At 70.4% G+C, this 115,343-nt stretch carries 99 protein-coding genes, 1 tRNA gene, 1 pseudogene and 1 riboswitch (1 of these 102 running past the window's edge); of the genes and pseudogenes, 59 read left to right on the plus strand and 42 right to left on the minus strand.

The window, feature by feature from the left end; genetic code table 11:
* The first annotated feature begins 142 nt into the window (after window positions 1–142).
* Window positions 143–733 (plus strand): alpha/beta hydrolase, encoded by a 591-nt coding sequence (locus ACFY12_RS29375; protein WP_390718952.1) that lies wholly within the window; start codon window positions 143–145, stop codon window positions 731–733.
* 56 nt (window positions 734–789) lie between these two features.
* Window positions 790–1,788 carry an aldo/keto reductase gene (locus ACFY12_RS29380; RefSeq protein ID WP_390718953.1) on the plus strand — a complete coding sequence of 333 codons (999 nt, stop codon included), beginning with the start codon at window positions 790–792 and terminating at the stop codon, window positions 1,786–1,788.
* Window positions 1,789–2,046: 258 nt separating this feature from the next.
* Here the strand turns inward: ACFY12_RS29380 and thpR are convergent, their stop codons facing one another.
* The 3 genes from thpR to ACFY12_RS29395 all read right to left on the minus strand — a co-directional run bounded on the left by thpR (window position 2,047) and on the right by ACFY12_RS29395 (window position 4,652).
* Window positions 2,047–2,616, minus strand: coding sequence for an RNA 2',3'-cyclic phosphodiesterase (gene thpR / locus ACFY12_RS29385; RefSeq protein ID WP_390718954.1), 570 nt, complete (start codon window positions 2,614–2,616; stop codon window positions 2,047–2,049).
* 139 nt (window positions 2,617–2,755) lie between these two features.
* Window positions 2,756–4,159, minus strand: coding sequence for an MFS transporter (locus tag ACFY12_RS29390; protein ID WP_390718955.1), 1,404 nt, complete (start codon window positions 4,157–4,159; stop codon window positions 2,756–2,758).
* A 28-nt stretch (window positions 4,160–4,187) separates the two neighbouring features.
* Complete coding sequence (locus tag ACFY12_RS29395) at window positions 4,188–4,652, minus strand: MarR family winged helix-turn-helix transcriptional regulator (RefSeq protein ID WP_390718956.1); 465 nt, start codon at window positions 4,650–4,652, stop codon at window positions 4,188–4,190.
* Between the two features lie 216 nt (window positions 4,653–4,868).
* Between ACFY12_RS29395 and ACFY12_RS29400 the strand changes: the two genes are divergently transcribed.
* The gene (locus ACFY12_RS29400) at window positions 4,869–5,060 is read left to right on the plus strand and encodes a hypothetical protein (RefSeq protein ID WP_390718957.1); all 192 of its coding nucleotides are present in this window, start codon (window positions 4,869–4,871) and stop codon (window positions 5,058–5,060) included.
* Between the two features lie 115 nt (window positions 5,061–5,175).
* Here ACFY12_RS29400 and ACFY12_RS29405 read toward each other — a convergent pair whose 3' ends face one another.
* Window positions 5,176–6,645: an NCS2 family permease gene (locus ACFY12_RS29405; RefSeq protein WP_390718958.1), complete on the minus strand. Its 1,470-nt coding sequence runs from the start codon at window positions 6,643–6,645 to the stop codon at window positions 5,176–5,178.
* Between the two features lie 265 nt (window positions 6,646–6,910).
* Here ACFY12_RS29405 and ACFY12_RS29410 point away from each other — a divergent pair, with 265 nt between their 5' ends.
* The 3 genes from ACFY12_RS29410 (at window position 6,911) to ACFY12_RS29420 (ending at window position 11,404) form a co-directional block, all read left to right on the plus strand.
* A complete protein-coding gene (locus tag ACFY12_RS29410; protein ID WP_390718959.1) occupies window positions 6,911–7,171 on the plus strand; it encodes a DUF2530 domain-containing protein in 261 nt (86 codons plus the stop codon).
* 210 nt (window positions 7,172–7,381) lie between these two features.
* Entirely contained in the window at window positions 7,382–10,054 is a 2,673-nt protein-coding gene (locus ACFY12_RS29415) for an HAD-IC family P-type ATPase (protein WP_390718960.1), read from the plus strand.
* Between the two features lie 159 nt (window positions 10,055–10,213).
* Window positions 10,214–11,404 carry a multidrug effflux MFS transporter gene (locus ACFY12_RS29420; protein WP_390718961.1) on the plus strand — a complete coding sequence of 397 codons (1,191 nt, stop codon included), beginning with the start codon at window positions 10,214–10,216 and terminating at the stop codon, window positions 11,402–11,404.
* Window positions 11,405–11,415: 11 nt separating this feature from the next.
* On the opposite strand, the gene ACFY12_RS29425 is transcribed toward ACFY12_RS29420, so the two are convergent.
* Together ACFY12_RS29425 and ACFY12_RS29430 are read right to left on the minus strand one after the other, a co-directional pair.
* Window positions 11,416–14,463 (minus strand): M48 family metalloprotease, encoded by a 3,048-nt coding sequence (locus ACFY12_RS29425; protein ID WP_390718962.1) that lies wholly within the window; start codon window positions 14,461–14,463, stop codon window positions 11,416–11,418.
* A gap of 83 nt (window positions 14,464–14,546) precedes the next feature.
* On the minus strand, window positions 14,547–15,140 hold the full coding sequence (locus ACFY12_RS29430; RefSeq protein WP_390718963.1) for a hypothetical protein: 594 nt from the start codon (window positions 15,138–15,140) through the stop codon (window positions 14,547–14,549).
* Window positions 15,141–15,514: 374 nt separating this feature from the next.
* On the opposite strand from ACFY12_RS29430, the gene ACFY12_RS29435 reads away from it, so the two are divergent.
* The 5 genes from ACFY12_RS29435 to ACFY12_RS29455 all read left to right on the plus strand — a co-directional run bounded on the left by ACFY12_RS29435 (window position 15,515) and on the right by ACFY12_RS29455 (window position 23,611).
* Window positions 15,515–17,119: an AbfB domain-containing protein gene (locus tag ACFY12_RS29435; protein WP_390718964.1), complete on the plus strand. Its 1,605-nt coding sequence runs from the start codon at window positions 15,515–15,517 to the stop codon at window positions 17,117–17,119.
* 61 nt (window positions 17,120–17,180) lie between these two features.
* Window positions 17,181–17,735 carry an RICIN domain-containing protein gene (locus ACFY12_RS29440; RefSeq protein ID WP_390718965.1) on the plus strand — a complete coding sequence of 185 codons (555 nt, stop codon included), beginning with the start codon at window positions 17,181–17,183 and terminating at the stop codon, window positions 17,733–17,735.
* 64 nt (window positions 17,736–17,799) lie between these two features.
* Window positions 17,800–18,351 carry an RICIN domain-containing protein gene (locus tag ACFY12_RS29445; protein WP_390718966.1) on the plus strand — a complete coding sequence of 184 codons (552 nt, stop codon included), beginning with the start codon at window positions 17,800–17,802 and terminating at the stop codon, window positions 18,349–18,351.
* Between the two features lie 267 nt (window positions 18,352–18,618).
* Complete coding sequence (locus ACFY12_RS29450; RefSeq protein ID WP_390718967.1) at window positions 18,619–22,965, plus strand: polymorphic toxin-type HINT domain-containing protein; 4,347 nt, start codon at window positions 18,619–18,621, stop codon at window positions 22,963–22,965.
* Window positions 22,966–22,975: 10 nt separating this feature from the next.
* On the plus strand, window positions 22,976–23,611 hold the full coding sequence (locus ACFY12_RS29455) for a hypothetical protein (protein WP_390718968.1): 636 nt from the start codon (window positions 22,976–22,978) through the stop codon (window positions 23,609–23,611).
* A 114-nt stretch (window positions 23,612–23,725) separates the two neighbouring features.
* On the opposite strand, the gene ACFY12_RS29460 is transcribed toward ACFY12_RS29455, so the two are convergent.
* Entirely contained in the window at window positions 23,726–23,971 is a 246-nt protein-coding gene (locus ACFY12_RS29460) for a hypothetical protein (RefSeq protein ID WP_390719134.1), read from the minus strand.
* 232 nt (window positions 23,972–24,203) lie between these two features.
* Here ACFY12_RS29460 and ACFY12_RS29465 point away from each other — a divergent pair, with 232 nt between their 5' ends.
* The gene (locus ACFY12_RS29465) at window positions 24,204–24,503 is read left to right on the plus strand and encodes a hypothetical protein (RefSeq protein ID WP_390718969.1); all 300 of its coding nucleotides are present in this window, start codon (window positions 24,204–24,206) and stop codon (window positions 24,501–24,503) included.
* Window positions 24,504–25,115: 612 nt separating this feature from the next.
* Here ACFY12_RS29465 and ACFY12_RS29470 read toward each other — a convergent pair.
* Together ACFY12_RS29470 and ACFY12_RS29475 are read right to left on the minus strand one after the other, a co-directional pair.
* Entirely contained in the window at window positions 25,116–26,306 is a 1,191-nt protein-coding gene (locus ACFY12_RS29470) for a methyltransferase domain-containing protein (RefSeq protein WP_390718970.1), read from the minus strand.
* Window positions 26,303–26,461: a hypothetical protein gene (locus tag ACFY12_RS29475; RefSeq protein WP_390718971.1), complete on the minus strand. Its 159-nt coding sequence runs from the start codon at window positions 26,459–26,461 to the stop codon at window positions 26,303–26,305. The genes ACFY12_RS29470 and ACFY12_RS29475 overlap by 4 nt, the downstream gene beginning before the upstream one ends.
* 720 nt (window positions 26,462–27,181) lie before the next feature.
* On the opposite strand from ACFY12_RS29475, the gene ACFY12_RS29480 reads away from it, so the two are divergent.
* Together ACFY12_RS29480 and ACFY12_RS29485 are read left to right on the plus strand one after the other, a co-directional pair.
* Window positions 27,182–28,018 (plus strand): helix-turn-helix transcriptional regulator, encoded by an 837-nt coding sequence (locus ACFY12_RS29480; protein WP_390718972.1) that lies wholly within the window; start codon window positions 27,182–27,184, stop codon window positions 28,016–28,018.
* Complete coding sequence (locus ACFY12_RS29485; protein WP_390718973.1) at window positions 28,015–28,215, plus strand: DUF397 domain-containing protein; 201 nt, start codon at window positions 28,015–28,017, stop codon at window positions 28,213–28,215. The genes ACFY12_RS29480 and ACFY12_RS29485 overlap by 4 nt, the downstream gene beginning before the upstream one ends.
* 94 nt (window positions 28,216–28,309) lie before the next feature.
* Here ACFY12_RS29485 and ACFY12_RS29490 read toward each other — a convergent pair whose 3' ends face one another.
* Together ACFY12_RS29490 and ACFY12_RS29495 are read right to left on the minus strand one after the other, a co-directional pair.
* Window positions 28,310–31,708, minus strand: a complete 3,399-nt coding sequence (locus tag ACFY12_RS29490) for a sacsin N-terminal ATP-binding-like domain-containing protein (protein WP_390719121.1) — start codon at window positions 31,706–31,708, stop codon at window positions 28,310–28,312.
* A gap of 356 nt (window positions 31,709–32,064) precedes the next feature.
* Window positions 32,065–32,970: a DUF3027 domain-containing protein gene (locus ACFY12_RS29495; protein WP_390718974.1), complete on the minus strand. Its 906-nt coding sequence runs from the start codon at window positions 32,968–32,970 to the stop codon at window positions 32,065–32,067.
* Between the two features lie 692 nt (window positions 32,971–33,662).
* Here ACFY12_RS29495 and ACFY12_RS29500 point away from each other — a divergent pair.
* The 4 genes from ACFY12_RS29500 to ACFY12_RS29515 all read left to right on the plus strand — a co-directional run bounded on the left by ACFY12_RS29500 (window position 33,663) and on the right by ACFY12_RS29515 (window position 37,660).
* Window positions 33,663–35,132: an MFS transporter gene (locus ACFY12_RS29500; RefSeq protein WP_390719122.1), complete on the plus strand. Its 1,470-nt coding sequence runs from the start codon at window positions 33,663–33,665 to the stop codon at window positions 35,130–35,132.
* A gap of 107 nt (window positions 35,133–35,239) precedes the next feature.
* The gene (locus tag ACFY12_RS29505) at window positions 35,240–35,746 is read left to right on the plus strand and encodes a hypothetical protein (protein ID WP_390718975.1); all 507 of its coding nucleotides are present in this window, start codon (window positions 35,240–35,242) and stop codon (window positions 35,744–35,746) included.
* Between the two features lie 148 nt (window positions 35,747–35,894).
* The gene (gene mqnB, locus ACFY12_RS29510) at window positions 35,895–36,752 is read left to right on the plus strand and encodes a futalosine hydrolase (RefSeq protein ID WP_390718976.1); all 858 of its coding nucleotides are present in this window, start codon (window positions 35,895–35,897) and stop codon (window positions 36,750–36,752) included.
* A 32-nt stretch (window positions 36,753–36,784) separates the two neighbouring features.
* Entirely contained in the window at window positions 36,785–37,660 is an 876-nt protein-coding gene (locus tag ACFY12_RS29515) for a 1,4-dihydroxy-6-naphthoate synthase (protein WP_390719123.1), read from the plus strand.
* Window positions 37,661–37,794: 134 nt separating this feature from the next.
* Here ACFY12_RS29515 and ACFY12_RS29520 read toward each other — a convergent pair whose 3' ends face one another.
* From ACFY12_RS29520 to ACFY12_RS29530, 3 genes are all read right to left on the minus strand, one after another.
* The gene (locus ACFY12_RS29520) at window positions 37,795–38,178 is read right to left on the minus strand and encodes a cold-shock protein (protein WP_066925419.1); all 384 of its coding nucleotides are present in this window, start codon (window positions 38,176–38,178) and stop codon (window positions 37,795–37,797) included.
* 452 nt (window positions 38,179–38,630) lie between these two features.
* Entirely contained in the window at window positions 38,631–39,419 is a 789-nt protein-coding gene (locus ACFY12_RS29525) for an HAD hydrolase-like protein (RefSeq protein WP_390718977.1), read from the minus strand.
* A 130-nt stretch (window positions 39,420–39,549) separates the two neighbouring features.
* Window positions 39,550–40,713 (minus strand): hypothetical protein, encoded by a 1,164-nt coding sequence (locus ACFY12_RS29530; protein WP_390718978.1) that lies wholly within the window; start codon window positions 40,711–40,713, stop codon window positions 39,550–39,552.
* A gap of 347 nt (window positions 40,714–41,060) precedes the next feature.
* On the opposite strand from ACFY12_RS29530, the pseudogene ACFY12_RS29535 reads away from it, so the two are divergent.
* From ACFY12_RS29535 to ACFY12_RS29545, 3 genes and pseudogenes are all read left to right on the plus strand, one after another.
* A pseudogene (locus tag ACFY12_RS29535) lies at window positions 41,061–43,936 on the plus strand (helicase-associated domain-containing protein).
* A 139-nt stretch (window positions 43,937–44,075) separates the two neighbouring features.
* Window positions 44,076–44,537: an Ig-like domain-containing protein gene (locus ACFY12_RS29540; protein ID WP_390718979.1), complete on the plus strand. Its 462-nt coding sequence runs from the start codon at window positions 44,076–44,078 to the stop codon at window positions 44,535–44,537.
* Window positions 44,538–45,002: 465 nt separating this feature from the next.
* Window positions 45,003–46,652 (plus strand): DNA repair helicase XPB, encoded by a 1,650-nt coding sequence (locus tag ACFY12_RS29545; RefSeq protein WP_390718980.1) that lies wholly within the window; start codon window positions 45,003–45,005, stop codon window positions 46,650–46,652.
* Between the two features lie 181 nt (window positions 46,653–46,833).
* Here the strand turns inward: ACFY12_RS29545 and ACFY12_RS29550 are convergent, their stop codons facing one another.
* Window positions 46,834–48,219, minus strand: coding sequence for a glycosyltransferase 87 family protein (locus tag ACFY12_RS29550; RefSeq protein ID WP_390718981.1), 1,386 nt, complete (start codon window positions 48,217–48,219; stop codon window positions 46,834–46,836).
* A 290-nt stretch (window positions 48,220–48,509) separates the two neighbouring features.
* Window positions 48,510–48,773 (minus strand): hypothetical protein, encoded by a 264-nt coding sequence (locus ACFY12_RS29555; protein ID WP_390718982.1) that lies wholly within the window; start codon window positions 48,771–48,773, stop codon window positions 48,510–48,512.
* Window positions 48,774–49,262: 489 nt separating this feature from the next.
* Between ACFY12_RS29555 and ACFY12_RS29560 the strand changes: the two genes are divergently transcribed.
* Window positions 49,263–51,371 (plus strand): HelD family protein, encoded by a 2,109-nt coding sequence (locus tag ACFY12_RS29560; RefSeq protein ID WP_390718983.1) that lies wholly within the window; start codon window positions 49,263–49,265, stop codon window positions 51,369–51,371.
* 183 nt (window positions 51,372–51,554) lie between these two features.
* A complete protein-coding gene (locus ACFY12_RS29565; RefSeq protein ID WP_390718984.1) occupies window positions 51,555–51,815 on the plus strand; it encodes a hypothetical protein in 261 nt (86 codons plus the stop codon).
* A gap of 169 nt (window positions 51,816–51,984) precedes the next feature.
* Here ACFY12_RS29565 and ACFY12_RS29570 read toward each other — a convergent pair whose 3' ends face one another.
* Window positions 51,985–52,698: a copper homeostasis protein CutC gene (locus ACFY12_RS29570; protein WP_390718985.1), complete on the minus strand. Its 714-nt coding sequence runs from the start codon at window positions 52,696–52,698 to the stop codon at window positions 51,985–51,987.
* A 161-nt stretch (window positions 52,699–52,859) separates the two neighbouring features.
* Here ACFY12_RS29570 and ACFY12_RS29575 point away from each other — a divergent pair, with 161 nt between their 5' ends.
* A complete protein-coding gene (locus ACFY12_RS29575) occupies window positions 52,860–53,558 on the plus strand; it encodes a hypothetical protein (RefSeq protein WP_390718986.1) in 699 nt (232 codons plus the stop codon).
* Window positions 53,559–53,830: 272 nt separating this feature from the next.
* A complete protein-coding gene (locus ACFY12_RS29580; RefSeq protein ID WP_390718987.1) occupies window positions 53,831–55,123 on the plus strand; it encodes a Cmx/CmrA family chloramphenicol efflux MFS transporter in 1,293 nt (430 codons plus the stop codon).
* A 204-nt stretch (window positions 55,124–55,327) separates the two neighbouring features.
* Here ACFY12_RS29580 and ACFY12_RS29585 read toward each other — a convergent pair whose 3' ends face one another.
* Both ACFY12_RS29585 and ACFY12_RS29590 read right to left on the minus strand, forming a co-directional pair.
* Window positions 55,328–55,624, minus strand: coding sequence for a DUF4031 domain-containing protein (locus ACFY12_RS29585; RefSeq protein ID WP_390718988.1), 297 nt, complete (start codon window positions 55,622–55,624; stop codon window positions 55,328–55,330).
* Window positions 55,625–55,629: 5 nt separating this feature from the next.
* Window positions 55,630–55,992 carry a hypothetical protein gene (locus tag ACFY12_RS29590; protein ID WP_390718989.1) on the minus strand — a complete coding sequence of 121 codons (363 nt, stop codon included), beginning with the start codon at window positions 55,990–55,992 and terminating at the stop codon, window positions 55,630–55,632.
* 131 nt (window positions 55,993–56,123) lie between these two features.
* Here ACFY12_RS29590 and ACFY12_RS29595 point away from each other — a divergent pair, with 131 nt between their 5' ends.
* The 3 genes from ACFY12_RS29595 to ACFY12_RS29605 all read left to right on the plus strand — a co-directional run bounded on the left by ACFY12_RS29595 (window position 56,124) and on the right by ACFY12_RS29605 (window position 60,078).
* Entirely contained in the window at window positions 56,124–57,056 is a 933-nt protein-coding gene (locus ACFY12_RS29595; protein WP_390718990.1) for a MurR/RpiR family transcriptional regulator, read from the plus strand.
* Between the two features lie 147 nt (window positions 57,057–57,203).
* Window positions 57,204–58,148: an N-acetylmuramic acid 6-phosphate etherase gene (murQ, locus tag ACFY12_RS29600; protein WP_390718991.1), complete on the plus strand. Its 945-nt coding sequence runs from the start codon at window positions 57,204–57,206 to the stop codon at window positions 58,146–58,148.
* A 106-nt stretch (window positions 58,149–58,254) separates the two neighbouring features.
* Entirely contained in the window at window positions 58,255–60,078 is a 1,824-nt protein-coding gene (locus ACFY12_RS29605) for a PTS transporter subunit EIIC (RefSeq protein ID WP_390718992.1), read from the plus strand.
* Here ACFY12_RS29605 and ACFY12_RS29610 read toward each other — a convergent pair.
* From ACFY12_RS29610 to thrC, 6 genes are all read right to left on the minus strand, one after another.
* The gene (locus tag ACFY12_RS29610; RefSeq protein ID WP_390718993.1) at window positions 60,020–60,694 is read right to left on the minus strand and encodes a hypothetical protein; all 675 of its coding nucleotides are present in this window, start codon (window positions 60,692–60,694) and stop codon (window positions 60,020–60,022) included. The two genes, ACFY12_RS29605 and ACFY12_RS29610, sit on opposite strands and share 59 nt — an antisense overlap.
* A 100-nt stretch (window positions 60,695–60,794) precedes the next feature.
* The gene (locus ACFY12_RS29615) at window positions 60,795–61,577 is read right to left on the minus strand and encodes a DUF998 domain-containing protein (protein ID WP_390718994.1); all 783 of its coding nucleotides are present in this window, start codon (window positions 61,575–61,577) and stop codon (window positions 60,795–60,797) included.
* Between the two features lie 314 nt (window positions 61,578–61,891).
* Window positions 61,892–63,514 carry a chaperonin GroEL gene (gene groL, locus ACFY12_RS29620; RefSeq protein ID WP_390718995.1) on the minus strand — a complete coding sequence of 541 codons (1,623 nt, stop codon included), beginning with the start codon at window positions 63,512–63,514 and terminating at the stop codon, window positions 61,892–61,894.
* Between the two features lie 380 nt (window positions 63,515–63,894).
* The gene (locus tag ACFY12_RS29625; RefSeq protein WP_010035953.1) at window positions 63,895–64,098 is read right to left on the minus strand and encodes a cold-shock protein; all 204 of its coding nucleotides are present in this window, start codon (window positions 64,096–64,098) and stop codon (window positions 63,895–63,897) included.
* Window positions 64,099–64,640: 542 nt separating this feature from the next.
* Window positions 64,641–64,919 (minus strand): MoaD/ThiS family protein, encoded by a 279-nt coding sequence (locus ACFY12_RS29630; protein WP_390718996.1) that lies wholly within the window; start codon window positions 64,917–64,919, stop codon window positions 64,641–64,643.
* Between the two features lie 70 nt (window positions 64,920–64,989).
* Window positions 64,990–66,291, minus strand: a complete 1,302-nt coding sequence (gene thrC / locus ACFY12_RS29635; protein ID WP_390718997.1) for a threonine synthase — start codon at window positions 66,289–66,291, stop codon at window positions 64,990–64,992.
* 17 nt (window positions 66,292–66,308) lie between these two features.
* Window positions 66,309–66,455, minus strand: a riboswitch (SAM riboswitch).
* 161 nt (window positions 66,456–66,616) lie between these two features.
* On the opposite strand from thrC, the gene ACFY12_RS29640 reads away from it, so the two are divergent.
* Window positions 66,617–67,603, plus strand: coding sequence for a glucosyl-3-phosphoglycerate synthase (locus ACFY12_RS29640; RefSeq protein ID WP_390718998.1), 987 nt, complete (start codon window positions 66,617–66,619; stop codon window positions 67,601–67,603).
* 49 nt (window positions 67,604–67,652) lie between these two features.
* Window positions 67,653–69,092 (plus strand): trehalose-6-phosphate synthase, encoded by a 1,440-nt coding sequence (locus ACFY12_RS29645; protein WP_390718999.1) that lies wholly within the window; start codon window positions 67,653–67,655, stop codon window positions 69,090–69,092.
* Between the two features lie 70 nt (window positions 69,093–69,162).
* On the opposite strand, the gene otsB is transcribed toward ACFY12_RS29645, so the two are convergent.
* From otsB to ACFY12_RS29660, 3 genes are all read right to left on the minus strand, one after another.
* Window positions 69,163–70,071, minus strand: coding sequence for a trehalose-phosphatase (gene otsB / locus ACFY12_RS29650; RefSeq protein ID WP_390719000.1), 909 nt, complete (start codon window positions 70,069–70,071; stop codon window positions 69,163–69,165).
* A gap of 49 nt (window positions 70,072–70,120) precedes the next feature.
* Complete coding sequence (locus tag ACFY12_RS29655; protein ID WP_390719001.1) at window positions 70,121–70,357, minus strand: DUF3263 domain-containing protein; 237 nt, start codon at window positions 70,355–70,357, stop codon at window positions 70,121–70,123.
* A 382-nt stretch (window positions 70,358–70,739) separates the two neighbouring features.
* A complete protein-coding gene (locus ACFY12_RS29660) occupies window positions 70,740–72,008 on the minus strand; it encodes an extracellular solute-binding protein (RefSeq protein ID WP_390719002.1) in 1,269 nt (422 codons plus the stop codon).
* 291 nt (window positions 72,009–72,299) lie between these two features.
* On the opposite strand from ACFY12_RS29660, the gene ACFY12_RS29665 reads away from it, so the two are divergent.
* The 3 genes from ACFY12_RS29665 (at window position 72,300) to ACFY12_RS29675 (ending at window position 75,546) form a co-directional block, all read left to right on the plus strand.
* Window positions 72,300–73,229: an ROK family protein gene (locus ACFY12_RS29665; RefSeq protein ID WP_390719124.1), complete on the plus strand. Its 930-nt coding sequence runs from the start codon at window positions 72,300–72,302 to the stop codon at window positions 73,227–73,229.
* Window positions 73,229–74,494, plus strand: coding sequence for an N-acetylglucosamine-6-phosphate deacetylase (gene nagA, locus ACFY12_RS29670; protein WP_390719003.1), 1,266 nt, complete (start codon window positions 73,229–73,231; stop codon window positions 74,492–74,494). The genes ACFY12_RS29665 and nagA overlap by 1 nt, the downstream gene beginning before the upstream one ends.
* 134 nt (window positions 74,495–74,628) lie before the next feature.
* Window positions 74,629–75,546: a 1-phosphofructokinase family hexose kinase gene (locus ACFY12_RS29675; RefSeq protein WP_390719004.1), complete on the plus strand. Its 918-nt coding sequence runs from the start codon at window positions 74,629–74,631 to the stop codon at window positions 75,544–75,546.
* Between the two features lie 111 nt (window positions 75,547–75,657).
* Here the strand turns inward: ACFY12_RS29675 and ACFY12_RS29680 are convergent, their stop codons facing one another.
* Entirely contained in the window at window positions 75,658–76,629 is a 972-nt protein-coding gene (locus tag ACFY12_RS29680) for a carbohydrate-binding protein (RefSeq protein ID WP_390719005.1), read from the minus strand.
* 261 nt (window positions 76,630–76,890) lie between these two features.
* Entirely contained in the window at window positions 76,891–78,552 is a 1,662-nt protein-coding gene (cdgB, locus tag ACFY12_RS29685) for a diguanylate cyclase CdgB (RefSeq protein WP_390719006.1), read from the minus strand.
* 437 nt (window positions 78,553–78,989) lie between these two features.
* On the opposite strand from cdgB, the gene ACFY12_RS29690 reads away from it, so the two are divergent.
* Window positions 78,990–79,490, plus strand: a complete 501-nt coding sequence (locus tag ACFY12_RS29690; protein WP_390719007.1) for a flavin reductase family protein — start codon at window positions 78,990–78,992, stop codon at window positions 79,488–79,490.
* A 203-nt stretch (window positions 79,491–79,693) separates the two neighbouring features.
* Here the strand turns inward: ACFY12_RS29690 and arfB are convergent, their stop codons facing one another.
* Window positions 79,694–80,122, minus strand: coding sequence for an alternative ribosome rescue aminoacyl-tRNA hydrolase ArfB (arfB, locus tag ACFY12_RS29695; protein ID WP_390719008.1), 429 nt, complete (start codon window positions 80,120–80,122; stop codon window positions 79,694–79,696).
* Window positions 80,123–80,372: 250 nt separating this feature from the next.
* Here arfB and ACFY12_RS29700 point away from each other — a divergent pair, with 250 nt between their 5' ends.
* Window positions 80,373–80,948 (plus strand): TerD family protein, encoded by a 576-nt coding sequence (locus tag ACFY12_RS29700; RefSeq protein WP_390719009.1) that lies wholly within the window; start codon window positions 80,373–80,375, stop codon window positions 80,946–80,948.
* Window positions 80,949–81,071: 123 nt separating this feature from the next.
* On the opposite strand, the gene ACFY12_RS29705 is transcribed toward ACFY12_RS29700, so the two are convergent.
* Entirely contained in the window at window positions 81,072–81,344 is a 273-nt protein-coding gene (locus tag ACFY12_RS29705; protein WP_390719010.1) for a helix-turn-helix domain-containing protein, read from the minus strand.
* Window positions 81,345–81,467: 123 nt separating this feature from the next.
* Between ACFY12_RS29705 and map the strand changes: the two genes are divergently transcribed.
* Window positions 81,468–82,235 carry a type I methionyl aminopeptidase gene (gene map / locus ACFY12_RS29710; protein ID WP_390719011.1) on the plus strand — a complete coding sequence of 256 codons (768 nt, stop codon included), beginning with the start codon at window positions 81,468–81,470 and terminating at the stop codon, window positions 82,233–82,235.
* A 132-nt stretch (window positions 82,236–82,367) separates the two neighbouring features.
* On the opposite strand, the gene ACFY12_RS29715 is transcribed toward map, so the two are convergent.
* Complete coding sequence (locus tag ACFY12_RS29715; protein ID WP_390719012.1) at window positions 82,368–83,729, minus strand: SGNH/GDSL hydrolase family protein; 1,362 nt, start codon at window positions 83,727–83,729, stop codon at window positions 82,368–82,370.
* A 129-nt stretch (window positions 83,730–83,858) separates the two neighbouring features.
* Here ACFY12_RS29715 and ACFY12_RS29720 point away from each other — a divergent pair, with 129 nt between their 5' ends.
* Window positions 83,859–84,356, plus strand: coding sequence for a hypothetical protein (locus ACFY12_RS29720; protein ID WP_390719013.1), 498 nt, complete (start codon window positions 83,859–83,861; stop codon window positions 84,354–84,356).
* A gap of 90 nt (window positions 84,357–84,446) precedes the next feature.
* Here ACFY12_RS29720 and ACFY12_RS29725 read toward each other — a convergent pair whose 3' ends face one another.
* The gene (locus ACFY12_RS29725; protein ID WP_390719014.1) at window positions 84,447–85,091 is read right to left on the minus strand and encodes a pentapeptide repeat-containing protein; all 645 of its coding nucleotides are present in this window, start codon (window positions 85,089–85,091) and stop codon (window positions 84,447–84,449) included.
* 247 nt (window positions 85,092–85,338) lie between these two features.
* A complete protein-coding gene (locus ACFY12_RS29730) occupies window positions 85,339–86,442 on the minus strand; it encodes a M24 family metallopeptidase (RefSeq protein ID WP_390719015.1) in 1,104 nt (367 codons plus the stop codon).
* Between the two features lie 585 nt (window positions 86,443–87,027).
* On the opposite strand from ACFY12_RS29730, the gene ACFY12_RS29735 reads away from it, so the two are divergent.
* Window positions 87,028–87,447 carry a hypothetical protein gene (locus tag ACFY12_RS29735; RefSeq protein WP_390719016.1) on the plus strand — a complete coding sequence of 140 codons (420 nt, stop codon included), beginning with the start codon at window positions 87,028–87,030 and terminating at the stop codon, window positions 87,445–87,447.
* Between the two features lie 12 nt (window positions 87,448–87,459).
* Here ACFY12_RS29735 and ACFY12_RS29740 read toward each other — a convergent pair whose 3' ends face one another.
* The gene (locus tag ACFY12_RS29740; RefSeq protein ID WP_390719017.1) at window positions 87,460–87,675 is read right to left on the minus strand and encodes a hypothetical protein; all 216 of its coding nucleotides are present in this window, start codon (window positions 87,673–87,675) and stop codon (window positions 87,460–87,462) included.
* Between the two features lie 755 nt (window positions 87,676–88,430).
* On the opposite strand from ACFY12_RS29740, the gene ACFY12_RS29745 reads away from it, so the two are divergent.
* From ACFY12_RS29745 to ACFY12_RS29755, 3 genes are all read left to right on the plus strand, one after another.
* Window positions 88,431–88,619, plus strand: a complete 189-nt coding sequence (locus tag ACFY12_RS29745) for a hypothetical protein (protein ID WP_390719018.1) — start codon at window positions 88,431–88,433, stop codon at window positions 88,617–88,619.
* A gap of 149 nt (window positions 88,620–88,768) precedes the next feature.
* Complete coding sequence (locus ACFY12_RS29750; RefSeq protein ID WP_390719019.1) at window positions 88,769–90,100, plus strand: helix-turn-helix domain-containing protein; 1,332 nt, start codon at window positions 88,769–88,771, stop codon at window positions 90,098–90,100.
* 315 nt (window positions 90,101–90,415) lie between these two features.
* Window positions 90,416–91,027 (plus strand): lytic polysaccharide monooxygenase auxiliary activity family 9 protein, encoded by a 612-nt coding sequence (locus ACFY12_RS29755; protein ID WP_390719020.1) that lies wholly within the window; start codon window positions 90,416–90,418, stop codon window positions 91,025–91,027.
* Window positions 91,028–91,264: 237 nt separating this feature from the next.
* Here the strand turns inward: ACFY12_RS29755 and ACFY12_RS29760 are convergent, their stop codons facing one another.
* Window positions 91,265–91,801 carry a MepB family protein gene (locus ACFY12_RS29760; RefSeq protein ID WP_390719021.1) on the minus strand — a complete coding sequence of 179 codons (537 nt, stop codon included), beginning with the start codon at window positions 91,799–91,801 and terminating at the stop codon, window positions 91,265–91,267.
* Between the two features lie 184 nt (window positions 91,802–91,985).
* Here ACFY12_RS29760 and ACFY12_RS29765 point away from each other — a divergent pair, with 184 nt between their 5' ends.
* From ACFY12_RS29765 to ACFY12_RS29795, 7 genes are all read left to right on the plus strand, one after another.
* On the plus strand, window positions 91,986–93,074 hold the full coding sequence (locus tag ACFY12_RS29765; protein WP_390719022.1) for an ABC transporter substrate-binding protein: 1,089 nt from the start codon (window positions 91,986–91,988) through the stop codon (window positions 93,072–93,074).
* Between the two features lie 116 nt (window positions 93,075–93,190).
* Window positions 93,191–94,210: a FecCD family ABC transporter permease gene (locus ACFY12_RS29770; RefSeq protein ID WP_390719125.1), complete on the plus strand. Its 1,020-nt coding sequence runs from the start codon at window positions 93,191–93,193 to the stop codon at window positions 94,208–94,210.
* 25 nt (window positions 94,211–94,235) lie between these two features.
* Window positions 94,236–95,111: an ABC transporter ATP-binding protein gene (locus tag ACFY12_RS29775; RefSeq protein WP_390719023.1), complete on the plus strand. Its 876-nt coding sequence runs from the start codon at window positions 94,236–94,238 to the stop codon at window positions 95,109–95,111.
* A gap of 312 nt (window positions 95,112–95,423) precedes the next feature.
* Window positions 95,424–96,875 (plus strand): MFS transporter, encoded by a 1,452-nt coding sequence (locus tag ACFY12_RS29780; protein WP_390719024.1) that lies wholly within the window; start codon window positions 95,424–95,426, stop codon window positions 96,873–96,875.
* Window positions 96,876–96,900: 25 nt separating this feature from the next.
* Window positions 96,901–98,772 (plus strand): asparagine synthase (glutamine-hydrolyzing), encoded by a 1,872-nt coding sequence (gene asnB / locus ACFY12_RS29785; protein WP_390719025.1) that lies wholly within the window; start codon window positions 96,901–96,903, stop codon window positions 98,770–98,772.
* An 11-nt stretch (window positions 98,773–98,783) separates the two neighbouring features.
* On the plus strand, window positions 98,784–100,118 hold the full coding sequence (locus tag ACFY12_RS29790) for a cytochrome P450 (RefSeq protein WP_390719026.1): 1,335 nt from the start codon (window positions 98,784–98,786) through the stop codon (window positions 100,116–100,118).
* Between the two features lie 192 nt (window positions 100,119–100,310).
* The gene (locus ACFY12_RS29795; RefSeq protein ID WP_390719027.1) at window positions 100,311–101,279 is read left to right on the plus strand and encodes an L-tyrosine/L-tryptophan isonitrile synthase family protein; all 969 of its coding nucleotides are present in this window, start codon (window positions 100,311–100,313) and stop codon (window positions 101,277–101,279) included.
* Between the two features lie 167 nt (window positions 101,280–101,446).
* Here ACFY12_RS29795 and ACFY12_RS29800 read toward each other — a convergent pair whose 3' ends face one another.
* Both ACFY12_RS29800 and ACFY12_RS29805 read right to left on the minus strand, forming a co-directional pair.
* Complete coding sequence (locus ACFY12_RS29800; protein ID WP_390719028.1) at window positions 101,447–101,920, minus strand: OsmC family protein; 474 nt, start codon at window positions 101,918–101,920, stop codon at window positions 101,447–101,449.
* A gap of 112 nt (window positions 101,921–102,032) precedes the next feature.
* Window positions 102,033–102,998 carry a helix-turn-helix transcriptional regulator gene (locus ACFY12_RS29805; protein WP_390719029.1) on the minus strand — a complete coding sequence of 322 codons (966 nt, stop codon included), beginning with the start codon at window positions 102,996–102,998 and terminating at the stop codon, window positions 102,033–102,035.
* 78 nt (window positions 102,999–103,076) lie between these two features.
* Between ACFY12_RS29805 and ACFY12_RS29810 the strand changes: the two genes are divergently transcribed.
* The 6 genes from ACFY12_RS29810 to ACFY12_RS29835 all read left to right on the plus strand — a co-directional run bounded on the left by ACFY12_RS29810 (window position 103,077) and on the right by ACFY12_RS29835 (window position 108,537).
* Window positions 103,077–104,456, plus strand: coding sequence for an FAD-binding oxidoreductase (locus ACFY12_RS29810; RefSeq protein ID WP_390719030.1), 1,380 nt, complete (start codon window positions 103,077–103,079; stop codon window positions 104,454–104,456).
* Window positions 104,457–104,478: 22 nt separating this feature from the next.
* Window positions 104,479–104,919 carry a hypothetical protein gene (locus ACFY12_RS29815; RefSeq protein WP_390719031.1) on the plus strand — a complete coding sequence of 147 codons (441 nt, stop codon included), beginning with the start codon at window positions 104,479–104,481 and terminating at the stop codon, window positions 104,917–104,919.
* 77 nt (window positions 104,920–104,996) lie between these two features.
* On the plus strand, window positions 104,997–105,347 hold the full coding sequence (locus tag ACFY12_RS29820) for an antibiotic biosynthesis monooxygenase family protein (RefSeq protein WP_390719032.1): 351 nt from the start codon (window positions 104,997–104,999) through the stop codon (window positions 105,345–105,347).
* Between the two features lie 102 nt (window positions 105,348–105,449).
* The gene (locus ACFY12_RS29825) at window positions 105,450–106,370 is read left to right on the plus strand and encodes a heme A synthase (RefSeq protein ID WP_390719033.1); all 921 of its coding nucleotides are present in this window, start codon (window positions 105,450–105,452) and stop codon (window positions 106,368–106,370) included.
* 237 nt (window positions 106,371–106,607) lie between these two features.
* Window positions 106,608–107,216, plus strand: a complete 609-nt coding sequence (locus tag ACFY12_RS29830) for a hypothetical protein (RefSeq protein ID WP_390719034.1) — start codon at window positions 106,608–106,610, stop codon at window positions 107,214–107,216.
* Window positions 107,217–107,691: 475 nt separating this feature from the next.
* Entirely contained in the window at window positions 107,692–108,537 is an 846-nt protein-coding gene (locus ACFY12_RS29835; protein ID WP_390719035.1) for a hypothetical protein, read from the plus strand.
* 51 nt (window positions 108,538–108,588) lie between these two features.
* Here ACFY12_RS29835 and ACFY12_RS29840 read toward each other — a convergent pair whose 3' ends face one another.
* Window positions 108,589–108,987 (minus strand): GNAT family N-acetyltransferase, encoded by a 399-nt coding sequence (locus tag ACFY12_RS29840; RefSeq protein WP_390719036.1) that lies wholly within the window; start codon window positions 108,985–108,987, stop codon window positions 108,589–108,591.
* Window positions 108,988–109,181: 194 nt separating this feature from the next.
* On the opposite strand from ACFY12_RS29840, the gene ACFY12_RS29845 reads away from it, so the two are divergent.
* Together ACFY12_RS29845 and ACFY12_RS29850 are read left to right on the plus strand one after the other, a co-directional pair.
* Window positions 109,182–109,424: a hypothetical protein gene (locus ACFY12_RS29845; protein ID WP_390719037.1), complete on the plus strand. Its 243-nt coding sequence runs from the start codon at window positions 109,182–109,184 to the stop codon at window positions 109,422–109,424.
* Between the two features lie 571 nt (window positions 109,425–109,995).
* Window positions 109,996–110,724 carry a 3-keto-5-aminohexanoate cleavage protein gene (locus ACFY12_RS29850; protein ID WP_390719038.1) on the plus strand — a complete coding sequence of 243 codons (729 nt, stop codon included), beginning with the start codon at window positions 109,996–109,998 and terminating at the stop codon, window positions 110,722–110,724.
* A gap of 112 nt (window positions 110,725–110,836) precedes the next feature.
* On the opposite strand, the gene ACFY12_RS29855 is transcribed toward ACFY12_RS29850, so the two are convergent.
* Window positions 110,837–110,910: transfer RNA gene (locus ACFY12_RS29855), tRNA-Thr, on the minus strand.
* Between the two features lie 177 nt (window positions 110,911–111,087).
* On the opposite strand from ACFY12_RS29855, the gene ACFY12_RS29860 reads away from it, so the two are divergent.
* From ACFY12_RS29860 to ACFY12_RS29870, 3 genes are all read left to right on the plus strand, one after another.
* On the plus strand, window positions 111,088–112,224 hold the full coding sequence (locus tag ACFY12_RS29860) for an ABC transporter ATP-binding protein (protein WP_390719039.1): 1,137 nt from the start codon (window positions 111,088–111,090) through the stop codon (window positions 112,222–112,224).
* A gap of 405 nt (window positions 112,225–112,629) precedes the next feature.
* Entirely contained in the window at window positions 112,630–113,055 is a 426-nt protein-coding gene (locus tag ACFY12_RS29865) for a hypothetical protein (RefSeq protein ID WP_390719040.1), read from the plus strand.
* A gap of 162 nt (window positions 113,056–113,217) precedes the next feature.
* Window positions 113,218–113,946 carry an NDP-sugar synthase gene (locus tag ACFY12_RS29870; RefSeq protein WP_390719041.1) on the plus strand — a complete coding sequence of 243 codons (729 nt, stop codon included), beginning with the start codon at window positions 113,218–113,220 and terminating at the stop codon, window positions 113,944–113,946.
* 154 nt (window positions 113,947–114,100) lie between these two features.
* Here ACFY12_RS29870 and ACFY12_RS29875 read toward each other — a convergent pair whose 3' ends face one another.
* On the minus strand, window positions 114,101–115,343 hold the 3' portion of the coding sequence (locus ACFY12_RS29875) for a hypothetical protein (RefSeq protein ID WP_390719042.1). It continues 479 nt past the right edge of the window; the window shows 1,243 of its 1,722 coding nt (coding positions 480–1,722); its start codon lies off the right edge, out of view; its stop codon occupies window positions 114,101–114,103.

The raw sequence follows: 115,343 nt of genomic DNA on the forward strand, positions 1-115,343 counted from the left end.
GGCCTCGTGGCGATCCCGGCTGCTGGAAGAGCAGTCGTCAGACGCGCTCGTCGCGTCAAACCTCCCACCGCAAGGTAGGGCGGAATCTCCTCCCTGAGCTTGCGAAGGCAGGAGAGCGCTTCAAAAGGCGCGGAACTTCCCCGTGCTGGCGGCGACGCTCACCGCCCTGGAGCACTGGGACACCGCGACGCGCGAGGAGAAGGCGCTCGTCTCGAAGGTGTACGGCGGCTACCTCAGCCCCGGCTTCCTCGCCGAGTTCGCGTCGGTGACCTGCGGTGACACCCCATGGACCCGCGACACCCGGTACTGGGTCGACCGGAGCGCCCAGGACACCGCCCGATACCCACTCCTGGGCGCGCGCTCACTCGCGTTCGCCGCGACCTGCGCGGCCTGGCCGTCGCCCCCGGCGCCCCCTGTGAAGGTCACCGGCGAAGGCCTGCCCCCCGTCCTCATGCTCAACTCGCTGCACGATCCCTCCACGTACTACGAAGCCGCGGTACGGGCGCACCGGGCGCTGCGCGGCTCGCGTCTGGTGACCGTCGGCGGTGGTGATCACGGCCAGTACCAGAACGGAAACGCGTGCGTGGACCGTATCGTCGACGGCTATCTCCTCAGCGGTTCCGTCCCCGCACGCGACACGTCCTGCCCGGCCGCCCCGGTCCCCGCCACCACCCCGGCTCCCGCCGCCACCCCAGTCGCTGCCCCCGCCCCGGTCCCCGCCACCCACCCGTGACGCGGCCGCGTGCCGTACTTGATTCGAGCTCGCTCGAAGGCGTTGGCTGGCCCACCATGAAGTACACGCAGCTCGGACGCACCGGACTCAAGGTCAGCCGACTCGTCCTCGGGACGATGAACTTCGGTCCTCAGACGGACGAGGCCGACAGCCACCGCATCATGGACGCGGCACACACGGCCGGTATCAACTTCTTCGACACCGCCAATGTCTACGGATGGGGCGCCGACAAGGGGCGTACGGAAGAGATCATCGGTTCGTGGTTCGCCCAGGGCGGCGGGCGACGGGACAAGACCGTGCTGGCCACCAAGGTCTACGCGAACATGGCGCCGGACGGCGACAAGGTCTGGCCGAACCACGACAAGCTCTCCGCCCTCAACATCCGGCGGTCGGTGGACGCCAGCCTCCAGCGGCTGGGGACCGACCACATCGACGTGTACCAGTTCCACCACGTCGACCGGGACACGCCCTGGGACGAGATCTGGCAGGCCATGGACGTCCTCGTCCAACAGGGCAAGATCCTCTACGCGGGGTCCTCCAACCACGCGGGCTGGCACCTCGCCCAGGCCAATGAGACCGCCCGGCGCCGGGGTTCGTACGGCCTGGTCAGCGAGCAGTGCCTGTACAACCTGGCCGAGCGGCGCGCCGAGATGGAGGTCATCCCGGCAGCCCGGAGTTACGGCCTGGGGGTCATCCCCTGGTCCCCGCTGCACGGCGGGCTGCTCGGCGGCGCGATCCGCAAGGAGCGCGAGGGCGGCGCGGCCCGTACGGTCTCCGGCCGCTCGGCCGACTCGCTCGCCAACTCCGCGATCCGCGAACGGGTCCAGTCCTACGAGGACCTGCTCGACCAGCACGGCCTGGAGCCGGGCGAGGTCGCGCTGGCCTGGCTGCTGACCCGTCCCGGTGTCACCGGTCCCATCGTCGGCCCGCGCACCGCCGACCAGCTCGCCTCCGCGCTGCGCGCCGTCGAGCTGCGTCTCTCGGACGAGCTGCTTGCCTCACTCGATGAGATCTTCCCCGGGCCGGGGCCGTCGCCGGAGGCGTTCGCCTGGTGAGGGGGCGCCTCCGCCCGGTGGGGTGGGCGGGGTGGGGCGGGGCGCTCAGCGCAGGGCCGCCGCCACGATCACGACGATGAGCAGCACGGCGAACAGGCCGGACATGATCCGGTTACGGGTTTTCGGGTCCACCCCACGAGCGTAACCGGGGTGGGACCCGAACACTTCACCGGCCGGGCCTCACACGCGCCTCATACCCGCCTCATACCCGCCTCGTACACAGGGTCAGGTGGCAGGGTCAGGTGGCAGGGGCCGCGCTCACCGGCCCAGCGGCCAGCTGGCGATCTCCTCGTAGTGCGGCTGAGCGCCGGGCACGCCGTGGACGGGTGGGTGGCTCCGCATCAGGGAGAGCTTCCCGACCGTCCAGGGCGAGCCCGCGAAATCCTTGAGGGCGGTCGCGTACGGGGCGAGGTGCACGGTGGGGACGCGGTTGCGGGCGAGGGTGAGGTGGGGGGTGTAAGGGCGGTGCTCGTCCGTCATGGCGATCCCGGCCCGGCGGGCGGCGGCCGCCGCGGAGTCGGCGAGCTTGCGCATGGCGGGCCGGTCGCCGTCGGCTCCGGCCCACACCACGCGGTCGGAGAAGCGGCCGCCGCCGGCGATCCGCAGCTCGTACGGGTCGCGCCGACGAGCCGCCCGCTCCAGGCGTTCCCGCAGGTCAGGAAGGGTTTCCTCGGAGACCTCGCCGTAGAAGGCGAGGGTGAAGTGCCAGCCGTCCCGCCCGGTCCAGCGCAGCCGGTCGGCAGCCGGGAGCCGCTTCAACAGCGCCACCTCGACGGCGAGCTCGTGGAGCGCGGGGGCCGGGGGGAGGACGGCGGCGAAGAGTCTCATGGGCCAGACGTACGTCGTCCTCCCCCGGTCGTCAATTCGCCCGTCGGCCGTCCATTGGTCCCTCGGCCGTCAGGTTCTCTCCCCTGTCATCGTTTCCTCCCCCCCCCCGCCTGCAACCGCAGGTACCGAGCCACGGGTGCTAAGCCACCGGAGCCAGCTCCCTCTCCTCCGGTCGGGTCGCCTCCGGGATCCGCGGGACGAAGGCCACATGCTGATGCCCCCGACGCAGATCGATCTTGAGGCGGAGTCCGCCCAGCCGGGCCAGGACCAGACCGACGAGGGCCGCGGCGGCCATGGAGATCACGCCGCCGGTGAGGAAGCCGACGCGGGCGCCGAACGCGTCGGTGACCCAGCCGACGACGGGTGCGCCCAGCGGTGTGCCGCCCATGAAGACCATCATGAACAGGCTCATCACCCGGCCGCGCATCGCCGGGTCGGTGGCCATCTGGACGCTCGCGTTGGCGGTGACGTTGATCGTCAGACCGACCAGGCCGATGGGGACGAGCAGCGCCGCGAAGACCCAGAAGGAGGGGGCCAGGGCGGCGGTGATCTCCAGCAGGCCGAAGAGCAGCGCCGCACCGACCAACAGCCGCAGCCGGGAACTGGCCCGGCGGGCCGCGAGCAGCGCGCCGATCAGGGAGCCGGCCGCCATCAGACCGTTGAACAGGGCGTAGGTGCCGGCGCCCGCGTGGAAGACCTGGTCGACGAACGCGGTCAGCCAGATCGGGAAGTTGAAGCCGAAGGTGCCGATGAAGCCGACCAGGACGATGGACCAGATGAGGTCGGGGCGCCCGGCGACGTAACGGAGTCCCTCGCGGAGCTGGCCCTTGCTGCGCGGGACCCGGTCGGCCTTGTGGAGTTCGGCCGTACGCATCATCAGCAGGCCGGCGACCGGCGCCGTGAAGGACAGGCCGTTGAGGAGGAAGGCCCAGCCGCTGCCGAAGGCGGTGATCAGGACACCGGCCACGGCAGGCCCGATGAGCCGCGCGGACTGGAAGTTGGCGGAGTTGAGGCTGACCGCGTTGCGCAGCTCGTCCTGGCCGACCATCTCGGAGACGAACGCCTGCCGGGCGGGGTTGTCGACGACGGTGACCAGGCCGAGGACAAGGGCGACCAGGTAGACGTGCCAGACCTGCACCTGGCCGGTGAGGGTGAGCACGGCGAGAGCCAGGCCGGTGAGGCCCATGGCGGACTGGGTGAGCAGCAGCAGGCTGCGCTTGGGGAAGCGGTCGGTGAGGACGCCGCCGTAGAGGCCGAGCAACAGCATCGGCAGGAACTGCAGCGCGGTGGTGATGCCGACCGCCGCGGACGAGCCGGTGAGGCTCAGCACCAGCCAGTCCTGGGCGATGCGCTGCATCCAGGTGCCGGTGTTGGAGACCACCTGGCCGGTCGCGAAGAGGCGGTAGTTACGTATGCGGAGGGAGCTGAACATGCCCCCGCGTCGCGGTGGGGCGGCGGGACCGGTGGTGGGGCCTGCGGCCCGGCCCGTGTCGTGGTGGGAGTTCGGTGCGGGGGCGGAGTCTGCTCCGGGTCCCGTACTCAAAGTGGGTTCGCCTCCTCGGGCTTGCGGTTTACAGCTGGGCGAGCTTCTCCAGTACTGGAGCGGCGGCCCGCAGCTTCGCCCACTCGTCCTCGTCCAGTCCGGAGACCAGCTCGGCGAGCCAGGCGTTGCGTTTGCGGCGGCTCTCTTCGAGCATCGCCTCGGCCTGTTCGGTTTGGGTGACGACCTTCTGACGGCGGTCGTCCGGGTGCGGTTCGAGCCGGACCAGTCCCTTGGCCTCCAGCATGGCCACGATGCGGGTCATCGACGGCGGCTGCACATGCTCCTTGCGGGCCAGCTCACCGGGGGTGGCTCTGCCGCAGCGGGCCAACGTGCCGAGCACCGACATTTCGGTGGGGCTCAGCGATTCGTCCACGCGCTGGTGCTTGAGACGGCGGGACAGACGCATCACGGCGGACCGCAGCGCGCTCACCGCGGCCGCGTCGTCCGGGGTGCCCTGCCGGCCGTCGGGCTGGGGGCGGGACAGTTCCGACATGGTCTTTAGCATAGCTCATTAGCCTTTCTAAGAAAAGTGGGAAGCCGGCGCCGAAAAGGAGGGAAGCCTACGGCCAAAAAGGAGGGAAGCCGACGGCCGCGCCAAGCGCCTCGGGGCGGCGCGCACCCGGAGGGCATGCGCCCGGGGTCACGCTTACGGGTGAGGACGCACTCGAACGTGACACACCTGACCGCAGGGGAGGGGGACCGTGTCCGTATGGGGTCGCAAGTGCTCAGCCTGCGAGTGGACGGGGAGCTGCTGGAGCGCATCCGGCAGCACGCCGCAAAACGCGGAATGAGCGTCCAGGACTATGTCGTCCGGACGCTCATTCGCGAGGATTTCGACGAGCGCTTCCAGTCGTCGGTCGACGAGACGGAGCGGCTCGGTGTGTGGGGGCCGGCCACCTGAGCCCTCACCTACCGCTACCTCCTGTACCGCTACCCCCTGCCGGAAACTAATCACTCTCCGTATTCGTTGCCGTAATGGAAGAGGAGGCGGCGAGGCAGGAGGGCGAGGCAGCGGGCTACTTCACCCCGAGCGCCTGCTCGATCGGGTGGAGCAGGAAGTAGACGAGGAAGCAGAGACCGACGACGTTCAGCAGCCAGGGCACCTGCTTGAAGCGGCCGGTGGCGGCGCGCAGCAGGATGAAGGCGAGCACGCCGATGCCGATGCCGTTGGTGATGCTGTAGGTGAACGGCATCGAGATGATCGTCAGGAACGCCGGGATACCGACGGTGAAGTCGCCCCAGTCGATGTCCTTGACGTTGGCGGCCATGATCAGGAAGCCGACGACCAGCAGCGCGGGCGTGGCGGCCTGCGCGGGGACGACCGTCGCCAGCGGGGTGAAGATCAGCGCGAGCAGGAAGAGCCCGCCGGTCATCACGTTCGCCAGGCCGGTACGGGCCCCCTCGCCGACACCCGCCGTGGACTCCACGAAGCAGGTGTTGGCGGAGGCGGAGCCGAAGCCGCCACCGGCGACCGCGATACCGTCGGCCATCAGGATCCGGCCCATACCCGGCAGATTGCCGTTCTTGTCCGTCAGCCCGGCCTCCTCGCCGACGCCGATGATCGTGCCCATCGCGTCGAAGAAGCCGGAGAGCAGCACGGTGAAGACGAAGAGGCAGCCGGTCAGCACGCCGACTTCCTTGAACCCGCCGAAAAGGCTGATATGGCCGATCAGACCGAAGTCCGGGGCGCCGATGATCTTCTCGGGGACATTGGGGACCGCCAGGCCCCAGGCCGCGTCCGGGGTGTCGGTGACGGCGTTCACGATGATCGCGACCACGGCCATGCTGACCATGCCGATCAGGATCGCGCCCTTGGCCTTCCGCACGATCAGCACGAACATCAGCGCCAGGCCGACGGCGAAGACCAGCACCGGCCAGCCCTTGAGCTGGCCCCCCTCGCCCAGCCCCATCGGAACGGTGGTGTGCGCGGCATCCGGATTACGGCTGACGAAGCCCGCGTCCACCAGGCCGATCAGCGAGATGAACATGCCGATACCGATGGCGATGGCGCGCCGCAGCCCGTTGGGGATCGCGTCCATCACCCGCTGCCGCAGGCCCGAGGCGACCAGGACCATCAGCACCAGACCGGCGAGTACGACCATGCCCATCGCGTCCGGCCAGCTCATCTTGGGGGCGAGCTGGAGGGACACCACGGCGTTGATGCCGAGCCCGGCGGCGACGGCGATCGGGACATTGCCCATGACGCCCATGAGGATCGTGGTCAGACCGGCCATCAGCGCGGTGGCGGTGACCAGCTGGCCGTTGTCGAGATGGTGACCGTACTTGTCGACACCGGAGCCGAGGATGATCGGGTTCAGCACGATGATGTACGCCATCGCGAAGAACGTCGCCAGGCCGCCGCGCAGCTCGCGACCGACCGTCGACCCCCGCTCGGAGATCTTGAAGAAACGGTCGAAGCCGTTCCGGGGAGGCTTCGGGGCCGGGTACTCAACGGTGTCGACCGGCTTGGTGGCCGAGGGGGACATGCGGGACCTCAGTCGGACGGGCCTGGGCAGGCACGGAAAGGGAACCAAATTGGATGAATAAACGAACCAACCCGGTCACATCCAGAAAGGTTCAGTATGAATAAACAATGCCGTGATCGCTATCTCCGCGCGTAGACCCTTGGGGGACATGGGCTCATGGGCTCATGGGCCACGGGACCACTCACCACCGTCCCCGTAGGCCGCTCCCCCACCCCGTACCCCGCCCCATGACCCGCCCCGTATCCCGCCCCGTAAGCTGAGCACCATGTGGAAGAAGTCCGAACTGCGTGAGGCCCCGGCCCCCCTGGAGGGCCCCGTCGTCGGCACGATCACCGGCGGCACCATCATCTGGTTCGTCCTCTTCCTCGGCCAGCTCCCCTTCTACGGCTGGTTCGCCGATCACGGCCACATCTGGTGGGTGTGGACGTGCCTGGCCGGTGGCGGCCTGGGCCTGCTGGGCATCTGGTACGTCCGCAAGCGCGACGCCGCGATCAAGCGCGCAGCGGCGGCCCGCGACAGCTCCTGACCGCCGCGGCCGCCCCTGACCGATACGGCCGGTCTGATCGACCGATACGGCCGGTCTGATCGACCGATGCGGCTGGTCTGATCGACCGATACGGTCGGCCAGATCAACGGATACGGCAGACCTGATCGACCGATGCGGTCGGCCTGATCGCTACGGCCCGCGCACCCGCTCAACGGGTGAGCAGCGCATTCCACCCGTAACGTCGAGGGCATGACGGAACGGGCACGGCCCCCCACTGCCGCTCCTCAGCATCCGCTGCCGGTCAACCCTGGCCTGAGCTCTGCCCAGGTGGCCGAGCGGGTGGCCAGGGGCGAGGTCAACGACGTCCCGGTGCGCTCCTCCCGCTCCACCGTCGACATCGTCCGCGCCAACGTCTTCACCCGTTTCAACGCCATCATCGGCTTCCTCTTCGCGATCATCCTGGTCATCGGGCCCCTCCAGGACGGCCTCTTCGGCTTCGTCATCGTCGCCAACACCGGCATCGGCATCATCCAGGAACTGCGCGCCAAGAAGACCCTGGACAACCTCGCCGTCATCGGCGAGGCCAGGCCCACCGTCCGGCGCGACGGCATCGCCGCCGAGATCCCCACCTCCGAAGTCGTCCTCGGCGATCTCATCGAACTCGGACCGGGCGACAAGGTCGTCGTCGATGGCGAGGTGCTGGAGAGCGACAGCCTGGAGATCGACGAATCGCTGCTGACCGGCGAGGCCGACCCGGTCGTCAAGAAGCCCGGCGAGCCGGTGATGTCCGGCAGCTTCGTCGTCGCCGGCGGCGGTGCCTTCACCACGACCAAGGTCGGCCGGGAGGCGTACGCGGCCCAGCTCGCCGAGGAGGCCAGCCGCTTCACCCTGGTCCACTCCGAGCTGCGGACCGGCATCAGCCAGATCCTCAAGTACGTGACCTGGATGATGGTCCCGACCGCGATCGGCCTGATCGCCAGCCATCTGCTGACCCTCCGACTGCCGGCCGACGAAGCCATCCGCCGGATGGTCGCCGGCATCGTGCCGATGATCCCGGAGGGGCTGGTGCTCCTCACCTCCGTCGCCTTCGCCATCGGCGTCATCCGCCTCGGCCGCCGGCAGTGCCTCGTCCAGGAGCTGCCCGCCATCGAAGGCCTCGCCCGGGTCGATGTGGTCTGCCTGGACAAGACCGGCACGCTCACCGAGGGCGGTATGGACGTCAGCGCGCTATGGCTCCTGGGCTCCGCCGCCGAAGGCCTCGGACAGAGCGGACAGATCGGAGATGGAGCGAAGCGGAGTGGCGCGGGGGATGGAGAGACGCGGAGTGGCGCGGGGGACGGAGAGAAGCGGAGTGGCGCGGGAGACAGAGAAAAGCGAAGTGGCGCAGGCGACGCGGGCGACGCGGGCGACGCGGCGTACGTCAAGCAGGTCCTCGGCGCCCTCGGCGACGCCGACCCCCGCCCCAACGCCTCCCTCCAGGCCATCATCGACGCCTACCCCTCCCCCTCGCGCCCCCTCTCGTCCCCCTCCCCCTCGCGCCCCCTCTCGTCCTCCTCCCCCTCGCACTCTGTCTCGCCCTCCGTCTCGCCCTCCGCTCCCTCCCCCGCCCCCTCGCTCTCCCCCTCCGGCGACGGCTGGCAGTGCACCCGGTCGCTCCCCTTCTCCTCCGCCCGCAAATACAGCGGCGCCTGCCTGACCGACCCCGACGGCGCGCGCACGACCTGGCTGCTCGGCGCGCCCGACGTACTGCTGCCGCCCGGCGACCACCACCTCGCCGAGATCGACGACCTCAACGCCCAGGGCCTGCGCGTCCTCCTGCTGGCCCACGCGGAACGGGAGTTGGACGACCCCGAGGTCACCCAGGACGTACGCCCCACCGCCCTGATCGTCCTCGAACAGCGCCTGCGCCCCGACGCCTCCGACACCCTGCGCTACTTCGCCGACCAGGGCGTCCACGCCAAGGTCATCTCCGGCGACAACGCGGTATCGGTCGGCGCGGTGGCGGCCAAACTGGGCCTGCCCGGCGCCGACACCCCCGTCGACGCGCGCGCCCTCCCCACCGACCGCGACGCCATGGCCGGCACCCTCGACGAGGGCGCGGTCTTCGGCCGCGTCACCCCCCAGCAGAAGCGGGACATGGTCGCCGCCCTCCAGTCGCGCGGCCACACCGTCGCGATGACCGGTGACGGCGTCAATGACGTCCTCGCCCTCAAGGACGCCGACATCGGCGTCGCCATGGGCTCCGGCTCCGAGGCCACCCGGGCCGTCGCCCAGATCGTCCTCCTCGACAACAGCTTCGCCAGCCTCCCTTCGGTGGTCGCCGAGGGCCGCCGCGTCATCGGCAACATCACCCGCGTGGCCACCCTCTTCCTCACCAAGACCGTCTACTCCGTCCTCCTCGCCCTCCTGGTCGCCTGCTGGCAGATCCCCTACCCCTACCTCCCCCGCCACCTCACCCTGCTCTCCACCCTCACCATCGGCGTCCCGGCGTTCTTCCTCGCCCTCGCCCCGAACAAGGAACGCGCCCGCCCGCACTTCGTCCGCCGGGTGATGCGCTACGCCCTGCCCTCCGGCCTCATCACCGGCCTCGCCGCGTTCGCCACGTACCTCCTCGCCCGCTACCACTACACCGGCCCGAACGCCCTCTCCGCCGAGACCAGCGCCGCGACCCTGACCCTCTTCCTCGCCGCGATCTGGGTACTGGCGATCATCGCCCGCCCCTACACCTGGTGGCGCGTCGCCCTGGTCCTGACGATGGCCCTCGGCTTCCTCGTCGTCCTCGTCACTCCCTGGCTGCAGGACTTCTTCGACCTGCGCCTGGTCGGTACGACGATGCCCTGGGCGGCGGTGGCGATCGCCGCCGTGGCCGCGCTCCTCCTGGAAATCACCTGGCGCTGGATCTCCCGCCGGTTCCCTGCCTGAGCCGGACCGCCCACAGGTCCCACCATCAGCGGGGTGCCTCGTCCGGACCGGGACCAACGTCCCACCGCCCTGCGCCACCCGCCGTACGACCAGCGAAGGGCCCTGCTCGGGTCTCGGGACCGACGCGATGACCGGCCTGCCCTGCCTACCGTCACCGTCATGCTTGTGATGACCGCGGCCCTGCTGCTGCTCGCGTTCGTGATGCCCCTGGCCACGGACATGTACCTGCCGGCCTTCCCGCAGATGACGGGTGACCTGCACACCGACGCCTCCGGCGTGCAGCTCACGCTCACCTCGTTCCTCATCGGCATGGGGCTCGGACAGCTGATCCTCGGGCCGCTCTCGGACCGGTACGGACGCCGCATACCGATCCTGGTCGGCTCGGCCGTGTGCGCCGTGGTCGCGGGAGCGTGCGCGCTCACCCCCTCGCTCGGCTGGCTGGTCGTCCTGCGCTTCCTCCAGGGCTTCAGCGGCGCCGCCGGTGTGGTCATCGGCCGCGCCGTCATCTCCGACGTCGCCACGGGCGAGAAGGCGACCAAGCTGCTCGGCGTCCTGATGTCCCTGCTCGCGGTCGCCCCGGCCGTCGCCCCGGTCGCGGGCGGCGTGGTGATCGAGGCCGCCGACTGGCGTGCCGTCTTCTGGGTCCTCTCCGCGGCCTCACTCCTCGCCCTGGTGGGCGCGGTCTTCGCGGTGCCCGAAAGCCTGCCGCGCGAGCGACGCCAGACCGGAGGCGCCCGGGCAACGATCCGGGCGGTGCGGGGCGTCCTGTCCGACCGCACCTACCTTGGCTACACACTCTGCTTCGGCATGGCCCTGGCCGTCCTCTTCTGCTACCTGGGCGGTGCGTCCTTCCTCTTCCAGAACCTGCTCGGTCTCAGCGTCGCCCAGACCTCCGCCGCGTTCGCCTCCGTCGGCGCCGTAAGCGTCATATCCGGCCTGGTCATCACCCGGCTCATCGGCCGGTTCACCCCTCGGTCCCTGCTGCACACCGGCCTGTGGACGATGCTGGCCCCCTCCGCCGCCTTGTGCGCACTCGCCCTGACCGACCTGCTGTTCCTGCCACTGATCCTCGGCCTCCTCTACCTGGCCTTCATCGGCATCAGCCTGGTCGCCATCAACGCGACGGCCCTCGCCCTGGAACGCGTCCCACACGCCGCCGGAACCGGCTCCGCCCTCCTCGGCACCGCCCAGAGCATCCTGAGCGCCCTCGTCACCCCCCTGGTCGGCCTCGGCGGCGATCACACCGCCCTCCCCATGTTCGCGGGCATGGCCCTCTCCGCTGCCCTCGCCTTCCTCACCTTGAGCCTGACGAGGGCCGCCTCCGCCTCCGTCTCCGCCTCCAGGATCTGACGCATCACCAGTCAGGGCTGTCGGCGCTCGTCGACGTGTGCCCACTTGGGCCAGAGGCGGGCGGCCGCCCGGACCTCGCGGACGACCGGGACGAGGGCCTTGGCCGACTGGGTGTAGCCCTGGGAGAGTCCTCCGATCATGGCAGTGTTCTCGCGCAGGTTGTTGTGTTCGCTGTCCACCAGAGTCACGCAGTTGCGGCTCGCGTTGAGGGTGGTGGTGAGCCAGGACGACCAGGGGGCCTGCAGGTCGCGGTCCGGGATCGGCAGGCGGCCGGCGGTGGTCGCGTCCTTGGTGAGCGCGGCGCAGGTCCTGCGGAGCCGTTTCGAGTCGAAGCGGACCGCCTCGTTGGGGCGGGCGTTCGCTGCCTGCACCATCTCGTCGAGTTGTTTGCGGAACGCTTCGTAGTCCGAACTCAGTCGCAGAATGCTCTGCTGCCCGCCCAGCTTGAACCACGCGAGCAGTTGGTAGGCCCGGATCCGTTCAGATGGCTTGGGCGGCGTCGGTGGTGTCATGGCGACCGGTGTCTGCGCTGCCGCGCGCTGCCCGCCGGCGACGATCGCCACCGGGCCGAACGCCGCCATGACGATCAGTACAGCCAGGCCACCGAACGCGGCGAAGGACCGCAGGCGGGATGGCACCGAGGGGGCGACCGGGGCCGGTTGGGGCTGCCACGTCGGGGGCTGCCACGTCGGGGGCTGCTCCACTGATGACTGCGGCGTCGGGGTCCGCCATAGACGGGAGGGCCGCCGTAGACGGAGTGCCGCCGCCGCACCTCTGACGGTCACGGCCAGCAGTCCGGCGCCGGCCACGGAGGGCAGCACCAGGCCCGCCAGGGACTGGGTGAACGGCCAGCTCCCGTCGGGCACCCAGTGGCAGCTGTGCCCCAGGGTCCGCAGCGGGCCCAGACAGCCGTTCACCGAACCGAGCGCGAACTGCACCACCAGCGCGAGGGATTGGGCCACCGCCGCCGCGACGAGGGCGCTCGGCAGCCACCGGCGCCGGGCGGTGACCGCAACCACCGCGCCGGTCAGTGCCACCCCCGCCCAGATCGCGACGGCCGACCACCACAGGTACAGGATCGAGAAGGTGCCGACGGGCGTACCGAGCGGTGGCTGCCAGGTGTGCATCAGGGCCATGACGGCGACCAGCCCCGCCACACAGACGATGCCGCCGACGAGCCCGGCCGTCACGGCCCACCGGAGTCCTGCGGCCGGGCCGTTCCACCGGGCCGACCGGGCCGACCGGGCCGACCGGGCCGACCGGGCCGACCGGGCCGACCGGGCCGACCGGGCCGACCAGAGCCCTGCCACCACGCCGGACAACCGGGTCCACCAGCCTCCGTCGGACGGCCCGTACGCCCGGGGCCGCCGCAGCCAGAGGACCAGGGGGTACACCCACAGCACCGTCGTCGCGCCGGCGAACAGCAGGTTCTGGCCCAGCATCGACGCCTGCGGCATGGTGGCGGTGAACCAGGAGAGCTCCGCCTGGTGTTCACTCCACGGCCCGGGCAGCGTCCGGATGATCTGCTGCCGCAGACCGCCCGCGGCGAGGAAGTCGCCGGCCAGGTACAGCGAGCCGTACCGCAGCCACCAGATCAAGCCGGCCGCGCCCAGCAGGCAGGAGGCGAGCAGCGGCGGCCAGATCGCCGTGCGCAGCGAGGCGGCGCCATCCAGCGTCAGCAGCCGCAGCCGCAGCCGTGCGCAGGCCACGGTCCACACCGTGAACAGGACGGCGCAGGCCGGCAGCGCCAACAGGATCCCGGGGTACTCGGGCAGCCACCGGGCGCCGTTGGTGACCCCGTTCATCAGCTCACCGCAGACCAGGCCGAGCCCCAGCGCGAAGCCCGAACGCAGCCCGTCGGGCCCGCGCAGACCGTGGTGCTCGGCATAGGCGAGCGACCGCCATGTGGCGAGGGTGACCAGTACCGCGGCGGGCAGGGCGGTCGCCCAGATCGCCACCGTGGCGCCCCACAGGCCGGACACGGTCTGCGCGGAGACGAGGACGGCCCAGCCGACCAGGAACATCTGCTCGGTGCCCAGGGAGAACAGTGCCGCCGGATCGGCCAGCGACTGTCTGCGCACGGTCCAGGAAGGATGGCTGCTCCACAGTGCCGACACCCGCCTCTGCGCCCTCTGAAGGAACGCGGGGCCCCTACCGGGGTGGCGGTCCCGGGCCGCGTCCCAGACCCGGTGCTGCGCCCCCAGGGCCACGGCGTCCGCGTCGGCGTACAGCTCACGGTGGCGCAGGGCGTCGGCGCGGGCCAGCACCACGAGGAGCACCATGAACAGCGCGCTCGCCAGCGACCGCAGCACACCGGCTCGCCCGGCGGGCCAGAACACTTCGTCGCCCCCGTAGAAGACGCCGAAGAACTGCGCGGCGGCGAAGCTGCCCCCGTACAGCACCGTGAACGGCACGATGACCAGCGCCACGAAGACCCGCCACAGCGCCGTGACGGCATAGGCGAGGTCCACGTCCCGGTTGCGGAGATGGGCCAGCTCGTGGAGCACGACGGCCTGGAAGCCGGCCCGTCCGTCGGGGCCACCGCGATACGTGGCCAGCAGCCCGGCGTGCAGACAGACCGTGTGCCGCCCGGCCCGGCCGAACACCTCGGCGCCGGCGTCGAAGGAGGCGGGGTCCACTACGAAGGCCGGCACGGTACGCAGCTGCGCCGTGGCCACCAGGCGCATGAGCTCGGCCCGCAACTCCCCGCCGGGGTACGCCTCGTCGAGGGTGATCACCCGCCCGCGCCTCGTCTTCCAGCGGGGCAGCCAGACGTAGAGCGCGGCGGCCGACACCAGCACCAGCACGGCACCGGCGACACCGGGCAGTTGGGTGAGCACGGCGCTGGGGGGCGCGCAGTCCTTGAGTTCCCGCAGCCCTTGGGGGGTGTTGAGCCCCATCAAGTCCAGCATCCGGGCGTTCGGATCGAAGCCCGCCGCGAACTTGCAGAGGATCGCCTTGTCGTCCCAAGGGGCCAGCCCGAAAAGGGCGTTGATCATGCCCATGGTCGCCACCATCATCACGAGCACCAGGAGCGCGAAGCGCAGGGTGGTGCCCATCGGCAGGACTCTGGGATCGATCCTGCCGGACGGGGCGAGCGGGGCACCGCCACCACCGGTAACGGGTGGGGCGCCGCCGGCGCTCAGGAGATCCCCCTGGGACCCGGCTCCGGCGCGGTTCCTGATCCCGAACGGGTTCCTGGTCCGGGCTCGGTTTCTCGTCCAGGCTCAGTTCCTGGTCCGGGCTCGGTTCCTCGTACGGGCTCAGTTCCTCGTACGGGCTCGGTTCCCACCCGCTCAAGAGCGAGGCGGGCCACCACGCGATCCGCTAGCGCCTCCGCCGCGGCCTCCTCCAACCCGGCCCGAGCCGCCCCCTCACGGACCTTGCGATGCACCGCATCCAGCTGATCGGCGGTGAGCGCGGGCACCTGGGCCGGCGGCGCCGCCGGCCGGCGCAGGATCCGACGCACCAGGGCCGCCGACCGCGGCTTCACCCGCCCCAGCAGCGAACCGACGGAGGCTCGGCAGACCTCTTCCACCGCAATCCACACCACCGGCGTGATCACCGGAACAACCTCGGCAAGACCGAAGCCGAGCGGCCCGCTGGTGTTACGGCGCTTCAGCAGCCGCACCGCTTCGCCGTGGTCGAGCCGGGCCAGGCCGTCGACCAGCGGCAGCTCCTCCGGCGCCTGCTGGGCGACGACGTCGGACACCACATCCCGTAAGTTCGCACTCACCACTGCCTCCGCATGGCCGGCCACCGCACGTCATGAGACACAACACCCCACGCAGCCACTGTAGTTGGGAACCACACCCGTCCGCCCGCCCGTAGGGATTTCCTCGCACCGTAGGGATTCCTCACGACGGGCGCCCGCCGACGCCTGCCGGGACAGGCGCCACCCCTCCCCGACCGCAGGCCTCGTGCATCACATCCCCATTACGAACACAACACCGAAATCTAACGAACTGAGCGAAAGTCGACTTAACGGTAGGTCAAGTCGATCTAGTCCAGTTTGACTCTTATTCATCGAATATTAAGACTTGGCGGCTATTCGCCTTGTTCACGTGTAGGTAGCCCGTACGGGGGCTAGAGGGGTTCCTGAGAACAGCAATGCACAACAGCAGCAGCACCAGCTCCGCGCGTACGCGGGCCTTCCTCACCCGCGGCATCGTGACCGCCACCGCCCTGGCCGCCGTCAGCGGGATAGCCGTGCCGGCGACGACCGCTGTCGCGGCGCCCGCGGGCGAGGTGAGCATGGCCGCCGGTATCGGCACCAGTGACAAGCAGCGGGTCGACGCGGCGGCGGTGGTCCGCCTCGACGTGATCAACAACCCGGACGTGCTCCTGCTCAGCGACCGCGACTTCATCGTCGCCCTGTGGCAGAAGGTGAAGGACGCGGACGAGCGCCAGGAGGCCGTGCGCCTGGCCGCCGAGGAGGCCATGGCTCTCGACGCCTCGGCCGAGGACCACATCCGGTTCATCACCACCGGCATCCACCAGGCGAAGCTGCTCGACGACAAGCGGGAGAAGGAACGCGCCGACATCGAGCGCGAGGCAAGGCAGGACAAGGCAACGGTCCTGTTCACCCTGGGCATCCCCAGCAACCCGGATCTGCTCGGCCTCAGCGACGACAACTTCATCCGCAAGGTCATGGAGCATCCGGAGGCCGGGCCGGAGGTCAAAGCCGCGGCTGTGGGCGCCCTGTCCAAGGACGATCCTGCCGCCTGGCGGGAGTTCATCGTCAACGGTGCACGTGCGGCGCACAAGCGCGACGTGACGAACAAGCTCAAGGAGGACGGCGAGAAGAGCGACAAGGAGAAGCAGCGTCTCAGGGACCTCGACGCCCGTAAGAACACCGCCGCGCTGTTCGACATCGTTCCGTCGGAGGCCATGCTGCGCCTGAGCGACGACAACTTCATCCGGGAGCTGATTCGCCTCGCCCCGGCCAGGCTCGAGGGGACGGACCTGCTCGCCGCGACCCACAAGGCGCTGACCAGCCCTGCCGCGGCGGACTGGCAGGAGTTCCTCTACACCGGCGCCGAGGAGGCCTTCAGGAGCGACGCCAGGAACCGCGACAAGAAGAAGGGCCAGCACGACCGCCAGCGGGCATTGACGATCCAGGCCGCCATGGAGAAGACCGGGATGAATCCCCACCTTGTCGCGGCGGCGAAGAAGGCGCTGGCCGGAAGCGACGCGGAGGTCGCTGCCTTCCTCCGGAAGGACAACCTCTACCGCGCGGCACGGCAGTCCCTGGCACCCAGCGACGCCAAGCTGTCCGGCTGGTACATCCGCCAGTCGAGCGTCGACGGGGGCAACGCCTTCCTCGCCCCGGTCAACAAGGACAAGAGCAAGCAGGCCGTCCGCGAGGACGCCACCTGGACCATCTTGAACTCGCTCGACAAGCCCGGCTGCTACGTCTTCAAGTCCTCCGTCAAGGACGGCTACTTCCTGACCCTGCAGGGCTACAGGGTGAAGATGGCCGCCTTCGACGGCTCCCGGGAGTTCGCCATGAACGCGGCCTGGTGCCCCCGTAAGGCTCTGGCCGGTTCGGGAATGTCCTTCGAGTCGGCGAGCAACAAGGGCCGCTACCTGCGGCACTTCATGGGTGAGCTCTACGCGGCGAAGAAGGACGACAAGAGCGGCAACCCCTTCGACCGCTCCAAGGACTTCGCCCAGGACGCCACCTGGAAGATCGCCGATCCGCTCGCGCCCTGACGCCCGGCCCGCCGAGGCCACTCCTGACGAAGCAAGAAGACAAGAAGAACGGAACACCTCCATGCCTCGGATCACCCGAGCCGCACTGGCCACCGCTGTCAGTTTCGCCGCGCTGACCGGTGGCGCGACCACCGCGCACGCCGATGAGGCCACGCCCCGTGCCGCCACCACCGAACCATCGGTGGTGCAACTGTGGAACTTGCACAGTGAAAAGTGCCTCACCATCGCCAAGGGCAGCCTGAGCAACGGTGCCAACGCGGAGCAGTCGACCTGCGCCGACGATCTGGACAACCAGCGCTTCGAACTGATCCCCGCCGGTTCGGGGACGTTCGAGGTGCGGGCCCAGCACAGCGGCAGGTGCCTCGAAGTCAAGGACGGTGGCACCGGGCTCGGCCAGAACGTCCAGCAGGGGTGGTGTGTCGACCGCCCGCACCAGCGCTGGAAGCTGGTCATCGTCGACTTCGTCAAGGAGCTCTACGAGCTGCGCCCCGCACACACGCAGGACCGCTGCATAGGCATCGGCAATTCCAGCCTGGCGGACGGCGGGAACGTCCTGCAGTGGACCTGCAACGAGACGACGCCCGGGTACTGGCGGCTCCTGCCGGTCAAGGCATGACGTTCCTGACGGCATGCCTCTCCTGACCGCCCACTGAAAAGACCTCAAAGAAACGGATTCCACGATGGCACGGATCATCCGAGCCGCGCTGGCTGCCACCGCCGGCTTCGCCGCACTGGCCGGCGGCGCGACCACCGCACACGCCGAGGGAGCCGCCGCACAGTCCGCCGCCCCCCGGGTGGAAACGGTCGTGCAGCTGCAGAACGAGCACAGCGGAAAATGCCTGGACATCGGTCACCCCGATGCGGACGGCAGCCTGACGGCACGGCAGTACGCCTGCGACGGAAGCGACGCACAGAAGTGGCGTGTGATCCCCACCGCCAACTCCTCCTTCGAGCTGCGCTCCAAGGCCGGCGGAAAGTGCCTTGAGGTGCGGAAGTCGAACACCGCGAAAGGCGCCGAGGTGTGGCAGTGGGCCTGCAACTCCGGTAAGCACCAGCGCTGGCAGTTCCAGCTCATCGACAGCACCAAGAAGCTCTTCCAGCTGTCTCCCACGCACACCGAGGACCGCTGCGTGGGCATCGGCAATTCCAGCGTGGAGGATGGCGGGAGAGCCATCCAGTGGACCTGCAATCAGACCACGCCGGGGCAGTGGCGGATCCTGCCCGCCACCTGATCTACCGGTCCGTGTCCGGTCTGTCCGGTTCGCATGCTGATGCTGACCAGACAGGCCGGACACGGCACTTGCTCCTGCCGTTCCTTCCTTCTCCCCCTCTCGCCTCTTCTCTTCGCTCTTCTTCTCATTCGTCCCTGCCCTGCACCTGTGCGGAGGCAGGGGTCTTTTCTATTCGATTCCATTCAGGGGGGTTTCCCGTTGATAGGTAGATTCCGGCTTCGGGCCGGACGTTCGCGGGCCGCTGTGTCCGGCACGGCGAGAACGGCCGTGTCCGCTGCGGTGGTGATGGCGTTGCTCGGTGGTACGGCCACCGAAGCAGCCGCCACCGTCACCACCGCCGCTCCGCCGTCCGCCGCCGCCCAGACGGGCTCCTACGCACAGGCGTTGTCGGCGTTCGACCGGCTGGCCGCCTCACTGCCGAAGACGACCACCGCCACACCGGCTGCTGCGCCGCGTTCGGAGCTGGAGCGGATCAGCTCCGAGCGTGACCGGCAACTGGTCGAGGACTTCGCCGAGTTCGACGAGGAGGAGGAGGTCCGCGAGGCCGCGAAGAAGGCGCTGGAGAGCAGCGATCCGAATGCGATTCGGGAGTTCTTGGAGCATGGTGAGGCTGAGGCCCGCCAGCGTGCCAAGGACAAGAAGAACAACACCGACGTTGAGAACGTCAAGAAGATCGAGGCGCTGCGCGGCACGGGTGGGCCGTATTTCAACGCTGAGGTCGAACGTGTCCTGGGTCCGAAGGCCACTGCGCGTGACCGTGCCGATTTCCTCGCTTTTGGTGCGGAGATTGCGCGGGCGCGGGACAAGAAGGACGAGCAGACCGCCAAGGAGCGTGCGGCGGAGCTCCGCAAGCGTGTGGAGATGCTGGTCGGTGTCGGTGGGCCGGAGGTGAAGAAGGCCGCGCAGGCCGCTCTGGACGCCGGGTCGGATAAGGCGATCGAGGAGTTCCTGGAGAAGGGTTACCAGGAGGCCGCGCAGAAGGACGCCGACAATCAGGCCGCGCACGAGAAGGCGCAGAAGGAGGCGCAGGAGGCGGCGGAGAAGCTGCGGGATCTGGCCCAGAAGGCCGCTCGTGCGGCTGAGGCCCGTACCAAGCTGATCGGCTACCACGGGGATGCGGTCAAGGCGCTGAAGGAGGCGGCCAATGCGATGACGTCGGCTGCTTCGGCGGCGCGTGAGGCTGACCGGATGCTGTCGGCGGACCGGGCGGGCAAGCGTCTGTCCGACTACGGCGACGTCAAGGCCGAGGTCGCCCGGCAGGTGGGTTACGCCGGGGATGCGGCCCGTGCGGCCAAGGTCGCGGCCGCGCAGGCGAAGGTGCAGGCCGACGTGCTGGTGGAGACCGGGCTGACGCACGGCGCGCAGTGGTCCGAGGTGGCTTCCGGTATGGCGGCGGCTGCGGAGGCGGCGGTCGCCGCCGGGCAGACCGCGCAGCATGCGGTGGATGCCACTGCCGCCGATGCCGCCGCGCTGAACGGCAAGAACGAAGCCGAGGCGCACGAGCAGCAGGCCAAGCAGTGGCGTGCCAACGCCGAGCAGCAGGCCAAGGCCGCAGCGCAGATGGCCGCGGCCGCGGAGAAGCAGGCGAAGGTCGCTGCGGATGCCGCGGCCCGTGCCAAGCAGGCGCGCCTGGATGCGGAGCAGGCGGAGCGGGAGGCGTGGGAGCACGCCAAGAAGACCCGTCAGGCCCGCCTGGAGGCCGAGCGTCAGGCGAAGATCGCCGCCGAACAGCGTGCGATCGCCGAGCGTGAGCGTGACCTGGCCGCCCAGGCGCGTGCCCGTGCCGAGCGTGAACGTGACGCGGCTGCTGCGGCCCGTGCCCGCGCCGAGGCCGAAGCCCGTACCGCCTCGGCCCTGCGCGCCCAGGCCCAGGCCGCCGCCGCGCAGGCAGCCTCCGCCCGCGCCGGTGCCGCCGAGAAGGAGGGCATCGCCGCCAAGGCCGACGAACGCGCGCGCACCGAGGAGAGCAACGCCCGCGAGGCGCGCAACAAGGCGTTCCAGGCCGAGCAGAACCACCAGGCCAAGGAAGCCCGGGCCAAGGCGACCGAGGCGATGGCCGCCTCCGGCAAGGGCACCACTGCCGCCGGTCAGGCACGTGCGGCGGCTGAGGGTGCACGGGCGGACGCCAACGCCGCCGGTGCAGCGGCCGGTCAGGCCCGCAGCGCCGCCGACGGTGCCAGCGGTGCCGCCGTACGCGCCCGCTCCGCGGCCACCGAGGCCGCAGGCCATGCCGCCCGGGCACGCGCCGCAGCCGCTGAGGCCACCGCACACGCCGCCAAGGCGAACCAGGCGGCAAGCAACGCCGAGGCAGCCGCCGCCAGGGCGAACGCCGCGGCGAACAAGGCCGAGGCCGAAGCCGCCGCCACCCACGCCGCGGCCCAGCGGGCCAACGCCAAGGCCGCCGAAGCCACCGCCCAGCAGGCCCGCGCCGGTATCGCCGCACACGAGTCCGCCCGCCTGGCAGGCCTGGCCGCCCAGCACGCCAACAACGCGCTGCAGGCGGCCAACCGCACCAAGGACGAAGCCGACGGCGCAGTCCGCGAAGCCGCGATGGCGCGGTTGCAGTCCACCATCGCCGTCCAGGCCTCCGGCGCCGCCCGCACCACCGCGGCCGGGATCGCCGACCCGGCCAACACCGCCATCGACCTGACCGCCCCCTTCACCGGAGCGGACCTCGACGCGAACTTCGCCACGCTGGTCGCCAAGGCCGCCCTGGAGACGGGCAAGGAACAGGTCGCCTCCGCCGAGGCCAAGGCCACCGAGGCACTCAAGGCCGCGCAGGCCGCCGAGGAAGCCGCCAAGCGCGCCAACGCCCAGGTCGCCCCGGCCTTCAAGGCCGCCGCCGACGCAGCCAAGTCCTCGGCCAACGCCGCACGTTCAGCGGCCGCAGCCATGAAGTCCGCCGCCGAAGCCGCCGAGGACGGCGCCAAGGCCCGGGACGCGGCGGCCTCCGCCAACAAGGCCGACGCCCAGGCCCAGGCGGACGCCAAGCTCGCCCGCCAGGCCGCCAACCAGGCCTACAAGGACGCGGCAGCAGCCCGCGATGCCGCCAACCAGGCCGAGGCCGAAGCAGCGCGCGCACGCGGCGCCGCCGCCGAAGCCGAACAGCACGCCAACGCCGCCAACAGCGCCGCCAACCTCGCCGAACACGAGGCCACCGTCGCCCAAGGCGCCGCAGCCCAAGCCGAAAAGGACGCCGCCGACGCCGGCAAACTCGCCGATTCCGCCGAAAGCCACGCCAAGTCCGCGGAGACCGCGGCCAAGAACGCCAACAAGTACGCCAAGGAGGCAGACGAGGCGGCAAAGAAGGCCGAGGAGTACGAGCGCGAACAGGAACGCAAGCGGCGAGCGGAGGCGGCCAAGCAGGATGGCAAGGGCGGCGGATCCGAGCTGAGCGACGACGAGAAGGAGGAGCTCGAACAGGCCGGGGAGTCGCCCGAGGAGATCGAGAAGGCTCTCCAGACCGCCGACAAGTCGATCAAGGACTTCCTGCTCGAAAACGGCGGCGAGATCCTCGTCGACCTGATCCTCGGCGACATCAAGCAGTGCCTCACCGAAGGCAACATCGAAAGCTGCTTCTGGGCAGCGATCGGCGCCCTCCCCTGGGGTAAAGCCCTCACCGTCATCAAGGAACTCCCAGCGATCACCAAGGCCATCGGGCGAATCGTTGGCGGCATCGGTAAGTTCCTCGAGGAGTCCGACAAGGCAAAGAAGCTGATCGCGAAGACCGAGGACACTCTCGCGAGGATCTGGAAGTCCCTGGACTGCCCCAGAACACACAGCTTCCCGACCGGCACCCCCGTTCTCCTTGCCGACGGAACTCGCCGACCCATCGAGGACATCCGGGTCGGGGACAGAGTGTTCGCCACGGACCCGGCGAAGGGACTGACCCAGTCGCGACCGGTGGTGAATTTCTTCACCACCGAGAACGACAAGGAATTCACCCGTCTCACTGTAAAGACTCCCCAGGGGGCTGCCGCCGTCACGGCTACCTCCAACCACCCCTTCTGGCTGGCGGATCGCCAGCAGTGGGTGGACGCGGGAGATGTGCGGGTCGGTGACCGACTGCGCACTCCTGCGGGCCTGCAGCTCGCCGTGACCAATACCGTCACCTATCACGAGCGTCAGCGGACTCACGACCTCACGGTCGGCGGACTCCACAGCTACTACGTGGGTGTGGGCGCTGCGGACGCACTCGTCCACAACTGCGGAGATCTCGAGGCCGCGTCCCGCCGCTTCCGCGGTCAGGCGCACACGATGGAGGAGCACGTCAACGTCTCCCCCGCCGAGATGAGGAGGCTCGCCGAGAAGAAGGGCGTCAACACGAAGTGGGTGGACGCGGAAACGGCGCAGAAGGCGGTTGACTCCGTCCTGGAACAGAACAAGGCGTACATCAACAAACGACTCCGTACACTGAATGAAGGACAGAACCTGGAGTTGCCCGTCAAGAACTTCGGCGGCGATTCACTAGGGACGTACCTCAGAAAAGACGGCACCTCGGGGTCTGCTGGCAATAGGGTTCAAGTTGTCATCAAGAAGGCCAAGAAGGACCCTTCGGGAAAGAAGGTTCCAGGCGGCTACTATGTGTATACCGCCTTCCCGCTTGACAGGTGAGGAATATTCCATGGAATTCGACTTCGGGTTGCCGGCGCTGGGGGGCCAGTTTCATATGGACTGGATCCACGATGGCGCGAATCCCCGGGATGTCGTACGTCATTGGGCCAGGCTCTCATCAGGATCCGAGGAAGGTCTGGAGGAGCTTCGGCTTCTCCGCCAGGACGTGCGCCTGCTGCTGACCTCGCCGCTTTCGGACGAGGACATCCATGCCCTGTGGAGGTCAGCGGCGAGGTACTACCCGAACTTCCTGGTGGAGGGACAGGAGCCCGCACGGGGTCGCGCCTGGCTGACGGACATCGACGGCGAGTTGGAACCCTTCCTTCACGAGTCGGCGAGTGGAAGCCCGACCCCGCAAGCGGCTGACGAACCAGTGCAGTCGGCGATCGACGAACTCGCCGACCGTCTGGCACCGAGGTCGGAGCTTTCACTGGAACCCTTGCCTTCTCACGTGGTGATCGCGGCAGTGAAACGCTGCGCGAAGGAGGTGAGTCCTGCCCTTGCCTTCCGATTCCTGTTGCATGCGTACTCGGCCTACGACAGTCCCGTACCGGCTGCTTCCCGGGCTGCATTCGAGGAGCTCAACCGGGAGTTCGGATACGGCGAGTTCATGCTTGTAGGGATTCAGGGTCTCCCTGAGAAATAGCTCTGCCCAAGGCCGCCGGTGAACTCTCATCGGCGGCCTGTGGAGCAGTCGTGCGATGCCGAGACCAGGAGCGGATGTTGCCCCGCCGGATCCCATCCGGCGGGGCAACGTGCTCTACGAGGCGGAGGGGGGCCACAACTCCATCTCCGGTTCGGGCCAGGTCTCGGGCTTGGCGAAGCGGAACTCCGACCCGTGCTCGGGCGGGCGTCCGCCCTTGGGGTCGTAGACGCGGGGAGGCTTCGGCAGTCGCACGGTCAGACACTCGTAGAACTCGCCCCGGAAGCGTGACGCCAGCGCGAACGCATCCGCCCGGGAAGCATCAGGCAGCAGACTCACCATCACGGCCTTCGTCGTGACCACGTGCATCTTGGTCGGAGCACGTGATCATATGGAGGTCGCCCGCAAGTCCGACGAATCCCATGCGAGCGAACCCGTTCGAGACACGTTCGAGATCGTGACACCATGTACGACATGACGACGAACCGAAAGGCCCATGTCGCGTAGGCGGCCAGGGCACGTCCGCACCAGCATCCCCCGCGACCACCGGACACCAGGTGCAAGGCCAGTCATCGACGGCCTGTCCTCGCGAGCAATGAGCGAGATCATCCGCCTCGAGCACACTCGCAACTATCTCCAGCCAGGAGACGTCAGCGCGGCCATCCGCCTGTGGAAGGACTACGTCCATAAGCCCGAGCGCGACCTGTGGCACGACTACGAGTGGGACAACGTGCACTGGTACTGCTGTGGCAACCCGCTCGACGCCCGCGCTCTCCTCGACGCCGTGATGACAGCCGTATCGCCCCAAAGCGCCCGCGAACTCCGAAAGATCATCAGCCGGTTCGACGCCGTCTGGAACCTACCGTCCCCTCCGTACGAAACGGACAGAAGATAAAGAACAAGCTAAGGCTTTCCAGGGAATCCGGCTTTAGCACTCCAGTCGCAGTTCGCTATTACCGCTGGTCAGGAGTAGCGAACGAGGTGGCAAGGTGACGGGCCCTCTACGGGCGACGCAGGGGGCTACGGGCCCGCCGTTACCCAAAAGCCGCGGCCCCGCTGTAACCATCGTCACGGCCCTCGTCCGCGTCGGAGTCGTCGTGATCGCGTGCGGGCAAGCGCGCCCCGGCTTTCCGCTACCCGGTGTCCGCCGATGAGGGATTCGGCCAACTCGACGGCCAGTTGGCGAACTTCTCTGAGTGTCCACGTCCGGACGCCGAGGATGCGGTGTGCTTCCTCGATGAGTTCGGCGACCGAGCTGAGCCGCTCCGCCTCCATGCGGTCGGCGAAGCGGGATACATATCCGGTTCCGTCGCCGGACAGGTAGCACGGCCGTCCGGGGCCGACCATGGCAGCAGCAGCCGCCCTGACTCAGGCTGACTGCTCACGGTGCAGGGTAGGCCGCCGTATCGGGGCAAGTGCCTGACCAGGAGAAAGCCCGCCCATATGCCAGGCAGCAGTGCACGGACGGGGCCACAGGGCACGGCTACGCGCTGTGTGGCCCATCCGGTTACCGCGCCGGCACGGGGTTGTCCGGTGAGTCCAGCCACGTCCGCTCGCCGTCGGCATCCACGGTCAGCCCGAAGCGGTGGAAGCCGGGGCGCTTTTGCTCCACCCACCATCTGTGTGCGGCTTCTACTTCGTCCCAGAGATGTCGGGGACCCGACTGATAGACCTTGGCTTCCTTACAGTCATCGCGGAAGACGACGACCGCCCATGACTTGTCCGAGAGTCCGTAGAACCACACGGCGCGCTTGCCCTCACGCTTGCGGTCAGCGAGGTGGGCGACGTCGGGCACGCGCAGGCCCATGGCGAATCCGGCGGCATCGAAGGCCCCGGTGCCGGAGAAGTCGTGCTCGGAGGTCTGAGTGGTCGACTTCTCCACGCCGGTCAGCGCCTCCGCCGGTACGTACTCGTCATGGCGCGGCCGGGGGCGGCGCTGCGACCGCATGCGCATGAACGCGACTGGCCGGGTGAAGGGGCCGGACGCACTCCGGCAGTCTTCGGCGACCATCAGGCGGGCGGTGGCTTCGCTGGGCCCGTAGCAGGTCCCCCAGGGAACAAGGATCACCCCTCCGGGGCTGGACTGCTCCACCCACGCGAAGGGGACCTTTCGCAGACCGCATGTGGCGATGATGCGGTCGTACGGGGCCCGTTTCGCGTACCCGAGGAAGCCATCTCCGTGCACCACTTCTACCGGGAGTGCGAAGCGGTCCAATGACTGCTGGGCTTCTGATGCGACGGTGCCGTCCACCTCTATGGTGACGACGTTCGCGGCTCCGAGGCGGTGCGCGAGAAGCGCGGCGTTCCATCCGGTGCCGGTGCCGATCTCCAACACGCGCTGACCCGGTTCTACGTCAAGGTCGGCCAGCATGGAGAAGACCAGGCTCGGCATGGACGAGGACGAGCTGAAGGACTTGCCGGGTTCAGGGCCGTCGTGCGCCCCGTCGTCCCATTGCGTGACGATCGGCTGATTCGAGTCCGCGTATTCCTGCCATGCCTCAGGGGCGAGCGTTTTGTCGACTGCGCTGTTCCGGCCTGATTCCATGTCGTGGGGCCACATGAGGTCAGGCAGAAAGGCCGACCGGGGCACGGCCTCATAGGTCGGCATCCAGTCCGATGTCATGGAGCCCGCATCGAGGAGAATGCGGCCCAACTCCTCACGGGAGGGCCGCTTCTCCTGCTCAAAAGCGCGCGTCACTTGCGGTGCGTCCCGCCGCCATCAGGCTGATCCCCGTCGGGGGTGGGTTCTTCGGTCGGCGACCAGGGCTGACCGGGGAGCCCGTCCCCTTCGCCCTCGTCTTTGCCGTGCCCGCCGCTTTGCGCGAAGTAGGTGATCATCAATCGAATGTCCACCGATTCTCCTCCCTGAGAGGCCGGTCTTCGTCCTGGTCTCAGTTGAGTCCCCAGGGAATACGGCCTCAGCCAACTGACCCGAACGCGGGGGCGCCCCCACGCCGTTTTGCACTACAACCCGCCCCTGGTTTTGCACTGCAACCCGCCCCTGCCAGGCTGACAGGGATGGGAACTTGGGGCGGTCGCCCGGCCTGCTCGCACCCGCACCGGGCGACCGCTTCGCGCTCTCACGTCTCCGCACTTGGGGGAAGAGACGGAGCGCACCCGGCCCGACTCTGCCGGGGGTCTGGCCCCGGACCGGCCGCTGAGGCCCTCCTGCTATTCAGCGACCGGCCGGGAGTTCTAGGTGAGGCGGCCGGTAGCCACCAGGGCTATGACGACCACCGTCGTTCCCATCGTCACTTGCTCCCCCGCTCGCTCCCCCGGTGCGGGTGATCGCGCATCTCGATGTTGAGGTCCGACGCTTTCGAGTGGTCTCCGCGCCGTCGCGCTTCCTCCCGCTGCCTCGCCAGTGCGCCGCAGATGTCGCAGCCGGCGGCAGGCTTCGAATCGGGCCAGGGGACTCCGACGTACACGGGTGGGGTCTGGCGTCGCTGTGTCATGTACTCGGGCACGACCACTCCTCTCCGTAGCGCTTCCACTACCGGGATGCCTCAGCGTGGCCTACAGTCAGGGGCCATTCAACCTGTCCCTTGCGGACGGAAGGACAGTGAACGCCCTTTGAATCGCAACGAGTTGAACCCGGACGCCTCCCCTCAGGCAGCCTACGGAGCGCGTTTACGCAGTCTGCGGGAAGCGCGCAACTGGACCCAAGAAGATCTTGCCGAACGCGCGGGATATTCCAGCGTGCATATTTCGGCCGTCGAAAATGGTCGGAAACCTCCGACTTTCCGGTTCTCGCGTAGCGTGGACCGCGTCTTCGGCCTTGAGGGCACAGCAGACTCGTTCGAGCGTGAGTACCGCGAGATCAAACACGGCAGCATGCTGGAGGGCTTTCCGGAGTACGTCGGGTACGAGAGCCGGGCGGTAGAGATCCGGATCTACAACATCGGGATCATCCCCGGTTTGTTGCAGACACCGGAGTACGCGCGCGTGCTGGCGGACAGCGCCGTGCGGCGGGGCGCCATCACGCCCGAACAGGCGGATGAACGTATAGCGCTTCTGACAGAGCGTCAGGCGGCGCTGGAGCGGCCTCGGCCACCCATGGTGTTCGTGACCATGGACGAAAGTTGTATCCGTCGGCCGGTCGGCGGCTCCGCCGTCATGGACGCACAGTTGGCGCGGCTGGTCGAGTTTGCCGACCTGCCGAACACGCTGTTGCAGGTGGCACCGTACGACATAGGGGAGCGCCGCACGCTTAACCTGCCCGTCAACATCGTGACACTGCCGGACCGGTCCCTGGTTTGCTATGCCGAATCCCAGGCTCAAGGAAACCTGGACCGGGAGAGTACCTCCGTGGTGCCCGTACTGACGGCATACCATCAGTTGCAGGCCGAAGCGTTGTCGCAAGCGGCATCCGTGGCCATGATCGAGCAGGTACGAAAGGGCACCCCGTGACAACCGACTCAACCCGCTGGTTCAAGTCCTCCTACAGCGACAACGGCGGCGACTGCATCGAGGTCGCCACCAATGTCCCCGGCGTCGTTCCCGTCCGTGACTCCAAGAACCCCAACGGCCCCGCTCTGGCCTTCCCCGCGTCGTCCTGGTCCGCGTTCGTGGCCAGCGTCAAGGGCGGGGCAGGGCACGGCGCGTAACTCCGTATCAGCCCCAACTGGTGTCACCTGGTTCTTGGTTGGGGTCAGAGCCCCGGCCTGCTGCGAGCGGGCCGGGGCTTCCTCGTGCCTGAGATCAGTCGAACCAGCGGGCGCGGGACAGTTCCTCGCCTCGGTCCGGGTCCTCCAGGAGGGCTGCTACCTCGAAGCGGCGGGGCCATTGGCCGGTGGCCCAGGAGAGGCCGGCGGCCACGCCCTCGAGGGTGGCGGCGTGGAGGGTGCCGTCCGGGGTCCAGCGCCAGTCGAGTTCGGTGGTGGCATCCGGCTCCAGGCCGGCGGTGACGATGAGTTCTTCGTGTTCCACGTACGAGTCGGGGGTGGTGGGGCCGAGGAGGGTTCGTACGGGGGACGGGACCTCGTGGCGGGTACCCTCGGAGCGGACCTTGGCGGTGACCGCCTCGCTCAGGCGCCGGACCTGGAGGAGTTCGGCCAGGTCGGCGGCGCGTTCCGGGCGGACCGGGAGGAGGGGGAGGTGGCCGGCGAGAGGCATCAGGTCGGGGGCGTCGGCGATGACGGCGTCGGCCGCGTCGACCACCTGGACGTCGTGGCCGAGGACGGCGCGGAGTTCGTCGGGGAGGGTCACCTGGTCGGGGTCGAGGTCGGTCAACAGGCCGTAGAGGGTGTGGAGTTGGGTGGCGGTGACGGGGTGGGACGGGTCGGCCAGGCGGGCGAGGAGTTCGGCGGCGCCGCCCGGTTCGTCGAGCAGGGCGGCGACGGAGGTACGGACTCCGAGGGCGCGCAGGACCTGGGCGTCGACGTCACCGGCGTCCGCGGACTCGTAGAGTCCGGCCAGCAGGGGGTCGCCGCCCGCCGAGCGGAGGCCGGCCGGGCGGCGGCCGTCCAGGACGGGGTGGCCGCGCAGCCACCAGGCGGTGTAGGGGCGTACGGAGTCGGTGGTGCCGTCGGGGAGGAGGACGCGTACGGGCGCGGTGAGCGCATCGCGCAGGGGCGGCCGGGAGAGCATGGTCAGCACCTGCGGCCAGGCGTCGTCGTCGACCAGGTCGAGATCGCGGACGGCGACCAGTTCGGTGACGACCGGCGGGACCGGGGTGTCGGGGAGGGCGTCGAGGATGTCCTCGCACCAGACATCGACCGCGTCCAGCAGGCCTACGTCGTCCGGTTCGGCGAAGTCGCCGTCCCGCGGCTCCATTTCGTCCGGGTCGAGGACGACGTCGGTGGCGCGCACCAGGGCGAAGTCGGCCAGCACGCCGACGGCGGTGAGGGGCTGTTCGCCCCATTGTGCGGCCAAGTCGGCGTCGCAGGCTGCCAGTTCGCCCGCGCGGATGACGCGTTCGAAGGCGCTTCCCGGGTACACCAGCTCACCCGCGGGTGCCAGCTCGCCGTCCTCGTCGGGGAGGGCGAGGGCACCGAGCCAGGGCTCGTCGCCCGGGGAGAGGTTGGCGTCGCGGACCAGGGCGAGGACGGTATCGGCAAGCTCTTCGGCGCCGAGGGGGGTGCCCAGGGACACTCCGAGGCCGGCCGAGAAGTCTTCCGCGAGGATGTCGTAGGCGTCTTCGTCGGCGTCGAGGGAGTTGGCGACGGCCGCGCGGACCTGGGGAGTGGTGAGGACGGCCCGGGGAGCGGCGGGGGTGGCGCCGAGCTTCTCCAGGAGCGGGTGGACCGCGTCGGGGTGGGCGACCTTCAGCCCGAGCCGGGCGAGCGTACGGTGCCGGGCCGCGGTCTCCCCGTCCGCGGCGGGGCCGCCGCCGGGCAGCGGGAGGAGGACCTGGCGCGGGCCGATGGTCGTGCGTACGGTGCCGTGCTCGCCGCCGGGGCCCTGAGCGGCGGTGCCCGCCAGGGGCACCGGCAGCCCGCTGAGCCGGTCGGGGTCGGTGCCGGCCAGCGCGTCGTAGAGCCGCCACCACCAGTCGGGGGAGCGCTCGACGCCCGCCAGGCGGTCGATCATCTCGCCGAGCGGTACGCGGGACACACCCAACGAGCGGAGTTCCGGGCGGCGTTCGAGCCCGGCGGGCAGGAGGCTGGGGAACAGTTCGGCCAGCACGGCGACGGCCGCGGCGCCCGCGCCTTCCAGCAGCTCGGCGTCGAGGGGGCGGAGGACGTAGCCGGGGCCGGTGGCACGCTCGTCGGCGTCCCATACCGTTTCCGTGGCACGCTCGTCGGCGTCCCGTACCGTTCCCGTGGCGCCCTCGGCCGCGTCCCCTACCGTTCCCGATACCGTTTCCGAGTCCCGGTCCGCGGCAGGGGTTCGCTCGCCCGAGGCCTCGGGCCATGCCGTCTCCCCCGCCCTCGGCACGTCCGCGCCCAGCACGTCCGCGCCCGGCACGTCCGGCCTCGGCGCACCCGCGCTCGGCAGGAACCGTACCCGCGGCAGCAGTTCCAGCACCTGGCGGCGCAGCTCGCTGTCCAGGCCGCCCTTGCCCAGCGGGCCCGGCACCAGGTCGAGGGTGCCCACCGACACCGGACGCCAGTCGGCCAGCAGCGTCGCGTACGTGGCGGCCGCCCGGCCGGTCAGGAAGTCCGCCAGGGGGCCCGACGCGACATGGCGGCGGGTCGGCTCCAGCGGGAAGGAGGCAATGAGGAGGGCGGGCAGGGCCAGGGGTTCATCGGTCGGGGTGGGGGCGTGGACGACCGGTGCGGTGCCCGGCCTGGCCGGCGCGCCCTCGGCGTCCACCGGCACCGCCCAGGTCACCGTCCAGAACGGCCGCAGCCGCTCCTCGACGGGCCGGTCCGCGAGCAGCGCCGGGTCCAGCGGCCCGCCGTCGCTCACCACCCGCCACCGGGTGGCGCCCCGCTCGCTGTCCTCGATCAGTACGTACGGGCCGTCCTGGCGGCGCCTCAGCTCCCGTACGCCCTCCGGGGTTTCGACGATCACCTCGGCCAGCCCCGGCAGGGTCAGCAGCAGCGCTGCGTCGATGCCGTCCAGCAGGCGCTCGGCGAGGTCCTGGGCCGCGATGTCCCGCAGCGGCAGGACGACGGCGGTGTCGTAGCCCTCAGGGGCGGTGCCCTCCGCGGGCAGCGGGAGCCGCAGCAGCGGCACATGCCCGTCGCGGCGGCGCAGTTCGCCACCGAGGCCGGGGCTGTGCGCCGCCACCTCCTCGGTCATCCCGCGAGCCTCGGCGAGCGACCACCGCACCCCTCCGGTACGCCCCACCAGCGCCGGCTCGTCGCTGACGGACAGCACCGCGGCGAAGCCCACGCCGAACCGGCCCACGGCACCGGCCGCGATGCTCGGCTCCCGCTTGGCGGAGGCGCGGAGCGTGGACAGCGACTCGACGCCGGTGGCGTCCAGGGGGGCGCCGGTGTTGGACGCGACGAGGACGGCGGGCGCGCCGGGGTCGGCCGGGTGCAGGGTCAGCCGGAGCCGTCCGGGGACGCCGGCCCGGGCCGCCGCGTCGGCCGCGTTCTGCGCGAGCTCCACGGCGAGGCGGTCGCGGTAGCCGCCGAGTGCGAGGTCCTCCTCCGCGTTGGCGTCCTCCCGGAACCGGGCCGGCGACGCGGCCCAGGCGTCCAGCACGCCGCGCCGCAGCCGAGCCGTCCCGAACGGGTCTCCGGCTGCGCCTCGCACCCACGACGTTGCGGTCACGTGTCTCGTCTCCCTCGTCCGTCTCCTGCCACAGACGGTATCGCCCCACGTCGTCGCCCGAGCCAGGGCGGGGTGCTGTTTTACGTCGGCGCCCGAGCCGGGGCGGGGTGCTGTTTTACGTCGGCGCCCGAGCCGGGGCGGGGTGCTGATTTACGTCTTCGGCCCGAGGGGTGCCGAAGAGGCGCCGAAGAGGCGCCGAAAAAGCGCTGAAAAGGTGGGAGCAAGCGGAATGGGGAGCAAGGGGAGCAAGCGGAATACGGGAGGCTCCGCAGGGCGGCGGAGCAGCCTCAGCTGTGGCCCAGTTCCTCCGCCGGGCCGGCCTCCTCCACCGAGCCACCGTCCCGTTCCGGGCGCAAGGTCAGCGGTTCGACCACCGTCTCGTCCACCACCGGCGGTGCCGGCCGCGGCGGCTTCGGCATGACGGCGGCCTCGGAGTGCGCTCCGCAGCCGTACGCGAGGGAGACGACCCGGCCGTCCGCCGGGGAGAACTCATTGGCGCAGACGCCGAAGGCCTGGCGCAGCGAGCCGGTGAGGGGGGCGAGGAAGCCGCAGGTCATGCACGTGGCCGGGGCCGCCTGGGCCATCGGCGTCTTGGCGCCGTAGGCCTCTTCCCAGCGGTCGGCGGCGGTGTGCAGGCCGAAGCGGGACAGCACCCGCGCGCGCCGCATGCCGAGCTCCTCGGCGACGTCCACAATGCCGCCCCGGGCGGGCGCGGGCTGGACGGCGGGTGAGCCGGGGAGGACGTCCGCCTCCTCCGTGTCCGCGACGTCCGCCGCCATGCCCTCCGCGACGGCGGAGTTCGGCGGGGGGCTGTCCTCGCCGGAGAAGCCGGGCTCCAGGCGCAGGTCGTCGGCCTCGGTGGGCAGCAGATCGCCGGGGCCCATGTCGCCGGGGCGGAGCCGCTCGCTCCAGGGCACCCACTCCGGGGCCAGCAGCGCGTCGGGGCCGGGCAGCAGTACCGCCTCGTCGAGGGTGACGATCTTGGCGCGGGAGGCCCGGGCGACCGTCACGGCCCAGCGCCAGCCGCGGTAGCCGGGTTCGTCGGCGGCGAAGAGGTGGGTGACGACGCGGTCGCCGTCGGCGACGGCCCCGAGGTGCTCACCGACCACGCCGGGGAGCGCGACGTCCACCGCCGCGGCCCGGGCAAGTTCGACCGCCTCGGCGCACAGGCGGTCGGGGGTCCGGCTTCGCATCGCAGCACTCACAAGAATCGTTCTCTCTTCTACGCCGTCTCACGAGTGCGCCAGCCGGAGCGGTCCTTGTCGTTCCGGACGACCGGCGGGACGGGGGCGGGCGGAGCGGACCGTGGGACCGCGTCGACGTCCGCGCCCGATCGGTTCGGCCGAGCGCACCTCATACGAACCATTCTGCGGGATCGCGGACGGTGATGAGACACGCGGCCAGTTCCGACCGCCGGTGGCGCGTTACACACGCTACCCCTTCAACGGTGTACGGCTCCCCGGCGGGAGTGGCAAATGGCAGCGGCAACCGCGGTCGGGCGGTGTATCCCGTAGGACACAGGGGGTGCATTCCGTGGGGCACAGCCGGTGCATCCCGTGGGGCACAGGGGGTGCATCCCGTAGGGCGGACGTAGGTCAGAGAGAGCAGACGTAGGTCAGAGAGAGCAGACGTAGGTCAGAGATGGAGCAAGAGCAGACGTACGTCAGAGGTAGGTCAGACGTAGGGCAGACGTAGGGCAGACAGGAGAAACCACCCGCTCCTGGGCGAGTTGGGGCACAAGGTGGGGCACTATGACCAGGTGTCGGCACGGCAGCTTCCCCGGGCGTCACGGGTATCGCGGGCATCACGGGCGTCCCGGGTATCGAAGCGGGGCGGTTTCGGGGACGGCCGGGTCCGCCGGGCGGGCCGGGCGGTCGGCCGGGCGCTGCACCGGCCGTTGGCCCGCGCGGCCCGCGGGGTGCGGCGCGCGACGCATGCGCAGGGCGCGGGTGAGTCGGGACTGGCCAAGCTGATCGAGCTGCACGCGGTGAACGCCGTGGGTGACGTGATGATCACGGTCGCGCTGGCGTCGACGGTGTTCTTCTCGGTGCCGACGCATGAGGCACGGGGCCGGGTGACGCTGTATCTGGCCGTGACGATGGCGCCGTTCGCGCTGCTCGCGCCGGTGATCGGGCCACTGCTGGACCGGCTGCCGCACGGCCGCCGGGCGGCGATGGCGGGCGCGATGCTGGCCCGGGCGCTGCTGGCGCTGACGATGGCGGGCGCGGTCGCCACCGGGGGGCTGGAGCTGTATCCGGCGGCGCTGGGAGTGCTGGTGTCGTCGAAGGCGTACGGCGTGGTGCGCAGCGCGGTGGTGCCGCGGCTGCTGCCACCGAGGATCTCGCTGGTGAAGGCCAATTCGCGGGTGACGCTCGCGGGGCTGCTGGCGACCGGCGTGGGGGCACCGGCCGGGGCCGGACTGCATCTGATCGGGCCGCAGTGGCCGCTGTACGGGGCGTTCGCGGTCTTCGTGGTGGGGACGTTTCTGTCGTTCTCGCTGCCGCACAAGGTCGATTCGGCGAAGGGGGAGGGGCGGGCGCGGCTGGCGTCGTATGAGGCGGCGTCCCGTGGGGAGATGGCGTCCACGGGGGAGGTGGCCTCCCGTCCGGCCTCCCGTACTGAGGCGGCCCGTACTGAGACGGGGGTCGGGGAGGAGATGAGGGTCGGGGAGGAGATGGAGGTCAGGGAGGAGATGGGGGCCGGGGTCGGGGAGGAGGCCAGGGCCCGGCGCGGCCGGGGGCCGAAGCCGGGACTGCGGTCGGTGGGACCGTCCGTCCTGCACGGGCTGCAGGCGAACGCCGCGCTGCGGGCGCTCTCCGGTTTCCTGACGTTCTTCCTGGCGTTCCTGCTGCGCGAGCACCCGCTGGGCGGGCTGGGCCCGGCCGTCTCGCTCGGTCTGGTGGCGGTGGCGGCCGGCACCGGCAACGCGCTGGGGACGGCGGTCGGGGCGTGGCTGAAGGCCCGGGGGCCGGAGCCGATCATCGCGGGGGTGCTGGGGCTGGCGCTGGGTGTGACGGTGCTCGCCGCGGTGTTCTACGACGGGATGGCGCTGGTCGTGGTGACCGCGACGGCGGCCACCGCGGGGCTGTGCCAGGCACTGGCGAAGCTGTCGCTGGACGCGGTCATCCAGCGCGATGTGCCCGAGGCGGTGCGGACCTCCGCGTTCGCCCGGTCGGAGACGGCGCTGCAGATGGCGTGGGTGGTGGGCGGTGCGCTCGGGATCGTGCTGCCGCTGGTCGGGGAGCTGGGGATGGCGGTGGCCGCGGGGCTGGTGGCGCTGGGCGCCCTGCTGGCCGTACGGGGGCTGCTGAGCGCGGCCCGGCACGGCGGCGGGCCGGCGGCCAGGGTGGTGTGACGGCCAGTGGCCAGGATGGTGCGACGGCCGGGCCCGGTGTGCGACGGGCGGCGCGGCACGCCGTACCCGCGCGTGGCGTGGGCCGGGACGCCAGATAGCCTGCCCGTATGACCGCTGCGTTGATCTCCTGGGGTAAGGGCCGCCGCGCCGCTGCCGCCATCGGTGCCGTGTCCCTGGGTCTCGTCACCCTCTCCGCCTGCGAGAAGCCGACCTCGCTCGCGACCGTGTCCGTCGGTTCGACGACGGTGACGGCCGAGGCCACGCCCGGCTGCGACGGCGAAGGCCAGGAACTGTCGCGGAAGGCCATCGCCGCCTGCATCACCAAGAAGGGCAGTGGCAAGACGATCACCGTCCACCCGGGTGAGAAGGTGCGTGTCGGCGTCGACCCGGACGTCGCCAAGTCCGGCTGGGTCGCCATCGGTGCGGGCCCCGTCATGGAGGAGCCCAGCAAGCAGACGTACCGCAGCTTCGACGCGGACGCCCTCTTCATGCAGCGGGACCCGGTCACCGGCCAGCCGTCGTACAAGAAGGACGTCACACTCCAGGTCGCGGAGATCGGCAAGGGCCAGGGCCCCAAGACGATGTGGCACTTCACGCTGGAGCGGAAGGGCTGAAGGTTCTGAGGGGTCCGAGGGGCCTGAAGGACCCGAGGAGTCCGAAGGGCCCGAGGAGTCTGAGGGAACTGACGGTTCGGAAGGTTCTGAGCGCGCCGGGTGCCGGACTTCGGCCACCGGCCGGACAGGCGGCTGTGGGGGCGTTCTGATGCGGATTCTCGTGGTCACGGCGGTGGCCGCCGAGCGGGATGCCGTCGCTGCCGCGCTGGACGGTGGCGAGCCGGCTCCGCTGCCCGGCGGCTACGAGCTGCTGCGGTGCTCGGGCGACGAGCGGTGCGCGGGCGACGACGGTGCGGCGGCATTCGATGTGGTCGATGCTTTCGATGCGTTCGATGTGCTGGCCGCCGGTGTCGGCCCGGCCGCCGCGGCCGCCGGCACGGCCACCGCGCTGACCGCCGCCGCGCTCTCCGGACAGCCCTACGACCTGGTGGTCTCGGCCGGTATCGGCGGCGGCTTCTCCCCCGGTCCTCCTGGTCCTCCCGGCCCTCCCGGTCTCAGCTCGGCTCCACCGGGGAGATCCCCTTCCGGCGCCCCCCTGGGCTCCGTGGTGGTCGCGGAGGCGATCGTCGCGGCGGACCTGGGCGCCGAGACTCCGGACGGCTTCGCTCCGGTCACCGAGCTGGGCTTCGGCACGGTGGCGCACCGGCCCGACCCGGCGCTGGTCCGGGCCGCCGCCACGGCGGCCGACGCAGCCATCGGCACCATCCTCACGGTCTCCACGGTCACCGGCAGCGCGGAGCGCGCCGCCGAGCTGGCGGAACGTCACCCGGACGTGCTGGCCGAGGCGATGGAGGGCTTCGGGGTCGCCGAGGCGGCCGCCGCGCACGGTGTGCCCGTACTGGAGGTCCGTACGATCTCCAACGCCGTCGGCCCGCGCGACCGCGCCGCCTGGCGCATCGGCGACGCCCTCGCCGCGCTCACCGGCACCTTCCGCGCCTTCCGCGCCCACCGCACGCTCCGTACGCCCCCGGATCCGCACCGTCCCGCCCCTGAGGAGGCCCTGTGACCCGGCCTGAAACCCAGCCCCAGCCCCAGCCCGTGGCTCAGCCCTCGACCCGGCCCTCGACCCGGCCGCTGGACATCGCGTACTCGCCGTGCCCGAACGACACGTTCGTCTTCGACGCGCTGGCGCACGGCCGCGTCCCGGACGCGCCGGAGCTCGCGGTCACCTTCGCCGATATCGACCTGACCAACGGGATGGCGGAACGCGGTGAGTTCGACGTCCTGAAGGTGTCGTACGCGGTGCTGCCGTGGGTCCTGGAGGAGTATGCGCTGCTGCCCTGCGGCGGGGCGCTGGGGCGCGGCTGCGGGCCGCTGGTGCTGACCAAGCAGCAGGGGAAGGCCGCGGATCTGGCCGGCCGCAGGGTCGCGGTGCCCAGCGAGCGGTCCACCGCATATCTGCTGTTCCGGCTGTGGGCGGCGGCCGAGGTGCCGGGCGGTGTGGGCGAGATCGTGGTGCTGCCGTTCCACGAGATCATGCCCGCCGTCCAGGACGGCCGGGTCGACGCGGGTCTGGTCATTCACGAGGCGCGCTTCACGTACCAGGACTACGGCCTGGTGTGCCTGGCCGACATGGGCGAGCACTGGGAGCGGACCACCGGGCTGCCGATCCCGCTCGGCGCGATCATCGCCAAGCGGTCGCTGGGCGAGCGGACGCTGAGCGAGCTGGCGGCCGCCATCCGCACCTCCGTCCGGATGGCCTGGGACGACCCGGAAGCCTCCCGTCCGTACGTCCTGGAGCATGCGCAGGAGATGGACCCGAAGGTGGCCGACCAGCACATCGGGCTGTACGTGAACGAGTTCACCGCCGACCTCGGGGAGAACGGCTATGCCGCGGTGCGCGGGCTGCTCACCCGTGCCGCGGCCGAGGGGCTGGTGCCGCCCCTCGGCCGGGATGCGCTGAAGTTTGTCTGATTTTCACTGACCGGTTCTCGCTGATCGGTTTTCGCTGACCGGCCGGCCGAACCGGTTCAGACGCCGAGCCCGCCTACCGTCGACCGGTCAGGCGTCGAACTCGCCCATCGTCGGCCAGTCAGGCATCGAGCCGGTCAGACGTCGAGCTGGTCGGCGACCGCGCGCAGCATGCCGGCGATCTTCGCGCCGTGCGCCTTGTCGGGGTAGCGGCCGCGCTCCAGTTGCTGGGTGACGTTCTCCAGAAGCGTGGTGAGGTCCTGGACGATCGAGGCGAGTTCATCGGGCTTACGGCGCTGGGCCGCGGCGACCGAGGGAGTCGGGTCGAGGAGCATCACGGACAGCGCCTGGTCGCCGCGCTGCCCTGCGACGACGCCGAATTCGACGCGCTGGCCAGGCTTGAGCGCGGCCACGCCGTCGGGCAGCACCGACGAGTGCACGAAGACGTCGCCGCCGTCATCGCGGGAGAGAAAGCCGAAGCCCTTCTCGCTGTTGAACCACTTGACCTTGCCGGTAGGCACGTCTGTCCTCGTCCTCGTACTCGTTGGAAAAATCTGGTGGGAACTGGTGGGAATCTGGGCTGGGTCTACCGCGGACACTGGCTGCGGAAGAAACGGGTCTGGATGGCAATACGGGTCTGGATAGCAATGCAGCGGGCCGCAGGACCCGCCACCACCAAGGCTAATGGTCCCGGGGCCGGTGACAAGACGCCGCCGGGTGGATCCTCGCCGTCTCTGGCCCGGACTTACCCTGGTCAGGTGTCTGACGAAACTCCCCGGGCCGGGGATCTGCTGGTCCGAATCGGCGCGATCATGTTCCTACTTGGCGCACTGGCCACTCTCGCCACGGTGACGCCGCTGTTCCTGGGGACCCCGCCGCTGCCGTCCGCCTTCTACTGGCTGTGCATGCTGATGGGCCTCGGCTTCCTGGTCGCCGCCGCCGGACTGATCCGTTCCGCCCTCGCGCAGCGGCGTCAGACCGAGGCGGCGTCCGGTGCGTCCGGTGCGCCCGGAGCCTCCGGACCGTCCGGACCATCTGGAACCTCCGGGTCCGGAACCTCCGGACCGTCCAAGGCCTCCGGACCGTCCAAGGCCTCCGCAACGTAACGGTTCAGCCACGCCGGGAAGTCCGTGAGGTCCCCGAGCACCACATCGGCGCCGGCCGCCAGCAGCTCGCTCTCGTCGCACGGCCCGGTGGCCACCGCCACGGACATCGCGCCCGCGGCGTGCGCGCCCCGTACGTCGCCGATGTGGTCGCCGACGTAGATCCGCGCACCGTACTCGCGCAGCGCCTCGGCCTTCGCCTCCGCCCACAGCGAGCCGATGACCGCGTCCGGCTCGATGCCCAGATGCGCCAGGTGCAGCTTGGCGTTCGGCTCGTACTTGGCCGTCACCACGATCGCCCGCCCCGCCGCTCCTGCGCCTGTACCTGTGCCTGTGCCTCTGCCTGCACCTGCACCTGCACCTGCCGCCTGTACCGCGGCGATGGCTTCGCGGGCGCCGCGCATGGCCAGGGTCGGCGTGATCGCGTACTCCGGATACAGCTCGCGGTACAGGTCGCTGACCTCCGCCACCCGCTCCTCGGGGAACCAGCGGCGGATCTCCTCCTCCAGCGGCGGCCCCAGCCGGGTCACCGCGGCCGCAGCGTCGATGTACGTACCGGTCCTGGCGGACAACGCCTCGTAGGCGGCCTTGATGCCCGGCCGGGAGTCGATCAGCGTCATGTCGAGGTCGAATCCGACCGTCAGGGGGTACGCAGCCATGCCTGCCATTGTGCAGGCGACGCCCGCCCGTACGGTGCGCACGGTGCGCGGGAGCCACAGCACCCGTACGCCTGCGCACCGCATCCGTACGTATCCATACGTCTGCTCCATGCGTCTGCATACGTCTGCGCTACCGCGCCGCCCGCCGCATCCGCCACAGCAGGAACAGCGCGGAGGCGAGGGCCGCGACCCGGGCCACCACCGGCAGGCCATCGAGCAACTCCTGCCCCAGCCGGCCCTCGGCGACCGGCTCGCCCCAGCGGCGGTCGACGCGGCCCCACAGCCAGACCAGCAGGCCGCCGGCGAAGATCCCGGGCACCCCCAGCGCCGCGAACTTGGCCTCGGTCCGGGTCAGCCGCCGCGATACGTAGGCGAGCGCCCAGCCACCCGCCATCGCCCACCAGGACCCCAGAACCGCACCGGCCACGAGCAGGACCGCGGCCAGCGTCGGGACGGGGCTCAGCCATGCCCGGAGGGGCATCGGACCGCCGGAGTCCTCCCAGGAACCGGGCTCTTCCTCTTCCTCACCCAGACCTATGTCACCGGTGTCATCCTCCGCAGCGGCCCCGGCATCCTCCTCGGCCTTGCCCTTGCTCTTGCCCTTGCCCTCGGCCTTGCCCGCACCCTCCCCCTCACCCTCGTTCTCGTCGTCCGGCCGCTCCCATATCTCCGGGATCTCGATGCCGCCGACGAATCCGGGCACGGTCTCGCCTGGGCCGAGCGGTGTCGGCCCCGTCCGCCACCAGTCAGGAGCGTCGTCCCCGTCGCCGAGCTCGTCCGCGCCGGCGAGGTGCGGGGGGAGGCCGGAGGACGAAGCAGGGGTGGCGGGGGAGGCAGAGGAGGCAGGGGTGGCGGGGGAGGCAGGAGACGCTGCCGCGTTGTTGCCGTGCCACAGCGCCTTGCCGACGGTCAGGCCACTGCGCCAGGCCAGGCCGGCGAGCTTGTCGCGGGGGGAGGTCCGCCGGGAAGACAGATCACCGGCCCTCGAAGGCTGCCCGGCCTTCGAAGGCTGCCCGGCTCTCGAGGAGATCCCGGCCCGTATGGTGGCCCCACCCCCCGACGGCTCCTCGGGCAGCGCAGCGCCGCCGGCCTCCGCGACCACCGCCTCCGGCGCCCCCAGCCGCGCCAGCATCCGCTTCACACCGGACACCGAGTCGGGCTTCCGCTCATCTATCTCGGCCCGGAGCCGGGTCACCAGCCGCATCCGCGTAGCGGCGGGCAGACCCTGCTGCTGGGCCAGGTCGCCCACCCGGCTCAGATAGTCGAAGACGAGCTGATCGCTCTCGATCCCCACGAAATCCCCTGCCCCCCTTGCTCCCCTTGAGTCACTGATCCCTTTGAGTCACTGATCCCCTTGAGCCGCTGCGACGATTCCCCCGAGATGAATCGCGGATGAATCCACGGATGAATCCACGTACGACGAAATCGCCTGCGGCGTCCGCTGGTTACCACCTCGACGGTACCGCCCCGCACTGACACCGGACCGGAAGCCGCCCGGCGCACCAGGGGGCATCCGGGGACATCCGGGGATATCCAGCGGCCGTCTCGGAGACGGAGCCACCGCCCCGCCCCCAGTACCGCTCCCGGCCCCACACCGCCACACACTGCCCCCGGCCCCCTCGCCCCGCTAACGTAGGACGAATGACCGGTATCCCCCGCACCCTCGCCGAGGAGCTTCGGACCCGCACCGACAGCGGGCTCATCGGGCTGCTGCGGGCCCGGCCCGACCTGCTCAATCCGGTACCCGGCGATGTCACACAGCTGGCGACCCGGGCCGGGACCCGGGCGTCGGTGGTGCGCGCGGTGGAGCGGCTCGACCTGTTCGCACTGCAGACCGCCGAGGCGCTGGCAGTGGCACCCGACCCATGCCCGTACGGGACGCTGGCCGCGCTGATGCGCGGAGACGCCGAGCACGAGGCCGCCGCCAGGAACGAGGCAGTGGTCGCCGGGAACGAGAAGGCCGCCGCCGGGAACCAGAAGGCCGCCGCCGCGGACGAGACGCTCATCGCCGAGCTGCCCCGGGCGGTGGCGCAGCTGCGTGCGCAGGCACTGGTGTGGGGCCCGGACGACCGGCTGCGGCTGGTACGTACGGCCCGCGAGCTGCTGACGCCCAGCGCCACGCACCCGTCGCCGACCGGTCTGGGCCCGACCGTCGCCGAGGCCACGGCCGGCATGTCGCCGGGCCGGCTGCAGGAGATCATCACGGCGGCCGGGCTGCCCACCACCCATGACCCGGTTTCCGCGGTCGCCGCGCTGACCTCGCTCTTCGCCGACCGCCCGCGGATGGCGCGGCTGCTCGACAGCGCGCCCGCCGAGTCCGTGGCCGTCCTCGACAAGCTCCTGTGGGGTCCGCCGTACGGCGCTGTCACCGACCGCCCGGCGGCGCATCTGCAGTGGCTGCTCGACCGCGGGCTGCTGCTGCCGGCCGGCGGCCGCAACGTCGCCCTGCCCCGCGAGGCGGCGCTCTTTCTGCGGGGCGGGCGGGCACACCGTCACCCCGAGCCGGTGCCGCCCGCGCTGGAGCCCGTCACGGAACGCGATCCCCAGCTCGTGGACCGTACCGCCGCTGGCCAGGCGTACACCGCGCTGGCGACCGTCGAGGAGCTGCTGAAGGAGTGGGATCTGGGCGGGCCCCCGGTACTGCGCGCCGGAGGCCTGAGCGTCCGCGACCTGAAGCGGACCGCCGTGGCGCTGGACACCACCGAGCAACTCGCCGCCTTCTGGCTCGAACTCGCCCACGGGGCCGGGCTGATCGCCTCCGACGGCGAGGCCGACGAGCGGTACGCGGCCACCCCGGCCGCCGAGGACTGGCTCCAGCTGCCCGATCATGAGCGCTGGGCGGCACTGGTGGCCGGCTGGCTGCCGGCGACCCGTACCCCAGGTGTGGTCGGCACCGCCGACGCGAAGGGGCGCACGCTGGCCGCGCTCGGCCCGCATCTGGACCGCTCCCGGCACCCGAGGTCCGCCGACGCGCCCTGACGCTGCTCGCCGGTCTGCCGCCGGGCATGTCCGTACCAGCGGCGGCGGTGCTGTCCCGGCTGCGGTGGGAACGTCCGCTGCGCGGGGCCGGGGCCGGGACCGGGCCGGGGACGGCGGGCCGACCGGCCGCGGCACCTGCGGGGAACACCGCCGCGGGCAGTCCCGCGCCCGCCAGGACCGCCGCCTCTGCCGCCTCTGCCGCCTCTGCGCCCACCTGGACCGGCGCCTCTGCCGGCCCTGCACCCACGTGGACCGGCACCTCGGCCGGTCCCGCGCCCGCCGGGGACACTGTCCCGGGCAGCCCCGCTCCCACCCTCGACCTGCGCTCGCGGCTCGCCCAATGGGCGCTGACCGAGGCCGAGTTGCTCGGCGTGACGGGCCGGGGTGCGCTCTCGGCCCACGGCCGGGCCCTGATCGGCGCCGCGCACGAGGCCCCTGCCCCCGCCCGGACCGGCGGCACGCAAGGGCCGGCCCTCCCCGCCCCCACCGGGACCAGCCGCACGGAGGAGGCGGAGGAGACAGCCACCCCCACCCCCGCCGAAGCCGCGACGGCCGCCGCCCGCGCCGCGGCCCTGCTCGCCCCGCTGCTCCCCGAACCGCTCGACCACGTCCTCCTCCAGGCGGACCTGACTGCCGTCGCCCCCGGCCCGCTGCGGCGTCCCCTCGCCGACGCGCTCGGCGTACTCGCCGACGTCGAGTCCAAGGGCGGGGCCACGGTCTACCGCTTCACCCCGGCCTCCGTACGCCGCGCCCTGGACGCCGGCCGCTCGGCCGCCGAGCTGCGGGAGTTCCTCCACACCCACTCCCGTACGCCGGTCCCCCAGCCGCTCGCCTACCTCATCGACGATGTGGCCCGTAAACACGGCCAGTTGCGGGTCGGCGCGGCCACCGCCTACGTCCGCTGCGACGACGACGCGTTGCTCTCCGAGATCCTCGCCGACCGCCGCGCCGCCGCGCTCCGCCTGCGCCGGCTCGCCCCGACCGTGCTCGCCGCGCAGTCCTCTCCGGAGCAACTCCTGGACGGGCTGCGGGAGATGGGCTACGCCCCGGCCGCGGAGTCCGCCGCCGGCGATGTCCTGGTCGCCCGCGCCGACTCGTACCGCACCCCTCCGCGCAGCGCGCCCGTCCCGGTACCCGAAGGGCCGCCGTCCCCCGACCGCACCCTGCTCGAAGCGGCGATCCGCGCCATCCGGGCCGGCGACCTCGCCGCCACCGCGGAGCGCAAGCCGGTCCGGGCCCAGGCTCCCGCCCAGTCCCCCGCCCAGGACCAGGACCGGGCCCAGGACCGGGCCCCGGGCGCCTTCCCGCGCACCACCTCCGCGGAGACCCTCGCCACCATGCAGGCCGCGGTGCTCACCCACTCGGCCGTCTGGATCGGGTACGTCAACGCGGACGGCGCGGCCAGCCAGCGCGTGATCGCCCCCGTACGGGTGGAGGGCGGCTTCGTCACCGCCTACGACCACACCGCCGACGAGGTCCGTACGTATCCGCTGCACCGGATCACGGGAGTGGCAGAGCTGGCGGACGACGCGGTCTGAACGGGGCCGGTCCGGCGTTCCGACTCGGATTCTCGCGTAATCCCCATGGCGTACGCGCATATGACCGGTGCACGGATGTGTGGACATGCTGAGGGCGTCGTCGCAAGGCGCGATGCACAGGAAGCAAGGAGAACGTCCCGTGTCGGATGACGCCATCATGGAAGCGCTGGGGAAGCTGAGGAAAGAGAATGAACAGCTGAGAAAAGAGAACGAGGAGCTGAAGAAGCAGCAGCAGCAAGGCTCATCCGGCCAGTCCGGCCAGTCGGCTCCGCCGCCCGAAAAGCAAGCCGTCAAGCTCACCGCGTCGGGAACGAAGGGCAAAATCGCTTCGCTGGCCGGCGGCCAGGGCAAGGCAAGGCTCCTGGACAAGGACGGCACGCCCATCGAGGGCGAGACGATCGTTTTTGAGGTTGACGGCAGGGAAGTCGGCTCCGGCACAACCGATGCCAATGGTGAGGCGACCGTCCAGTCCGGACAGTATGCCGGGGATCCCCAGATGTGGATTCAGGCGATCGGCAATGGATACACAGCCGTCTATAACGGCAGCAAGAAATACAAGCCGGCGAGGGCCAACGCCCAAGTCGGGGTAGGCATCACCTGAGGCAGCGGCCCACAATGGCGCCCCACCCCACCAGGGTGCGGGCGCTTCGGCATTCTGCGCGGTAATTTCCCGCGCCGCCATTCCACGCGCCGCCATTCCACGCGATCTTCGTGATCCGGGCCTCGTTATCCGATCTTCGTTATCCGGACCTCGCTATCCGGGCCTCGCTATCCGGTCCTCGTGATCCGAGCCTCGTGAGCTGGGCTTCGCGTATCGGGTTTCATGATCCGGGCCAAGCCCACCGTCGGCCATGCCACCATTGGCTGTGTCGCCGTTGCGCGCCGGGGATGCGCGCCGCGGACCCCGTTCCGCTGTCGGGACGGGACAGAGCCGACCCGGACCGGACCGGCCCGGACCGAACCGGACGGCCCCAGACCGTCCCGGACCGCCCCGACCGACGCGGACCGGAATAGATGCTTCGGGTGTTTCCGTTGTCACCTGGCGATCCCATCCACGGAGGTATGTGTGTCCTGCTTGATCGTCCAGAGCGACAAGACGCTGCTGCTGGAGGTGGACCATGAGATGGCGGACGCCTGCCGGCGCGCCATCGCGCCCTTCGCCGAGCTGGAGCGGGCGCCGGAGCACATCCACACGTACCGGGTGACGCCGCTGGGGCTGTGGAACGCCCGGGCCGCCGGGCACGACGCCGAGCAGGTCGTCGACGCCCTGGTGCAGTACTCGCGGTACCCGGTACCGCATGCGCTGCTCGTCGACGTCGCGGAGACGATGGCCCGGTACGGGCGGCTGACGCTGGTCAAGCACCCCACCCACGGGCTGGTGCTGACCACCACCGACCGGCCGGTGCTTGAGGAGATCCTCCGGTCGAAGAAGGTGCAGCCGCTGGTCGGGGCACGGATCGACCCGGACAGCGTGATCGTGCACCCCTCCGAGCGCGGACAGATCAAGCAGACGCTGCTGAAGCTGGGCTGGCCGGCCGAGGACCTGGCCGGCTACGTGGACGGTGAGGCGCATCCGATCGAGCTGCACGAGGACGGCTGGGCGCTGCGGCCGTACCAGCACCAGGCCGTGGAGGGCTTCTGGCACGGCGGCTCGGGTGTCGTCGTACTGCCCTGTGGCGCGGGAAAGACGCTGGTGGGCGCCGGTGCGATGGCCCGGGCGAAGGCCACCACGCTGATCCTGGTGACGAACACGGTCTCGGCCCGGCAGTGGAAGCACGAGCTGGTGCGGCGGACCTCGCTGACCGAGGACGAGGTCGGCGAGTACAGCGGCACCAAGAAGGAGATCCGGCCGGTCACCATCGCCACGTATCAGGTGCTGACGACCAAGCGGAAGGGCGTCTATCCGCACCTGGAGCTGTTCGACTCCCGGGACTGGGGCCTGATCCTCTACGACGAGGTGCACCTGCTGCCCGCGCCGGTCTTCAAGTTCACCGCCGATCTGCAGGCACGGCGGCGGCTGGGCCTGACCGCGACGCTGGTGCGGGAGGACGGCCGGGAGTCGGACGTCTTCTCCCTCATCGGGCCCAAGCGGTTCGACGCACCGTGGAAGGAGATCGAGGCGCAGGGGTACATCGCCCCGGCCGACTGTGTCGAGGTCCGGGTCAATCTGACCGAGTCGGAGCGGCTGGCGTATGCGACGGCGGAGACCGAGGAGAAGTACCGCTTCTGTGCGACCACCGACAGCAAGCGGGATGTGACCGAGGCGCTGGTCCGTCGGCACGAGGGCGAGCAGACGCTGGTCATCGGCCAGTACATCGACCAGCTGGACGAGCTGGGCGAGCATCTGAACGCGCCGGTGATCAAGGGCGAGACCACCAACGCCCAGCGGGAGAAGCTCTTCGACGCGTTCCGGGAGGGCAAGATCTCGGTGCTGGTCGTCTCCAAGGTGGCGAACTTCTCGATCGACCTCCCCGAGGCCACGGTCGCGATCCAGGTGTCGGGGACCTTCGGTTCACGGCAGGAGGAGGCGCAGCGGCTGGGGCGGGTGCTCCGCCCCAAGGCGGACGGGCACGAGGCGCGGTTCTACTCGGTGGTCGCCAGGGACACCATCGACCAGGACTTCGCCGCCCACCGTCAGCGCTTCCTGGCCGAGCAGGGGTACGCGTACCGGATCGTGGACGCGGACGAGCTGCTGGCGGCGGATGAGGATGTGTGAGAACGGGGGACGGCGGAGGACGACGTCGGGGGACGGCGGAGGAAAAAGTCCAGGGCTGACGTCGGTCCAGGGCTGACGTCGGTCCGGGGATGACGGGGACGACAGGGACGACGTCGATCCGGGTGGTAGGCCTTATCGGTCCGACCGAGGGCGTAGGCCCTGTCGATCCGAGTGGGAGGTCCTACCCGGTCCGGGTGGGTAGCTCCTGGCTCTGGCCCTGGCCCTCCGTCCTCGGTGTGGGCATACGGCCGGCAGGGGCGCGCGGAGCGTCACCGGGGGCACTCAGAACGTCGGCGGGCGCATCGGAGGGCGCGTCGGCGGATGCGTCGGCGGATGCGTCGGCGGGCGCATCGGCGAGGGTGGTGCCCGCGGCCGGGGATGTCCAGCCGGCCAGCACCGCGAGCAGGACGAGGCCGATCAGCGGGTACGGGGCGGCGAGCGGCTGCTGCCACCACGGCAATCGCAGGTCAAGGTCCCCGGCGTGCGGCACGATCCACATCGTGCGGAGGGTGAAGGCGACGGCGAGGGCGGCCAGCGACGCCCGCCGCCACGGGCTGCGCCGGGTGTGGGCGGCCAGCGCTATGAGCAGGGGCACGCACCAGACCCAGTGGTGGGACCAGCTGATCGGCGACACCAGCAGCGCGGTGACAGCCGTAGCCAGTACGCCCCAGATGTCCAGTCCGCGCCGCAGATATATGCGCCGGGCGGCCCAGAGCCCGGCCACCGCGGTCAGCAGCGTCGGCACCGCCCACAGCAGGCCCGGTTCGGGGGTGTGCAGTACCCGGCTGATCAGTCCCTGGAGGGACTGGTTGTCGACGGCCCAGACCAGACCGACCCGGCTGGTCTCGAACATCCGCCGGGTCCAGAACTCGACACTGGCGTCCGGCAGCACCAGCCAGCCCAGGACCGCCGAGAACAGGAACCCGGCCAGGGCGGTGAACGCGGCCTTCACCCGGCCGGTGATCAGGAGGTAGACGGCGAAGATCGCCGGGGTGAGCTTGATACCGGCCGCGATCCCGGTGACGAAGCCTTTGCCACGCGCGCCGTCCGGGCGGGACAGGTCCCAGAGGACCAGGCAGGTCAGGGCGAGGTTGATCTGGCCCAAGGCGAAGGTCTGGAAGACCGGCTCCAGCCAGAGGCCGAGTGCGGTGGCGGCGAGAAGGGCGGGTGCGCTGTACGCGGCCCGGCGCAGGCCGGTGGCCTTGCAGGAGAGGTGGACCAGCAGGGCGAGCAGGGCTGCGTTGACCAGAACGCAGGCGACCTTGAGGGTGCTGAGGGAGAGCCACGTCGTCGGGATGAAGAGCAGCGCGGCGAACGGCGGGTAGGTGGCCGGCAGATTCCACTCGGTGACCGTGAATCCGTAGAGATCACCGCGGGCCGCGGCGGCCTCGCCCTCGGCCTGGTAGACCGCTATGTCGGACATCGACAGCGGGTGGATCCGGTACAGCACGTACAGCCCGGCGAACGACGCCAGGAACAGCGTCAGTGCGAACACCAGACGGCGCGGGCTCGCGATGCTCAGGGCCCAGGCCCCTCTCCACGGCCGCGTTCCATCGGCGGCAGACACTCGCTGACTCCTCCTCGTCGACGTAGCCCCGAGCGCGCTCTGCCGCGACGCTAGTGGATCGGGGCCGACCATCCGTAACGGTTTTCGGATCGCCAGGTGTCGACATGAAGCCGTCGGAAGGCGTGATGAGTCGCCGCGGGTCGAACTCCGATCGCGATTGTCCGTGTTTTGACCGGAACCGGAAGGTATCGCGATGGGCACGTGTGCCGCTACACACGGGTCGATTCAGCAGCCGGTGCGCATCGATGTGCACCGGCGTGTATCGGCGTGTATCGGTGGCCAGTGAGGGGTCAGTGAGGGGTCATGTGACCGACCCGACGCACGGCCGCCGGGCGGACGCCCGGAACGTCGTCGGCGTACTCGCCCAGGACGGCGACGCTGAAGGCGGCCTTGCCGAAGACCTTGACCGCACGGAGGGCATCGCCCAGAAGGTGGCGGTGTCCCTGGGCGGACGCCGCACCGCGGACGGAGTCGGGGCCGAGGGCCGTGGCGCCCCGGGCCGGGCGGAATGCCGCGGACGGCATGGAGGCTGGTGGAATCGCTGCGCTGCTCATGACTCCATGATGGGATTCACTCGATTGCAGCACATCGGCCCCTGGACCCATCCCGAAGGCGCCGGTTCTCCACCTCCAGGTCCACCCCGCCCCCTACGGGAGACCTACAAGCGCCCTACGCATGTCAGGGTCATCCCCTCCGGTACGGCGGGGATGACCCCGTACCGGAGGCGTCGCGACCCCGGAATTCCGTTGGCGCCACAACAAGGTGCTGACTACAATCGCGCGTCTGCCTGCCTCCCGCCGAGGAGTGCCGCCGCCCGGTCGGAAACCGGTCGGCCCTTCGCTTCACGCCGCAGAATTCGCTATGCGCCTCGCGCCGCAGTACCTGCCTCCGGAGGCAACGCCGTGCCCTCGCCTGCCCAACACCCCTCCCCGACGACGCTACACGCCGAACGCCCCCACCCGTCCCCCGAGGAACACTCCTCATCGACGGCGCTACGCGCCGAACGCGCTCATTTGGCCGCCTCACGTGCCGCCCTCCGCGCCATGCGCCAGGACGCCGAGAACCTCAACATCGCGGATGTGACCGCGAACTGGGTCAATGCCGAGGTCCTCCAGGGCGAGATCGACGCCCGTATCAAGGCGCTCGCCGACCTCTCCCACACGCCCCTCTTCTTCGGCCGCCTCGACTACCTCCACGCACCGGGTATCGACCTCACCGAGGGCGCCGCGGGCGAGAGCTTCTACATCGGGCGGCGCCATGTGCACGACGCCGACGGCGACCCGATGGTCATCGACTGGCGCGCCCCCGTATCCCAGCCGTTCTACCGGGCCTCCAAGAAGGACCCGATGGATCTCGGACTGCGTCGCCGATTCGGCTATACCGGCGGCGAGTTGACCGCATACGAGGACGAACACCTCACCGGCCCGACAACGGTCACGCCTCCCGGTTCCGCCGGTCTCGCCGGTCCCTCCGGTTCCGCCGGTCCTGCCAGTTCCGCCAGCCCCGCCGGCCCCGAAGGTCCCGCCGCGGAGGCCCCCACCAGCCGGCTGCTCCAGGCGGAGATCGAACGCCCGCGCGTCGGCCCGATGCGGGACATCGTCGCCACGATCCAGCCGGAGCAGGACGAGATCGTACGCGCCGGGATCGGCGGCACGGTCTGTGTCCAGGGGGCACCCGGTACGGGGAAGACCGCGGTGGGTCTCCACCGGGTCGCGTATCTGCTCTATGCGCACCGTGAGCGACTGGCCCGCTCCGGCACCCTCGTCATCGGCCCCAACCGTTCCTTCCTGCACTACATCGAGCAGGTCCTCCCCGCCCTCGGCGAGTTGGAGGTCAAACAGGCCACGGTCGACGACCTGGTGGCGCATGTGCCGGTACACGCCACCGACGAGGCGGCCGCGGCCATGATCAAGGGTGATGCGCGGATGGCGGAGGTCCTGCGCCGGGCCGTCCGGTCGCACATCTCGGTACCGGAGGAGCCCTGTGTGGTCGTCCGCGGCTCCCGTCGCTGGCGCGTACCGGCATATGAACTCGAAGAGATCGTCCGCGAGTTGACCGACCGCGACATCCGTTACGGCGCGGCTCGCGAGGCGCTCCCCCAGCGGATCGCGCATGCCGTACTGGTCCGTATGGAGCAGGCCGGGGAGGCGCCGGACGACCGGGTGCAGGACGCGGTGGCCCGTAATGCCGCCGTGAAGGCCGTGGTCAAGTCGGCCTGGCCACCGGTCGATCCGGCGAAGCTGGTGCTCCGGCTGCTGGGCGACGCGGACTTCCTCGCCGAACAGGCCGAGGGAATCCTGACACCCGAGGAGCAGAAGGCGATCCTGTGGACGCAACCCGGCTCGGGGAAGAGGGCGGCGCGCGGCGTGAAGAGCGCCAAGTGGTCCGCCGCGGACACGGTGTTGATCGATGAGGCAATGGATCTGATCGAGCGCACACCCTCGCTCGGCCATGTGGTCTTGGACGAGGCGCAGGACCTCTCCCCCATGCAGTACCGCGCGGTCGGCCGCCGCTGCACCACTGGTTCGGCGACCGTCCTCGGCGACATCGCCCAGGGGACCACTCCCTGGGCCACCGGCACATGGGAGGAAGCGCTGGCCCACCTGGGCAAGCCGGGTGCGGCCGTCGAAGAGCTCACCCAGGGCTTCCGCGTACCGCGCGAGGTGATCGCGTACGCGTCCCGGCTGCTGCCCGCCATCGCGCCCGGCCTGACGGAGGCCACCTCGATCCGCGAGTCTGCGGGTGACTTCGAGATTCGCCGGGTCGAGCCGGACGACCTGACCGCAGCAGCCCTGGCGGCCTGCGACGACGCCCTGAAGAAAGAGGGCTCCATCGGTCTGATCGCGTCGGAGGCGCGTATTCCGGTGCTGCGCACGGCCCTTGAGGCGGCCGGTGTGTCCTGCCTGGCACCTGGGGAGGAGACCTCGGCCGAGTCCCGGCTGACACTGGTACCGGCCACGCTCGCCAAGGGCCTGGAGTACGACTACGTGGTCCTGGACGAGCCCGCGGCCATCATCGACGGCGAACCGGACGAACGAACCGGCCTGCGGCGCCTGTACGTCTGCCTGACCCGCCCGGTGTCGGGCCTGACGGTGGTTCACGCGGCCCCGCTTCCGGAACCACTGCGCCTTCCGGGGCAGCTGACCGGCTAGTGGAGCGTCGCGGTGGATCTCATCATGGGCGTCGCCGTGGATCTCATAGGTGGGCGTCGCCATGGATCTCGCCGTGGAACTCGGATCTCGCCGCGGTTCTCGCCGGATGAGCTGTCGACGGCCCGTCATCCGATCGGTCGCGCTCAGGGCGTGATGCGCCGCCAAGCCATGCATGGTTTTCCCATGAACACACACATGAACCGGCCGAAGAAGGCCGTTGCACGCATCGCGACCGTCAGTGCCGCCTTGGCCATTGCCCTTTCGGCCGGGACGGTGACGGCCGCATCCGCCACACCCACCCCACTCGCCCCTGGCGCCACCGCCAAGGCCCCGAGTACCCAGTCGGGCCCGGCCGCCCCCGGCGGCCACGAGCACAAAGACGGTGACCCCGACGAAGGCACCTCCAACTGCATGGCCATCTGGTTCCAGGTTTGCCTGGGCTAAGGAGCCTGAAGGCCTTCAGGGGTCCCGTCCCCCGTACCACCCGGCAGACCGGACGAACGCCGCCGGCACCGCCAAGCAGCCACACCGAGCCCGCCCGACCCACCTAGCCCACCTAGCCCGTCCAGCCTGCTGCCTGCTGCCTGCTGCCTGCTGCCTGCTGCCTGCTGCCTCAGACAACCTCCCGATCCAGCGCCTCACGCCACTCCCGTACCGCCGCCGCATCCACCGGCGCGTCCCAGCCGGCCGGCCGGGCGGCGCCTCCGATATGGAAGGCGTCCAGGCCGGCCGCGCACAGCGCCGGCAGATGGCCGAGCCCGAGTCCCCCGCCGACCAAGATCTGCGGCGCGTATCCGGGCTCGGCCTCAGCCGTACGTGCCTGCTCGGCGAGCAGCACCGGCAGCCCCGCCGCGACGCCCTCCGCGCCACCCGCCGTCAGATAGGTGTCGAGACCCGCGACGCCGGCCGCCCCCGCCAGCTCCTTCCGCAGCGCATCGCGGTCGGCAGCCCGGTCGATGGCCCGGTGGAACGTCCACCGGCAGCCGTCGATCACGTCGGCCAGCGCCGTCACCGCAGCGAGGTCCGGCCGCCCGTCCGGCGTCAGGAATCCGAGCACGAACTCCTCGGCGCCCTCCGCGCGCAGCGCCGCCGCCTCCTCGCACAGCGCCTCCAGATCACCGGCCGCGAATCCGTCGGCGGCCCGCAGCATCACCCGGAGCGGGAGGTCGACGGCCGCCCGGATCGCCGCGAAGGTGGCCCGGGAGGGCGTGAGCCCGTCGGCCGCCATATCGGTGACGAGTTCCAGGCGGTCGGCACCGCCGGCCTGGGCGGCGACCGCGTCCTCGGGCCCGAGCGCGATCACCTCCAGGAGCGCGCGCTTGCTCATATGACCCCAATCCTTCGTGAAGATCGCCGACAACTCCGGCATCCGGCATCCGGCAGACAGGTCTGGATACGCCTGGACAGGTCCGGACAGCCCAGCCATAGACAGGTCTAGTCCAATCTCCAGCGTAACGGGCCGGTCGCCCCCAAGGCACAATGATTCGCATGACCCCCGTGTCCCGTGCGGCAGACACCACCGACCCGGCGCCGGAACTGCGCCGACGCTGGGCAGCGACCATCACCGAGGCCCGCGGCGGCACGCAGACCGCGCCCCCCGGAGGCGCACCGGCCCCCGACCCCACCCCGTACGCGGACAACCTGCTCGCCCGGTGGAGCGAACCGCAGCGCCACTACCACACTGTCGATCACCTGACCGCGGTCCTCACTCGCATCGACGAACTCGCGGGCCATGCCGACGACTTGGCCGTGGTCCAGCTGGCGGCCTGGTTCCACGACGCGGTCTACCGGCCGGACCGCTCCGAGAACGAGGAGCGCAGCGCGGCCCTCGCCGAACGCGCCCTGCCCGAGCTGGGCATCGACGCGGCCCGCACCGCCGAGGTCGCCCGACTGGTACGGCTCACCGTCACCCACGATCCGGCACCCGACGACCCCGATGGCGAGGTGCTGTGCGACGCCGATCTCGCGGTGCTCGCCGGTTCGCCGGACGGCTACGCCGCCTACGCCGCCGCGGTCCGCGCCGAGTACGCCTTCGTACCGGACCCCGACTTCGCCGCCGGCCGGTCCACCGCCCTCCGTCACCTCCTCTCCCTGCCGCGACTGTTCCGGACCCCGCTGGGTTTCGACCGCTGGGAGCACCTGGCCCGCCGCAACCTCGCCACGGAACTGGACCTGCTCGGCGGCTGAGGCCCGCCGCACCGCACCCAGCACCTCACACCCAGCTCCCCCAGCTCCCCTAGCTCCCTCAGCACCCCGCGCCACCTCCCCCCGCACCTTTCGCCACCCCGCTCCGTGTCCCTCACCTTACGCACAGCCACTGACAGCCCGCCGTCAGCAGACAGTCGACCCAGCCGCCACCAGCCGCCGCCCGCCGCCCGCCGCCCCGGCATGGCCAACATCACCTTCGACAACCCCGCCGACCGGGAATGCGCGGGGCGCCGTCACGGTTAGTAGCTGTCATGTCAGCACCAGCACCCACCACACCCTCCGACCACCCAGCCACCGCACCCACCACTCGCGCCCGCCTGCCCATAGCCGTCTACATCCTCGGCCTGTCGGTCTTCGCCCTGGGCACCAGCGAGTTCATGCTCTCCGGGATCCTCCAGCCACTCGCCCGTGACCTGGGGGTCTCCATCCCGCAGGCCGGTCTGCTGGTCTCCGCCTTCGCGATCGGCATGGTGGTCGGCGCCCCGGTGCTCGCCGCGGCCACACTGCGGCTCCCACGCCGTACGACGCTGATCGCACTGCTCGCCGTCTTCGGACTCGGGCAGGTGGCGGGTGCGCTGGCGCCGTCCTACGGCGTGCTGTTCGCCTCGCGCGTCATCAGCGCACTGGCCTGCGCCGGCTTCTGGGCGGTCGGCGCGGCGGTCGCCGTCTCGCTGGTGCCGGTAACCGCGCGGGCCCGTGCGATGGCCGTCATGGTCGGCGGCCTGAGCATCGCCAATATCGCCGGCGTTCCGGCCGGCGCGTTGCTGGGCCAGCACGCCGGCTGGCGCGCCGCCTTCTGGGCGGTGGCCGGACTCGCCGCACTCGGCCTGGTCGGCGTGATCGCGCTGGTGCCGCGTACGGCCGTGCCCACCGGTGACGACCGCCCGCAGCTCCGCCGCGAACTCACCATCTACAAGGACGCGCAGGTCTGGCTGGCGCTGGCCGCCACGGCCCTGAACGGCGCCGCGGTCTTCGCGCTCTTCTCGTACCTCTCGCCGCTGCTGACCGACGTCGCCGGCCTCGCCGAGAGCTGGGTGCCGACCGTGCTCGCGCTCTTCGGCGTCGGCGCACTGATCGGTACGTTCATCGGTGGCCGGATCGCCGATGCGCACCTCTTCGGGACGATCTTCGGCGGTATCGTCGCGTCCACCACGGTGCTGACCCTCCTGGCGCTGACCGCGCAGAGCCCGTTCGCGGCCATCGCGCTCTCCCTGATGCTCGGGGTGACCGCGTTCACCACCGCTCCGGCCCTCAACGCCCGGATGTTCAACGTGGCGACCGCCGCGCCGACGCTGGCCGGTGCGACCACCACCGCCGCCTTCAACATCGGCAACACCCTCGGCCCCTGGCTCGGCGGCCTGGCCATCAGCGCCCACTGGGGATACCGGTCCGTGGCCTGGACGGGCGCGGCACTGGCCGCGGCGGCCGTCGTCACCACCGCCGTCGCCTTCCGGCTGCACCGCACAAGGCAGCACTCCCGAGTCGTCGCGTCCTCAGCGGCAACGGCAACGGCACCCGCGAGGGAGGCCACGAAGCAGCACTGAGCCACCGGCCGAGGAGCCGGGAGCCGCCCTCGACGACCACACCGCGCCCGGCGTGACGCGACGACGCAGACCGTTGTCCCGTTGCCGCCGGCGGTGGAGGTCGCCAGGGCGCGGTGCGCGTTGACGACGAGCAGCGGCGTGAGGTGCGGGCGCCGAGGGACCACCACTGCGGCCCACTGTCACCGCCGCGGTGCGCTGACCCCACTACCGCGGTGCGCTGACCCCACTACGGCCTGGGGCCGGCCGGTGCTTCGGCCTCCGCAGACCCGCCGCCGTCAGCCGCAGCACCAGTTCCTTGCTGCCGACCTCCACCGCCCCGGCACGCACCGCCTCGTCGTAGCGCTCGGTGGGCACGTCATAGTGATCGCGCTCGAACGCCCGTCGCGGGATGCCGAGCCGCGCCGCGAAGGCATGCAGTTCGTCGAAGGACCGATCGCTGACCAGGTGCGACCACATACGGCCGTGCCCCGCCCAGATGGGTGGGTCGATGAGGACCGTCACGCGCCTCAGCCTTCCACCGGGGCGCGCAGCCGGCCGACCCGGGCCACCGCGACCGCCGTCTTGGGGCAGACCCAGTGCGGATCGGGCCCCAACTCCGGCTCCACATCCAGGGCATGGGGATCGCCCGTCTCCGTGCACACGGGGCACAGCGGCCAGCGGCCGTACCGCTCCAGGAGGGCGTCCTGGACGTCCTGCGCTATCAGTCCCGCGACGAATTCCGCGCCTTCAGGCCATTGCTCCACCCACCACCGGCGGTGAACGACCGCATCCTCCACGAGCGAGACGATGTCGGCATCGGCCACCTCGTCCGCCATCAGATCAGCGAGCACCAGCGCCCGCGCGGCGTGCAACGCCTGTTCCAGCTCCATGTCCCCCATTGTCTCCCGACCGCCGCTCGGCGCCCGGCGTTGTCCACAGCCCGGCAGCGGCCGCGACACGTTGTCCACACCCCTCACGGAGGGTGTTGACGCGGAACGATCGATGAAATTACTTTTCAGGCGTGAGTAACAGCGTGAAGGAAACTTTCAAGGACATGGGCGTCGAGACCCGACCGGCCCCGGCCCCGCCCGTCCCCGCGGCGCTCGCCGCCAAGGTCCGTACGCTCGCGCCGACGATGACCCGCTCCATGCAGCGGGTCGCCGAGACCGTCGCGAGCGACCCGGCCGGCTGCGCGGCGCTCACCGTCACCGGCCTCGCGGAACGTACGGGCACCAGTGAAGCCACCGTCGTACGAACGTCCCGGCTGCTCGGCTATCCGGGCTACCGCGACCTCCGCCTGGCGCTCGCCGCGCTCGCCGCGCAGCAGGAGGCCGGTGGCGCGCCCGCCGTGACCGCGGACATAGCGGTCGACGACTCCCTCGTCGACGTCGTCACGAAGCTGGCGCAGGAGGAGCAGCAGTGCCTGGCCGACACCGCGGCCGGGCTGGACGTCACCCAGCTCGAGGCCGCCGTCACCGCACTCTCCGGGGCCCGCCGTATCGATGTGTACGGCATCGGCGCCTCCAACCTGGTCGGTCAGGACCTTGCCCAGAAGCTCCTCCGCATCGGCCTGATCGCCCACTCCCACGCAGATCCGCACCTCGCCGTCACCAACGCGGTGCAGATGCAGACGGGTGACGTCGCCATCGCCATCACCCACTCCGGCCGCACCACCGACGTCATCGAGCCCCTGCGGGTGGCCTTCGACCACGGTGCCACCACCATCGCGATCACCGGCCGCCCCGACGCCGAGGTCGCCGCCTACGCCGACTACATACTGACCACGTCCACGGCCCGCGAGAGCGAACTCCGCCCCGCCGCGATGTCATCCCGCACCAGTCAACTGCTGGTCGTCGACTGCCTGTTCATAGGTGTCGCCCAGCGCACCTACGACACCGCGGCGCCGGCCCTGTCCGCGTCCTACGAGGCCCTGGCCCACCGCCACCACCCCTGAGCCCACGCCGTGCGCAGGCGCGCCCCTTCCCCCACGTCGCCCCCACGCCTGAACAGCTCGACAACCCAACCCTGGCGAGGTCGGCACCCCCTGGCGAGGGGAGTACTGCCCTCCCCTGCCCCCGCACACGGAAAAGAGCGTACGGCCATGACCGCCATCACCGACCCCGCCCGGCTACGGGCCCAACTGGACACCCTCACCACCGAGGCCTTCCGGCCCGACCTCGCCGACATCGACCACCGCTCCACCCTCGACATCGCCCGCACGATGAACGGCGAGGACGCCACCGTCCCCGCCGCCGTCGCCGCACGACTGCCGGAGATCGCCGCCGCCATCGACGCCACCGCTGCCCGAATGACCCACGGCGGCCGTCTCGTCTACGCCGGGGCCGGCACGGCGGGGCGCCTCGGCGTCCTGGATGCCAGCGAGTGCCCGCCGACCTTCAACACCGACCCGTCAGAGGTCCTCGGCCTGATCGCCGGCGGGCCGGAAGCTTTGGTGACCGCCGTCGAAGGGGCGGAGGACAGCCGGGAGTTGGCGGTCAAGGACCTGACCGCGATCGGCCTGACCGACCGCGACACCGTCGTCGGCATCTCGGCCTCCGGCCGCACCCCGTACGCGATCGGCGCCGTCGAGTACGCACGGGCCGCCGGCGCGCTGAGCATCGGCCTGTCCTGCAACGCCGGTTCGGCGCTGGCCGCGGCCGCCGAGCACGGCATCGAGATCGTGGTCGGCCCCGAACTGCTGACCGGCTCCACCCGCCTCAAGGCGGGCACGGCACAGAAGCTCGTGCTCAACATGCTCTCGACGATCGCCATGATCCGGCTGGGCAAGACCTACGGGAATCTGATGGTCGACGTCCGCGCCTCCAACGACAAGCTGCGGGCCCGCTCGCACCGCATCGTCGCACTCGCCACCGGCGCCACGGACCCGGAGATCGAGACGGCACTCCGCCTCACCGACGGCGAGGTGAAGAACGCCATCCTCACCATCCTCGGCAACGTCGACGCCCCCACCGCCGCCCACCTCCTCAACTCCTCCAACGGCCACCTCCGCACCGCCCTCAAAGCCACAAAAAACCACAGCCGGTGACCCAAACCATTGACCCACTGCCACGCCCCACCCCCTCCCCCTCCCCCTCCACCCAGTTGACCACCTTCCCCCTCCCCCGGTTCATCCCGACAGCAAGGCACCGCCCATGTCCGAAGAACCGCCCACCCCCGAAGACCCGAACCCCACGCCCGAAGACCCGAACCACGCCATCGCCGCCGCGATCCTCCCGCTCGTCGGCGGCGCCGCCAACATCACCGCCATCGCCCACTGCATGACCCGGCTCCGCCTCGGCATCCATGACCGCTCACTGGTCCAGGACAAAGCGCTCAAAGAGCTGCCAGCCGTCATGGGCGTGGTCGAGGACGACACGTACCAGATCGTCCTGGGCCCCGGCACAGTCGCCCGAGTCACCCCCGAACTCAAACACTTGATGGAGCAGCCCCACGCTGCCCCCATCACCACCACGCCCGCCACCACCCCCCAGAATTCCACCCAGAAAACCCTCCAACACACCCCACCCCGCAAGGAACAAACTACTCTCCGTAATCGTTGCCGTAATAAGAAGGCAGCGCGCAAGGCCCCCACACCCCTCGGCCCCGACCCAATCAACGCAATCAACCTCAACAGCCCGAACAACACCCCACCCCACACACCCCCACGGAACGCACCAGCCCCCCAGGGCCGGACCGAACCAGCTGAACCAGCCCCTCAGGACGAACCGGGTAGACCCGGCGAAGAGACCGCCACAGTCGCCCCCACCGCCTCCGCCCCCGTCACCAAGGCGCCCACGGCCGCGGCGACCACAACGACCACGGCCGAGCAGCTCGCCGCCCAGGGCACCGCCCTCAAGGCTCGCCACAAGGCCAGAAACGCCACCCCGCTCAGACTCTTCCTCCGCCGGATCGCCAACGTCTTCGTCCCACTGATCCCGGCCCTGATCGGCTGCGGCATCATCGCCGGCGTCAATGGCCTGCTGGCCAACCTGGGCTGGCTGCCATCCCTCGTCCCCGCGCTCACCGTCATCGCCTCCGGCTTCATGTCGCTGATCGCGGTCTTCGTCGGCTATCACACCGCCAAAGAGTTCGGCGGCACTCCCGTCCTCGGCGGCGCGGTGGCCGCGGTCGTCGCCTTCCCCGGCGTCGCCCACATCACCGCCTTCGGCCAGCAGCTCTCCCCCGGCCAGGGCGGTGTCCTCGGCGCGCTCGCCGCCGCACTACTCGCCGTCCAGGTGGAGAAGCGCTGCCGTCGGCTGATCCCCCCGGCGCTCGATGTCCTCCTCACCCCGGCCCTCACCGTTCTTCTCACCGGCCTGGTCACGATCTTCGGGCTGATGTACGCCGCGGGTGAGGTCTCCACCGCCATCGGCACCTTCGCCAACCGGCTGCTGGCACACAGCGGTGCGCTCGCCGGGTTCCTTCTGGGCGGCCTCTTCCTGCCCCTCGTCATGCTGGGCCTTCACCAAGCGCTGATCCCGATCCACACCACGCTCATCCAGCAGCAGGGGTACACGGTGCTCCTCCCGATCCTCGCCATGGCCGGCGCGGGACAGGTCGGTGCGGCACTCGCCGTCTACCTCCGCCTCCCCCGCAACCGCTCGATCCGCAGGACCATCAAGTCCGCCCTCCCCGCGGGCTTCCTGGGTGTCGGCGAGCCCCTCATCTACGGCATCTCGCTGCCCCTCGGCCGCCCGTTCATCACCGCCTGCATCGGCGGCGCGTTCGGCGGCGGCTTCGTCGGCCTCTTCAACCAGCTCGGCGACACGGTCGGCTCCACGGCCATCGGCCCCTCCGGCTGGGCTCTGTTCCCCCTGGTCCGGGGCAGTCAGAGCCTCGGCACCACGGTCGTCGTCTACGCCCTGGGCCTCGCCGTCGGCTATACGGCCGGCTTCCTCACCACGTATGTCTTCGGGCTCAGCAAGCGGATGCGGGCGGAGCTGAACTCCGATGCGGAGCCCCTCGCTCCTCGCTGAACAGCCCGGATCCCGAGCCGGATCCCGAGCCGGATCCCGAACCGGATCCCGAGCCGGATCCCGAAGTCGGCCCTGATCCCATCCCCAGCCCTGGTCCCGTCCCCAACCCCGACCCCAACCCCGACGCCGGCGCGGCCCACGGCGCCGGCGACGGTCCTGGCCCCGAGGTCCGCTCGTCGGGGCGCGTGTGCGAAGTGATGGCCTGGTCCAGCAGTCCCAGAGCCCGACGGCGGCACCGTTCGCGGGCGTCGATCTCTTCGGCGCTTTCGCCGGTCGCGGCGACCCGGGGGCATTCGGGGCAGGACCAGCGGTCGACCCAGCCCGAGGGTGGTGGGTCCATCGCCACGCCGCAGTGCGGGCAGATCACGGTCACGCTCTCGACGTGGCCGCAGAACGCGCACACCCACACCGGGCCCTCGTTGTCCCGCTGCTGCCACATGGTGCGCCGGCATCGTGGGCAGCCAGTCGTGCCGATCCCCAGCGACCCCATGATCGGCGGCTCCGGCGTCGCGTCGGCATAGGCGACGATCTGCTTGCGCAGCCGGTCGTCGGTGGTGTTGGCCATCCGCAGCAGCCGCACGACACGGGAACGGACTTCTTCGACAAACTCGGTCATCGTCGCAGCAGCGTACGCGTCCCGTCGGCGGCCCTCGGGCGGTTCGGACAAAACGCAGCACCCCCGGCTCCGTACCCGCCCTCCAAGGAGTGAGCGACGCTCAAACGGTTGACCCTCGAGTGGGGTACCGGCGCCCGGCCGGCTCCCGCGTGGGATACCGGGTGGGACGCCCGGCGGCCGGCCTCGCCAGCTCGGCCGCCAGCAGGGCGAACCACACCCCCACCAGCACCAGATGCGCCCGCTGCGGAATGCCGTGCCAGCCGGGGCGGCCGAACAGCGGTCCCACCGTGCCGACCGCGGCCGGGAGGGCCAGCCCCAGAACGCGCGGCCCCCAGCGGCGGACCAGCGGCAGGCGGGGCCGTTCGGCGCCACCCGCCAGACTGAGCAGCCCCATCGAGGCGAAGACGAAGAAGTGGGCCAGGGCGCTGGTGACGGTGTGCCAGGGATGGACGGCTTCGCAGCCCGGGTCCAGAGACGGCGCACAGGACATGGGGAGGAGGACGTCCGCGAGGGAGGACAGGCCCAGGCCGAGGACCGCCAGCCACCCGGCCCGCCCCCAGGGACCGGTCGCGCTGCCGCAGGCCAGCACCGCACCCACGCTCATCAGTACCGCGCAGAGGATCTCGATGCCGCCGAAGAGCGGGCGGAACGGCTGGTCGGCGGCGTACAGCTCGCTGACGTAGGAGTGGCGCGGGTCCAGGCCGGTCGGGAGCGGGAATTCCAGGACCCAGGCGTTGTAGAGGACGGCGGACGCCGCGAGCAGGAAGGCCGCCGTTGCCTCCCGGCGGCGGCGAGCGCCCGCCCGTACGAGGTCGAGCGACAGCTCGGGGCTTCCGTCTCCGACTCCGGCTCCGCCCCGGACTCCGGTTTCTCTGACACGCATGATCAGGTGTCGCCCACTCTCGTCACACGACATAGCCGAAAATGGATTAATGCAGATACAGATGCGGATGCAGATGGATATGGATGGACGTGGCGGGACATAGCTGGGTATAGCTGGGCATAGCTGAATATATTCAGCTTGATGCACAGGGTAGTCAGCAGGTAGTCGGCTGTCGTCGCAATGGGCCGCGAAACGCCGTTGGGGCGGCACCCCCTGGGAGGAGGGTGCCGCCCCAACGAACTGAGGACGGTTGATCAACCAGTCGCGGTATCAGGTACCAGCGGTGAGAGCTGCTACCCGATGCCAGTGGCCGATCAGAAGTCCATGTCACCGCCCGGCATGCCGCCCGGAGCGGCCGCGGCGGCCTTCTCCGGCTTGTCGGCGATGACGGCCTCGGTGGTGAGGAACAGCGCGGCGATGGAGGCGGCGTTCTGCAGCGCAGAGCGGGTCACCTTCGCCGGGTCGATGATGCCCTCGGCGATCATGTCGACGTACTCGCCGTTCGCGGCGTTCAGGCCGTGACCCGGGGTCAGGTTGCGCACCTTCTCCACGATGACACCGCCCTCGAGGCCGGCGTTGACGGAGATCTGCTTGAGCGGGGCCTCCAGGGCCAGCTTCACGGCGGCGGCACCGGTGGCCTCGTCGCCCTCCAGCTCCAGCTTCTCGAAGACCGAGGAGGCCTGCAGCAGGGCCACGCCACCGCCGGCGACGATGCCCTCCTCGACGGCCGCCTTCGCGTTGCGGACGGCGTCCTCGATGCGGTGCTTGCGCTCCTTGAGCTCGACCTCGGTCGCGGCACCGGCCTTGATGACGGCCACGCCGCCGGCCAGCTTCGCCAGACGCTCCTGGAGCTTCTCGCGATCGTAGTCCGAGTCGCTGTTCTCGATCTCGGCGCGGATCTGGTTGACCCGGCCCTGGACCTGCTCGCTGTCACCGGCACCGTCGACGATGGTGGTCTCGTCCTTGGTGATGACGACCTTGCGGGCGCGGCCGAGCAGGTCGAGACCGGCGTTCTCCAGCTTGAGGCCGACCTCCTCGGAGATGACGGTGCCACCGGTGAGGATGGCGATGTCGCCGAGCATGGCCTTGCGGCGGTCACCGAAGCCCGGGGCCTTGACGGCGACGGACTTGAAGGTGCCACGGATCTTGTTGACGACCAGGGTCGACAGGGCCTCGCCCTCGACGTCCTCGGCGATGATCAGCAGCGGCTTGCCGGACTGCATGACCTTCTCCAGGAGCGGCAGCAGGTCCTTGACGTTGCCGATCTTGGAGTTGGCGATGAGGATGTACGGGTCCTCCAGGGAGGCCTCCATACGCTCCATGTCGGTCGCGAAGTACGCCGAGATGTAGCCCTTGTCGAAGCGCATACCCTCGGTGAGCTCCAGCTCCAGACCGAAGGTCTGGGACTCCTCGACGGTGATGACGCCTTCCTTGCCGACCTTGTCCATGGCCTCGGCGATCAGCTCGCCGATCTGGGTGTCGGCGGCGGAGATGGAGGCGGTGGAGGCGATCTGCTCCTTGGTCTCGACCTCCTTGGCCTGGTCGAGCAGGGAGGCGGAGACGGCCTCGACGGCCTTCTCGATACCGCGCTTCAGGGCCATCGGGTTGGCGCCGGCGGCAACGTTGCGCAGGCCCTCGCGGACCAGGGCCTGGGCCAGGACGGTCGCGGTCGTCGTGCCGTCACCGGCGACGTCGTCCGTCTTCTTCGCGACCTCCTTGACCAGCTCGGCGCCGATCTTCTCGTACGGGTCCTCGAGCTCGATCTCCTTGGCGATGGACACACCATCGTTGGTGATCGTGGGGGCGCCCCACTTCTTCTCGAGGACGACGTTGCGGCCCTTGGGGCCGAGGGTGACCTTGACGGCGTCGGCGAGCTGGTTCATGCCGCGCTCGAGACCGCGCCGTGCCTCCTCGTCGAACGCGATGATCTTGGCCATGTGAAGTGGTCCTCCCGGACTAATGGGGTCTCCCCTGCTCGAACGCAGTTGAGAGCTTGGGGAAGGATTGCTCCGGACCGCGCTGGCGCCCGCGACGGACGACCTGCAGACCTGCGGTGGTTCCTTGCCCCACCGGCCTGCGGGCCTCACCGACCCGGTCCTTCTTTGTCACTCTCACTCGGAGAGTGCTAACGCCAATGATTAGCACTCGGGGCATGAGAGTGCAAGCGGCTCGGAGGGAGTCTCCTCCAGGGGTGAAGGGCGGGAGGGGCGTCCCCGCGGGGAGCACGGCAGTGCGGCGCGGCGACTGACGGGCAGGCAGAAGGCCCGCTCCCCCCTCAGGGGTGCGGGCCTTCCCTACGCAGCAGTCGGTCGGCGTCTCAGGCACTCACCCTGACCATGTCCGCCTGCGGCCCCTTCTGGCCCTGCGAGATCTCGAACTCGACTCGCTGACCCTCCTCAAGGGTGCGATAGCCGTCCATCTGGATCGCGCTGTAGTGCACGAATACATCCGCACCACCGTCGACCGCGATGAAGCCGTACCCCTTCTCCGCGTTGAACCACTTGACGGTGCCCTGAGCCATGCCTAACTCCCCTATTACTGGCCCTTGCGCAGGACCGCACTCCGCGGACCCGGGTCAGACCTCACCCCGCGAAGGCCCGTGGGGTGTGCGCCGGAACGCGTCGACCGCCGCTGAATGTATCTGCACCGATGCCCAGCGCAACAGGTCAATCGGACGAGAATTCTGGCGCCGAAGAATCGGCGATATGGCGTGAAATCCCGTTTCTCCGGGGCAAGTCGGGCCGGATATAACGCATGCAAGCGACAAATGCCGCACACACTTTGAACACAACTCATCGCGATTTCACATGCGTTCGGCATGCGCGCGGGGGTATGCGGGGGTATCCGGAACGGGGATCGCCGCAATGGTATCCCCTTTCACGAAACGGAATTGCCCCGTCCACTTGAATGAACGGGGCAATGAGTGAAGCAATTCCGGTCAAGAAGCGACAGAGATGGCTGAAATCAGATCCCTCTCACGCCCTTCTCAAGTCCCTCTCAAGTCCTTCTCAGATACCTCTCCGCGCGGGTCGAGCGGAGATCCAGCGGGGATTCAGCAGAGATTCAGCAGCCTCCGGCCACCGCCGGGATGATCGAGACGCCCGCGCCGTCCGGGGTCGGCGTCTCCAGACCCTGCTCGAAGCGGACATCGTCGTCGTTGACATAGACGTTCACGAAGCGGCGCAGCTTGCCCGTGTCATCCAGGACACGGGCCGCGATGCCCTGGTGGTTCTTCTCCAGGTCGGCGATCACCTCGGAGAGGGTCCCACCCTCGGCGGCGACCTCGGCCCTGCCGCCGGTGTAGGTGCGGAGGATGGTGGGGATGCGGACGTTGACGCTCATGGGTTCTGCCCTCCGGACAGGGTGATGGAGATGGAGTACGAGTTCGGGAGTCCCGGAGTCCGGTACTGCCTCAGCCGGCCTGGCCGGCCAGGCCGGCCGCGCGGAACGCGTCCAGGCTCGGACGGATCGTGGCCGTGGGCCCGGAGGTCGGCGCGACGGCGTCCAGCGTCTTGAGACCGTCACCCGTATTGAGGACAACGGTGGTCAGGGACGGGTCGATGACGCCGTTCTCGATCAGCTTCCTGGTCACACCGACGGTCACCCCGCCCGCGGTCTCCGCGAAGATCCCCTCGGTCCGCGCCAGCAGCTTGATCGCGTCCACGATCTGCACGTCGTCGACGTCCTCGACCGCCCCGCCCGTACGGCGGGCGATGTCGAGCACATACGGACCGTCGGCGGGGTTGCCGATCGCCAGCGACTTGGCGATGGTGTCCGGCTTCTGCGGCCGGACGACGTCGTGCCCGGCCTTGAAGGCCGCCGATACCGGCGAGCAGCCCTCCGCCTGGGCGCCGAAGATCTTGTACGGCCGGTCCTCGACCAGGCCGAGGGCGATCAGCTCCTTCAGCCCCTTGTCGATCTTCGTCAGCTGTGAGCCGGACGCGATCGGGACGACGATCTGGTCCGGGAGCCGCCAGCCGAGCTGCTCGCAGATCTCGTACGCCAGGGTCTTGGACCCCTCGCCGTAGTACGGGCGCAGGTTGACGTTGACGAAGCCCCAGCCCTCCCCGAGCGGGTCGCCGATGAGCTCCGAGCAGAAGCGGTTGACGTCGTCGTAGTTGCCCTCGATGCCGACCAGGTCGCCGCCGTAGACCGCGGCCATGACGACCTTGCCGGCCTCCAGGTCGTGCGGGATGAAGACGCAGGAGCGGAAGCCCGCCCGAGCGGCCGCGGCGCCCACCGCGCCCGCCAGGTTGCCCGTCGAGGAGCAGGAGAGGGTGGTGAAGCCGAAGGCGCGGGCGGCCTCCAGGGCCTGGGCGACCACGCGGTCCTTGAAGGAGTGCGTGGGGTTGCCGGAGTCGTCCTTGACGTACAGGCCGCCGGTCACGCCCAGCTCGCGGGCGAGGTTGTCGGCCTTGACGAGCTTGGTCCAGCCAGGGTTGAGGTTCGGCTTGCCGGCGACGTCGTCGGGGACGGGGAGCAGCGGGGCGTAGCGCCAGATGTTGGCGGGGCCGGCCTCGATGCGCCTGCGGAGTTCCTCCGTGTCGTACCCCGAGTAGTCGTAGGCGATCTCCAACGGCCCGAAACACTCCACGCAGGCGAAGACCGGGCCGAGCGGGACGCGGTGGCCGCATTCGCGGCAGGAGAGGCCGGATGCGGGGCCGAGGTCGACGGGGGTGGTGCTGGGGGAGCTTGCGACGGTCTGCACTGCCATGGAGGCGAGGCCCTTTCTCCTCATCTTCCTCGCGGCGCATCTCGCCGCGAGACGGATTTGGCACCTTCCCTAGTCGGCGGGAGCCTCGCTGCTGACAGCGGAGACCGACTGGAGGGTTGCCGGGGCTTCAACGGGCCGTTTCCCTCTGCCCCTCTGGATGAGCGGTATGGCACCGGGACGGAGTCCCAGGCGTTTATGGCGCGGCGACCCCGACATGCGAGGGTCATCCGCGTTGTTCAAGACTGTAACCGAAGGCACTGACAGTCGAGACAGTCGTCCGATCCGCGAGATGGATCACAACCGATCACATGCGAGAGGTGTTTACGTGCTGGAAGAGGTGGAGCGCTGGCTGAGCAGCCGCTCCTGGTCCGCCGCCGACCGGCCGCTGGAGCAGCTGCTGGAGGCGAAGCGCCAGTCGGGCCGGACGGTCAGCGTCGTCCTGCCCGCGCTCGACGAGGAGGCCACGGTCGGCGCGATCGTCGCCACGATCCGTGCCGGGCTGATGACCGAGGCGGTCCCTCTGGTCGACGAGCTGGTGGTGCTGGACTCCGGCTCCGCCGACCGCACCGCCGAGGTCGCCGCGGCGGCCGGCGCCCGGGTCGTGCACCGCGACAGCGTCCTGCCGCGGATACCCGCGCTGCCCGGTAAGGGAGAGGTCCTCTGGCGCTCGCTCCTGGCCACCACCGGCGACATCATCTGCTTCGTCGACGCCGACCTGCGCGAGTTCTCCGCCACCTTCGTCTCCGGGATCGTCGGCCCGCTGCTGACGGACCCGGACGTCCACTTCGTCAAGGCGATGTACGACCGGCCCCTGGAGACCGCCGGGGCCACGGCCGCAGTGCAGGACAGCAGTGACCCCGGGGGCGAGCAGGGCGGGAGGGTCACCGAGCTGGTCGCCCGCCCCCTCCTCAACCTGCACTGGCCGCAGCTGGCCGGTTTCGTCCAGCCCCTGGGGGGCGAGTACGCGGCCCGCCGCTCCCTTCTGGAGCGGCTGCCCTTCCCGGTCGGCTACGGCGTCGAGCTCGGTCTGCTTGTCGACGCCCTGCACACCGTCGGCCTGGACGGCCTCGCCCAGGTGGACGTCGGTGTGCGCAAGCACCGTCACCAGGGCGGCCAGGCCCTCGGCCGGATGGCCGCCGCCATCTACCGGGCCGCCCAACTCCGCCTGGCACGAGGCCACTTGGTGCGCCCCCGGCTCACCCAGTTCCGCCGCTCCGAGCAGGGCTTCGCCCCGTACACGACCGAGGTGGACACCGAGGAGCGCCCGCCGATGGCCGAAATCCCCGAGTACGCGGCGCGGCGCGCGGCCTGACCCGCGCTCCGTACGTTTGCGCGGATCCGTCTCGGGTTACTGTCGCGACATGGTCTCCGAGCGCAGCGCGGTCCCCGTAGGTGCCGAGGTTCTCGTCGCGTCCAACCGTGGACCGGTCTCGTACTCCCTGGGGGAGGACGGCACGCTGGCCGCCAAGCGGGGCGGCGGCGGCCTGGTGTCCGGATTGTCGGCGATCGGTCCCGATATCGCCGCGGTGTGGGTGTGTGCCGCGCTGGGTGACGGGGACCGGGAGGCGGTACGGCGGTCGGGGGGCGCCCTGGAGCCGGGCGACACCGGCGGTCAGCGCGTCCGGATGCTGGACATTCCGGCCGAGGTGCACGCCCAGGCCTACAACGGCATCGCGAACTCGGTGCTGTGGTTCGTCCATCACATGCTGTACCAGACGCCGTTGGAGCCGGTCTTCGGGGCGGAGTTCCGGGCCCAGTGGGCGTCGTACGAGGCGTACAACCGCGCCTTCGCGCGGGCGCTGGCCGACGAGGCCGCCGAAGGGGCCGCGGTGCTGGTGCAGGACTACCACCTGGCGTTGGTGCCGGGGATGCTGCGCACGCTGCGGCCCGACGTCCGTATCGCGCACTTCTCGCACACGCCGTGGGCCCCGCCGGAGTACTTCCGGATGCTGCCGGACGACATCGCCGAGCAGCTGCTGAAGGGCATGCTGGGCGCCGATCAGCTGGGGTTCCTCACCCACCGCTGGGCGACCGCGTTCACCGCGTGCTGTGCGGAGGTGCTCGGCGGCACCGGGGGCACCCGGACCGGCGTGTACGGGCTCGGGGCGGACGCCGGCTTCCTGCGCGAGCGGTCGCACCAGGCCGATGTCGACGGCCGGCTGGCCGCGCTGCGCGAGCAGATCGGCACCGGGCCCGACGGCGCGGCCCGCCGGACCATCGTCCGGGTGGACCGCACCGAGCTGTCGAAGAACATCGTGCGGGGCCTGCTCGCCTACCGGGAGCTGCTGGCCGGCCGGCCGTCGTGGCGCGAGCGGGTGGTGCATGTGGCGTTCGCGTATCCGTCACGCCAGGACCTGGCCGTTTACCGGGACTACACGGCCGAGGTCGGGCGCCTCGCCGACGACATCAACGCCGAGTACGGAACGGCGAGTTGGACCCCGGTGGTGCTGCACGTGAAGGACGACTTCGCACGCTCGCTCGCCGCCTACCGGCTGGCGGACGTGGCGCTGGTCAACCCGATCCGGGACGGGATGAACCTCGTCGCGAAGGAGATTCCGGTGGTGTCCGACCACGGCTGCGCGCTGGTGCTGTCGCGGGAGGCCGGGGCGCACGAGGAGCTCGGGGCGGCCGCGCTCACCGTCAATCCGTACGACGTGAGCGGGACGGCCGAGGCGCTGCACGAGGCGCTGTCGATGGACGCCGCGGAACGCGCCGAGCGCACCGAGCGGCTGGCGGCGGCCGCCACGGCACTGCCACCTGCCCAGTGGTTCCTGACCCAGCTGCGGGCGCTGACCGGCTGAAACCGGCCGCTGAGACCGGCCGTCCCGCGGCCCGGCGGCCCCGCGGAGACCGCCCGTCCCGCGGACCGGCTCACCCGGCTGTGAGCCGGTCCGCCAGCATGCCGAGCAGGGCCACGACCCCTGCGGGGCCGTCGACCACCAGGTCGGCGCGGTCGGCCAGTTCGGTGACCTCGTCGCTGCCGCTGCAGACCAGGACGCCGGCCAGACCGTCGGAGCGGAGCCTCTCGACGGCCGCGAAGGCGGCCAGGTCGCCCAGGTCGTCGCCGGCGTAGAGGGCGGTGGACGCGCCCGTTTCGCGGACCCAGTCGGCCAGGGCCACGCCCTTATCCACCCCCGGGGGGCGGAGTTCCAGGACGAAACGTCCCGGTTCGACGATCAGGCCGTGGCGTTCGGCGAGCTGCGTCAGCGGACCGCGCAGCCGCTCGAAGGCGCCCTGCGGATCGTCGGCGCGGCGGGTGTGGACGGCGATGGCGCGGCCGCCCTTGCGTTCGACGGCGGTCTCGACCCAGGTGCCGTGCCAGCCGCCGGAGGCGTCCAGGACGCCGGGGAGCTCGGCCTGTACGGCGGCGATGCCGGGGTGCGGGGGCGGGGCGTGCAGGGTGCCGGTGGCGGCCTCCCAGCGCTCGGCGCCGTAGTGGCCCAGGACGGTGAGGTGGTCCAGGCCGGGTACGGAGTCGAAGCCGCCGAGGCGGACCGCGACGGCGGCCGGCCGCCCGGTGATCACCGCTGCCGCGCGCAGATGCGGCACGAGGCGGCCGAGGGCGGCGACGGCGCCCTCATGGGCGCGAGCCTTCTCCGGGTCCGGGACGATATCGGCGAGCGTGCCGTCGAAGTCGAGGGCGACGACGGCTCGTTCGGGGTGTGCCAGCAGCGCGGCGAGGCCGTCGCGTCCGGCGGCGGTGTCCGGTGTCGGTACGGAGCCGGACCCGGACTCCTGGGTCGGCTGGGACTGCGGCGCGGAATTCCGGGGGCTTCCCATGAACCGACCCTACCGGCGCGCGGCGGGCGCCGGGGGGTCTTCCGCCCCCTCAGCGGCGGGCGCGGCGGTCGTCCCGTACGCGCCGCAGGCGGTTGACGGTGACGGGATCGTGGGCGAGGGCGCGGGGATCGTCCAGCAGGGCGTTCAGAAGCTGGTAGTAGCGGGTCGGCGAGATACCGAGCTGCTCACGTATGGCGCGCTCCTTGGGCCCGGGCGCCGGCCAGGAACGGCGTTCAAGGGCGAGCAGGGCCTCGTCCCGAGGCGAAAGTCCTGACGTGTCTGGCACGCCGTCCAGCGTACCGCTGCGCCTGTCCGCTGCGCTTGGCTGCCTTCCCACGTACTTGACTTTCCCGCCGTGGCGCCTGGCGGCGGGCCGTTGCCGCTGCGCGGGGCTGTACGTCACGGGTGCGCCCCTCCGAACTTCGTTCTGCGGTCCGCCCCCTCCCGTGGGTGGGTGGAAGAAGACCGGTGGGGGTGTACGTAAGCGATCGTCTGCTGGCAGTGGACCACTCGCGTACAGCCCCACTCACCGTTTTTTCTCCCACTCCCGGGAGGGGCCGCTCCGCAGGACGAAGTCCGGAGGAGCGGACCCGCGCCCGACACACCCACGCCCGCCGCAGGCGCAACGGCGAGAAGACGCACGGCGGGAAAGCCGAAAACGTGGGAGGTCAGCCCAGCGCAGCGCTGTCCGCCTCGTCCGCCACATGCTGGATCTCCGTGAGCACCCCGGCCGGGTTCCCCTTGGGGCCGACCGCCGTGCCCATCTTGGCCTTGATGGTCTTGGAGACCAGCGGCCAGGAGGTCTTGTTCGCCGGGTAGAACTCGGCGGTGGCGAGCTGCTCGAGGAAGCCGTGCAGCTTGGCGTACTTGGTGTCGGCGAGCATCGTCTGGCGGGCGGACGTGGTGACCGGCAGCAGGCCGTAGTCGCCGGAGAACTTCACGACGTTCTTCTTGCTGTAGACGAAGTCGAGGAACTTGCCGGCCTCGGTGCGGTGGCCGTTCTGCTTGAAGGCCATCATCCAGTCGGCGACGCCCATGGTGGCCTTCGCCTTGCCGTCGATGCCGGGCAGCTCGACGGTGCCGTAGTCGATGCCCTTGGCCTCGGCCTGCTTCATCAGGGTGGGGTGGCCGTTGAGCATTCCGACCTTGCCGTCGGCGAAGCCCTGGAAGGCGTCCTCACGGTTGAGCTTGGCCGGGTCGGAGCCGGTCAGGCCCTTGCCGACGAGGTCGTTCTTCAGCCACTCGAAGGTCTTGACGTTCTCCGGGGAATCGATGCGGTACTTGCCGATGGTGTCGGTGTACGAGCTGCCGCCGCTGAGCATCCAGATCAGCGTCTCGGCCTGGGTCTCCTCGGGGCCGAGCGGCACCGCGTACGGCATCTGCACGCCCTTGTCCTTGAGGAGCTGGGCGTCGCGGGCGATGTCGCTCCAGGTCTGCGGCGGGGCCTTGACGCCGGCCTCGGCGAACAGCTTCTTGTTGTAGAAGAGCCGGCGGGTGCTGGCGCCGAAGGGCATGCCGAACTGGACGCGCCGGTATTCGCCGGTCTCCGCGAGGGCGGGGGTGAAGTCGCCCTGGGTCGAGATGGAGAGGAGCTGGTCGACGCTGTAGAGCTGGTCCTTGGCGGCGTAGTCGGCGTACGCGCCGATCTGGGCGAGGTCCGGGGCGTGGCCGCTCTTGACCAGTTCCTCGACCTTCTTGTCGACGTCCTTCCAGCTGTAGACCTCGACGTCGATCTTGATACCGGGGTTCTTCTTCTCGAAGGCGCGGGTGAGCTGGTCCCAGTAGCGCTGGGAGCTGTTGGCCGGGCTGTCTCCGTACTCCGCCGCGACCAGCTTGAGGGTGACATCGCCGTCGCCCGAGCCGCTGCCGCAACCGGTGAGAGTCAGCGTCATGGTGGTGGCGATCGCCGCCGCCAGGCTCAGGTACCGCCGCTGCACCGCTTTTTACCCCTTGTCCGTTTCCGGGATTCCGTGCTTGCCGGGTGTGGCAACGCCGTCTCGGGGATCGCCCGCGCCCGGCATGAACAGCGGGTTTCTTCCCGTGTTCTCCACAAGGTCTACACCACGGAAGATTGCGTTCCGTCACCGGGCTCCCGCGCGTGGCCGCCGCCCGCCCCCAGCCCCGGTCCTGCCGCCGGCCACCGGTGAGTGGACTAGACCTTTCGGGGCGGTGCGCGCGAAACTGTTCCCGTGAGACACGTCATCGCCCTCGATGTGGGCGGCACCGGGATGAAAGCCGCCCTCGTCGGGGTGGACGACACCGCGCCGCCCGAGACGACGCCCCCGGCGCCCCCGGTCCTCCTCTACGAGGCGCGGCGCCCCACCGGCCGCGAGCGCGGCCCGGACGCGGTGATCGAGGCCGTCCTCGGCTTCGCCGCCGAACTCCGCGACATCGGCGCCGAGCGCTTCGGCGCCCCCGCCGAGGCGGCCGGCGTCGCCGTCCCCGGCATCGTCGACGAGGCGTCCGGCACCGCCGTCTACGCCGCGAACCTCGGCTGGCGGGACGTACCGATGCGGGCGCTGCTGTCCGAGCGGCTCGGCGGGCTGCCGGTCGCCCTCGGCCACGACGTCCGCACCGGCGGCCTGGCCGAGGGCCGGATCGGCGCCGGCCGGGGCGCCGAGCGCTTCCTGTTCGTCCCGCTGGGCACCGGCATCGCGGGCGCCATCGGCATCGGCGGCCGGATCGAGGCCGGGGCGCACGGCAGCGCGGGCGAGATCGGCCACATCGTCGTACGCCCCGGGGGCCGCGCCTGCGGCTGCGGCCAGCGCGGCTGCCTGGAGACGGTGGCCTCGGCCGCCGCGGTGGGCCGGGACTGGGCCGCGGTCTGCGGCGATCCGCAGGCCGGCGCCGCGGACGCGGCCAAGGCCGTGGCGTCCGGCGACGAGCGGGCCCGCGCGGTGTGGCAGAACGCGGTGGACGCGCTCGCCGACGGCCTGGTCACCGGGCTCACCCTGCTCGACCCGGAGACGCTGATCATCGGCGGCGGGCTCGCCGAGGCGGGCGACACGCTCTTCACACCGCTCCGGGAAGCCGTCCGCCGGCGCGTGACGTTCCAGCGGCTCCCCTCGATCGTTCCGGCGGCCCTGGGGGACGCCGCCGGGTGCCTGGGCGCGGGACTCCTCGCCCGGGATCTTCTCTCCACGGAGGTAACCGCCTGATGGCACAGCACCAGTCCGCGCAGCCGTCCTCGGCCCCCCGCCGCACCGTACTGGCCGGCGCCCGGATCGCCCGGCCGTCGGGCGTCGTCGAGGACGGCCGGATCACCATCGAGGGCAGCCGGATCGTCGGTGTCCACAGCCGCGGCCTCGACCGGAGCGAGCGCGACGGGCACGGCGCCGGCCGGGACGAGGACCGCGCCGCGCACGGCGACGGGACCGGCGCCACGCGGGTCATCGACCTCTCCGGCCACCTCATCGTCCCCGGCTTCGTCGACCTCCACGTCCACGGCGGAGGCGGCGGCTCCTTCTCGTCCGCCGACCCGGACGAGTGCCTGACGGTCATCGAGACCCACCGCAGGCACGGCACCACCTCGATGGCCGCCTCCACCGTCACCGGCGAACTCTCCGAGCTCGCCCGGCAGGCCGGAGTACTCGCCGAGCTCGTCCAGCAGGGCGAGCTGGCCGGTATCCACTTCGAGGGTCCGTTCATCTCCCCGCACCGCTGCGGCGCCCATCAGCCGGAGCTGCTGCGCGACCCGGACCCGGCGGACGTCCGCAAGCTCCTCGACGCCGCGCACGGCACCGCGGCGATGATGACCGTCGCGCCGGAGCTGCCCGGCGGCCTGGATTCCGTACGGCTGCTCGCCGACGCCGGGGTGATCGCCGCCATCGGCCACACCGACTCCTCGTACGACGCCACCCGCCAGGCCATCGACGCCGGCGCCACCGTCGCCACCCACCTCTTCAACGCGATGCCGGGGCTCGGCCACCGGGCGCCGGGCCCGGTCGCCGCCCTCCTGGAGGACGAGCGGATCACCGTCGAGCTCATCAACGACGGCACCCATCTGCACCCGGCGGTCCTGCAACTGGCGTTCCGTGAGGCGGGCGACGGGCGGGTCGCGTTCATCACGGACGCGATGGGCGCGGCCGGTATGAACGACGGGATGTACCCGCTCGGCCCGATGCGGGTCGAGGTCAAGGACGGTGTCGCCCGGATCAGCGAAGGGCCCACCGCCGGTTCGATCGCGGGCTCCACGCTCACCCTGGACCGCGCCTTCCGACGCGCCGTCACCATCGACGGGCTGACCGTCGATCAGGCCGTACGGGCACTTTCGGCCAACCCCGCCCGCCTCCTGGGCATCGCGGACCGCACCGGCTCCCTGGAGGCGGGCAAGGACGCCGACCTGGTGGTGTTCGACGCGGAGTACCGCCTGGTGGGCGTCGCGCGCCGGGGCGAGTGGCTGGTGCACCCGACGGCCGCGTAAGGCGGGCGGTGGGTCTGGGCCAACCGCCACCGGCGATGGCATGATCGCTCGCGCACTTGTCCGTACGCCTGTGCCGCGCGCGGTTGCCCGACCCACGCCCACCCGCCCGGCCATGACTTCCCGGAGGGGCGACCATGATCCTCACGGTCACGCTGAACGCCGCCCTGGACATCACCTACCGCGTCCCCCGGCTCCGCCCGCACGGCACGAACCGGATCACCCAGGTGTCCGAACGCCCCGGCGGCAAGGGCCTGAACGTCGCCCGCGTACTGGCCGCGCTCGGTCACCGTACGGTCGCCACCGGCTTCGCGGGCGGCGGCACCGGCGAGGCGCTGCGCGCGCTGCTCGCGGACACCGAGGTCACCGATGCGCTCGTGCCGATCGGCGGCGCCACCCGCCGTACCGTCGCCGTCGCCGACGAGGCCACCGGCGACACCACCCAGCTCAACGAGCCCGGCCCGACCGTCTCCCCCGCCGAATGGGACACCTTCCTCGGCAGCTACGGCGAACTGCTGGCCGGCGCACGGGCGGTGGCCCTGTGCGGCAGCCTCCCGCCGGGTGTCCCGGTGGACGTCTACGCCCGCCTCACCCGCGCCGCGCGCGCCGCCGGCGTCCCTGTCCTCCTCGACACCAGCGGCGAACCGCTGCGCCGCGGCCTGGCCGCCCGCCCGGACCTCGCCAAGCCCAATGCCGACGAGCTGGCCGCACTCACCGGCAGCACCGAACCGCTGCGCGCCGCCCGCGAGGCCCGCCGCCGCGGCGCGCACGCGGTGGCCGCCTCGCTCGGCCCGGAGGGCATGCTCGCGGTCACCGCCGACGGCGTCTGGCAGGCCGCCCCGCCCGACCGGTTCGCCGGCAACCCGACCGGCGCCGGCGACTCGGCCGTCGCAGGCCTGCTCTCCGGGCTGGTGGAGGACCTCGCCTGGCCGGCCCGGCTGACCCGCGCGGTGGCCCTCTCCGCCGCCACCGTACGGGCCCCGGCGGCCGGCGAGTTCGACCCGGCGACGTACGAGGAGCTGCTGCCGCGGGTCAAGGTCGCCACGCATCCGTGACCTGATGCGTCACCCGGGGGCCCGCGTCGCCGAGCCCGGGGATCTGCGCCGCCGAGCCCGGGGATCTGCGCCGCCGAGCCCGGGGGCCTGCGCCGCCGCGCCCGGGGACCGTCAGCCCTTGACGTGGCCGGCCTTCAGCCAGACCTGGTCGAGGTTGAAGTCGCACTGGTCGCCCTGCTCGCAGGAGACCTTCACGGTGTTCTTGCCCTGCTTCAGCTGGACCCAGCTGAAGCTGCGGGTCCAGCCCTTCTCCCAGTCGCCCTCCGCCGCGTGGGCGAAGTTCTTCATGTTGATCTTGCGGGTGTCCTGGTCGTTGATCGTCAGCGTGGACTTGGCGTCCTTGCCGGGGACGCCGTAGCCCACGAACACCGTGTACGCACCGGACTTGGGAACGTCCAAGGTCCAAGTGGCGGACGCGCCGGGGGCGTTCATGCCCGCCACGTACGTACCGCCGGGCGTCCTGGCCCCCTTGACGTCCTTGGAGGTGGTCGCGCCGCCGCCCAGGGACAGGCTGCCCGCGTTCTCCTTGGGCAGCGGGGCCGGCGTCGGCGAGCCGGACGGCTTTTCGCTGGGCTCGGTGGAGGCGTCGGCCGACGCGACGGGGTCGGCGGCCGAGTCGTTCTTGTCGTCGTTGCTGTTGGTGAGTATGGCGACGCCGATGCCGATACAGACCACGGTGACGACGGCCACGGCGCCGATCAGCAGGCCCTTGTGGTTGCGGCGCGGGGCCGGGGCCCGGTCGGTGTGGCCGGGGGGCGCGACCTGGCGGGTGGCGTCACCGCCGGGAAGGGTCTCGGGGGCGGCGTAGTGGGCGTTGCGCTGCGCGTACGGCTGCTGCCCGTACGGCTGCTGCGGGGCGACCCGCTGCTGAGCGCCGCCGTGCTGCTGCCGCTGCCCGTACTGGCGCTCACCGACCGCGCGGACCTGGTTGTAGGAGGCCCGGGGGACGCCAGGCTGCCGGGCCGCCGCCACGCCGTCGCCCGACGGGCCCGCCGCGCCGCCCTCGCCGCCCTCGGAGCGGTAGAGGTAGGCGAACGGATCGTCGTTCTCCGGCGTGCCCGCGCCGTTGTTGCCGGCCGTCATTCCGTGTCACTCCCAGCGGTCTGTACGAAACGTCAGTACGAGATGGACGAGGTGGGTGGGGTCGAGGGGACGGTGGGGATGCCTGTGCGGATGCGTTCCCGTGTGTTCCCGGCGGCACCGCGCCGCACCGGCGCAGCCTACCCCGTTTGGGGGATACCACGCCGAGCCGGAACCGCCACAGGATCGCTACAGAAACGGCGCCGAGGCGGACGGCGCCGAGGGCTCGGCAGGGGGCACCGCAGGGGGCACCGCAGGGGGCGCTCAGCCGGCCCGTCGGCCCGCCTTCGAGCGGGAGCGCTTCTCCACGTACATCCGCTGGTCGGCCGACTCCAGCACTTCCTCGGCCGTCATCCCGCAGCTCGCCCAGCCGATGCCGAAGCTGGCGCCGACCCGGACGGCCCGGCCCTCGACCCGGATCGGCGGGATGATCGCGTTGCGCAGCCGGGCCGCGAGGTCCTCGGCGTCGGCCGTGCCCAGGCCGTCGGCGAGCACCACGAACTCGTCGCCGCCGAGCCGGGCGACCGTGTCGCCGTCCCGGACGCCGCTGGTCAGCCGGCGGGCGACCTCGATCAGTACCGCGTCGCCGGTGTTGTGCCCGTAGCGGTCGTTGATCGACTTGAAGCCGTCGAGGTCGCAGAAGAGCACCGCGAGCCCCTTGGCGCCGTCGTCGACCGGACCGTCGGCGGGCGCGACGAGGTGGACGTGGTGGTCGAACGGCGCCGGGGCGCCCTCGAAGCCGTCGATCCCGTCGAACGGCTCCGTGCCGCCCGGCCGGAAGCCGTGCGGGTCGCCGGGGAACGGGCCGGAGGAGGCGTAGGCGTCGGCCATCGAGCCGGGCGTACGGGAGCACAGCCGGGCGCCGAGCCGGGCCCGCAGTTCGGCGCTGTTGGGCAGGCCGGTGAGGGAGTCGTGACTGGCGCGGTGCGCGAGCTGGATCTCGTGACGCTTGCGCTCCTCGATGTCCTCGACGTGGGTGAGCAGGTACCGGGGGCCGTCGGCGGTGTCGGCGACCACGGAGTTGCGCAGCGCGGCCCACACGTACGTGCCGTCCCGGCGGGCCAGCCGCAGTTCGGCGCGGCCGCCCTCGGCGGAGGTGCGCAGCAGCGTGCCGATGTCCTCGGGGTGGACGAGGTCGGAGAAGGAGTAGCGGCGCAGTCCGGAGGCGCTGCGGCCGAGCAGCCGGCAGAGCGCGTCGTTGGTGCGTAGCAGCCGCCCGTGCTGGTCACCGCCCATTTCGGCCACGGCCATCCCGCTGGGCGCGTACTCGAAGGCCTGCCGGAAGCTTTCCTCGCTGGCGCGCAGGGCCTGCTGCTCGCGCTCCAGCCGGACCAGTGCGCGCTGCATATTGGCCCGCAGGCGGGCGTTGCTGATCGCGATGGCGGACTGGAACGCGTACATCTGGAGGGCTTCCTGACCCCAGGCGCCGGGCCGCCGGCCGTTCCGCGGCCGGTCGACGGAGATCACTCCGAGCAGTTCGCCGCCCTTGCTGCCCGCGGTGTACATGGGCGCGAAGAGGCGGTCCATCGGATGCCACTCGTCGGGGAAGCGGGGGGCGGGTCCGGCCGTGTGCCACTGCGGTACGTCGTCGTCATCCAGCACCCAGCCCTCGGTGTACGGGATGAAGCACAGGTCGCCCCACCGCTCCCCCATGGACAGCCGACGCTCCCAGGAGAGCCGGGAGCCGACCCGCCCGGCCATCAGGGCCTCGGCGCCCGCGCTGCCGGCGACCGCGGCGACGACGAGATCGCCGTCGGGGCGGACGAGGTTGACCGCGCAGAGCTCGAAGCCGAGGCCCTTGAGGGCGCCGTCGGCGACGGTCTGCAAGGTCTCCGCAAGGCTGCGTGCGGTGTTCAGCTCGGCGACCACTTGGTGCAGCTGCCGCAGGGTCGCAAGACGGACGTATGGCTCCGACTCGGTCTCCATCGCTCGCTCTCCCTGAGACCTCGACAGCAAACTCCACGATTCTTCGTCGTCCGATTCCACGCTCACTGAATCACAGTGAGCTGTTCACTCGGTACACAGGGTCAACAATTAGCGCCCGCTGTGACTCAAGTCACAGTACGTGAGCGGGCGTTGGCGCTCTTCCCCGTCACCCGCCACTGAGCCGCACCTTCACCCTTCCCGCACTTTCCTCACGCAAATTCCGGCGTTCACTGCCACCCCGGCACCTCGGTCGTCAGACCTAGGACGCGGTTCGTCCCCGCGCCCGATGCGCGCGGGGATCGGCTGAAGTTAGCGTTCATGGCGTGTTCACGAAAACCCCTGCCGATGCGGCAGCCGCCGGCCCCGCCGCCCCTGCCACGCCTGCCGTAGCCCTGACATCGGTGCCGGGCGGTGCCCCGATCCCGCATTCTGTTGGGGTGAGTGACGACGAATTCCGTGCCGCCCTGTCCCGCCTCGCCGCCGGTGTGGTGCTGATCACGGCCCACGATCCGGACGCCGGGCCGCGCGGCGAGGACGTCGGCATGACCGCCACGGCGTTCCTCTCCGTGTCCCTCGATCCGCCACTGGTGATGGTGAGCGTTCGCAACGACTCACGGATGGACGACCTGCTGGCGGCGCAGCCACTGTGGGCCGTATCGGTGCTCTCGGGCCATCAGCGCCAGATTGCCGGGCGATTCGCGATGAAAGGCCGCATCAGCGACCGACTGCTCTTCGAGGACATTCCTCATGTACGGGGTGAAGCGTCCGGCGCGCCGCTCATCGGGGGCGCCCTGGCGACACTCCAGTGCCGTACGGAGCAGCGCGTGGTGGCCGGGGATCACACGCTCGTCATCGGGCGCGTCCTCGCGACGTCGGTCGCCGACGGGGACGACGGGCCGCTGATGTACTTCCGGGGGAAGTACCGGCAGTTGGGGTGAGCGGTTCGGGTGTGCGATCCGGGCGTACGGTTCGGGTGTGCGATCCGGGCGTACGGTTCGGGTGTCGATCCGGGCGTACGGTTCAGGCGTGTGTGTGTGGGGGAGCGCCCTTCGATGGGGCGGCCCGTCGGCGGCGGACTCTGTTTGCCGGAGGCTCGTCACCGCGGACGGCTCAGATCCAGTCGCCCGTCACCGCGGACGGCTCAGGTCCAGTCGCGGCCCGAGCGGCCGCGTTTGGTCTCACCGCGCTGTTTCTTCTCGCGCAGCCGCCGCTCATTGATGCCCCGCGGGATCCGCGCCTTGCGGCGTGGCTTGGGCGGCGGTGCGGTGGCCTCGGCCAGCAGCGCGGCCATCCGTACGGCCGCGGTCTCACGGTTGCGCCACTGGGAGCGGTGGTCCGAGGCGCGTACGGACAGCACACCGTCCACCAGCCGGCCGGCCAGCCGCTCCAGGGCGCGCTCCTTCCACACCGGCGGCAGCACCTCGGTGCCGGCGAGGTCGAGACGCAGCTCGACCTGGCTGTCGCTGGTGTTGACGTGCTGGCCGCCCGGACCCGAGGACCGCGAGAAGCGCCATACGAGCTCGGCCTCGGGAAGGACAACCGAACCGCGGATGACGTAGGGCCCGGACATGCCCCTATGATCTCGCGCCCCCGGACCGCCGTCACCCTCTTTTCGATGCCGACCGGGCACGGCCGAGGCGCTAAAGAACGGTCAAGCCGGTAAAGAAAGTAAAGAAGCATGGAACCCGCAGGCCGTTCACGGCGTTCTGGAGGGTGACGGCAGCTCCGTGCGCAGCACCCGCATGCACACATGAACGGTGGGGCGGTGCGGTACGGAGCCCGGCACCGACTCGACGCGTGGAAACGAAAGGGACATCCCCATGGCTGTAAGCCTGTCCAAGGGCGGCAACGTCTCGCTCACCAAGGAGGCACCGGGACTGACCGCCGTCACGGTCGGCCTCGGCTGGGACGTCCGCACCACCACCGGCACGGACTTCGACCTCGACGCGAGCGCGATCGCGGTCAACCCGAGCGGCAAGGTCTACTCGGACCAGCACTTCATCTTCTTCAACAACAAGTCCACGCCGGACCAGTCGATCGTCCACACCGGTGACAACGTCACCGGCCAGGGCGACGGCGACGACGAGCAGATCAACGTCAACCTGGCAGCCCTGCCGGCCGACGTCGACAAGATCGTCTTCCCGGTTTCGATCTACGACGCCGAGAACCGCGGCCAGAACTTCGGCCAGGTGCGGAACGCGTTCATCCGTATCGTCAACCAGGCCGGCGGCACCGAGGTCGCCCGCTACGACCTCAGCGAGGACGCGGCGACCGAGACCGCCATGGTCTTCGGTGAGCTGTACCGCAACGGTGCGGAGTGGAAGTTCCGCGCCGTGGGCCAGGGTTACGCCTCGGGCCTCCGCGGCATCGCCCAGGACTTCGGCGTCAACGTCTGAGGTCAGTCAGCGCCTGAGGCCAGCGTCTGCGGCCTGCGGCACGGCCGCGATTCACTGCCGCGGTTCTTGGAGGGCCGGCTCCCGTTCGGGGGCCGGCCCTCGGCTTGTTCCGGGCAGCCGGTGTCAGGCGACCGCGTCCCGAACGGCCGCCTCGGGCGGTGTGGCCAGCGCCGCCACCTCGTCGAGCGAGAGTCCGAGCGTGCCGGCCAGCGCGGCGACCGTGAAGAACGCCGGCGTCGGCGCCCGCCCCGTCTCGATCTTCCGCAGCGTCTCGGCGGACAGCCCCGCCGCCGCAGCGACCTCGACCATGCTCCGCTCGCCGCGCGCGGTCCGCAGCAGCGTCCCGAGCCGCTCACCGCGCTCCCGCTCCCAGGGGGTCAATGGAGTTCGCACCATGCCCGTGATACTAATACCGGTAAAGAAATACCGGTAAACAAATACCGCAGGCGTGCCCATGCCCATGCCCGTACCCATGGGCAACGCCATGTTCATGCCTGCGCTCGGGAGGGGACAGCACTCATGGTGGAGATCAAGACGGACGCGTCGATGGACGCGATGCGGGTGGCCGGCCGGGTCGTCGCCGACGCGCTGGCCGCGGTACGCGCGGCCGCCGCCCCCGGAGTGCGGCTACGAGACCTGGACGAGGTCGCCCGTGCGGTCCTGCGCGAGGCCGGCGCCACCTCGCCGTTCCTCGGCTACCGCCCGTCCTTCGCCCCCACCCCGTTCCCCGCCGTCATCTGCGCTTCCGTCAACGACGCGATCGTGCACGGCGTCCCGGACGGGACCCGGCTGCGCGACGGCGACCTGGTGAGCGTCGACTGCGGCGCCGTCGTGGACGGCTGGGCGGGCGACTCGGCCCTCAGCTTCACGGTCGGCGCTCCGCGCCCCGAGGACCAGCGGCTGATGGACACCACCCGGCGGGCGCTGGAGGCGGGCATAGCGGCGGCCGTCGTCGGCGCCCGGATCGGGGACATCTCGCACGCGATCGGCAGCGTCGGACGGGCCGCCGGCTACGGCATCCCCGAGGACTTCGGCGGACACGGCATCGGCCGCACGATGCACGAGGACCCGGCGGTCCCCAACGACGGCCGCCCGAACCGGGGCCTCGTACTGCGCCACGGTCTCGTCATCGCCATCGAGCCGATGTTCCTGGCCGGCGGCGGGAACGCCTACTACGCGGACAGCGACGGCTGGACCCTGCGCACGACCGACGGCAGCCGCGCCGCCCACTTCGAGCACACGGTGGCGGTGACGGACGACGGCCCGCGAGTACTGACGCTGCCGTAACGGCCCTTGCGGCAAGGGCCGTTACGGTCAGGGGCGTTCACGGTAAGGGGCGTTGCCGTGACGAGTGCCGCGGCCGGCGTACCGACCGTCGGCCACTCGCCACAGCCGACCGCGCTGTCAGCGGGTCACCCCTCACAGCGCGTCGAGGTCCACCGCCCCGGCCATCGCGTGGTATCCGGCGTCGTTCGGGTGCAGATGATCGCCCACGTCGTACGCGGCCGCCATCCGGTCCCGGTCGGCGGGGTCGGACAGCGCCCGGTCCAGATCAACCACCCCGTCGAACTCACCGGAGGTGCGTATCCACTGGTTGAGCGCATCCCGCTTGTGCTCACCGCCCTCGGTGTAATACTCGTACCCCTTGAACGGGGTCAGCGTGGCACCTATGACCTTGATGCCCTTGGCGTGCGACTGGCGTATCAACTCACGCTGACCGGCTATCAGTTGCTCGACCGTGGTATCCGGCCCCGGCGGGACCGGTCCGTCGGGGTTCTCGCTCACGATGATGTCGTTGATGCCTTCCAGCAGGACGACCGTGCCCACATTCGGATCGTTCAGGACGTCCTTACCGAAGCGGACAACCCCCTTCTCACCGGCCCAACTCGTATCGCTCACCAGCTTGTTGCCGCTGATCCCCTCATTGACGACACTGCGCGGGCGGCCGGCCGCGGCGAACCGCTCGGCCAGCTCGTCCGGGTAGCGGTTGTTGACGTCGGGCGTGGAGCCGTAGCCGTCGGTGATGGAGTCGCCGAAGGCCACCACACCGTCGCGGTGCGCGGACCCGCCGCCGGTGACCTGCACACCGGAGAGGTAGTACCAGGACTTCGAGGTCTCGGTGAAGGCCGCCGCGCCAACGTCGGAACGGTGGTCCCCGGCCGCGCGATAGCTCGTGGCCGAGGCGGTGCCGTGGAAGGTGGCCGGACCGGTCGGGGCGTCCAGATAGAGCGTGACGGTGACCGACTCCAGCGCGCGGACCTTCAGACCCACGGCGTCGCTGAGCAGCTCACCGCCCGCCGGTATGGTCGCCGACCGCCCGCCCCCGAAGGTCAGCGCGCGCACCGATCCGGCCTGCACCTCGGCGCCGCGGCCGGCACGGGCGATGGTGGCACCGGCCACCTTCAACGGCGTACGTCCGTAGCGGTTGGACAGCTCGATACGGGCCTGCGTGCCGCCGGTACTGACTCGGACGACCTGGCGGACCGTCTGCCGCTCGAAGCCGGTCTCGGACCAGCCCGGGTAGACCTTGGTCGGTGCCTGCGGCGATGCCGTCCAGCCGCCCCGCCACTGGTCACCGCCGTGCCGCTCGCCGTACCCCGTAGCGTGGCCGCCGCCCGTTCCACCGGCGCGGTCGTCGCCCCCTTGGGCCGCATACGCCGCCGCCCCGTGCTGCCCACCGGACAGAGCCGGCAGTACCGGCAGCGCCACCAGCGCGGTCACGGAAAGTAATACGGCACCCGAACGGCGCATCGCAGAGCCGGACATGATCGAACCAGACATGTGTCTTTCCCCCTCCTTGGGCATTGCCATGCCCCTCTTGGTCACCGCCTTCCCCCGAAGGCCACCGACGGCCCCGGGCCGGACCGGTGCGGGCGATGACCCGACGCACCGGCGTGACACCATCAAGGTGTGATCGACCTCGGTTATTCCCTCTCCTCTCGCTTTCCGGACCCGCCGCAGACGGACTACCGGACCGCGGATGTCCGTACCCTGCGGCACGACCTGTTCTGCGGCGATGTCTATATCGCCGACACGAAGGCGGACCGCGAGCTGTCCACGGCCTGGGGCTGGGTACCCGTCCTCGACTTCGCCTGGGCACTGTGCGACATCGTCGAGCAGCTCGACACCGACCCCCGTGGCAGCCGCTCCGCCCGCCCCGTCCACGCCGAGCTGGACTTCACCGAATCCGCCGACCGGATGCTCTTCGAGCGCCGTTTCGGGTGGGTGGACATCGACGCCGACTGGATGCCGGCCGACGAAGCCCCGCTCACCTTCAACCACGCCGCGCTGCGCCGCGAGGCCCGCGATTTCCTGCACGACCTGATCGCCGACCTCACCGATATGCACGACGGCCTCGCCGACAACCCCGCCATCTGGAACCTCCAGGCCCGCTTCCCCCGCGTCTGACCGGCCCGGCGGCCCACCGCCGGGCCCGCCCACGGTGCGTGGCCCCCGCGGCGCCGGGCCCCGAGCTCCATGCCCCGTGCCCCGTGCCCGTCACTCCACCCGTACCCCTATCTCCGCCGCGAACGCCGGTGCCAGATCCATCAGTTGGGCCGCGCTGATCACCGCACCCGACAGCCGGTCGATCCCCCGCGCGATGTCCACCACGGCCGCACCCCGCAGATCGACGTCCTTCATCCGCGCCTGGGAGAAGTCCACCCGGGCCAGGGTGCAGTCGTCGAACGTCACCCGCTCCAGCTCCGCCCCCGCGAAGTCCGCCTCGATCAGCACGCACCCCTCGAACGCGACGTCCCGCAGCTTCGCCATCCGCAGATTCGGGAAGTCGATCTTCCCGCCGCGCACCACGACCCGCTCCAGCACCGCACCGTGCAACTGCACGCCGCCGAGCCGGGCCTCCGACACCTCCACATCGCGCAAGGTCGCCCCGGACAGATCCGTCCCGACCCCGCGCACCCCGCTCAGCACACTGTCGATGAACCGCGCCCGGCCGAGCCGCGTTTCGTCCAGCCCGCACCGCCGCACCGCGCAGTCCATGAACTGTGCCCCGCGCGCCGACTGCCCCGCCCAGTCCGCATCCGCGAACTCCAGCCCGTCGTAATCCCCTTCGACCTCCAGTTCCCCTCCGCCGTACGCCACCAGCGCCGGCAACCGCACCTCCGGCCGCCGCACCGCCCGCACCGTCCCCTTCCGGCTTCCCTTACCTCCGCTACCGCTACCGCGCCCTGCCACGCGATCACCGCCTTCCGATCTCGTGACCCATCATGCGGTGCCCCACTGACAATCCGGCCTGACCAGCGAAAACCCCCGATCGGCAAGGGCCCCGGCGAGGAGCCCGGGCGAGGCCCCGGCGAGGACCGACGAGGACCGACGAGGACCGACGAGGACCGGCGAGGACCGACGAGGACCGGCGAGGACCGGCGACCGCCTACCGCACCACCGCCAGCTCCCGCCCCGTCCCGTTCAGCCGCCGCCCGCCCGACTCCGTGCACGCCACGATGTCCTCGATCCGCACCCCGAACCGCCCCGGCAGGTAGATCCCCGGCTCGATCGAGAAGCACATCCCCGGTACGAGCGGCAGATGTTCGCCCTCCACCAGGTAGGGCGGTTCGTGCGTGGTCACCCCGATGCCGTGCCCGGTCCGGTGGATGAAGTACTCGCCGTACCCCGCCGTCTTGATCACCCGACGGGCCACCCGGTCGATGTCCTGGCACGCGATGCCCGGCCGCACCGCCTCGAACGCCGCCTGCTGCGCTTCCCGCACGATGGCGTGCACCTTGCGCTCCTCGGCCCCCGGCTCTCCGACGTGCACGGTCCGCGTCGTATCCGACCCGTACCCGTCCTTCAGGCCGCCGAAGTCGAGCACCACCATGTCCCCGACCTGGATCATCCGCTCCCCCGCCTCGTGGTGCGGATTGGCGCCGTTGGGGCCGGAGCCGACGACCGTGAAGTCCACCTGGCTGTGCCCGTGCTCCAGGAGCAGCCGCGCCAGGTCCGCCGCCACCTCGGACTCCCGGCGTCCGGCGAAGCGCACCCCCAGGATGTCCTCGTACGTGGCGTCCGCGGCGGCCCCGGCCGCGGCCAGCAGCGCCACCTCATGGGCGTCCTTGACGGCACGCAGCATCGGCAGCACCTCCGTCAGCGCGGCGTATCCGCTCCCCGGCAGCGACCGCTGCAGCCCCAGCAGATGGAGCGCCCAGGTCGAGTCGGACACCCCGTAACGCCCCTGCGGCACCATCCACTTGGCGACCTGCGCATACGGATCCGAGCCATCGCTCCACCCGGAAACCTCCACCGCCTCGGCCCCCGGTGAGCACTCCGCGTCCGGCTGCTCCAATACGGGCACCAGCAGCCGCGACCGCCGCCCCGGCTCGATCACCAGGGCGGTCAGCCGCTCGGTGGCCGCGGGCGGTGCATAGCCGCACAGCCACAGCAGATCGGGCCCCGGCGTCACGATCAGCCCGGCCAGTCCGGCATCGGCGGCGGCCCGGCCCGCCCGCTCCATGCGCCGCTCGTAGTCCTCGGAAGTCATCGGATTCACCTTCACCATGCCGGTGAACCTACGCCGAAAGATCCACTCCGGACCCTCCGAACCGGCCCACTGCGCCCCACGTCACTCCTCCAGTGCCGATCCCCTCCGGTGCCGATCCCCTCCGGTGCCGATCCCCTCCGGTGCCGCCCCTCCGGTGCCAGTGCCCCCCGATGCCGGTGCCCGGCGCCCCTCCGGTGCCGCACGGAACGCCGCTGACCGGCATGGTGGCTGGTCTTCGCCTTCGCCAGTCATCTCCGCCGGTCATGTCCGCCGGTCATCTCCGCCTGGTCATCATCAGGTCGCCCTCGGGGCTGGAGAGTGCGACCGGAGGCGGAGACGGAGATCGGTCAGCGGGTCGACGGCTCGCCTTGTGCGCCGTGGGTACGGTGGCCGGGAGAGCGCAGAAGCCACGCGCAGGCATCACCCCAGGGAACAGGCAGCACCACAGCACCACAGCACCACCACCGCAGCGCCGCGTGGCACAAAAGCGCACAAGGCTCACAAAAGGCACAGAAACCGGCCGAGGTCACCATGACACCCCCGCACCAGTCGTCCCGCCGCATGCGAGGCGAGACCCTTCTTGTGATGGCCCTCCTGGCGATCGCGGCCCTCGTCGTCGGCGGGCTGATCTGGGCCAAGAACAACGTGACCGAGATCAAGAAGTGGCGAGGCGGGAACTCCTGGTCCCTCACCTACGAGGCCACGTCCTCCCGCGGTGAACCGCAGGCCGCCGCCGTGACCTACCGCCACAATCCCGACAGCTCCAAGCCGGACTACAAGGACGAACAGCTGGGCCCGACCAAGCTGCCCTGGCGCACCGAGGTCATTGTCAACACCGGCAAAGAGGCCCGCGTCGAGGTCACCCCGACCGGAGACGGCATCACCTCCTGCCGGATCCTGCTGGACGGGGTCCGCGTCGTCGCCTCGGGGAAGTCCCCCGCCCCCGGCAAGCCCGCCGTCTGCCACGTGATCACCAGCAGCACTCCGGAGAAGTGGCCCAGATGAAGCGGCCTATGCCTATGGGAAGGCGGGCAGAGGCAGGTCCACCGACTGCCGATCCACCTTCTTCACCAACAGGTCGCAGCGCCACATCGCATTGTGCGGAGAATCTCCCTGGTAGGTGACGGCCGTGTCGACGCAGTCAGCGTAGGAATGGGGTTCATCGGGCACATGGGCCACGGCCGTTGAGGCAGCTGCACCGATGAAGAACCCGCTCATCACTACGGACGCCACAAAGGTGCCAATCCTTCTCCGCACAGCTGCGCCCCTTCCTTTACCCCGAAACCCACGCGCTTCGGAGCACTCAGTTTTCGACCCAGCGCTCACCGCGGGAATCGACGTCTAGAAGCTCTTATCACGCTGCCCGATGATGTCCCCAGCGTGACCGTCACCGGCCGCCACCTTTCACCCGACGGCCACCCGCTATCCGGCGCAGTCCGTCACCTTCCGCGCCCTGCGCAGCTCACTCAGCCGCTATCGGCGACGACGGGTCCCGCAACGCCGCCCCGCAACGCTGTCCCGAATCGCTGTCCCGCATCCCTGCCGTTGGCCGCCGGGGCACTCACCGCCGCAGGCGCACACCACCACCGGCGGACGGACCGCGGGACTGACATGACGAGTCGGTTCTTCCGTCTACCTGCGGTGATGACCCCGTCGGGGGTACGGCGATGACTCGGCATACCAAGATCCGGACGCCACATATCGTTTCCCCGTAAAAGCGATACGAATTGCCCACGCGAGGTCTACGAAACTGTCCGGATGACCCCCAATTGTGCTGCGGATGGGGGCATTTGCGCGAATAGCGCTGAGGTAATCGGAGCCCTAGGCTCACGGAGCGCGAGCCCGGATCCACCAAGAGTCAGGCTCGCGCTCCTGATAAGCACGAAACAAGGAAGTGCTCTATGCCTTCGTTCCCTGCTCGTTTTCGGGTCAAACACCTGGGGCGCCGACCTGCGAGTGACAGTAACAGTGGCGCCCATGACCTGAGTATGCCGGGCAACAGCGGCAGTGGACCGCGCAACTGGGGAAGTTGGGGACCGGCGGCGGCCCTCCCCGCTCCGCCGTTCGTCGTGATCAACCCGCCGCAGGAGCCCGTGGCGCAAGCAGTTCTCCTTGTCACGGCGGTGCTGTGGGCATTCACCGCCTGGCGGCGGGGCCGGGTTCCGGCCCGCGCCTGAGCGGTTCGCCGGCCGGCCCGGCGTGCCACTGGTGTCTCTTCGTTCCCGACGAAACGGAGAGACTTCCCCGTTACTCGTCACGATTCCCGGGTGACGGAACCCGTTCCGTCACCCGGGAACTCAGGGATCGCAAAGGAACACAGAGACAGATGCAGGGGTATTTCCCACCGCAGGAAGGCTGCAAGAACTGCGGGGCCCAGCTCACACCGCAGCGCACCGGCCGCCCGGGCGAGTACTGCGGCACCGCGTGCCGCCAAGCCGCCTACCGCAGGCGCCGGAAAGAGGAACAACTCGACACCGCCGCCCTGGACCGCGACCTCAACGCCTGTGCGCAGATCCTCGAAGCCGAAGTCCAGCAGCTTTTCCGCGCGCTGGAGGAGCCACACGTCCCCGGCGAGGCAGGACCGCTCACCACACTGGTGGAGATCCAGCAGCACGTCGAGAGGATGCTGCCCGGCGCCGTCGGACGCGCCCGCCACCGGGGCGTGTCCTGGGCGCGCATCGCCGACGTCCTGAGCCTCAACAAGGACTCCGTCCGCCGCAAGTACGGCAAGTACGACGTCGGCCGCCACCTTCAGCGGATAGCCCGCCCGCGCCAGTCCGTCCCGCCTTCGCCTGCGGCTTCCTGGAAGCGCGGCCCGGGAAACGACGACGATGCCGACACTCACCGAGCAGGCACACCTGACGCGGTGGATACCGGCTCCACCGGCTCCACCGGCTCCACCGGCCCTACCGGCCCCGCCTCTGGCCAAGTCCCCTCGTCCACCGGCTTAGCCCCGGTCCTGAGCCACCTGCAACGCGCCTCCCGGCTCAGCCTGCGCAGCCTCGGCGAGCGCACCTCCCTGTCCGCCAGCCACCTCTCCCGCATCCTCAGCGGAGAGCGCTTTCCCGACTGGTCCGTCACCGCCCGCATCGCCCGGGCCTGCGGCGCCGATCCCTGCGCGCTGCGCAAGGTGTGGGAGGACGCCGAAACCCGCCGCGGAACCAAGCGACGCGGCGAGCTCTCCCTCGACTCCGCCCTGCGCTATCTGCATCGCCGCGCCGGCACCCCCAGCACGTGGTCCATGGCGGTCGCCTCCAGCGGCATCCTCAACCGGGACGAGATCACGGCCATGCTCGACGGCACCGCGGTCCCCGACTGGGACATCGTCGAACGCCTCATCATGGTCCTCGACGGCGAGCCCGCCTACTTCGCCCCCCTGTGGAAGTCTGCCCACAACCGCCCCACTCCATCCCCTCCACCCGCCACCGGGCCGTCACCCCGTCCGCCCCGCACCCGCACCCGTGTCCGCGCAGCCACCCAACTCGAGGAAATGCTCGCCGCCTTCAGCGCCGCCCTCAGCTCCTCCCACCCCCTCCCCGTCACCCCCGGCCCTCTGCCCACCGCAGCTCCCGCAACGCCCTCACCGCCCCTCCGCCCGCACCCGATGCCCGCCCCCATCCCCGCACTGGCCAACTGGGGCAATGTCCTGCAGACCTGAGGGACGCCTGTGGACCTGAGGGACGCCTGTGAACCGGCAACCCCGTCGGGCGGGTGAGCCGTGCGCACTTCACCCATTCGACCCACATACGGTGCCGACCGCCGGTGCCCATGTGAGCCTGAAGGCCGACGGCCGCAAGCAGCGGGAAGCGGTCGTGCCGCCGGAATCCGGACGGCACGAAGACCCCACCCTCAAGGAGCCCCTTCGAGGCCTTTCGCACACGAAAGGCGCCCAGGGGCTCGCTGCGCGGCGCGGCAAGCAGAGGAAAACCCCGGCCTCGGGTGAATCTGCCACCACAGAGGAGGAACACGAAGAATGGCAACAGCAAAGACCAAGCGCCCTGATGAGGACGTCGCACCGTCACATGGGTGGGTGACCCAGCCGCCGTCCCGGGCGGCGATCCTGTTCAACGACGGCTATCCGTCCAATGCACTGGAGGCGGGCAAATTCTTCCCGGCGACGCAGGGAGGCCTGACCGATCCCCTGCAGCCTGCTGACATTCCCAGCGACACGCCGCCGCCCGACGGGAAGATCGCCAGTGCCGGCTACACCCATGGCGGTGCCCCTCAGCTGGATGAGGTGCGGGAGTGGAAGAAGGTCGATCTCATATCGGGTGGGGAACTGAAGGTCGTCTGGAATTTCACACAGCAGCACAAGACGCGCCGCTACAACTACTTCGTCACGAAGAACGACTGGGATCCGCAGCAGCCGCTGTCACGGTCCCAATTCGAGGCCGTACCGTTCGCGAAGCTGGAACCGAACGGGGATACGCCATATTGGGAGTTGCCGGACCCCTCTCCGCAGGAGCCGGTGCAGCACACGATCACGCTGCCGCAGCGCGAGGGCTATCACGTGGTTCTCGGCGTATGGGAGGTTGCGGACACCGGTAACGCCTTCTACCAGGTGATCGACGCGAACTTCTCCTAGCTGGGCGAGTCACTCCGAATCCGGATGGTGCCTACCGGTGCCTCCGAGACAGTGCCTACCGGTGCCTACCGGTGCCTCCGAGAATGCGAGCAGGGCGCCCAAGACCGGTCCGCCATAAGCGACCTGGGTTGGGAGCCCTGCTCGCCGCATGCACGGCACGTGGAAGGGGGCGGCACATGGAAGGGGCGGCACGTGGAAGGGGCCGCACCTATGGGTGGCAGACGCGAAAGGGCTCACCTACGGGTGGTAAAGGGCTTGGACGCGCTCCACGTCGACAGGCCGCCCGTTCTCCTCAAGCCCCTCGATAGACAGGAAGTAGTTCACCTGCCACGCCTGAGTGCCGCGTGCCTGACGACTGGTCGTGGTCACCCACGGCGGATAGACGCGGAACCCCCGCTTCCCGCCGGAGCCGTTACGGGACATGATGCCGCGCTCGCACAGCACCTCTCGCGGGAACACGAACTGTCCGAAGTGGCCGCTGTCGCGACTGCTGATCACCACGAGATCAATCCCGTCATCGGCGTCGAACGGCCGGATCGGGCCTTCTGCGGACCGCTGCCACACGGTGACGAACTGACCGACCTTCGTCGGGGTGGTCTTGGCCACACGGAACCTGACCGACAACCCGTCGAGCGTGAACCGGTGAGCTGCGTACTCGGCGCTCTCCGGTTCGGGCAGCGGCTGTGAGCAGGCAAAGCCACTCGGGTCGTACACCAATGTCCGCGCCGCCAGCAGGTCGCCGGGAAGCCCTGCCCACGGCTGATTCGTCACCATTCCCCCATCCTGCCAGCACCCTGGATCACGGGTGGCGTGCCCACATCCTCCGATCGATGCGGCCGATGTCTCTTTGGTGGTGCCGAGCGGCAAGGGGGCGGGAACTCCTCAGGTGTTTGCTCCGACTACTGGAGCGGGTGGCCGGATGTTCGCCCGCGGACCGAGTGGTTTTGGGAGGATTTCGATGCGTTCTCGCGTGTGGGGCGGTGCGGCGGCCGTGGTACTCGGCGGCCTGCTGGCCGCGGGCTGCGGCGGCGGGGGGAAGGGGGCGGCGGACCAGGGCGCCGGGAAGACGGGGAAGGCAGGGGACTCCGCCACCGGTGCCTATCCGGTGTCCGTCACCGACTGCATGGGCGCCGAGACCACCTTCTCCGATGCCCCGAAGAAGATCGTCACCAGCAACGCCTCCAGCCTGGAGCTGCTGCTCCGCCTCGGCGCCGGGGACAAGGTGATCGGCACCGGCTTCCCGCCGGGCAAGGGCACGCTGCCCGGCGCGCTGGACGCGCAGGCGCAGAAGGTCGAGGCGCTCAGCCGCAGCGTGATCCCGAAGGAGAAGCTCCTCGGCTCCGGCGCCGACCTGTACATCGACACGTTCGCGGCCATGGGGGGCATGGGCGGCGGAGGGATGGGCGACGCGCCGACCGAGGAGGAGTTCAAGGCGGCCGGGATCAAGCACATCTACCTGAAGTCCACCGCCTGCGCGGCGCGGAGCAAGAGCCCGGTGACGGACCTGTCGGCGGTCGAGGCCGACATCACCTCGCTCGGCGCGGTCACCGGTACGAGTGCCAGGGCGAAGGAACTCGTCGCCGGGATGAAGGCGAAGGTGGACGCGGTCCAGAAGGCGGTCGGTGACGTGGAGGAGAGCAAGCGGCCGACGTACTTCTTCTTCGACTACGAGGCCGGCACCAAGCAGCCGACCGTCATCTGCAACCGCCAGGTCGCCCATGCGGTGATCACCCTGGCCGGGGCCCGTAACGTCTTCGCCGACTGCAACGGTGACCGCAAGCAGGCCGGATGGGAAGACGTGATCGCCAAGAACCCGGACTGGATCCAGCTCGGGATCCGCAACCGGGGCAGCGAGGCGGCGAACAAGAAGGCGTTCGACGAGGCGCAGAAGTGGCTGGAGACCAATCCGGCCACCCAGGGCATGAAGGCGGTCAAGGAAGGCCACTTCCTACGCATCGGCTCCGAGCAGACCACCATCGCCGGTGTCGAGAACGCCGGGACGGTCGAGAAGATCGCCAAGACCCTCTACCCGGGCAAGGTCGGTTAGCCGTGTTCTCCACGCCGTCCGCGTCCCGCCTCAAGGCCACGGACACGAGCCGGGACGCCACGGACACGAGCCGGGACGACGCAAGCGGGGACGGTGCAAGCCGAGGCGCGCGGAGTCTGCGCGCCGGAACGCCGGCGCTGATCCTCGGCGTGGCGCTCCTTGTCGCGCTGACGGCCGCGGTGGCCTGGGGGTCGACGTCCATCCCGCCCGGCGAGGTGTGGAGCGTGGTGGGGCGGCGGCTCTCCGGCGAGGCCCCGCGGCCGGGCACGAACGACCTGATCGTGTGGCAACTGCGGGTCCCCCGCGCCTTGCTGGCCGCGCTCGTGGGGGCCGGGCTCGGCCTCATCGGCACGGCGGTGCAGGCGCTGGTGCGCAACCCGCTGGCCGACCCGTACATGCTGGGCATCTCCAACGGCGCGTCGCTCGGTGCGGTCGCCGCCATCGTCCTCGGACTCGGCGCGGGCGGCGCGCTGGGCCTGGGGCTGTCCGGCGCGGCCTTCATCGGCGCCCTGGCCACCTTCGCCCTCGTGTGGGCCATCGCCCGCCGGGGCGGGGGATTCGCGCCGCTGCGGCTGGTGCTGACCGGCGTGGCGATCGGCCAGTTCCTGTCCGGCTTCACCAGCTACCTGGTGTTGCAGGCCGGGGACGAGCAGCAGACGCACAGCGTGCTGTTCTGGCTCATGGGCAGCCTGAGCGGAGCGAGTTGGCCGGTGCTGGCCGTACCCGCGGTCGTGGTTCCGGCCGCCCTGCTGTGGCTCCAGGCGCGCGCCCGGGGGCTGAACGCCCTGCTGATGGGCGACGAGACGGCGGCCGGGCTCGGCGTCCACGTCACCCGGCTGCGCCGGGAGCTGTTCGCGGTGACCAGTGTGGTGACCGGTGTCCTGGTGGCGGTGTCCGGGGCGATCGCCTTCGTCGGTCTGATGGTGCCGCACGCCTGCCGTCTGGTCGTCGGTGGCGACCACCGCCGCCTGTTGCCGCTCTCGGCGCTGTTCGGGGCGCTCCTGCTGGTGGTGGTCGACATCGTCTGCCGTACGGCGATGGACGGGCAGGAGCTGCCGGTCGGGGTGGTCACCTCGCTCATCGGGGCTCCGGCCCTCCTGTATCTGCTGGACCGGCGTCTGGGGAACGGCAGTTGAGCCTGTTGAGACTGGGGAACGGCAGTTGAGAATCGACATCGAAGACCTGCACGTCGCCTACTCCGGCCGTACGGTCGTGGCGGGGGCCCATCTGGTGGCCGCCGAGGGCGAGATCACCGGCCTGGTCGGGCCGAACGGCAGCGGCAAGTCCACGCTGCTGCGCACCGTCTACCGGCACCTGAAGCCCTCCGCCGGACGGGTGCTGCTGGCCGGCACCGACCTCCGCGAGCTGACGTCGGCCCGGTCGGCGCGGCACGTCGCCGCGCTGCCGCAGGAACGGGGCGGTGACTTCGAGCTGACCGTCCGGGAGGTGGTCGCGATGGGGCGCACGCCGTACAAGCGGGCCTTCTCGGGCGATGACGCCACCGACCGGGACGTCATCGCCCGGGCCCTCGCCGACGTCGGGATGGCGGCGACGGCCGGGCGGCGGTTCACGACCCTGTCCGGCGGTGAACGCCAACGCGTCCTGCTGGCCCGCGCGTTCGCCCAGAACCCGGACGTTCTGGTGCTGGACGAACCGACCAACCACCTCGACATCCGTCACCAGGTCGAACTGCTCGCCCTGCTGCGCACCCAGCGCCGTACGACGCTGGTGTCGCTGCACGACCTCAACGCGGCCGCCGCCGTATGCGACCGGCTGCACGTCCTGCACGCCGGAGCCGTGATCGCCTCCGGACCGCCGCGCGACGTCCTCACCCCTGCCCTGCTGGCCGAGGTGTTCGGCGTACGGGCGGCCGTGGTCGACCACCCGCTCACCGGTGATCCACTGATCGCTTTCGATCACCGGGCGCCGGCCGGCACGGAGACGACCGGCACGGAGACAGTCGACGCGGAGACGGCCGCAGCGGAGACGGCTGCGACGGAGACGGCTGCGACGTTGGAGGCACGAGCCGGCGGGTGAAGGCGAGCGGGCAGGGCGAAGATTGCACCCTGCCCGGCCCGCGGTGCCGGATCAGCCGGATCAAACGGATCAGGCGGATCAGGCGGATCAGGCGGATCAGGCGGATCAGGCGGATCAGGCGGCGACTCTCACCGGCCCCGGATCCGTTACCGGAACCCGACCCGCCGTGCCAGTAAGCGTGCTGATCAGCACGGGAAACCAGCCAGCTGGTCACTTTCCTGAGTGGAGCCGGGAACTCACCCCGGATCCCCAGCGACTCCTCAGTCGGGGCTGCTGTCCGGCAGTCCGCTCATGACGATGAGGGGCGGAAGGGTGACACACCACGGGCCCGGTGCGGGACAGATTGCGGAACAGCCCGGTCACATACCCGTCGGCGAGAACCGCTGGCCGCTGGTCGCCGTGGCGGGCGTGCTGGCGTTCATGGCAATGCTCGACATGAACATCGTCAACGTGGCCCTGGCGGAGATCGCCGACGGTCTGCACGTGTCCACCGCGACCGCCCAGTGGGCCGTACTGGGCTACCAACTTCCCGTCGTGGCACTGCTGTTGCCGGTCGGCCGGTGGCTCGACGGTGTCGGGCTGCGCTCCGCCGTGCTGACCGCGACCTGCGGCTTCGGCCTGTGCAGTGCCCTGGCCGCCGCCGCGCCCTGGGCGGCCTGGCTGATCGCTGCCCGCCTGATGCAGGGCGCCTGTGGGGCGGTGCTGTTCGTGCTGATGCCCGTCCTCGCCCTCCGCTCCGTACGTCCGGAGCTGCGCGGGCGGGCGATGAGCGTGCCCGCCACCCTGGGCCCGCTGGGCGCGGTGACCGGACCGGCCGTGGGCGGGCTGCTGCTGGACCACTTGGGCTGGCATGCGGTCTTCCTGGTCAAGATCCCCTTCTGTGTGCTCGCCCTCGTCGTGGCCTGGCGGGTCATGCCGCGGGACGGCGGGCTGCGCCGGCCCGACCGACGGTCGGTGGTGGACGCCCTGCTGGTCGCCTCGGGTGTGGCGCTCGTGCTGCTGACGTTGACCCTGGCCTCGGACCATCCGTCGTGGCTCGTGCTCGGGCTCGCGCTCGCGGCGGTCCCGGCGCTCTGGTGGTGGCTGCGCGGTCCGGGCGGCCGGCCGGTGGTGGGTGTCCTACGGGCCGCCGGCCTGTTCCGGGCCCACGGCGCGGTGCTGTCCCTCGCGGCCGGGTTCGCCGCCATGCATTACGTGGTCGCCCTGCATCTGCAACGCGACAACGCGGTCAGCGCCACCACGACCGGGCTGACCGTCCTCGCCTTCCCCCTCGGCATGGGCCTGGCCGGACAGCTCGGCGGACGGCTCGCCGACCGGTACGGCCCCCGGCCGGTCGCGGCCACCGGCGCCGCCGTCACCGCAACCGGTCTGCTCCTGCTGCTCCCGCTGGGCGACGGCTGGTCACCGCCGGACGTGGCCTGGCGGCTGGCGGTAGCCGGTATCGGCATGGGCCTGAACGGCGGCCCCACCCAGGCCCTGGTCATGGGCGCCGCCCCACCGGACCGGACCGCGACCGTCGGGTCCACGATGCAGCTCGCCCGCAATCTCGGCTTCACCCTCGGGCCCGCCCTGGCCACCGCCGCCTGGGGGCTGACCGGACCCGGCGAGGGCGTACGGGCCGGGCTCGCGCCGGCCGCCACCGCCGCCTGTCTCGCCGTACTCCTGCTGGCCCTGCCCGGCAGAAAGCCCACCTCCAGCCCCACACCCGCACCCGTACCCGTACCCGAGAAGACGACCGACGCGGCGCCCACCGCCCACCACTGACACCACTGCCCCAGGAGTCACCCCCATGTGCGGAATCACCGGCTGGGCGTCCTTCCATGGCGACGCCCGCACCCGGGTCCAGGCCATCGAGGCCATGACCGCCGCCCTCACCCCGCGCGGCCCGGACGCGGGCGGCGTCTGGCTCGGCGAGCGCGCCGCGATCGGCCACCGCCGCCTGGCCGTCATCGACCTGGCCGGCGGCGTACAGCCGATGACCGACCGGCCCGATCGGCATGACCGGCCCGACCAGCCCGCCCGACCCGACCACCCCGACCGGCCGAACATCGTTCTGAGTTACAGCGGCGAGGTGTACAACCATCACGAGCTGCGGGCCGAACTCCGCACCCGGGGACACCTCTTCCGCACCCGCAGTGACACCGAGGTGGTGCTGCACGCTTACTCCGAGTGGGGCGAGGACCTCGCCGAGCACCTGGAGGGCATGTTCGCCTTCGCCGTATGGGACGAGCGTGCGCAGCGGCTGCTGCTGGTACGCGACCGCCTCGGCGTCAAACCGCTGTTCTGGGCCACCGTCGACGGCGGCCTGGCCTTCGCCTCCGAGCCCAAGGCCCTGTTCGCCCACCCGGAGATACGGCCCCGGGTGGACGCCGACGGGCTGCGGGAGGCGTACAGCCTGCTCTTCAACACCGGACCGACCGTGTGGTCGGGGGTACGGGAGGTCGAGCCCGGCGGCCTGCTCGTCCTGGACCGGGACGGTATCCGTGAACGCCGCTACTGGCAGCTGGAGGCCGGGGTCCACGACGACGACCGGGACAGCGCGGTCGAGCGGATCCGTGCGCTGGTCGGCAGGGCCGCCCGCAGCCAGCTGGAGTCCGACGTCCCGCTGTGCAGCCTGCTGTCCGGCGGCATCGACTCCACCGTCCTGACCGCGCTGCTCGCCGACGAACTCCGGCTGCGCGAAGGCCCGGACGCCCGCATCCGCTCCTACGCCGTCGACTACCGCGACCAGGCCGAGCAGTTCACCGGCGACGTGCTGCGCACCGGCCACGACACTCCGTACGCCACCGAGGCCGGTGCCTTCATCGGCACCGACCACAGCACGGTCGTCCTCGACCCGCACGCCCTGCTCGACCCCGAGCACCGGAAGGCGGTCGTCGTGGCGCGGGACTCGCCGATCGGGGTCGGCGACATGGACACCTCGCTGTACCTGCTGTTCGGCGAGATCCGCAAGCACTCCACCGTGGCCCTGTCCGGTGAGGCGGCGGACGAGGTCTTCGGCGGCTACCCCTGGTTCCACCAGCCGAAGGCACTGGCCGCGGACACCTTCCCGTGGCTGCTCGTCACCGGCGACGAAGCCGCGATGCCACTCAACCCGGAACTCGATCTCCGCATCGGGGAGTTCCGCCGGGACACGTACCGCAGCGCGCTGGCCGCCGTACCGCATCCGGAGGACGAGACCCCCGTCGAGCACCGGCAGCGCGAGATGCAGCACCTGTCCCTGACCCGCTGGCTGCGCCAGCTCCTGCACCGCAAGGACCGGTTGAGCATGGCCCAGGGGCTGGAGGTCCGCGTCCCCTACTGCGACCACCGCCTCGTCGAGTACGCCTTCGCCACGCCCTGGGCGCACAAGAGCTTCGACGGCCGGGAGAAGAGCCTGCTGCGCGCCGCCGGCGCCCGACTCGCGCCCGGCTCCGTGCTGCACCGGCCCAAGAACCACTACCCGGCCACGCACCACCCCGACTACAACCGCGGCCTGCAGGAACTGGCGCGCGATGCCCTGGCCACCGATCAGGTCCGCGCCCTGGCCGACGCGGCCCGCCTCAAGCCCTGTCTCGACACCCCGCCCGGCCAACTGGCGTGGGGCCACCGCCTCCGCCTCGAACGCGTCGTCGACCTGGCCCTGTGGCTGGACCACTACCGGCCCGAACTCGCCCTCTGAGGAGCCTTCGCATGACCCTCCAGGAACCCCTGCCGGCCGTGGAACCGAAGCCCCGGCCGGAGCCTCTGCCGCAGCCCCGGCCCGAGCCTCTGCCGGAGCCCCGGCCCGAGCCTCTGCCGGAGCCGCTGCCCGACCCGGTCCCGCTGACCGGCTGCCCCTACAAGAGCAACCCCTACCCCCTCTACGAGCGGATGCGCGAGGCCGGCCCGGTCCACCGCGTGCTCTTCCCCAGCGGCGTACACGCCTGGCTCGTCACCGGCTACGAGGCCGCCCACGCCGCGCTCAACGACGACCGCCTGGGCAAGAACCACGACCGCGGCAACGACCGCTGGCGCGCCCGCGCCTCGATCATGCCCGAACCCCAGCACTCCCAGCTCCAGGTCCACCTCCTCCACCAGGACCCGCCCCGGCACACCCGCATGCGGCGCTTCGTCACCGACGCCTTCACCCCCCGCCGCATCGAGAACCTGCGCCCCCGCTTCCAGGAACTGGCCGACGCCCTCATCGACGCACTCCCCGCAACCGGCCCCGCCGACCTGGTCACCGGCTTCGCCGCCCGCTTCCCCTTCCAGGTCCTCGCCGAGGTCATCGGCCTCCCGCAGGACCTGGCCGCCCGCTTCGACCGCGACTGGGGCAAGGTCGTCCAGCCCGTCGGCCCCACCGACCCCGGACGACCGCTGTACGAGGCCCGGCTGCACGGCCTGCAGAGCTACATCGCGGACGTCGTCGCCCACAAGCGCGAACACGGGGAAGACGACCTGCTCAGCCGCCTGGTCGTGGCCCGCGACCACCGCGAACTGTCCCAGGAGGAGCTGGACTCCATGATTTTCCAGCTCCTGGTCGCCGGCCAGGAACCGGTCACCAACCAGATCACCACCGCGCTGATCGCCCTCTTCCGCCACCCCGACCAGCTGGCCCGCCTGCGCGACGACCCCGGCCTGCTGCCCCGCGCGGTCGAGGAACTCCTCCGTTACGACAGCGCCTTCGAGCTGACCACCTGGCGCTTCTTCGACCGGGACAGCAACCTGCACGGCACCGAGGTCCCGTCCGGCGACTCCGTGATCGTCTCGCTGTGCGCTGCCAACCGCGACCCGCGCCGCTTCCCCGACCCCGACACCCTCGACCTCGACCGCAGCCCCAACCCCCACCTCGCCTTCGGCCACGGCATCCACTTCTGCCCCGGTGCCGCCCTCGCCCGGGCCGAACTCCAGATCGCCCTCGGCACGCTGCTCTCCCGGCTCCCCGGCCTCCACCTCACCCTCAGGGACGAGGACATCGAGTGGATCCCGGCCGTCCTCGGCCGCGGCACCAACCACCTGCCCGTCGGCTACGACCAACGCCGCTGACACCAGCCGCCGGCTGACCGGGGCAGGTGGCCGCACCGCTCGGCCGCACCACTCGCCCCTGGACCCGGCCGATCCACCACCTCATCCGCCCGACGGCGCCTGGCCGCCGCTCCGCCACGGCGCCATGCCGCTATGCCGCTATGCCGCTATGCCGCTATGCCGCTATGCCCGAACGTTTCCTGGAGGAACGACATGCCGCCGACCACCTCGCCGGACGCTCTCCCCACGCACATCAGCACCGCGATCCTGAACCTGCTCCTGCCGCACCACCGGACAACCGACCAGGCCCCCGCCTCCACCTCCGCCCCCGGCTCCGCCTCCGCCTCCGGCTCCGCCGCGAGGTTTCCGCATCAACTGCGCCAGATCGCCGACTTCGTACGCGACGACGCCCCCGTCTCCTTCACCCTGCCCGGCTTCCCCTGCAAGTCCCCCAACCCCGCCAAAGTCCTCGGCCACCTCCCCGACCAGGGAGAACGCCTCTCCCTCAGCTTCCTCAACACCCTGTGCGGCGAGATCGAGCGGATCTACCCACCCGGCGCCCGCATGGTCATCTGCTCCGACGGCCACGCCTTCGGCGACCTCATACACGTCCCCGACGAACACATCAACGCCTACGCCGACGAACTCCGCGCCCTCATAGCCCAATTGGGCCTGACCCGCCTCTCCGTATTCGACCTGCGCGACGTCTTCGGAGACCTCCCGCACGACACCAAACGCGCCCACCTCCACAAGCGCTACGCCCCCACGTCGGACGCCCTGCGCGCCGAGGTCCGCACCGACGACCACACCCTCGCCCTCTACCGCGGCATCACCCGCTTCCTCGTCGAGGACACCGCCGACCACTCGGGCACCCGCTCCGCCCTCCAGCGCGCATGCCGACAACGTGCGTACGGCGTCATCCAGCGCAGCCGCGCCTGGGGCGACCTGATAGCCGACCACCACCCCCGCTCCGTACGCCTGTCCATCCACCCCCAGCCCATCGGCGCCCTCAAGTTCGGCATCCGCCTGCTCGACGCGCCCGACGCCTGGACCACACCCTGGCACTCGACCGCGCTTCGCCGGACCGACGGCACCTGGACCCTCATGCCGCGGGCCAGGGCCGCTCAACTGGGGCGCCTGATCGAGCGCGACGGCAGGCCCAGCCACTTCGACCAGGACTGACAGGACATTGCCGGGATGTCCGGTCCGGCGATACCGGGCCCCATCGGCACGGTGCGCTCCCGGGTGGCCCGCGCCCGCGCCGACCTCACCGTCTGCTCAACGACTCCCAACGGGCCCATAAATGCAGGCGAGTTCGGTTGGGCTCCCCTACTGGACCCTACTGGCCCCTACTGGACACAGATGAGCGGCTCATACCGGATGGGGAAGTTCACCGAGCGAGCGATGAAGCACACCGCATGCACTTCGCTATGCAGTGCGCGAGCCTTGTCCGCCATCGACGCCTCGGCAACGGTCACCTCAGGGCGAAGCACGACCTCGGTTATCCGGCCTCCGCCCCCGCTTGCGTCCATGGTCATGACCCCGTGGGCACGGTCTTCGTAGTCGACAACGGTCACCCCGCCAACAGCACAGAGGTGGAGATACCAGAGCATGTGACACTGAGCAACCGAAGCCACCAGCAGTTCCTCGGGGTTCCAGCGGGACGCATCGCCGCGAAAGGCCGGATCGGAGGAGGCAGCGATGGGCGCCTTCCCCGTCGCCAGGACTTCATGGGAGCGACTGAAGGAACGGTAACCATCCGTACCTGAACCGAGGTTGCCGGTCCATTCAATCGCCACGTCGTAAGTGTGCGTCTCAGTCATACGGCCAGGATAGGGAGGGTCCGCCCCCCCACTCGACTGGCGCAGTCACGAGGGGCGCCAACGGACCCAGGTTCCCGTGATCGGCTCGCAGGGCACACCCCGAAGCCCGAGGTCAGGTGGTGCCGTAGAGTCCGGCCAACTCGGCGATGGCGCGGGTCATCTCCGTGCGGGCCTCGGGAGGGCCGACGACCTCGACGTCGGCACCGAACTGCAGGAGGTGGCGGACCGCCTGCACAACGGGGTAGACGACCTCCACCCGCAGCCACTCGTCGGTGCCGGCTTCGGGGACGGGTTGACCGCTGAAGAAGCTGCCGGCGATGCGGGTCACCATGTCGAGCCGCGCCCGGCGCACCCGGACGGCGATCGTCACGCCGCCGCTGCGGTCCTCCACCTGGCGGCGCAGGTCGTGCCAGACCTGGGTCAGCTCCACGCCGGTACGACGGCGCGCTTCCTTCTCGACAACGCTGACCTGCGACAACCGGTCGGTTCGGAAGAGCCGCGGATTGCCCTTGTGGTCGGCGATCAGGTACCAGGTACCGGCCTTGGCCACCAGCCCGTACGGGTCGATGGTGTAGGTGCGGAGCGCGGTCTGGCCGCTGTGGCGGTAGCGGATGCGCAGTCGGCGGTCGCTGAGGACCGCGGCGTACAGGGTCTCCAGGTCGGTGTTGGGGCGGGGTGCCGCATACCAGCGGTCGGGCTCGACGAGGATGCGGCGGCTGGTCAGTTCGGCCGCCGGGCGGTGTGGGGCGGGCAACGCGGCCATCACCTTGCGCAGCGCGGAGCCGAGCGCGTGGTCGAGGCCGAGCGCGGAGTGGGCGCTCTGTGACGCCAGCACGAACAGCGCACGCGCCTCGTCGGTGGTCAGGCCAGTGACATCGGTGCGGAAGCCGGCCAGGAGCCCGATGCCGCCATCCTTGCCGCGCTCGGCGTATACCGGGACGCCGGCCGCCGAGAGGGCCTCCACGTCGCGGTAGATGGTGCGCTGCGACACCTCCAGGCGCTCGGCGAGTTCCTTGGCCGGGACCAGGTCGCGGTGCTGGAGCAACAGCACTATCGAGAGCAGGCGGTCGAATTTCACCCGCGCAGAATATGACGGCGGATGTCATATATGCGCGTCAAGATCGCTCCCCATCGGCACCGACGAAGGAACAGGGCTATGGAGCGTATCGACATCGAGAATCTGGCCGCCCGCATCGAGGGGCCGGTGCTGCTGCCCGGTCAGGAAGGCTTCGACGAGGAGCGGACCGGCTACAACCTGGCCGTGCGGCACTGTCCGGAGGTGATCGTCGGCGCCGCGCGCGCCGAGGACGTGGCCGAGGCAGTCGCCTTCGCCGCGGCACACGGCCTGCCGGTGGCCGTACAGAACACCGGGCACGGCTTCTCCGTTGCCGCCGAGGACGGACTGCTGGTCACCACCCGGCGCATGGATGCCGTCCGCGTCGACCCGGAGACACACAGCGCTTACGTCGCCGCCGGCGCCCGCTTCGAGCAGGTCGTCCCCGAGGCGGCGCGGCACGGCTTGGCACCCTTGAACGGTTCCGCGCCGCATGTGGGCGTCGTCTCCTACACCCTGGGCGGAGGGCTCGCGCTGCTCGGGCGCACTCACGGCTGGGCGGCCGACCGGGTACGGGCCATGGACGTGGTAACCGCCGACGGCCGGCTGCGGCACGTCACCCCGGACACCGAACCGGAGTTGTACCGGGCGCTACTGGGCGGGCGGGACAACTTCGGCATAGTCACCGGCATGGAGTTCGGCCTGGTCCCGGTGGCCCGACTGTACGGCGGCGGGCTCTTCTTCGACCTGGAGCAGACCCCCGGGATCCTGGAGGCATATGGGCAGTGGGTCGCCACGGTGCCCGATGAGATGAACTCATCGATGGCGCTCATTCCCTTCCCGGACGATCCGCAGATGCCCGAGCCGATGCGCGGACGCCACGTCTGTCACGTGCGGATCGCCTTCACCGGCTCCCCCGAGGCCGGCGAGCGCCTGGTCGAACCACTCCGCCAGGCCGGCCCCCGGCTGCTGGAAACCCTGCGCGACATGCCCTACGAGCAGAGCGCCGACATCCACAACGACCCCCCGATCCCCATGCCGTGGGCCGCCGACAACGCCTTCCTGGCAAACCCGGACGGCGACACGGTCCGCACGATCCTCAAGCACGCCGGACCCGGCGCGGCGCTGCCGACCGTCGTGGAGCTACGCCACCTGGGCGGTGCGCTGGCCCGCCGGCCCACGCATCCGAACGCCGTCGGCCATCGCGACGCACACTTCATGATGGCGGCCCTCATTCCCTTGACGGACATCTCCCCCATCGACGCGCACGCCTGCCTCGTGCGCATGTTCAAGGACCTGGAACCCTGGACCAGCGGCCGGTTCCTCAACTTCATGGGCCATGGTGACGCCGCCGATCAGGAACGGACCCGCACCGCCTACACCTCGGACGACCACAGGCGGCTGACCGAGCTCAAGGCCGTATACGACCCCCGGAACATCTTCCGCCTCAACTACAACATCCCGCCGCACACCACCCCGTGACGTCGGCCGCTGGGAGACCTTGATGACACCGTCCTCCTTCTCCGCCGCCGTCGCCGTCGCCCCGACGAACAGGCACACGTCGCCACACGGTCCGCTGCGCCGCATCCTCGCTCTGGACGCGGCCGGAATGCTCGTGTTCGGGCTGGCCTACCTCCTCGCCCCCACTCCCCTCGCCGAACTGCTCGGCGTCGGAGAGAAACTGGTGCTCACCTCCGGCGGTCTGATGCTGACGATCGGCATGGGGGTCGCTGTGCTGGCCGGCCGTACTCATCCGCCCGCCGCCTGGGTGTGGCTCGTCATCGCGATCGGGGCCCTGTGGGTGGCAGCGAGCGTCGCCTCCCTCGTCCTCAACTGGTGGGACACCAACGCCATCGGTACGGCCTGGACCACCCTGCAGGCCATCCCCGTATCGGTGTTCACTATTCTTCAATTCGCCGCACTACGACGACGCGGCAGACCCTGACCCACCGCTGCCCGGCCCGCTACCCGGCCCGCGCCACCCAGCGAACCGGGCCGCACCATCCATTCCCGGAGATCCCCATGACCATGGACAGCCGGCCGGTGAACGCACCGGAATCATCCGTCACGTTCATCAACATCTTCGACATAGCCGCCGACCAAGTCGATGCGTTCGTCACCCAGTGGGAACAACGCGCCGCGCTCATGAAGACCAAGCCCGGTTTCCTCGACTCCCGGCTGCACCGGGCCTGTTCGTCGCAGACCCGGTTCCAACTCGTCAACGTGTCCCACTGGGAAAGCCAGGAGGCGTGGGAGGCCGCCACCGCGGACACCGAATTCCAGGAGCGCACCCGAGCCGCACGCGAGGACGTGCAGACACCGATCACGTCAAGCCCAGGACTGTACGACGTCGCCGTCGAGTTCTCCGCGTAGGCGCGTACGTCCGAATCACATCTGAATCAAGGAAGGCCAATCATGCAGACACCTCTCTCTTGGCTGGCCGACAGATACTCACTCGGACCGAGGAGCGTCCGAGTGGCGTCTCTGGTATCGGTGGTGGCGAGCATCGCGATCGTCGTAACTGGTGGAATCGTCCGCGTCACAGGCTCCGGCCTGGGCTGCCCCGAATGGCCCATGTGTACGGGCACCACGCTGGCCCCCACTGCAGAAATGGGACTGCACGGCACGATCGAGTTCACCAACAGGCTTCTCACCGGCGTCCTTTGCGTGATCGTGGGCTGGGTCATCATCACGGCTCGTCTTCAGAAGGCCCCGATGCCCTCCGTGCTCCGCGGATCCTGGGCGCAGTTCTGGGTCGTCGTCCTGAATGCGGTGGTCGGTGGGGTCACCGTCTGGATGCGGCTGAGTCCGTACATCGTCGCAGCACACTTTCTCGCCGCGATGCTGCTCCTCACCACCGCGGTGGTCACCTGGGACCGGGCCCGAAGTCATGAGGCCGCCGGGAGGGAGAAGGCGCCGCTGCCACCGCGTTGCCGCACCGCGTCGGTCGCACTGCTCGCCGTGAACGCCCTGCTGGTCGTGGTGGGCACTCTCGCCACGGGTTCCGGTCCGCATGCGGGCGACTCCTCTGCCGTACATCGCATACCTGTCAACTGGACGCTCATTACCAGCATTCACGGTGCATTGGCAGTGACGGTCGTCGGCATCGCCGGCATTCTCCTGTCCAGTCTCGGGAAGGAAGGCTCCGGACACGCCCGCCGAAAGACGGTGTTCTTCCTCGCGGTGGTCCTGGCCCAAGGGGCTGTCGGCCTGGTGCAGTCACTGACGAGCGTGCCCGCGTTGGCCGTGGGGCTCCATCTCCTCGGTTCGGCACTCGTGTGGGCCGGCGCTCTACAGGTGCACCTCGCCGTTCAGGCCTCGAATTCGAGCCAGCCGAAACTCGTGGTCGACGCCGACACAGAGTCCCCGCGGAGTGGGGCGATGCCTCCTTCATAGGTTCGCGAATTTCCCACGCCGGTGACGCCGGTGACGCCGGATCCGCCGAGTCCAGCGTCCGTGGCGCGCCGACATGGGAAATTCACTGCCGCAAGTCAAACACAAACACCCAGCCCGACTTTCGACACGTACACCGTCACTCAGGGCGATAAGGTCGGATATCTGATGAAGCCCACCGGGGTACGCTTCAACCAGTGGACAAGCTGACCTGACGTCTAGCGCAATGGGGGTTCGCCGATGAAGCGCCTGACCGGATATGCAGTCATCGGCTGTGCCCTATTGCCTGCTTGCGTCGCATGCACATCAGGGGAGGGCGGAATTACCCCTTCCGCTCTCCCCTCGCCCTCCTCCGCCGAGCCTTCACGTCTGCTTCAGCTTCCAGCACTCGATCTGGCTGACGACCCGCTCACCGAACAGGATGACTCGGCCCACTCGGGAAAGCGGAGGGTGATCGGAGAAGTCCACAACGGGCTCGACCGGATCATCATTTACACGACAGGGCAGAAGTGTGGTCTAGCGACAACCCGTAAGGGCGACCGCAAAAACCTTTCAGTCCATGTGCTTACAGCATGGCCAAAAGATGGCACCCACGAAACCACACGTCTCCCCTACGGCCCATACTTGAATTCTTCAGCTAAGGGTTCACACGGCACCTGGGCAAACCTTTCCTGCGGAAAGGATGCAATGGTCATGAAGTTCTTCTCCCCAGACATCTCCAAGACCTCGAAGCCTCGGGGTTCACTTGACGTGATCCAACCGCAGAACACTGAAAGTCCCGTCTCTATCGTCGTAGGAACAAGAGAGATCAGGGAGAAGCTCTCCGCCGCTCTTAAGACTCACTCATGAGTCATGGGGTGGCTCCGGATGAGCACGCAATGTGCCGGGTAGCGAATGACCCGTTGTAGCGGCGAGGTTCGCCGACCACATCCCACGTACGGCCATTCCACTCGATGCACACCCACGGCCCGAGGGGAGCGTCTCGCGTGACGACACGGTATATCGCGGTATGTCGTCGCCACAGCCTGCGCGACCGGTGCCCTCGACAAGACCCTCGACACCCTGCGGGCCGTTAAAGACCCCATCGAGCGGAACGCCATCGCGACCGAGCTGTTCGGTACCAAGGCCGAAGACCACGGAAACGCGCTGTACTCCCTGGATCCATCCAGCAGGGGGCCGTCGAAGCCTTCGGTACCTACGTCGTCCCGGCGATTGAGAAGCTTGGGACGACTTCAAGACCGGCACCGTACGCGTCTGGAACGCGATCGTCGACTGGGTCAAGGCACTGCCGCGGCGCATCGTCGACTTCCGTCTCGAACGGCGCGTGAAGAACCTCGTCGCCTCCCATATGACGGCCGAGGGACGAAAAATCCTGTACCGGTACGCAACTTGGCACCTCCTTCGCCGGCTTCGCCGACGAAGCCGCGGCAAGGAGGTCACCCACTACCAACTCGCGTTCGCACAGCAACATCTGCGGGCGGCCGTCTGCCTCCTGGACTGGCTCGAGAACGAGAACCTCACCCTTGCCACCTGCCATCAGGCCGACCTTGAACGGTGGATGACCAGCGAGGACGTCCGTCACCGCCGGGAGACAGGCCGCTTCGTGCGCTGGCTCCTGACCCAGAAGATCACCCGCGATCTCAGCTTCCCGGCCGTCAGATGGAACGGTCCCACCCAGGCGATGGACGACGACGCCCGCTGGGCCAGCGCCCGGCGCCTGCTGCACGACGACACCCTCAAGCCCCAAGTCCGCCTCACCGGCCTGCTGTTCCTCCTCTATGCCCAGTGGCCCGCCGCGATCTCCCGTCTCACCGTCGACCACATCGAGGAGACGGACGGAGCCGTCCGCATCCGCCTCGGCGCCGTCCCGGTCGAACTTCCGGCACCCGTTGCTGAACTCGCCCTCCAGCACGTCGCGGTCCGCCGCAGCCATGCCGTCCTCGCCCGAACAGCCTCACCCTGGCTGTTCCCCGGAGGCCAGCCCGACCGGCCGATCAGCGCCTGGGCCATGGGCGAACGACTCCGCAAACTCGGCATCCGGCTCGCGCAAGCCCGCTCGACCGCACTCTTCCAGCTCGCCACCGAGCTACCCGCAGCAGTCCTCGCTCGCACCCTCGGCATCGACATCACCGTCGCCGTCAAGTGGCAGCGAGCCGCCGCCGGAGACTGAGCCGCCTACGCACCGAGATCAGCCGCCGGACGACTGCGGAGCAAGCGTGAACTAGCGCAGGGCGAGGAGCCCAGCGTCCGTCGGCCTGAAACCGCACGCGTCGAAGTAGAAAGGACGCAGATGCTTCTCAAAGTCAACGTGGAACCATTCGCAGTCCGCTGCACGGGCGCCTTGCGCCGCGGCCGTCACGAGTTCGGTCCCGACACCGGTCTTGCGCACGTCCTGGGCGACCATCGTGTCGAGAACGAACGCATGGACGCCACCGTCCCAGGCGACGTTGACAAACCCTATGAGCCTGCCGTCATTTCGGGCACAGGCCCAGCCGAGGCTGTGACGCTGCACTCGTGTCTGCCAATCGATGTTCCCCTGAACGTGACCGAACGCCTCCGCGTGGAGCACGTTGACCGCGGCATTGTCGAAATCACCGCGCCACTCATACGTGATCGTCATGGGCCGCATCGTAGGCCGCGAGGCACCCGATCCAACCCCGCCCTCTGGGGCCCATGCCCCTTTCAGGCAGAGGCATTCCGAGGGTTCCAATACCCGACTCCACCATTACATGTCAGCGACGACTTCATGAACACCATGCCCCATAAGGCACTTGCGCCCGCGCTCGCCCCGACCTCCGCAGACAAGGACCGCTGGTGGCCGCCAAGCTCGACTACCAATGGCACCTGCGCAAAGTCATGGCTGACCGCGGGCTCAGCCTGAAGATCCTCATGGCCCTGCTCGACATCCTCGACTGCACCATGGACGACCTCATCGAGCCCGTCGCCGCAGCCGGCACCGGATCAATTACCCGGAGAAGGTGGGCTGTTGGCGCCGAGACCGGTGTCGGTGACCTGCGGCCCAAGCGGGCCCGCATCCGCGGTCTCGAGCGGTCGTGACCGAGCCCGGGCGCCCCGAGCGGGCCATCTCCGACCCGATCGGGCTGATCGTGGACCTGGTCGGGGCCGTCGAACGCCAGCTGGAGCTCGACCGGATCCGCGCCGTGGTCGTCAGCGTCGCGGGCGGCCGCGCGAAGTCACGCCGCCTCGCTTCGCATCTGGCCGAGCATCCCAGCGTCCTCAACGACTGCCGCTCGCCTGCCCCCAGGGCCGTCGGAGACCTGCTCATCGCCTTGCGCAAGGCCGGAGCCCAGGCCATCTCGCCGCCGTGTTGCGCCGAATGCAGCAGCCCGTCGCCCAGCTGGCCGGCACCGTCGCCGCGAACCGCAAAGGGCACGCGACCATCGGCGCCCTGGCCCCTCCCCATGGCTCTTCCTCGGCGGCCAGCCCGGACGGCCGATCAGCACCACACAGCTGACGCAGCGACTGAACCAGCCCGGCATCCGCCCCAACCCGGCCCAACGTCTCTCCGCGGGCGACTGGGCCACCTACGCCGCCGACGTCAGCCTCCGCATGAAGGTTGCGGACTGACCTGGCCACGACTGTCAGACCCACCTGAGACGATCACCCCATGCTGCAGGTCTGTCTGAACGGCGCCAGAGAACGAACCGAGTCTGCCCACCTCCCCGTGACCCCGCAAGAGCTGGCAGAGGCCGCCCGCGAAGCCGTCGACGCCGGAGCTCAGGACATCCATCTCCACCCCAAGAACCACGACGGCGAGGACACCCTCGAGCCCACTCATGTCGACGCGGCGGTCGCCGCCGTGCGGGCGGCCGTCCCAGCCGTCCCCATCGGGGTCACCACCGGTGCGTGGACGATGCCGGATGCACAGCAGCGAGCCGCACTCGTACGCTCTTGGACCGTGCTGCCCGATCACGCCTCGGTGAACTGGCACGAAGACGGCGCTACGACCGTCGCGAGCACACTGCTGGAGCGGGGCATCGGAATCGAAGCCGGTATCTACTCCGGAACACAAGCCGCCCGACACTTCCTCGCTTGGCCACAAGCGCACCGCGTGCTGCGTGTCCTGGCCGAAGTCACCGACACCAACCCACAGACCGCCCCAGACGCCGCTGCCTCCCTGCTGAACGAACTCAGCAGCACGAACCTGCCGATCCTCCTCCACGGTGAGGAGACCGCGGCTTGGACCATCCTGCACACAGCGGCCACTCGCGGGCTGGACACCCGCATCGGCTTGGAAGACGTACTCCAGCTACCCGACGGAACTCCCGTCACGAGCAACGCCGGTCTGATCCGGGCCGCGCATGCCATGATCCAGGCATTCGGACAGTTCCCATAACCGACGTCACCATCACGCAGGGCGGCGCGAAGATCATCGAGTTCCGCCCCCGCCTGGTCAGGGCGTAAGAAAAAAGCCCAGGTCAGCGGGTACCTGACCTGGACCTTCCCAGAGCCCCCTGTCGGATTCGAACCGACGACCTTCGCTTTACAAGAGCGGTGCTCTGACCAGCTGAGCTAAGGAGGCGTGCGGGAAGAGTGTACCCAGCCGGGGAGGGTGCCGGGATCCTGATTTTGGTGGGGGCTGGGCTACTGACACCGGGGCCGGGCCCGGGTAGCGTCACGGGCGGTCCGCAGATGGGACCACATCACTCCTTTTACTCGGATCGTCCGGCACGTTCCTGCCGGTGAAGGGACTCTCACCATGGCTACGGTCACCTACGACCAGGCAACCCGTATCTACCCGGGTGCCGACAAGCCCGCCGTCGACAAACTGGACATCGCCATCGAAGATGGCGAATTCCTTGTCCTCGTCGGCCCCTCCGGATGCGGCAAGTCCACCTCGCTGCGGATGCTCGCGGGGCTGGAGGACGTCGATCAGGGCGCCATCCGCATCGGGGACCGCGAGGTGACGCACCTCCCTCCCAAGGACCGGGACATCGCCATGGTGTTCCAGAACTACGCGCTCTACCCGCACATGACGGTTGCCGACAACATGGGCTTCGCGCTCAAGATCGCCGGCGTACCGAAGGCCGAGATCCGGAAGAAGGTCGAGGACGCCGCGAAGATCCTTGACCTGACGGAGTACCTGGGGCGCAAGCCGAAGGCGCTCTCCGGTGGTCAGCGGCAGCGGGTCGCGATGGGCCGGGCGATCGTCCGTGAGCCGCAGGTGTTCCTGATGGACGAGCCGCTGTCCAACCTGGACGCGAAGCTGCGCGTCCAGACCCGTACGCAGATCGCCGGTCTGCAGCGCCGGCTCGGCATCACGACGGTGTACGTCACGCACGACCAGGTCGAGGCGATGACGATGGGCGACCGGGTCGCGGTCCTCAAGGACGGTCTGCTCCAGCAGGTCGACTCACCGCGGAACATGTACGACCGGCCGGCGAACCTGTTCGTGGCCGGGTTCATCGGCTCACCCGCGATGAACCTCGTCGAGGTGCCGATCGCCGACGGAGGCGTGAAGTTCGGCAACAGCGTGGTGCCGGTCAACCGGGAGGCGCTGTCCGCGGCCGCCGAAAAGGGTGACCGCACGGTGACGGTGGGCGTACGCCCCGAGCACTTCGATGTCGTCGAGCAGAACGGCGCCGCCGCGCAGTCGCTGTCCAAGGAGGCTGCGGACGCCCCGGCCGGCCTGGCCGTGACGGTCAATGTCGTCGAGGAACTCGGCGCCGACGGCTATGTGTACGGCACCGCCGAGGTGGGCGGCGAGACGAAGGACCTCGTCGTACGGGTCAACGGCCGCCAGGTACCGGAGAAGGGCAGTCGGCTGCACGTCGTGCCGCGGCCGGGGGAGACGCATGTGTTCTCGACGTCGTCCGGGGAGCGACTCTCGGACTGAGCAACTCTCGGATTGAGCGGCTCTCGGACTGACCGGCTCTCGGACTGAGCGGCGTCTCTTCGGGGGAGCGGTCTTTCTTTGGTTGAACGGCCCCTCTTCGGTTGAGTGGTGGCTTTTCGGTTGAGTGGTGGCGGCGTGTGAGATCGGCGGCGATGCGGGGTAGGACTGACTCCGCATCGCCACCGCTACATCGCCACCGCTACATCGCCACCGCTTCATCGCCGCCGCTACATCGCCACCGCTTCATCGCCGCCGTTGACTCGCTAGGAGCCTCAGAACTTATGGGGCAGAACGGACCTTTTCGTATCAGTGCGTCAACATCACAACCGCACCGACGAGCCATTGCGTCCCTCGATAAGGTGACCAAATGTCGCCAAATCATCACTCGTCGCTACCATCTCGACCGTGAACTCCGCAGCCCGCCGCATCGGCAGAACTCTCGCTCTCGTACTCCCCGTCGTCCTCGTACTTTCGGGGACCCTCGCGGTCACCCGCGTCCCCTGGGCGTCGACGGCCACCGACTCACAGGTGCTGACCGCGTCTTCCGGAACGGCTTCCACGAAGGCCGGCCCGCGCGCCCGCGAGGACGCCGTCCGCAAGCAGCTCCTGATCGACGTCCAGCGACGCAACCCCGGCGTCGCCCTCACCCACCTCCAGGAGGCGGTCACCGAGCACCCCTCGCTGGCCAAGCGCTGCGCCTACCTCGCCCGCCAGATCGGCCGGGCAGCGGTTGCCAAGTACGGCGGCGCCGCGCACCGCGCCCAGGCCTTCTCGCGTCCGGTCTGCGACACCTCCTACGCCTCCGGTGTCGCCGCCGCCGCTGCCCGCTGACCGCTCTTCGCGCATCGCCCTCCGCACAGTCGTCCTCCGCACAGTCATCCCGTCAGTCGCACACTGGCGCACACAGGCACCTTCACCTATCGGCACCGGCGCACACTGCCACCTTCACCTATCGGCACCTTCGCATCGCGGGGACCGCATAGGCTGCGAACCATGACCGACGCCCCCCGTCCGTACCCCACACAGGCCGTGATCCTGGCCGGCGGCCAGGGCTCACGTCTCCGCCCGTACACCGACAACCGCCCCAAGCCGATGGTCGAGATTCCCGGGACCGGGACCCCGATCATCGGCCACCAGCTGAACTGGCTGGCCGAGGAAGGCGTCACGGACGTCGTCGTCTCCTGCGGCCACCTCGCTGGAGTGCTCCAGGACTGGCTCTCCGAGGCCCAACTGCCGTTGCACGTCACGACGGTTGTCGAGACCGAACCGCTGGGCCGTGGCGGTGGCCTCAAGTACGCGGCCGGCGCGCTGCCCCGTCCGGACGAGCCCTGGTACGCCGCCAACGGCGACATCTGGACCCGCTTCCCGCTTCGTGAGATGGCCGCCTTCCATCACGAACGCGACGCCGAGGCCACCCTCGCGCTGGCCCGGCCCCGCATCCCCTGGGGCGTCGTGGAAACCGACGCCTTCGGTCACGTCCTCGACTTCATCGAGGCGCCGCCCTCGCCGTACCTGGTCAATGCGGGCGTCTATGTCTTCTCCGCCCGCTTCACGGACCTGCTCCCCACCCGCGGCGATCATGAACGCACCACCTTTCCCCGCCTGGCGCGCGAACGCCGCCTGGCCGGCTTCCCGCTCCCGCAGGGCGCCTACTGGCGCGCGATCGACACGGCCAAGGACCTCACGGAGGCGGCCAAGGAGCTGGGCTCACAGGGGCGTTGAGAGCCCATGCGGTTGAGAGCCCATGCAGGGGCCGCCAGAGGCTGCTACGCGCATCCGCCGCATCTGGGCATCCGCACCACGTCCACACACCACGTCCGCCCACCCCTTCGGGGGTGGGCGGACGTATGCGGAGGTATCCCGAGGAGGACAGGCCCTAGCCCAGCAGCCCGCCCAGCGTGTTGCCGCGGCCGGAGTCTCCGGAACCGCTGTTGCCGGAGGAGCCCGTGCCGGACGTGCCGCCGCCCGTGCCGCCCGATGTGGACGGGGCGCGGGTCGGGGCGGGGGCGCGGGTCGGGGTGGTCTGCTGGGGGGCGCTGGAGGTGGCGCCGGGCTGCTGCGAGAGACCGCCGGTGCGGCCCGTCACACGGCCGGTGCCCGACGTGGGCGTGGCCGCCCTGCCCGGCGTACGGGCCCGGTGGGACGCGCCCGTGGAGGGCGTGCCGGGGCGGGGGGCGCCGGTGCCGATGCGCCGCTCACCGGGGCGGGGGGTGCTCTTGCCGGGGCGGGGCAGCGGCGAGCCGGGCAGGTTGTTGACCGGGGGCTCGCCGGGCCGCGGCACGGTCGCGACCGTGGCGGACCGTACGGCACCGCCCAGGAGCGAGCCGATGAGCAGGGTCAGCCCGGCCACCATCGCGGTCATCATGGCACCACGGCGCAGCACCCTGCGTCGCAGGTCGCCGACCTCGACCCGGGGGCCGAGCCGCCGCCACGCCTCGCCGGCCAGCCGGCCGTCGAGCGAGTAGACGGGGGCGCCCGCGATGATCAGCGGGCTCCAGGCGGCGAGGTAGATGATGTCGGGGGCGTCGTACGCGGGAACCGTACGCCAGCTGACGGTCATCAGCAGCGCCGCGGAGAGCAGCGCACCGATCGCCGCGGCGACCCGCTGCCACAGTCCGCAGATGGTCAGTACGCCGACGACGACCTGGAGGAAGGCGACGGTCAGGCCCGCGCCCACAGGGTGCGCGACGGCGAAGTCCCGCAGCGGCACGGCCAGCGCCCAGGGGTGGAGCGAGAGCAGCCACGTCACCATGGAGCCGCGCTCTCCGCCGTCGAAGTAGACGGGGTCGCAGAGCTTGCCCATGCCGGCGTAGACCGAGATCAGGCCGAGGAAGACGCGCAGCGGGAGGAGCACGACGCCGAGGTTCATCCGGCGGCCGGGATAGTACGCGTGGCGCACGGTGTCGACGCTGCGCCGCCTGCCACCGGTGGCGTAGCGGCCGTGCACCCCGAAGCGGTCGTCGCCGAACCGGTCGTCACCGTAGCGGTCGTCGTCGTAACCGTCGAAGCCGTCGTAACCGTTGTCGTCGCAGCCGTCGTCGTCCCGATCGAGGGCGCTGCGGTAGCGGTCGGTGTGGTCGCTGTGGTTGCTGTGGTCATCGCCGTACGCGGTGCCCGTG

The organism is Streptomyces sp. NPDC001339 (assembly GCF_042895955.1).
Classification (GTDB): domain Bacteria; phylum Actinomycetota; class Actinomycetes; order Streptomycetales; family Streptomycetaceae; genus Streptomyces.

Coding starts and splice junctions, on each gene's coding strand:
- ACFY12_RS29380 (WP_390718953.1), top strand. CDS start 790: ATGAAGTACACGCAGCTCGGACGCACCGGACTCAAGGTCAGCCGACTC.
- thpR (WP_390718954.1), bottom strand. CDS start 2,616: ATGAGACTCTTCGCCGCCGTCCTCCCCCCGGCCCCCGCGCTCCACGAG.
- ACFY12_RS29395 (WP_390718956.1), bottom strand. CDS start 4,652: ATGTCGGAACTGTCCCGCCCCCAGCCCGACGGCCGGCAGGGCACCCCG.
- ACFY12_RS29400 (WP_390718957.1), top strand. CDS start 4,869: ATGGGGTCGCAAGTGCTCAGCCTGCGAGTGGACGGGGAGCTGCTGGAG.
- ACFY12_RS29405 (WP_390718958.1), bottom strand. CDS start 6,645: ATGTCCCCCTCGGCCACCAAGCCGGTCGACACCGTTGAGTACCCGGCC.
- ACFY12_RS29410 (WP_390718959.1), top strand. CDS start 6,911: ATGTGGAAGAAGTCCGAACTGCGTGAGGCCCCGGCCCCCCTGGAGGGC.
- ACFY12_RS29415 (WP_390718960.1), top strand. CDS start 7,382: ATGACGGAACGGGCACGGCCCCCCACTGCCGCTCCTCAGCATCCGCTG.
- ACFY12_RS29420 (WP_390718961.1), top strand. CDS start 10,214: ATGCTTGTGATGACCGCGGCCCTGCTGCTGCTCGCGTTCGTGATGCCC.
- ACFY12_RS29425 (WP_390718962.1), bottom strand. CDS start 14,463: ATGGGCACCACCCTGCGCTTCGCGCTCCTGGTGCTCGTGATGATGGTG.
- ACFY12_RS29435 (WP_390718964.1), top strand. CDS start 15,515: ATGCACAACAGCAGCAGCACCAGCTCCGCGCGTACGCGGGCCTTCCTC.
- ACFY12_RS29440 (WP_390718965.1), top strand. CDS start 17,181: ATGCCTCGGATCACCCGAGCCGCACTGGCCACCGCTGTCAGTTTCGCC.
- ACFY12_RS29445 (WP_390718966.1), top strand. CDS start 17,800: ATGGCACGGATCATCCGAGCCGCGCTGGCTGCCACCGCCGGCTTCGCC.
- ACFY12_RS29455 (WP_390718968.1), top strand. CDS start 22,976: ATGGAATTCGACTTCGGGTTGCCGGCGCTGGGGGGCCAGTTTCATATG.
- ACFY12_RS29465 (WP_390718969.1), top strand. CDS start 24,204: ATGAGCGAGATCATCCGCCTCGAGCACACTCGCAACTATCTCCAGCCA.
- ACFY12_RS29495 (WP_390718974.1), bottom strand. CDS start 32,970: ATGCGAAGCCGGACCCCCGACCGCCTGTGCGCCGAGGCGGTCGAACTT.
- ACFY12_RS29505 (WP_390718975.1), top strand. CDS start 35,240: ATGACCGCTGCGTTGATCTCCTGGGGTAAGGGCCGCCGCGCCGCTGCC.
- mqnB (WP_390718976.1), top strand. CDS start 35,895: ATGCGGATTCTCGTGGTCACGGCGGTGGCCGCCGAGCGGGATGCCGTC.
- ACFY12_RS29525 (WP_390718977.1), bottom strand. CDS start 39,419: ATGGCTGCGTACCCCCTGACGGTCGGATTCGACCTCGACATGACGCTG.
- ACFY12_RS29555 (WP_390718982.1), bottom strand. CDS start 48,773: ATGAGCAGCGCAGCGATTCCACCAGCCTCCATGCCGTCCGCGGCATTC.
- ACFY12_RS29560 (WP_390718983.1), top strand. CDS start 49,263: ATGCGCCAGGACGCCGAGAACCTCAACATCGCGGATGTGACCGCGAAC.
- ACFY12_RS29565 (WP_390718984.1), top strand. CDS start 51,555: ATGAACACACACATGAACCGGCCGAAGAAGGCCGTTGCACGCATCGCG.
- ACFY12_RS29570 (WP_390718985.1), bottom strand. CDS start 52,698: ATGAGCAAGCGCGCGCTCCTGGAGGTGATCGCGCTCGGGCCCGAGGAC.
- ACFY12_RS29575 (WP_390718986.1), top strand. CDS start 52,860: ATGACCCCCGTGTCCCGTGCGGCAGACACCACCGACCCGGCGCCGGAA.
- ACFY12_RS29580 (WP_390718987.1), top strand. CDS start 53,831: ATGTCAGCACCAGCACCCACCACACCCTCCGACCACCCAGCCACCGCA.
- ACFY12_RS29590 (WP_390718989.1), bottom strand. CDS start 55,992: ATGGAGCTGGAACAGGCGTTGCACGCCGCGCGGGCGCTGGTGCTCGCT.
- murQ (WP_390718991.1), top strand. CDS start 57,204: ATGACCGCCATCACCGACCCCGCCCGGCTACGGGCCCAACTGGACACC.
- ACFY12_RS29605 (WP_390718992.1), top strand. CDS start 58,255: ATGTCCGAAGAACCGCCCACCCCCGAAGACCCGAACCCCACGCCCGAA.
- ACFY12_RS29610 (WP_390718993.1), bottom strand. CDS start 60,694: ATGACCGAGTTTGTCGAAGAAGTCCGTTCCCGTGTCGTGCGGCTGCTG.
- ACFY12_RS29615 (WP_390718994.1), bottom strand. CDS start 61,577: ATGCGTGTCAGAGAAACCGGAGTCCGGGGCGGAGCCGGAGTCGGAGAC.
- groL (WP_390718995.1), bottom strand. CDS start 63,514: ATGGCCAAGATCATCGCGTTCGACGAGGAGGCACGGCGCGGTCTCGAG.
- ACFY12_RS29625 (WP_010035953.1), bottom strand. CDS start 64,098: ATGGCTCAGGGCACCGTCAAGTGGTTCAACGCGGAGAAGGGGTACGGC.
- ACFY12_RS29630 (WP_390718996.1), bottom strand. CDS start 64,919: ATGAGCGTCAACGTCCGCATCCCCACCATCCTCCGCACCTACACCGGC.
- thrC (WP_390718997.1), bottom strand. CDS start 66,291: ATGGCAGTGCAGACCGTCGCAAGCTCCCCCAGCACCACCCCCGTCGAC.
- ACFY12_RS29645 (WP_390718999.1), top strand. CDS start 67,653: ATGGTCTCCGAGCGCAGCGCGGTCCCCGTAGGTGCCGAGGTTCTCGTC.
- otsB (WP_390719000.1), bottom strand. CDS start 70,071: ATGGGAAGCCCCCGGAATTCCGCGCCGCAGTCCCAGCCGACCCAGGAG.
- ACFY12_RS29665 (WP_390719124.1), top strand. CDS start 72,300: ATGAAAGCCGCCCTCGTCGGGGTGGACGACACCGCGCCGCCCGAGACG.
- nagA (WP_390719003.1), top strand. CDS start 73,229: ATGGCACAGCACCAGTCCGCGCAGCCGTCCTCGGCCCCCCGCCGCACC.
- ACFY12_RS29675 (WP_390719004.1), top strand. CDS start 74,629: ATGATCCTCACGGTCACGCTGAACGCCGCCCTGGACATCACCTACCGC.
- ACFY12_RS29680 (WP_390719005.1), bottom strand. CDS start 76,629: ATGACGGCCGGCAACAACGGCGCGGGCACGCCGGAGAACGACGATCCG.
- cdgB (WP_390719006.1), bottom strand. CDS start 78,552: ATGGAGACCGAGTCGGAGCCATACGTCCGTCTTGCGACCCTGCGGCAG.
- arfB (WP_390719008.1), bottom strand. CDS start 80,122: ATGTCCGGGCCCTACGTCATCCGCGGTTCGGTTGTCCTTCCCGAGGCC.
- ACFY12_RS29700 (WP_390719009.1), top strand. CDS start 80,373: ATGGCTGTAAGCCTGTCCAAGGGCGGCAACGTCTCGCTCACCAAGGAG.
- ACFY12_RS29705 (WP_390719010.1), bottom strand. CDS start 81,344: ATGGTGCGAACTCCATTGACCCCCTGGGAGCGGGAGCGCGGTGAGCGG.
- map (WP_390719011.1), top strand. CDS start 81,468: ATGGTGGAGATCAAGACGGACGCGTCGATGGACGCGATGCGGGTGGCC.
- ACFY12_RS29715 (WP_390719012.1), bottom strand. CDS start 83,729: ATGTCTGGTTCGATCATGTCCGGCTCTGCGATGCGCCGTTCGGGTGCC.
- ACFY12_RS29730 (WP_390719015.1), bottom strand. CDS start 86,442: ATGACTTCCGAGGACTACGAGCGGCGCATGGAGCGGGCGGGCCGGGCC.
- ACFY12_RS29735 (WP_390719016.1), top strand. CDS start 87,028: ATGGCCCTCCTGGCGATCGCGGCCCTCGTCGTCGGCGGGCTGATCTGG.
- ACFY12_RS29745 (WP_390719018.1), top strand. CDS start 88,431: ATGCCGGGCAACAGCGGCAGTGGACCGCGCAACTGGGGAAGTTGGGGA.
- ACFY12_RS29750 (WP_390719019.1), top strand. CDS start 88,769: ATGCAGGGGTATTTCCCACCGCAGGAAGGCTGCAAGAACTGCGGGGCC.
- ACFY12_RS29755 (WP_390719020.1), top strand. CDS start 90,416: ATGGCAACAGCAAAGACCAAGCGCCCTGATGAGGACGTCGCACCGTCA.
- ACFY12_RS29760 (WP_390719021.1), bottom strand. CDS start 91,801: ATGGTGACGAATCAGCCGTGGGCAGGGCTTCCCGGCGACCTGCTGGCG.
- ACFY12_RS29765 (WP_390719022.1), top strand. CDS start 91,986: ATGCGTTCTCGCGTGTGGGGCGGTGCGGCGGCCGTGGTACTCGGCGGC.
- asnB (WP_390719025.1), top strand. CDS start 96,901: ATGTGCGGAATCACCGGCTGGGCGTCCTTCCATGGCGACGCCCGCACC.
- ACFY12_RS29790 (WP_390719026.1), top strand. CDS start 98,784: ATGACCCTCCAGGAACCCCTGCCGGCCGTGGAACCGAAGCCCCGGCCG.
- ACFY12_RS29795 (WP_390719027.1), top strand. CDS start 100,311: ATGCCGCCGACCACCTCGCCGGACGCTCTCCCCACGCACATCAGCACC.
- ACFY12_RS29800 (WP_390719028.1), bottom strand. CDS start 101,920: ATGACTGAGACGCACACTTACGACGTGGCGATTGAATGGACCGGCAAC.
- ACFY12_RS29810 (WP_390719030.1), top strand. CDS start 103,077: ATGGAGCGTATCGACATCGAGAATCTGGCCGCCCGCATCGAGGGGCCG.
- ACFY12_RS29815 (WP_390719031.1), top strand. CDS start 104,479: ATGACACCGTCCTCCTTCTCCGCCGCCGTCGCCGTCGCCCCGACGAAC.
- ACFY12_RS29820 (WP_390719032.1), top strand. CDS start 104,997: ATGACCATGGACAGCCGGCCGGTGAACGCACCGGAATCATCCGTCACG.
- ACFY12_RS29830 (WP_390719034.1), top strand. CDS start 106,608: ATGAAGCGCCTGACCGGATATGCAGTCATCGGCTGTGCCCTATTGCCT.
- ACFY12_RS29840 (WP_390719036.1), bottom strand. CDS start 108,987: ATGACGATCACGTATGAGTGGCGCGGTGATTTCGACAATGCCGCGGTC.
- ACFY12_RS29850 (WP_390719038.1), top strand. CDS start 109,996: ATGCTGCAGGTCTGTCTGAACGGCGCCAGAGAACGAACCGAGTCTGCC.
- ACFY12_RS29860 (WP_390719039.1), top strand. CDS start 111,088: ATGGCTACGGTCACCTACGACCAGGCAACCCGTATCTACCCGGGTGCC.
- ACFY12_RS29870 (WP_390719041.1), top strand. CDS start 113,218: ATGACCGACGCCCCCCGTCCGTACCCCACACAGGCCGTGATCCTGGCC.